This is a genomic window from Clostridium sp., assembly GCF_036781005.1.
Classification (GTDB): Bacteria; Bacillota; Clostridia; order Clostridiales; family Clostridiaceae; genus Clostridium_B.
This window is the reverse complement of the sequence record NZ_DAIQBT010000008.1, coordinates 1-113014: the sequence shown is the minus strand read 5'-3', so window position 1 is coordinate 113014 and position 113014 is coordinate 1. Positions and strand designations below refer to the sequence as shown.

Here is a 113014-nt window from a genome sequence, read left to right as displayed (position 1 = left end):
TTTCTCGAGAAATGGGGGAAGAAAATGGCAGATGTATTATCGCAGAATGAGATAGACGCCCTCCTGGCTGCCCTCTCTACAGGGGAGCTTACCCCGGATGAGGTACCCCAGGAGGAGGAACAGCAGAAGGTAAAACCTTATGATTTTAGGAGTCCCCAGAAATTTTCCAAGGATCATATAAGAACTCTGGAGCTTATTCATGACAATTATGCCAGGATAATTTCCAATTATTTAACTGCACAGGTTAGAAGCAATGTAAAAGTAAGAGTGGAATCCGTGCAGCAGATAACCTATGAAGAGTTTATCCATTCTGTGCCAAACCCTACTATTTTGACCATATTTAAAATGCCGCCTTTAAGTGGAACTGTACTATTTGAAATAAATCCTCAATTTGTGTTTGAGATTATAGATCTGCTTTTAGGGGGAAGTGGAACAGGAAAATATAAGGCCAGAGAATTTACAGACATAGATAAAAATATCATAAAAGTAGTAAATGAAGGACTCATATCAAATCTCAAATTGGCCTGGGAAGATGTAATGGAAGTGGAAACGGAAGTAGAGGGAATAGAGACAAATCCTGCACTGAATCAGACCCTTGCACCTAATGATCCCATTGCTCTTATAAGTTTTTCAGTGGAACTCGGTAAAAGTACTACTTTCATAAATATATGTATTCCTTATTTAAGCATAGAAAAAGTACTTGATAAGTTAGTGGTTCAATATTGGTTTCAAGAAGGGGATGGAGAAATATTAGCCCAATCCAAGGAAAAACTTAGGAAGAGATTAAACGTAGTAGGGATTCACCTTACAGCAGTTCTTGGAACTGTAGAATTAACAGTAGATGAATTTTTAAATTTGAATATAGGGGATGTGCTGAAATTAAAGGAAAAAACTACAGATCCTGTGAAGCTTATGCTTGAGGACAAGGTGTACTACTATGGAAAACCCGGTATAATAGGAAAGAATATGGGGGTTGAAATATTGGATATTATAGATAAGGATGTGGAAAATTATGAGTAATGGCTTCCTTTCACAAGAAGAAATAGATGCACTTTTAAATGGGGGACAAGAAGATGAAAACACTTCTCCACAAGAAGCAGCAGTAGAAGGTGAAAATGGGTCAGAATTGTCAGATGTAGAGAAAGACTTACTTGGGGAAATAGGTAATATATCCATGGGTTCTGCATCCACAGCACTTTCTACAATAATAAATCAACAGGTAAATATAACCACTCCGGTGGTAACTTTGACCACCTTGAAAAAATTAAAAGATGAATTTGAGATTCCAAATGTGGCCCTGGAAGTTAAATATACAGCAGGTATAATTGGAGAAAATCTTCTGGTTATGAAGGTTACAGACGCCTATGTAATAGCAAATCTTATGATGGGCGGAGATGGAAAGTTTGAAGGGGAAATGAAAGAACTAGGGGAGATAGAAACCAGTGCAGTATCTGAGGCTATGAATCAGATGATAGGCTCTGCAGCCACTTCTATGGCAACCATGTTCATGAGAGAAATAAATATTTCTCCCCCGGTCTCCAACATATGGGACGATGCCACGGAACCTTTGTCCCAGGAGATATCAGAGGATGAAACCATTATAAAAGTATCCTTTTCTCTTAAAATTGGAGAATTGGTGGACAGTCATATAATGCAGCTATTTCCTGTAAATACTGCTAAAAAAATAATTTCCATAATGATGGGTAAAGAAGAAGAAAAAGCGGAGAAAAAAGTGGAAGAAAAAGTAGAGGAGAAAGTGGAAGAGCCAAAGCCACCTGCACCTGCTAAAGTTGAAAGTGTACAGCCGCCTTCTCCAAAACCACGGCCACAGATGGAAAATTCAAGCCATATATATGAAAAACCTATAGAAAACAGTGTGAACAAACAGCCTGTAGAGGTGCAAAAGGCGGTATTTCAGCCTTTAGATACCTCACATTCAAGGAGCAGTAATGTGCCTAGAAATATAGACTTGATACTGGATGTGCCTCTTGAAATATCCGTAGTACTTGGGAGAACCAAAAAGAGCATCAAGGATATTTTAAATCTTGGTACGGGATCTCTCCTGGAATTGGATAAATTGACAGAAGAGCCTGTAGAAATACTTGTAAATGGAAAAAAAGTAGCCTATGGAGAAGTAATTGTAATAGATGAAAATTTCGGGGTAAGGATAAAGAGCATTATAAGCAGCGAAGATAGAATTAGTTCTCTTAAATAGGGGATGAAGTTTTTAAGCAGAGAGTATTCTCTCTGCTTTTAATCTTTTATATTATTAAATTTACAGCTTTATTAAAGTGGGAAGATAAAGGGATTTTAGCATAAAATTAACCTCTTTATCTTTTGTATAAAGTATAAATATTAAATTTATATACCCGATAATATTAATAATCATTACAGAAGAACCAGTAAAGCTGTTAAGTTTAAGGAGTGTATTTTTATATGAAGATTAATGGAATCAGTTTAAATAAAATATTGAACATATATGATAAAAGTAAAAAAGAATATGGAGCAACCAGAGCTGCCGGGCAAAAAGATTCCATTGAAATTTCATCTCTTGGAAAAAGTTTAAGCTCTTATGTCAAGGGGGATGAAACCATAAATTCTAAGGAAAAGGTAGAAAATATCAAAAAGGCTGTGGAAAACGGAACTTATAATGTGGATAAGAAGCTGGTGGCAGCCAAAATCATAGAAGCTATGAAGGAAAAACTGTAATATGTCCTGCTAGGGAGGTGAAAAAGGTGCTTTTGGAATTAAAGCATATAATGGAAGAGGAGTATGTAGTTTTAGAAAGGCTTTTAGAAGCTTTAAAAGAACAAAGCAGATATCTTGTAAGAAGAGAAGCTTTTAATTTAGATAAAATAGTGAAAGTGCTGGAGGAGAGAAGTAAAGCTGTAGCTCTCCTTGAAATGAAGAGAAGAAAACTCACTAAAGGAAGATTCATGAGGGAAATAATAGAAGAAGCAAAGGATGAAAATTTAAAAAGGATTTATGAGGATATAGTAAAAGTGCTTGAAAAAATGCAGTTTCAAAAGGATACCAATGAAGCACTGATAAAACAGGGTATGATTTTTACCCAGCAAATACTAAGGGCGCTGAATCCAAATGTGGAGGCAAAAACCTACAACTCCATTGGAAAGAGCAGATGATTTATACAATGCACAATTCACGATGCACGATTCACAGAGTACAATTCACAATTCATAATGAACAGTTCACAATAATTGTGAATTGTGAATTGACAATTGTGAACTGAAATAGTGAATTGTGAATTGACAATTGTGCATTGAAAAAAAGGAGATGATTAAATGCCGGGGTTGTTTTCAATATTCAATACCGCAAAAAGTGGGCTTTTTGCCCAGCAGAGTGCAATAAATGTTACTTCTCACAACATAGCAAATGCAGAAACAGAAGGATATTCAAGACAGAGAGCTACTCTTGTTACCACTACCCCTTATACCATGCCTTCCATGAATTCCGCAACTGTTGCAGGGCAGTTGGGAACGGGAGTAACGGTATCCTCCATAGATAGGATAAGGGATAGTTTCATAGATTATCAGATAAGAGTGGAAAATGGAGTTAATGGCCATTATACTGCCAAGGATAAATATTTAAGTCAGGTGGAAAATGTGTTAAATGAACCTACAGATAGTGGACTATCCTCTCTTATGAGTAAATTCTTTAATTCCTGGCAGAGTCTTTCGTCCTCTTCACAAAATACCAGTACAGTAGCTCAACAGGCCTATCAGCTTACCAATGATTTAAACAGTGTTTACTCCCAGCTTACAAGTATAAAGGATAATGCCAGAAGTGAAATAAAAACTGCAGTAGTTGACATAAACAGTATGCTAAAGCAGGTTTCGGAATTGAATCAGCAGATAAGGGATGTAAAGATGTCTGGCAGCAATCCAAACGATCTTATGGACAGCAGAGATTTGTTGCTTGACAAGCTCAGTGAAAAATTTGGTATAACCATAAATCCAAGAGACTATGAGGGTATAGACGTAACTACCTCCAACAGTTCCATATATGGTGATGCAGATGACAATGGCACAGCACCTTTGATTTCAGAGGGAGGTTCTCCACTTAATATAGTACAGTCAAATGATGCAGACAATATAAATGTAGCCACCTTTTCCTGTGTAACCAGCATAAACAAAAAGACAGATGCTGATGTAACTACTGGAAAAGCCACCTATGAGGTATCCTATTATAAAAAAGGGGATACACTTTCAGACAATAATAAAGTTACCATGTATGTAAGTATGACTGAAGAGGAAGCAGAACAATTAAATACCAGCAGGGTTCTCTGGGCTAATAATGATGGAACTGCCTACAAGGTAAAGGATGGAAAAGATGCAGCAGGAAAAGATGCCAAGGTAATTGACGGAAATTTAAGCAGCAGCAGTACCACCGTTGACAGCCCGATAAATTTTAATCAGCTGGCACTTTTTATCCCTCCTTCTGGAGAATTAAAAGGGTATGTATCTGTTCAAAACAATGTGGCGGAATATCAGGATGAACTTAATAAACTTGCAAAATCCCTAGCTGTTTCAGTAAATGCCATAATAAGTCAAAGCAGTACCTGGGTAGCAGACAACAGTGGTTCTCCAGAGGGAGGAATCAATAATTTCTTTGTAAATGGAGACACTGACGGAAATAACTCAGAAGAAGATGAAAATAACATAACAGCGGCCAATATAACTGTAAATATAGATATATTAAATGACCCTTCTAAAATAAAAATAGCCACCAAGTATGACTCTAGTGGAAATTCACTGGGCACCGACACGGATACCAACAGGGCACTGGCCATAGCACAGCTGGCAGACAGTCTCATGAATATTCAAAGTGTTACAGAAGATTCATCAAGGGAGGATCTTATAGGAGGCATTTTTGCCACAAAGGACACTTTAAATAATGTGTATGCCGTAGGAGGAGTAAATGGAGGTACTACTGTAAGCAACTATTTCAATAACCTAGTGAACAAGGTGGGTATGCATGAGCAGGAGGCAAAAAAACAGGTAGATTATGAGGCTACCCAGCTTGAGAATTTTACCCAGTCCCGGGAAGCTACATCAGGAGTTTCACTGGATGAGGAAATGACAAATCTCATACAGTTTCAGCACTGTTACCAGGCCAATGCAAAGATGATATCCACTGTAGATGAACTTTTAGATGTGGTAGTAAATGGACTTAAGAGATAGGTTACAATTCACAGAGCACAATGCACAGTTACAGAGCACAGTTTAGGAGGATTTTTCGTGGAAAAATCTATAATTATGTAATTTCTATAAATTGTGAATTGTGAATCTTGAATTGATTAAGTATATTTATTTTTACTTTAGTTAATATTTAAGATAAATATTAACTAAAGGGGTTTGAAAATGAGTACGAATTTAATAGAAGAAAAATCTTTTCGATTTGCAGTTGAGATAGTGAGCTTATACAAACAGTTGTATGAGAAAAATAAGGAATACAGTTTGTTTAGACAGCTTCTTCGCTCAGGAACAAGTATTGGAGCAAATGTTAAAGAGGGACTAAGGGGACAATCCAAAAGAGACTTTTTATCAAAAATGAATATAGCATTAAAAGAAGCCAATGAAACAGAATACTGGCTGGAATTATTAATCAAAACACACTATGTAAGTGAAAAAAATAAATTGTTAAAAGAATGTAAGGAAATATGTAAAATATTAAGTTCAATAGTCAAAACAACCAGAAAAAACTGTAAACTATAAATTGTGAATTGAAATAGTGAATTGTGAACTGTAAATTGTGAATTGAACAAGGGGGGTAAAATTTTGAGAATAACAAATAAATATCTTACAAATAGTTTCCTTTCAGATATGAAGAGAAATTTAAATAATTTAAATAAAATACAAGAGCAATTGTCCTCTACTAAAAATTTTTCCAAGCCCTCAGATGATCCGCTGAATGTACAGAAATCCATGCAGCTTCAAACTTCTATAGATGCCAATAGTCAGTATGGTACAAATATAAAAACTGCACTGACTTGGATGGAGAGTACGGATACCACTTTAGGGCAAATTGGAACTGTGCTTTCCAATATAAGAACTAATTTGGTAGAAGCAGGAAATGCAGCCTATGGACAGGATGACAGGGATAAAATAAATGATGAGGTGAACCAGCAAGTTTCTCAGCTGGCACAGCTTTTTAACACAAACTTAGGAGGGGAATATATATTTGGAGGTACTCAAGGACTATCTAAACCTGTGACTACGGAAAGCTACAGTATAACCAGAAAAGTAACAGATGATAATGGAAATACTTCCACTGATACCTATGAAGGATGTATTTCTTTGAAGTATGCAGATAAGGATGGGAAGATAATAGAGGCATTTCCCCAGGTGATATCAGATGATTTTAATGCAGGCAATTGGAGTGGCAAAAGCATAACCTTTAATGTGAAGGGCAGTGCGGATACAACAGGCACAGATTATTCGTTAACAGTAAATTCCTCAGATAAAACAGTAGATGATGTTATAAAGAACTTAAATACCCAGATACAAAATAACCCTAATCTTAAAGATAAAATAAATGTAGTAAAAATCAATGATGGGAACATAAAATTTCTAGCTGTTGATGAAAGTGATACCATAAAACTTACTACAGATATAGCAGATATGGCATCTACTTCAGGCAAACAAATTTCAAGTGTAACCATGGACAACATAGCTTCAGATAAAAATATAGAGGTGTCTCAAGGAGTAGTTTTAAGCTATAATGCCACAGCAGTGGATGTAATGCAATATGGAGATGGGCAAGATGATGATATAAGGGCACTTATGGATAGAATAGTACACCACTTGGCGGGACAGGTGGAATCCACTACAGATGCAGATGGCAATACTGTAGATGAAAATACAACAGGTGCCATACTGGGTTCTGATGGAAACTATTATATATGGAAAGATGATGCAACGGCGGCAAAGGAAAAGCTTACAAATGAAGATCTTGATGACATAGATGCAGCTTCTAAACAAATACTGAAGGTACGTTCTGAAATAGGAGCAAAGGAAAGCAGAATGGAGGATTTAAGTACTCAAAATAGTTCTACAAAGATAAGCTTGACTGAAACTCTCTCTAAAATAGAGGATATAGATGTAACAGAGAAAACAGTAGAGTATTCCACTATGATTACGGTATATATAGCCTGCCTTCAAACCAGTGCAAAGATAATGCAGTCTACTCTTATGGATTATCTAAATTAATAAAAACTTTAAAGAAGGAGAAGGACTATGAAGTTAAATACAAAATGTCACGGAGTATTGGAATACAGCGAAAAAGATATTATAGTTTTTAAAAAAGGCATTCCAGGTTTTGAACATTTGAAAAAATTCATATTGGCTCCTGTAGAGGAAAATAATTTATTTTATGTACTCCACTCTATTGAAGATAAGAATGTTGGAATTGTAGCAGCATCTCCCTTTAATGTATTAGAAGACTATGAATTTGAATTAAATGAAGACAAGGAATCTGAGTTGAAAATAAAAAGTGTAGAAGATATTTTTATAGTAAATACAGTTACTTTAGATTCTCTTCTGAAAAATATAACCATTAATTTGAAAGCTCCCATAGTAGTAAATATAAAAGAGAATATTGGGGAACAATTAATACTGGATAAGGTGGAATATCCTATAAAATACCCACTTTTTAAGGGGGAGGTCAATTGTTAGTTATAAGCAGAAAAAAAGGAGAATCTGTATTTATAGGGGAGGATATAGAGATAACAGTTACAAAAATAGAAGAAGGTACTGTTAAACTTTCCATATCTGCACCTAGAAGTGTTACCATACTTAGAAAGGAACTTTATAGGGAGATAGAGGAGGAAAATAAGAATTCAGCAGCTTCAGATATAAGTATATTGAAAAAATTAAAAGATAAAAAGTAAATTTTAAGAGGTGTTTAGCATGGAAGTTAGAGATATAGGTCAGGGAAGACAGGTATCTTTTGATACAGCTAACAACAGTGGAACTACAGTAGAAATTTCCACTGAAGTAATTTCGGCAAATAATAGTACAGCTAATGTTAAATTACAGCATCAGGGCATTGAAGATAAAAATGTAAATTCAAAAAATACAAAAAAAGCTGTAGATAAATTAAATAAACTATTAGAAGATAAACCTACTCATCTTGAGTATGAGATATATGGAAAACTGAATAGTGTTATGATAAAGGTAGTAGATGATAATACCAAAGAAGTTGTAAAGGAAATACCACCAAAGAAAATAGTGGATATGGTAGACAAACTATGTGAACTGGCAGGACTTTTTATGGACAAAAAAGTTTAACAGCTTTTTCAATTCACAATTTACAGTGCATAATTCACAATTTTAGGATGATTTTTCTATGAAAAATCTATAATGAATTATGTGTAAATTGTAAATTGTGAATAGTGAATTGAAATAGTGCATCGTGAATTGTTAATTGTGAATTGAAATAAAGCGGGGTGATTTTAATGGAATTTAGATTGAATAAAGTAGACCCGGAAGTTCGTCAAAGAGTTAAAGATGCTACCAGTGCGGGAAAAGTTCACAACAAAAGAGGAATTTTTATAAATAAAGATTACAGAGACAGGGGAAAGGACAGACAGGGGGATTTTAGTTCCCAGCTTAATAAATACAAACAGGGAAAAGACAAAAAAACTATTTTAGTAAAAGCTGTTAAGACAGAGGAAGTACAAGTAGAGGCTTTTAAAGAAAAAAAGGACAACATTTCAAGGGATAGGGAAAGAGGAACTATTTTAGATGTGAAGAAATAGTGAGCATTTATAATTCACAATGCACAGTTTACAAATCACAATTTTAGGATGATTTTTCTATGAAAAATCTATAATACATTGTATGTAAACTGTGAATTGAAACAGTAAATTGAAAATTGTGCACTGTGCATCGTGAATTGTGAATTGAATAAAGGAGGTTTACTAAATGTATACAGCTAATGCTTACAGTACCTATAAAACTAACAGTGTAAATTATGCGTCCAAAGACCAACTGCTTTTAATGCTAGTGGACGGAGCAGCTAAATTTGTAAAAATAGGAAGACAAGCTTTAATCGATAAAGACATAAAAAAAGCCCATGAAAACATAATTAAAACTCAGAACATATTTTATGAACTTATGGCTACATTGGATGTTTCAAAGGCAGGAGATTGGGGACAATCCCTTATGAGTGTGTATGACTTTATAGTAAGAAGACTTGTAGATGCTAATATGAAAAAAGATGTTGGCATAATAGATGAGGTGATTCCACTTATTGAAAATGTCAAGGACACCTGGGAAGAGGCTTATAAAGTTTCTAAGTCCAACATAAGCAAAAAATAATCGTAAACTAAAAATTATGCATTGTGAACTGTGCATTGTGAATTGAAAAAGGGGGAAATGCAAATGAGTGAAGTGAGTAGTACTACAGGTTCTACAGGTTCTGGTGGCGGGAGCAGTATTAGAATTACGGGACTAAACAGTGGTTTGGATGTGGATGCTTTAGTAAAGAAGATGCTTAATGCGGATCAGACAAAAATAGACATGATAAAACAGCAGCAGCAAATAATAACATGGAAACAGGAAGCTTATAAGGATATTATTTCTGACATAAAGGAACTTCAAGAAAAATATTTTAATGTAAGTAATACAAGTACTTATTTATTAAGTTCCAGTAATTATAATAATATAGCAGCAACAAGTTCAGATTCTACCATAGTTACTGCTAAAGCTTCTACTAGTGCAAAGACAGGAACTTATAAAATGGAAGTGAGTAAAATAGCTGAAAGTGCAGCTATTTCCTCTTCAAATTCTGTAAATAGTCAGTATAGAATAAGTGATGTGTCGAATTGGAAAAGCGGAACAATGAGCTTTTCAGTAGACGGAGGAAGTTCCGTAAGTTTAGATTTAACAGGATTTGATGATAGTGGTTCTAGTACAGATACAGAGAAAGCTCAAAGTCTTGCAAAATATATTAATAACCAAATTAATTCTTCAGGTCTGAATGGAGAAGTTTCTGTGTCAGCAGTAACAGATTCTTCAGGCACATATATAAAATTTACTCCGGCTGACGGATCTTCTGTTAAAATGACTACAAGTGGTATAACAGATATTGGTGATGGAACAAAAACTTTAGTATCTGCTTCTTCAACCACTGCATTGACTGATTTATCTAGTGATTTTGATTTAAATAAGAATCTTATATTAAATTTAAACTACAATGGTAAAGATGTATCTGTAACTTTGGATAATAGTTCTACAGGAAAGAATGGCTCAGCTACTGTAGATGATTTGATTACAGCCATTGAAACTGCTACAGGAGGAGCTGTAACAGGTAATTTTGATGATATGACAGGAAAATTCACGTTTCAGACTAAAGCCACAGGTAGTACTGCAAGTCTAGCCATTAAAGAAACTTATACAGATGATGAAGGAACTAGTTATACTACAGATGAAGATTTATTAAAAGCTTTAGGTATGGAAGATGGTAATTTATATGTATCTGCTCAAGGAAGTGATGCTGTTGTTACAATTACAGAACCGGGTTCAACTTCTGGTACAATCTTAACTGAGTCTTCAAATACTTTTACTGTAAACGGCGTTACTTATACTGTTACATCAACTACAGATGAGGATAAACCTGTAAATATATCTTTGACTAAAGATACATCACAAATGCATGATTTAATAACAGATTTTTTAGATGACTATAATAAAATAGTAGATAATATACAGACCAAGCTTTCTGAAAAAAAAGACTATGATTACTCACCACTTACAGATTCACAAAAGGAAGATATGAGTGATTCAGATATAGCTAACTGGGATAAAAAAGCTAAACAGGGAATACTTAGGAATGATGACAATTTACAAAATTTACTTACCAGCTTAAGATCAGCATTTACTTCCCCAGTTTTGGATAGTAATGGAAACAGTGTATCTTCTGTATATTTTGGAAGTATGGGTGACAATACACTAGGAATTGATACTTCTAATGATTATACACAAGGTTCAAAAATAACTATTGAAGATGATACTAAACTTATAGATGCACTTACTAATAATGCAGATGAAATTATGAAGCTATTTACAACTAAGTCTACAAGTACTGATTCTACTGAAAAATTTAATCAATCCGGTATATTTCAGAGAATGGATCAGATAATTAAAGATAATGTGGGAGTAATAGGAAGTTCTTACAATACTGCAACACTTACAAAATATGCAAATGTTCAGGATGATTACAGTGTAACTGGTGGTTCAGGCTCAGGTACTCTTCCAGATCAAATATATCAAAAACAACTTCTTATAGATAAACTTACAGATTTAATGGATGATCATGAAGAAAAATATTACAAACAATTCAGTGCATTGGAAACAGCACTGGAAAGTTTGAGTGCCCAACAGTCAATTATTTCTTCTTACTTTAGCAGTTAGGGTTTTATAGGAGCTTTTATATATAATTGAAATTAAAATCTAAGGAGATTTTAAATATGGAAGAAATTAAAAAAATGTTGTTAGATTATAAAGAACATACAATTGGTATCATAAAGTTACTTGAAAAAGATGAATTTGATGATATTCAACATGAGATAGAAAAAAGACAATGTATACTGGATAAACTTATATCTTTTTCAGGGCATAAAGAGGAGTGCAAAAAAATATATAAAGATCTTGAAATTGAAAAACTTCAAAGCAGGGCAGAGATAATCATGAAAAAAAAATCTTCTGAAGTTAAAGAAAAATTAGAAGGGATATCTAAAAACAAAAGAGCTACCAATGCTTATGGAAGACTAGTAAGTGGAGCAGCTATTTTTAGCAAAAAAATTTAAAATAATAATAAAAATATATAAAGGTTAAAAATAGTATTACGATAAACATATTAGTAAAGAATAAGATTAAAATTTAAAAATAAAAAGGACAAGGATGTCCAATGCGAAAATCAAGGAGGAAATATTATGATTATTAATCACAACATAATGGCAAATAATGCTCTTAGAAACTCAAATATTAATTCAAATGCTGCAGCTAAATCAATGCAGAAGCTTTCTTCAGGTCTTAGAATAAATACCGCAGCAGATGATGCAGCAGGACTGGCTATATCTGAAAAAATGAGAAGTCAGATAAGAGGTCTTGATCAGGCTTCAGCTAATGCTCAAGATGGTATATCCATGGTTCAAACTGCTGAAGGTGCATTAAATGAAACTACATCAATTCTTCAAAGAATGAGAGAATTGGCAAACCAGGCAGCAAATGGTACTAATACCACTGCTGACAGATCTTCAATACAGGATGAAATAAATCAGTTGACATCAGAAATTAACAGAATAGGAAATACTACTGAGTTTAATACACAGAAGTTATTGAATGGTGGCGTAAGTAGTAACTCTGGAGATAAAATTACTAAAGCTACTAGTGCTGAAATTGCGTTAACAAAAGCAATAACTACAGGAGCAACTATCTCTGCAGGCTCGACTATAACAGTTGATAACTATGTATTTGATATTACAATTACTGTAGGGGCTACTTCAGCAACAGATTTAGCTTCTAAATTAGGAAATGTTACATCAGGAGGAACTAAATTATCAGATTTAGTAGATATAACTGTTAGTACTTCTGGAGCATTAACTTTTACAGGTAAATCACTGGGTTCAACAAGTGAGATAGATTTTGGTGGAGCAATAGCGGACATTGGTCTTACAGCGGCTAAAACAGCAGTTGGTACAGATACTACAATTGAAAGGGTTGGAGTAGAGGGAAAAACATCAGTTTCATTGACAACAGCAGATACAACTATAACAAAAGGCAATTCCATAAAGATTACAATAGGAAGTGAAAGTGCAGTTGAAGTTGTTTTAAATTCAGATGAAAATAGAACTTATGACACAAATAATGCGGATGCCAATATAGCTAAAGCTGCTATGGATGATTTGGTTAAAGATTTAAATGCATCACTGCAAAAAGCTGGAATATCTGATAAGGTTGAAGTTGCTTTATCAAAAGATAATACTCTTCAGTTTGTATCTAAAACAAATCAGAAAATAACTGTTGAAGATGGAATAGGAAAAAATATGACAGCTGGTTTAACATTTACTGGCTCAGCTACTTTTGACGGGACAAATATTCAACAGATTGTTGGACCTGGGGTGCAGGGAAGCGGATTTAATACTACTTTCCAGATAGGAGCAAATACAGGACAATTAATGGCACTTAGTATTAATGATATGAGAGCTGCAGCACTTGGAATTACAGGAAATGCAGGACAGGCAGGATTTACTTCAACAAATGGTGTAACTGACGGAACTACAGATATAAAACAGGAAGCAGCATTAAATGTTATGACAAAAGATGATGCAACTAATTCACTGGATACTTTAGATAGTGCACTGGCTACTGTATCTGCTGAAAGAGGTAAACTGGGAGCAGTACAAAATAGGTTGGAACATACAATAAATAACTTGGGAACTTCATCAGAAAACTTGACCTCTGCTGAATCAAGAATAAGAGATGTAGATATGGCAAAAGAAATGTCAACATACTCAAAGAACAATATTCTTTCTCAGGCTGCACAGGCTATGCTTGCTCAGGCAAATCAACAGCCACAGCAGGTTCTTCAGTTATTAAGATAGTTAAAAGTAATTTAATGAGACTCTGGCTTACCAGGGTCTTGTTATATATAATGTGCAAGTGGGTGTTTTACTGTGTATAAAAGTTTTTTTGAAATAAATAGAGAAATACTTAGGAGATTTAATAAAGAAGATGTAATTATAGATAAATATTATGAAGTGGAAAATACTAAAGATGGATACCATACTTTTAGATATAGTAATAAGGGTAAAAAACTATATATAAATAGCAAATATAATGTGAACAATGAAATTAACATGCTTTTTAAAGATATGGATTTTGACAAGGATTCTTTATTTGTAGTCTATGGAATTGGGCTTGCATATCATATAAAAGAACTTATAAAGAGAAGTTCTCCTAAGAGCAAAATATTTGTTATTGAGTCTAATATGGAAATATTAAATACATATTTAAGAAGTGAGAATTTATTAGATATATGTGATGGTAAAGTTTTCTTGTTTTTTGGTGATGAACAGAAGATAATTGCGGAAATCAGTTCTCATCTTTTGAGTTTCTCTATAATGCCTCTAAGCATTAATTATGTGCCTGTAGTTATGCTATCATATTATTCAATATATGGAGAATGGATAGATACTGTAAATAAAAGAATAATTGATTTATTCAGACATGCATTATTTAATTTAGGAAATGATATTGAAGATACTATAATAGGACTTGAAAATAATTTCGAAAATATAAAGGAACTTATAAAAAGTCCCAGTATAGAAGTAGTAAAAGATAAGTATAAGAATATGCCTGCCATAATTGTAAGTGCAGGACCATCTTTAGATAAAAATATAGAGGAATTGAAAAATGCCAGAGGTAAAGCTTTAATATTGGCTACAGATGCTGTAATAAGTACATTGAAAAAACATAATATTGTTCCAGATGCAGTTTTTAGTATAGAAAGAGGAATGGCTACATACAATGCTTTTTATAAGAATAATACTTTAGAGGATAAAACAGTATTTGTTGGACCACCAGTTGTAGTAAAAGAGATATTAGAGAAATTTAAATTTAACAAAAAATTGTTGTGCTTAAAACAGGGAGAAAAAATCAACGAATGGATAAATAAGGATATTTTATGTGAAAATAGATTAATTTATATGGGGACTTCCTGTGCTCATGTAGCTTTTGCCTTTGCCAAATATGTAAATGCAGATCCTATCGTTTTCATAGGTCAGGATCTAGCCTATACCAAAGAAGGAGTTACCCATTCTGAAGATGTAGAAATAAAGAAAAAGGTAGAAGATAATAAAGACTTATTATATGTAAAAGGCATAAATGGAGATATACTTCCTACTAGCTATGCTTTTAAGAATTTTTTGGTTTTTTTAGAAACTGAAATTGCAAAGGATAATAGTGACAGACTTTATATTGATGCTACTGAAGGTGGGGCATTTAAGTGTGGAACTAAAATTATGAAATTGAAAGAAGTCATTTCAAAGTATTGTAATAAAAGTGTTCCAGAATTAAATATGTTAATTCCTCATTCAAATGAAGTTGATTCTACCAAATATAATGGAGGAATTAATGAACTTAAAAAATTGTCACAAAAGTCTAATAATTTAAAAATAGATTGTAAAAAACAACTAAGTGAGATAAAAAAGTTAGAAAAAAATATTTTAAATGATAAAATAAATTTAAAAGAAGTATTTAAAAAATTAAGAAAAAAAGAAACTATTGAACAAATAATATTTAAAGAAGATGTAATCAGAACATTTTTACAAGGCGTTTTAATGATGGCTAATATAAATGAAACAGCTCTAGGTAATAAAGAAAATTATGATACAGCAGTTGAAAAAATAAAAATAAATAAAAATCTTATGAATTCTTTAATTATAGGATGTGATGCTGTGTATAAATCTATAAATAAAATAGTACATAAAATGTATATGGAGAAATAGAAGTATGGGTAATTTTAATAATGAAAAATATAATGAAATAATTACTAACTTAATAGAACTTATAGAGGATTTCTCAATTGCAATATATAAAAGAGAAAAAGATGAATCTTATAAATTGTTAATAGATATAATAGATAAGTTAGATATAGTTATTAATATGAAATCAAAAAGTATATTAGAATCTAAAGTTAACTGCATAGATAAACTGTCAAATAAACTTCCTATTTTGTTAGAAGCTTTTGAAAATGGTGATGATGTACTTATAAGTGATATTCTTAATTATGAAATAAAACCTATTTTAAAAAAATTATTAAAATAAAGTATGCAATAATAGAATAATTTATTAAGGAATGACTTTATGAGAACAAATATAGATAAAATAATGGTTTATAATTGAATATTCCATAAAACAAGCACTATAAATATTAGATGCTCGACTCCACGATTGATAACACAAAAAGTTTGCTTAGGATGTGTTTTTATTCTAAGCTTTTTTATTATATATACGATACAGTATATATACGCATATTTTAAGTCCATTAACGAAATTTGAAAATATTTATTTTATAAAAAAGTAATTCTTTTAGAATAATGATATTGATAATTTATATGTAATGAAATTAGCAATAAAAGTAATTTTATATTGAATGATCTGGCTACCTTATTTAAGTAGTCAGACTTATAAGATTCAAAAGGCAAAATACTATTTAGAACATATAGTAAATATTCCATGTAGTTCAAATTTGACGAAACAGAATGTAATATATATTTCAGAGTGTTTGAAAAATCCTAAGAAAAATAGATAGTTGATTAGCATGGAGGATGATAGGTTGGATGTTAAAGATTTTTTAATTGATGAAGAATGTACGATTATAGAGGCAATGAACCAACTAGATATAGTTGCTAAGAAAGTTTTATTTGTTTTAAGAGATGCGAAATTTGTAGGAGCTATAACCGATGGTGATATAAGAAGATGGATATTAAAAAAAGGCAATCTTGATGCAAAAATTAAACAAATAGCAAATTATAATCCAAAATTCCTTTATTTAAAAGATAAGATTATAGCGAAGGAATATATGAAGAAATATTCAATAGAGGCTATTCCTATTGTTGATAAAAATAAGAATATAGTTTCAGTTGCATCATGGAACGATGAAGAATTTGAAACTAAAAAAAATTTAGACATACCGGTAGTCATTATGGCTGGAGGCCTTGGAACAAGGTTGTATCCTTATACCAAGATATTACCTAAACCATTAATACCAATCGGGGAAATACCTATTACAGAACACATAATAAATAGATTTTATAAATATGGCTGTGAGAATTTCTACTTAATTGTTAATCATAAAAAGAATATGATAAAGGCTTATTTTAATGAAATAGAAAAAGATTATTCAATAACATATATCGATGAAGATAAGCCACTTGGAACAGGTGGGGGACTTAGCCTTCTTAAAGGTAAAATTGACACAACTTTTATACTTTCTAACTGCGATATTCTCATAGAAGAGGATTATGAAAAAATATATCAGTACCATAAGAAAGAAAAAAATCTTATTACTATGATTTGTTCTTTAAAAAATATAAAAATACCTTATGGTGTTATTGAAATTGGAGAAAATGGTGAAATTGATAATATGAGAGAAAAGCCTGAAATATCATTTTTTACTAATACAGGTGTTTATATTGTAGAACCTGAAGTTATTTCTGGGTTAAAAGAAGAGGCTATAGGTTTTCCTGATATAATTGAAAAATATAAAATTACTGGAGAAAAGATAGGAATATATCCTATAAGTGAAAATGCATGGATGGATATGGGGCAACTTGATGGAATGGAAGAAATGAGGAAAAGGTTGGAAGAAAAAGGAGGCTCATTATGATTAAATGAAATGGATTACCAATTATAATATTTGGGAGTGGAGGTATATCTAAAGAAACATATCATATTGTTGAACAAATTAACAATTATAATAATGTAAAAGCATATGACTTTTTAGGGTTTGTTCAAGATAGTGAAACAAAAATAGGGAATGAAGTAATAAATGGATATAAGGTTGTTTCAAGTGACTCAAATCTTTATGAATATGCTAAAAACTTTTCAATATTGGGTGTTGTTATTCCAATTGGCAGTCCAAAAGTTAAAGCTATAATATATAACAAGATGCAATCGATTGATAATTTAGTTTATCCTAATATAATACATCCAAATGTTACTTTTGATTCTAGAACAGTATCTTTTGGATGTGGGAATATATTAGCATCAGGAGTTACTTTAACTTGTAATATTGATATTGGAAATTTTAATCTAATTAATTTAAATTCAACTATTGGTCATGATACGAAAATAGGAGATTTTAATGTTATAAATCCTTTAACGGCTATTTCTGGAAGTGTATGTGTAAAAGATTTATGTTTAATAGGTACAGGTGCTAAGATTTTACAAGAGATAACAATAAATAAAAATGTAACAGTTGGAGCAGGTGCTGTAGTTGTTAAAGATGTTGAGGAGTTTAGCACAGTTGTTGGAATTCCGTCAAAAAAAATAGAATTTTGATATAGATTGAGGTGACAGTAGTGGATAAAAAATCCTTTATTATTGCAGAGGCAGGAGTTAATCATAATGGTGATATAGAAATAGCTAAAAAGATGATAGATAAGGCACTTGAATCTGGAGTAGATGCTATAAAGTTTCAAACATTTATATCCGAAAAAGTAGTTTCAAAATATGCAGAAAAAGCTGAATATCAAAATCAGAATACTTCAAAAACAGAAAGTCAGTTAGAAATGGTTAAAAAACTTGAGTTATCATTTGATAACTTTAAAGAGTTAAAAAAATATTGTGACTTTAAGAGGATAGAATTTCTTTCTACTGCGTTTGATTTTGATAGCATAGATTTTTTAAATAGCTTAGGTATAAGAATATGGAAAATACCATCAGGTGAAATCACAAATCTCCCATATTTAATTAAAATAGCAAAAACAAATAAACCAGTTATTTTGTCTACCGGTATGAGCACTATAGTTGAAATAGAGGAGGCCATTAATATACTGAAGGCTAATGGGTGTAAAGATATAACCTTACTTCACTGTACTACAGAGTATCCTGCACCCTATGAGGATGTCAATTTAAAAGCAATGGATACATTAAAGAAAAAATTTAATGTACCAGTTGGGTATTCTGATCATACCGAGGGAATTGAAATTCCTATAGCTGCAGTAGCTATGGAAGCATCAATAATAGAGAAACATTTTACACTGGATAGAAATATGGAAGGCCCTGATCATAAAGCAAGTTTAGAGCCAGATGAATTGAAAGCTATGGTAAAATATATAAGAAATATTGAATCAGCTATAGGTGATGGTGAAAAGAAACCTACCGAATCAGAGATGAAAAATATTCCAATTGCAAGAAAAAGTATAATTGCAAAATGTAGGATAAAAAAAGGAGAAACTTTTACTAAAGAGAACATTACAGTAAAAAGACCAGGCAATGGTATAAGTCCTATGAGATGGTTTGATGTTATAGGGAAGACTTCAGTAAGAAATTTTGAAGAAGACGAGTTGATTGAAATATGAAAAAGATAAGTATATTAACGTCTACAAGAGCGGAATATGGACTTCTAAAACCAATTATAAATAAATTGAAAGAGATTTCAGATTTTGATGTGTATGTAGTTGTAACAGGAGCACATTTATCACCAGAATTTGGATTAACATATAAAGAAATTGCGCAAGATGGAATTCAAATTGATGAAAAAATAGAAATTATCTTAAGTGCAGATACGCCATCATCAATATCTAAATCTATGGGATTGGCTATGATAAATTTTGCAGATTATTTTAGTAAATTAATTCCAGATATGCTCATTGTTCTTGGAGATAGATATGAAACTTTGGCAGTTTGCTGCGTAGCTATGAATCAAAGAATACCTATTGCACATTTATATGGTGGAGAAACAACGGAAGGTGCAGTAGATGAGGCTATTAGACATGCTATTACTAAACTAAGCTATTTACATTTCACCAGTACCGAAGAATATCGTCGTCGAGTTATTCAACTTGGAGAACAGCCAAACAGAGTTTTTTGTGTAGGAGCAATTGGAATAGAAAATGTTTTAAATGAAAAGCTGATGAGTAAAGCTGAATTAGAAACATCCATTAATTTTAAGTTGGATAAACCATATGCTGTAATTACATTCCATCCAGTAACATTAGAAGATAATAACGCGGCAGAGCAGATCCAGGCTTTGTTGCAAGCTTGTAAAGTATTTAAGGATATGAAATTTATATTTACTAAGGCTAATGCAGATGCAAATGGACGTATTATTAATCAAATGATTGATGCTTTTGTAGAAGAAAATGATAATGCTGTAGCATTTGCTTCCTTGGGCATGATTAGATATCTGAGTGCATTGAAATATTGTACTATGGTTATAGGAAACTCATCAAGTGCCTTGGTTGAAGCACCAAGCTTTGGTGTGCCGACGATAAATGTTGGTGATCGTCAAAAAGGAAGAATACAAGCAGATAGTGTAATTAGTTGTGAACCTACTAAAGATAAAATTGATAAAGCCATAACTTTAGCTTTAACTGAAGAATTTAAGGAGAAAGCACACAACACTATTAATCCTTATGGTGATGGAAATACATCAGGAAAGATAGTTGCTGTCATAAAAGATTTTTTATTGAATGATAAAATAGACTTAAAAAAGAAGTTTTATGACTATGAGGTGAAGTAAGTGAGGATTGTAGTAATTGGATTAGGATCTATGGGGAAAAGAAGGATTCGTTTGATTCATAAATACAGAGATACATTTGAAATAGTTGGAGTAGATACAAACAAAGAACGAAGAAAAACCTGTGAAAATGAATATGGAATTAAGACTTTTGACAGCTTAACTGAGGAAGTAGATATAATACATATTGATTGTGCTTTTGTGTGTACATCACCCCTATCACATAGTGAAATTATTACACAATGCTTGAATTATGGATTACATGTATTTACAGAATTAAACCTAGTAGATGATGGGTATGATGAAAACATTCTTCTTGCCAAACAAAAGGGATTAATATTATTCATGTCATCAACATTTTTGTATAGAGAAGAAATTAAGAAAATTAGGACTTTATCTCAAGGGACAGATTCTACTCTTAATTATACATACCACATTGGACAATATTTACCGAATTGGCATCCTTGGGAAGATTACAAAGATTTTTTTGTTGGTAATAAGCATTCCAATGGTTGTAGGGAAATTTTTGCTATTGAACTACCATGGTTAATAGATGTATTTGGTCACATCATTAAAATTGATGTAATTAAGGGTAAAATGAGCAGCTTAAATATTGATTATAATGACAATTATTTGCTACTTATTCAACATAAGAATGGACATAAAGGCACTTTGGCTGTTGATGTGGTATCAAGAAAAGCAGTTAGAAACTTAGAGGTATATGGTGAGCAGCTTTATATTCATTGGGATGGTTCGCCAACAGGGTTGTATGTATATGATTTTGAAGCTAAGAAAGATGTTAATATTAATTTGTATGAGGACATAGATCAACTTAACAATTATAGTAGCTTTGTAGTTGAAAATGCCTATTTGAATGAAATAATTTCATTTTTTGAAGCAGTGACTGAAGGAAAAATATCAGTATATAACTTTGAAAAGGACAAAGATATTCTAAAAATCATAGATAGAATAGAGGCTTAATATGAAAAACACATATAAAATAGGAATAATTGGTCTTGGTTCAATCGGTACCAGACATTTAAAGAACATTATAACTGTTCTAAAAAATAGAAATTACTCATACATGATCGACTTGATAAGAAGTGGTAAAGGTAAAGAAATAGAAAAAGAGATGTCTCAACATATAAGTCATACATTTTATTCATATGATTCTGCCCCAAATGATTATGATATTATCTTTGTTACGAATCCTACAAATTTACATTTTCAAACTATAAAGCAATTTGTTACAAAGACTAGGCATATGTTTATTGAAAAGCCAGTATTTGATACAATAGATATTTCAATAGATTCATTGCAATTAAAAGATGATAGTATATATTATGTAGCCTGTCCGTTGAGATATACCAATGTAATTCAATATTTTAAACATCAAATTGATTTAAAGAATGTATATTGTGCTAGGATTATTTGTTCTAGTTATCTTCCAGAATGGAGATCTAATCAGGATTATCGTAATACATATAGTGCACACAAGGATCAAGGCGGAGGCGTTTCAATTGATTTGATTCATGAATGGGATTATATTTGCTATTTATTTGGAGAACCTGAGCAGATATTTAATATAATAGGCAAATTTTCTAACTTGGAAATTGATAGCGATGATTTATCTTTATACATAGCAAAGTATAAAGATAAGGCTGTAGAAGTTCATTTAGATTATTTTGGCCGTAAAACAATAAGAGAAATTCAAATATTTACAGAAGAAGATATAATTATTGGAGATCTTGCTAATAGTCAAATAAGATATTTAAAGAGTGGAAAAGTAATATCATTTAAAGAACAAAGAAATGATTTTCAATGTAAAGAAATAGAGAATTTTTTTGACATTATAGAAGAAAAAGTTACTAATGATAATGATATATCAATAGCTTTTAGAACTCTTCAAATAGCTAAGGAGGAAAAATAAGAGTGAATATACTTTTTACAATTTGCGGTAGAGCTGGCTCTAAAGGAATTAAAAACAAAAATTTAAAAGAATTTTTAGGTTATCCATTGCCATTTTATACTGTTTCGGCAATTGATTTATATAGAAAGAAAAATCTTGATGTTTACTGTGATGTTGTGTTAAATACTGATAGCAATGAACTTATAAAGATGTTTAAGGAACAACTAAATTTTCAAGTAGATATAATTGAAAGAAATTCATCACTTGGATCAGATAATACACCAAAAGTTGAGGTTATTTCCAATTGCTTAGATGTAATGAAAAAGAGAAAGTCAATTAACTATGACATGATTGTGGATTTAGACATAACATCACCATTGAGGACTGTAGAGGATGTTGGTGATCTCATAAGGAAAAAGACAGAATCTAATTTAGATATAGTTTTTTCAGTAACTGATTCAAGGAGAAATCCCTATTTCAACATGGTTAAGAAAACTGAAAATGGATATGAACGTGTTATAGCATCAAAATTTAATGCAAGGCAGGAAGCACCAGAGATATTTGATATGAATGCCTCATTGTATGCATATTCTCCGGAGTTCCTTGAAAGTGGGAAGGGAATATTTGAAACAAAGTGTGATGTGATTAAGATGGTGGATACAGCTGTATTGGACTTGGATCATGAGAATGATTTTGAGTTAATGCAGGTTGTAGCAAAACATCTATTTGAAAAATATTCTTTATTCAGAGAAATAAGAGATAATATCATGAATTGTTGTGTATTAAGTATGAGCCACACTTGATTTGTGGAATACTAAGTTAAGAAAAAAAGGAGGCTCAAAATGCTCTGGAATATTCAATGACGACTATAGCATTTTTATGAAAATTCGGAAAAAGCTCAGGAGAATACTTTTGTAATATTAAACCAGAACCATTGAAAATAAAGTGTTGAAGAGTTCTGCAAATGACCAATATTTTAGAAAGAAGGGGATCATATGCAAAAATCGGGTAAAGTAAGTATTGTTATGTATCATTATATAAGAGATTTGAAAAATAGTAGATATCCAGGGATAAAAGGACTGGATTATGATTTATTCAAAAATCAAATAGACTTTTTCAAGAGCAAGTTTAATATTATAAAAGTGGAAGAATTAATTGCAGCTTATGAAGAAAGTTATGACTTGCCGGAAAATGCAGCATTACTTACGTTTGATGATGGATATATAGATCATTTTACAAATGTATATCCGGTTTTGGTAGGTGCGGAAGTGCAAGGATCTTTTTACATACCGGGTAAAACATATGCTGAACATAAATTATTGGATGTTAATAGAATTCACTTTATTCTTGCGAGTGCAGACATTACATTCATAATGAAAGAAATCTATGTGCAACTAAATTATTATAGGGGCAGTGAATATGAGTATCCTACAAATGAAGAACTTTTTAAACAATATGGAATTGCCAATAGGTTTGATTCTGGAGAAGTAATTTTTGTAAAAAGAGTATTACAAACAGTTTTGCCAGAGAAACTTAGAAATTTTATTTCAAGGAACATGTTTGAAAAATGTGTTGGAGTTAATGAGGATATAATTGCTCGAGAACTATATATGAATCGAGATCAGATAAAGTGCATGAAAAACCATGGAATGTATATAGGATTACATGGATATGACCATTATTGGCTTGAAAACTTGAACAAAGAAGAATTAAAAGTAGATGTAGATAAAGCATTGGAAGTAATGGATGAATTTATAGATCTAGATGCCTGGGTTATGAATTACCCATATGGTTCTTATAATGATCAGGTTATTGAGACAATTAAGGAGAAGGGATGTAAACTTGGTTTTACAACTGAAGTGCGAGTTGCAGATGTTAATGCAGATAGAAAGTATGCAGTCATGCAGTCCCAAGGTTAGATACGAATGATTTTCCACCCAAAAGTGAAAATTACAAAAAAATTTAATTATATGGAGATTATAGATGAAAGATATATTACCAGAATTAAATGGAAAAAAGTATATTGAGGTTTTGAGTAAAGAGTATGATGTCAGATTTTGTAGAGTAGAAGAAGGAAATCAGTTAGTTGAATTTTTAAAGAATTATTGGAAGAAAGATCATATTTTTGTTCTTTCAAGAGAATTGTTTAACTGGCAGCATTTTGATGCAGTGAATAAGAGATACAATTATGTTGTAGCACGTCATAAGAAATCAGGAGAATTTCATTCGGTATTAGGTTTTGTACCGACATCTCAGTTTGATATTAATATTAAGGATATGGAAATTTGGCCATGTATATGGAAATCAAGAGATGATATTAATTTTAAGGGCTTAGGCGTTTCTTTGTATTATTATATGAAAAACAATCTTCCGGTTGAAACAATTTCTATTTTGGGAATCAGTGAGATGGCATTAAGTATATATAAGCATTGGAATTTTGAAACCGGTAAAATAAAACATTATTATATGCTTAATGAGAAAATGGATAACTATAAGCTTGTATCAAAATATGAAGATGCATTAAAAGTATCGGATAGTAATTTTGTAGATAATGGGGTGATTATATGTGAATGCCCATTAAACGAATATCTTAATTTGTCGGATGAAGTATTTGAGGGAATTAGTAAATATAAATCTAAGGATTATTATGTTAATAGATTTTACAAACATCCAATGTATACATATAAATTATTTACAATAAATAAGGCTGGGAATGCGAAGGGAGTTCTTGTGACTAGAGAATGCAGTGCTCATAATAGAAAATGTTTGCGGGTAGTTGATTATATTGGAAGATTGCAATCAATAGAAGGTTGTAAGGAAGAACTGATTAAATTGATAGATGACAATAATTATGAGTATATTGATTTTGTCGAAGCTGGATTAAATGGGGAATCATTGAAAAAAGCTGGGTTTGTAGATAAAAAGTCAAGTAACATAATTGTTCCAAATTATTATGAACCATTTTATATGCAAAATATTGAATTAGATTATGCAATCAAAACTGTTTCGGTGGATGTAAAAAAGGTTTTCTATAAAGCAGATGCTGATCAGGATCGCCCTAATATTTACCAATACAATTGTATGGAGTAAAAGGATAACAAAGAGCTAATTTTCAGTTGTTTCCTAGCAACTCAGGCTCCATGTCCATCAAGTTAATGTCTAAACATAAGTAGCGGTATGTATACCTAAAAGTTGTTTTATAAACAATAATGTATTTAAAGGAGATGGTTATATTGTCAACTACTGAAAAGGTTTCATTGAAAGCACCTGTTGATCCTGAATTTGATATAAAGGTTAGAGAAACTTTAGATTATTATATTACTTTTCCCACTGAATATGATAAATTAAAAAGTTGAAGTTTTTGGTGGACTAGTTGGTAGTGTAGATGGGGGCGTGGTAAGGTATGTAGATAATAAGCGTATGAGATATTTTTTATTACAAACACTTTATGGTCTTTAGATGAAACATCAAGGTATTTTTTCCCTATGCTAACAAGCAAATTAGGAGTCTTTTAATTGAAGACCATAGGACTCCTTCTTGAATAGTATATTGTTGTTATCATTCAAAAAAGGATATAATAGTACCTATAAATTTAAAAGAAAAAAAGGATAATTTTTAAAAAATATAATAGTACATACTATAAGAGAGTAAAAGAGGAAGATATTGATGGAAAATTGTTTAAAAATTAATCTCATGAGATGAATACATCCTTGGGTAAAATGTTTGATATTTCTATAGAAAAATACAAAGAACTTAATCATACAAAAAAAGATGATATAGATTTTGATAGAAATGTGGTATATGGTTTTCCGTGTTCAAATAAACTTTAGTGGGGTAGGTATAACAATATTAACTTAACAAAATCATTTTGTATTTAAGGAGTAAACTATATGGATTTAAAAGGTAAAAAGGTTTTGATAACAGGTTCTGAAGGATTTATAGGAAGTCACTTAGTAGAAAAACTTATTGACATTGGTGCAGAAGCTACTGCATTAATTCAATATAATTCATTCAATAATTGGGGATGGATAGACACATTTCATAAAAATATAAAGGATAGTATTCATGTAGTAACAGGTGATGTTCGAGAATATGATGGGATAAAGAAAATAGTGAAAGGACAAGATGTCGTGTTTCATTTAGCAGCGCTTATTGCTATTCCATATTCCTATCTTTCTCCTATGGCATATGTAAGGACAAATGTAGAGGGAACCACAAATATATTGGAAGCTTGTAGAGAATACGGAGTGCAAAAAATCATCCATACTTCCACTTCAGAAACTTATGGTACAGCATTATACGTTCCTATAGATGAAAAACATCCACTGCAGGGGCAATCACCTTATTCTGCTTCTAAAATAGGGGCTGATAAAATTGCTGAGAGTTTTTATAGAAGCTTCAATTTACCGGTAGCTACTATAAGACCTTTTAATACATATGGACCAAGGCAGTCTGCCAGAGCTGTTATTCCTACAATAATATCTCAGATTTTATCAGGGGAAAAAAGAATAAAACTTGGTAGTTTAACACCTACTAGAGATTTTAATTATGTGAAGGATACAGCAGAAGCCTTTGTGGAAGTTGCAGAAAGTGATAAGGTAATTGGGCAGACTTTAAATGTGGGATCAAATCATGAAATATCCATAGGTGATTTAGCAAAAAAAATAATTAATATTATAGGTAAAGATGTAGAAATTATATGTGATGAGGAAAGAATCAGGCCTGAAAAAAGTGAAGTAAATAGATTATGGTCTGACAATACTAAAATAAAACAACTTACGGGATGGGAACCTAAATATAATTTGGATAAAGGCTTAGAAGAGACTGTTGAATGGATAAAAAACAATATGGGATATTTTAAAACAAATATTTACAATGTTTAGGAGTAGATTATTACTTCTAAATTTTTTTATATATTATACGATAAGTAAGTATTAATAATTTTCTTATAGATTAAGTAGCTTGGGAGATGAAATATATGATACCGCTTTGTGTACCGGAAATTAAGGGCAATGAATGGAAGTATATAAAAGAATGTTTGGATACTAATTGGGTTTCATCTGCAGGGGCTTTTGTAGATAAATTTGAAAGTGAATTTGTCAAATACATGAATGTAAAAAAAGCAGTTGTCACTATGAATGGAACCTCCGCACTTGAATTAGCACTTAGAACTTTAAATATAGGTAAAGGGGATGAGGTCATTGTTTCATCTATGACTTTTATTTCACCTGTCAATACTATAAGATATGTTGGAGCTGAACCCGTTTTTGTAGACATATGTAGTGATACATGGGTTATGGATGCAGATAAGGTTGAAGAAATGATAACCCCTAAAACTAGGGCAATTATGCCTGTTCATATATATGGGCATCCAGTTGATATGGACAAAATTATGGGTATAGCAAGTAAACATAATCTTTATGTAATAGAAGATGCTACTGAAAGTTTAGGGGCTAAATATAAAGGGAAAAATGTTGGAAGTATAGGACATATAGCTTGTTTTAGTTTTAATGGAAATAAACTTATAACTACAGGAGCTGGTGGAATATTAGCAACTAATGATAAAAAGATTGGTGATAGGGCTAAGTACTTATCTACCCAAACTAAAACTGTACTTGATAATGGAGGTTTTTATCATGAAGAAATAGGGTATAATTTTAGAATGCCTAACCTTCTTGCAGCTATGGGATGTGCCCAACTTGAAAATATAGAGGAGTATATAAGTCTAAAAAGAAAACATGCATTATTATATAATAAATTTTTAGGTGACATTGAAGGTATAACACTTCCTGTAGAAAGAGAAGGTGTGAAAAATATTTATTGGCTCTACTCAGTTATAATTGAGAAAGACTATCCTATTTCCAGGGATAAATTGATTTTAAAATTAAAAGAAAATAGTATCCAATCCAGACCTTTCTTTATGCCAGTGCATGATATGCCGCCATATAAAAAATGTAGGACTGGAGATATGAGTGTTACTAATGATATTATAAAAAAGGGTATAAATTTACCTAGTTCTGTTGGATTAAGTGAAGATGAAATTAAATATATCTGTGATATTATAAGCAATTAAGTTTGGTATTGATTTTTAAATTCTCCTAATTATTCTATTGCTTAGTAAGATTAATTTTTAGTATTTAAATTATATGTGATGTGATAAAATATAAGTAATAAGTAAAAAATAACCACATAAAAATAATAAGTTCATAATGTGTAGGTTAAATCCAAAAGCAGGTTTTGTATTTAAAAAATTATTTAAAAGTCTTGAAAGTAAGGAAGTGACTATATGATAATTGCCCATAATATTAATGCAATGACTGCGTGTAGGTATATGACCCAAAATATGAATATGCTTAGTAAGGCTATGCAAAGGATTTCTTCAGGGTTAAGAATAAATAGTGCAGCTGATAATCCAGCAGGTTTGGGGATTTCACAGGGAATGAAAGCACAAATCAGAGGATTGGAGCAGTCATCAAGGAATGTTCAAGATGCTATTTCTGTTATACAGGTTGCAGATGGGGCATTAAATGAGAGTACTTCAATTCTTCAAAGAATGAAAGTTTTAGCAACTCAATCTGCCAATGGTACACTGACTTACGTAGATCGCAATAATATACAACAGGAGATTAATCAATTGACATCTGAAATCAATAATATAGCAAATAATACAGAATTTAACACCATAAAACTTCTAAATGGCAATGATAAAAATATCAATGAACTTAACATACAGATAGGAGCTAACGGTTGTCAAATGATGGGTATTCAATTTGAAGATATGAGAGCAAAGGCACTTGGAATAAGTGGAGATTATGGAGAGAGTGCTATTTCTAAAGATGCTAGTGTAATAGCTAAATTTACACAGAATGGTGGAGTTACAAATGGAAGTGGAAATAAATTAGTAGAGTATGCATTAGATGTGACAGCTCCTAAAAATGCTAGTAATTCTATTAAAATATATAGTGATGCTATAGAAAAGATATCTTCTTTTAGAGGAAGATTAGGAGCTGTCCATAATGTATTAGAATACAGGGTTAATTATTTAAATAATACAGCAGAAAATTTAATGGCAACAGAATCCAGAATTTTAGATGCTGATATAGCAAAGGAAATAATGGAATATTCTAAATACAATATTTTGTTTCAAAGTTCACAAGCATTATTTTCACAAGCTAATCAGCAGGCAAAAGTGATTATAGAATTATTAAAATCACTATAATTATTATAAAGAATTATTTTCTCATTTACCCATTAACTTAAAAATATTAATAATATACCATATAAATTCCCTATAATAATTACATTTTATCACATTTATAACCAACATTAAACATCAATTAAGAATTAGCTGTAATTTATAATTTCAACTTATATAGAAAATATGGATCATCATAAAATATTTTGATAAAATAATAAAAATTAGATTCGGAAACTAATTACCAATGCTAAAATATGTAAAAGTATTTAAAATCATAAGTAGTTTCAGTATTTGAGATTTTTACTAAAAGAGTTTCTGCTTGATGAACACTATTTAAAATCTCCCCTAATGTGATAAAATGTAATAAAGAAGTGAGAAAAAAATCATGGAAAAGAGGTGAATTTGTAATGTGCAGGTTAAATCCCAAAGTAGACTTTGCATTCAAGAAATTATTCGGAAGTTCCGAGAACAAGGATATATTAATTTCATTTATAAATTCAGTACTTCCGGAAAGTGAACAGGTTAGAGATATAGAATTGAAAAATCCCTATAATATAGCAAGTTATAGAAAAGGCAAGATGACCATACTGGATATAAAAGCTGTAGATGAAAAAGGAACCTGGTATGACATAGAAATGCAGCTAGCGGAACAGGGATACTACGATAAGAGGGCATTTTACTATTGGGCAAAGGTATACTCGGATCAAATAGAAAGCGGAGATGATTTTGATCTTTTAAGAAAAACCATAGCCATAAACATATTGGACTTTAATTATTTAAATGAAGAGAACTTTCATAATGTATATAAGGTATACAATGAAAGCAGCAGAAAAGAATTCTCCGATATATTTCAAATGCATTTTATAGAGTTGAATAAATTTAAAAAAGATTTTGGAGATTTAAATACAGCACTGGATAGATGGACAGCTTTTTTAAGCAGGGCCTATGAAATAGACAGGGATAAAATACCGGAAGAACTGGCAGGGGACAGTTCGGTTAAAAAGGCCATAGAAAAACTTGACATTATGTACCTGGATAAAGAAGAAAGAGAAATATATGAAAATGATCTGAAAAGGCTCCGTATCCAAAAGGCAGAAATTAAGGCTGCAAAGACAAAAGGAAAAAGGGAAGGTAGAGAAGAAGGCAGAATTCAGGTAGCTAAAAATTTACTGGACATATTAGATATTGAAACTATAGCATCTAAAACAGGATTGACCATAGACGTAGTAAAAAAATTAAAGGAACAATAAAAAAGATAGCTTTAATCCTATATTCCAGGGAACGTACCTAGGCTCGTGTAAAACAAATCAAGGTACATTCTCTGGATAATAGAAGGATTAAAATTTGTAGAGAAAACATATAAACAAAGTTAATTTACCTGTAGATATTTAGAATGCTTAAGACACGTTATCTTTCTACCATTGAGGTAACTAAAAAGGGTACTTTCCTATTAGAAACTGGGGAAAAGTATATGATGAATTATACATAATTATTTATTATGAATTATATATATTTGATAGGCGCTCCATGCAAGTTATTATTACCAAACAATCTTATTAAGTCCTTAATGATGAAATAACCTTATATTTGAAAAAGCCATTATCATATCATATTCATTACAGGCCTTTATTACTATATCGTCTCTCAATGAACCACCAGGCTGAACTATATATTTTACACCGCTTTGAAATGCTCTGTCAATATTATCTCTAAATGGAAAGAATGCATCTGAACCTAAACATACTCCAGATAAATTAGACAGCCAAGATGTTTTCTCCTCTTTTGTCAGTCTGTCCGGTATATTATTTAGCACTTTACTCCATTCTTTTATTTCTACTTTAGTAATATCATCTCTTAAGTATTGTTCTATCACATTGTCTTTGTTTGGAGTTGAAACACCTTCTTTGAAGGATAAACTGAGTACAGCAGGATGTTGTCTTAAATGCCATATATCTGCTTTTGATGCAGCAAGTCTTGTGCAGTGTACACGGGATTGCTGTCCTGCACCGACACCGATTGTTTGACCATTTAGAGCAAAACATACAGAATTGGATTGAGTGTATTTTAAAGTGATCATTGAAATAAGGAGATCTCTTTTTGCCTCTTCTGTAATATTTTTATTATGTGTAACTACATTATTAAGCATATCCTGTTTTAGTAAAATATCATTTCTTTTTTGCTCAAATGTTATGCCGTATATCTCTCTTCTCTCTATATCTTCAGGTTCATAATCATAATCCATTTTAATAATGCAGTAATTTCCTTTTTTCTTTTTCATTAAAAGTTTTAAGGCCTCATCTGTATATCCAGGAGCAATTATTCCATCTGATACAGATCTACTTAAAATTGCTGCAGTAGATATATCCACAATATCACTTATAGCTGCCCAATCACCATAAGAAGACATTCTATCTGCACCTCTTGCTCTGGCATAAGCAGAAGCCGCGGGAGATAGCTCAATATCTTCCACAAAATATGATTTTTTTAATACATCACTTAAAGGGAGTCCCACTGCAGCACCAGCTGGGCTTACATGTTTAAAAGATGCCGCTGCGGGTAAGCATAGTGTTTGTTTTAGTTCTTTTACTAATTGCCACGAATTAAAAGCATCCATAAAATTGATATAACCCGGCTTACCATTTAGGATTTCAAAAGGCAGTACCCTGTCTTTTACATAAATTTTTGATGGATTTTGATGTGGATTACATCCATATTTAAGTATAACTTTAGAACTTCTCATTATCACAACCTCCAAAATAATTTAGTCGCTAGTCTTTTGATATTAGTTTTTTATAAAATGAGTAATACGGTATTCTTTAATTAAAGCTGTACAATTTGTAAATTGCAAATTTTAACAGAAATTTTTTAAAAATCTATTTTTACTCTAGTTAAATTAAGTACAAACTATTTTTTATTTGATTAGTTTAGACAGTTCCCTAAACAGAGGTGTTCCTGCAACTTTTAACAAATCAAAGAATATTGTTTCTGTATTGCTTACCACAGCTCCCATTGACACCATTTGAGATAAAGCATTTAAGTAATTTTCCTTTGTACGAGAACATACAGCGTCAGATGTTACGAATACCTGGTAACCATGGGCAAGTAGATCTCTAACTGTCTGAAAAACACATACATGGGTTTCCATTCCTGTGATAATAATTTTTTTCTTTGATAATTGTCTTAAAATATTTATTAATTCATCAGTGCAGCCAGAAAAAGTATTTTTTTCACATATTGATACTTTACTTGCATTATAATGTATTTCAGAAATTGTTTTTCCAAGACCTTTTGGATATTGTTCTGTGATAATCGTGGGGATTTCTAACTTATTGGCAACAGATAATAAAGTATTGGTATTTTGAATAACTTTTTGTGAATTTGGCATTGCAGGAACCAGCCGCTCCTGAATATCGATAACTATTAATGCCGATTCTTTCTGGACTAAAGTGAATTTATCCATTAAGCAATTTCTCCTCTCTATTTTTAAGTATTTTTTCCATCCAAAAGGAAAAGAAGTAAATCATTATAAATATAAATGGAAAAGAATAACGCCCTTGACCTTCTGTAATAAAATATACACAAGAAAACATATAAAAGCAAATTAAATTGTATAGAGTGTAAGAATCAATATGTTCTTTTTTCAATAGGTTAACAATTGTTTTTTTACTGTACATAATTATATATATAAGTGCTGCCCCAAATACTATTATTTTTGTCAGGAAGGTATAAATAATTAACATTATTTGTATGTATTTATTTAAAGAAGTCCCATTAAAAGCAAAGAATATATCGTCTGCTATAAAATATGTATTAAATAATCTCTTTAATCCAAGTTCTATAAATTGCAGAGGATGGGCAATTATCCACTTTTTAGCTGATGAAGTTAAAATTCTATTCTTCTCTGTCATATTGGCTTCAATATATTCTTTTTTTAATACCACTGAATCTTTTACTTTTTCTGCAGCCATCCATCTGCCATATTTATTTTGTGAATTATTATTTATATAAAGTACAATACCTCCATTATTGGAAATAGAAGTGAATTCACCTATAAATTTTGTGTTTCTGTATATCCAGGGAGAAATGCAAAGAGCACTTACTACAAGTATTATAGAGGTGTGTTTTAACACTTGTGTAATATTATATTTTGTAATCAATTCTATTATAAATATCACTAAGAAAAAAATGATAAAAAAAGGTTTTATCATGGCATTAATAGCTGTAAGTATACCTATTAAAATATATTTTAATTTGGTATTGCTATAGTATGTCAATGTTATTGAAAGTAATATGGTAGTAAATAATATTTCATTTGCTGTGATACCGGTGTAAAAAATATTGTTTGGGAAGAATACAAACATTGTATAAATAATTTTTCTTTTGATTTTACTTAAAGGTATTCTATATAATATTTTATAAAGTAACATATAATTTATAAAGGTTAAAGCTATGTTTAGAATTTTAGCTGAGATTAAATTAATTCCAAAAATTGAGTATATAAATCCCAGAATAATTGAATATCCAACACTTGTGTAGGTATCACCCCAGGGGCCGCCTTTGGCAATCTGCTGTGCAAGTTTATTATAATAATCAAAGTCAGAAAAAGGTTGTGTATTAACTGTTATAAGCCAAATAATACAAATTAATAGTCCTAATATTGTTATGATAGTATAATAGTTTTTTTTGAAAATATTCATGAATATGACTCCTATGGTTATTTAGATTATATAGATTTTAACAAGGTATATTGTGGAATTAATATATATATATTATATCATTTGTTGTAAAAAATCAGAAGATATATACTAAAATCACTTCATTGAATGTTTAACTATATTATTATATAATTCTATTAGGTTCATATTTTAACAATATGAGCCTAATAAGCATAGAAAAAGAGGTAATATTATGGAAACTGGTAATCTTAGTTCACAAGATATAATATTTTCATTGGATATAGGAACAAGATCCGTAATAGGTACTGTAGGGATACTTAAAGATAAAAAGTTTCATGTGATAGCAGAAAAGTGTATAGAACATGAAGAGAGGGCAATGGTAGATGGTCAAATACATGATGTAGCTCTTGTGGCAAATGTAGTGAATACTATAAAAGGTGAACTTGAAAAAGATTTAAATATAAAAATAAAAAATGTGGCTATTGCAGCAGCTGGAAGATTTCTTAGAACTATGGAGGTAAAAGAAAAAATAGAAATAGATTATACAAGAGAAATAGACAGGGATATTATAAGAAGTCTGGAGCTCACTGCGGTAAAATCTGCTGAGAAAAAAATAAATGAAAGTGTGAAGGGAAGATTATACTGTGTAGGCTATAGCGTAAAAAATTATTATTTGAATGAATATGTTATAAGTAATCTTTTAAGTCATAAAGGAAATAATATATCCGCAGAGGTTATAGCAACTTTTCTTCCAAGGTCTGTAATAGATAGCTTATATTCAGTTATGGAAAAAGTGGGCCTTAATGTTATAAATTTAACTTTAGAGCCTATTGCTGCCATGGAAGCAGCTGTTCCGCGGAATTTAAGATTGTTGAATCTAGCTTTAATTGATGTGGGAGCCGGTACTTCGGATATAGCATTAAGTAATAGAGACACAATAAGTGCTTATGGAATGGTACCGGAAGCGGGAGATGAAGTGACAGAAGTTATAGCACAAAACTATCTTGTGGATTTTAATACTGCAGAAAGTATAAAAAAACAGTGTGATAAACATAGGAATATAACCTATACAGATGTTTTGGGTATAGAAAATGAAATATCTTCAGAAGATGTAATAAAACTTGTAACTCCAACTGTGAAAAAAATAACAGATAAAATTGGAAGTAGAATAATAGAATTAAATGGAGGCAAATCTCCTAATGCTGTTTTTTTGGTGGGAGGGGGAGCTCATACTCCTAAATTAAAAGAATTTTTAGCTCAAAAATTAAATATACCAATTAAAAGAATCGCCATAAAAGGAAGAGAGGCTGTGGTGGATTGTGTTTGTCCTGATAATTCCTTAGGAAGTATGGGAGTTACCGTTTTAGGAATAGCTTTAATCTGTATAAAAAGATCAGGACACAGTTTTATTGATATAATGTTAAATGGAAAGGCAGTAAGTCTTTTTGATTCCCATAGGCATAGGGTTATGGATGCAATGCTGCATGCAGGTATAAATCCAGATGTGTTAATAGCTAAGAATGGGGACAATATAAGGTTTACACTAAATGGGATAAAAAGAGTAGCCTTTGGAAATCTGGCATCTACTGCAGAGATAACTGTAAATGGAATGCCAAAAAGTGTGGATGAGGAGGTAAAGGAAGGGGATAATATAGAGATAAATTATGCTGTCAATGGGGAAGCCGCTTCACCTAAAGTTAAAGATTACATAAAGAGAATATATTCTATAAGCTTTTTTATAAATGACATAATGGAAAGTTTAGAGCCTATTGCCTATATAAATAAGAATAAAGTAAGCTTGGATAGTAATATAAATGAAGGAGATAATGTAGTAATAGTTTTTCCTGAAACTTTAAGAGATTATGAAAAATATTTTTCTTTGAATCAAGAGCAGGGTGAATTTTCATACTACTTAAATGGAAAGGAACTGGATAAGAATTATATAATAAAAGAAGGGGACAGAATTTATAGATTGTTAAAGAAGAGGGAAGAAAAAAAAGAAAATGAAGGTAACATAGAGAAAGGTTCAATAGAAGATAGAGTACATAAAATTACAGATGAAAATGAAGGGATCTTTAAGGAAATAGACAAAGTTGAAGGGAACAGTAAGAAGGAAATAGTTGTCACTGTAAACGGAAAGAATATAGTTCTTAAGGGTAAAAAAGAGTATATATTTGTAGATATATTTAATTATGTGGAATTTGATCTTAGCAGTTCAAAAGGGAAATTATATTTACACTTAAATGGAAATAATGTAGGTTATTATGATAAACTGTCTCAGGGAGATATAATAGAGATTGGATGGGAATAAAGTTTTAAATAATTGGAGGTAGGAGTATGGATAGAGATTTTTTCAGTATGGCACAATCTATAAAAGAGGAATTAATTGGTATAAGGAGAGATTTTCATAGACATCCTGAATTAGGTTATGAAGAAGAAAGAACTTCTCTTAAAATAAAAGAATTTTTAAAAAAAATAGGAGTGGAATATATAGAAACTGCGGGCACAGGGGTTTGTGGAATAATAAGGGGAAAAGGAAATAAAACCATAGGTATTAGAGCTGATATAGATGGACTTCCTCTGGAGGATAATAAAAACTGCAGCTATTCTTCAAGGGTAAAAGGAAAGATGCATGCCTGCGGTCATGATGCACACACTACCATACTTTTGGGAGTAGCTAAAATTTTAAACAGTGTGAAGCATGAATTGAAAGGAACGGTGAAGCTTTTTTTTGAGCCAGCAGAAGAAACTACTGGGGGAGCTAAACTTATGGTAAAGGAAGGAGTACTTGAAAATCCAAAAGTAGATAGGGTAATAGGGCTTCATGTAGATGAAAATATAGAGGTGGGAAATATAGGAGTAAAATTGGGAGTGGTAAATGCAGCGTCTAATCCGTTCACCATAAAAATCAAAGGAGTAGGAGCCCATGGTGCAAGACCACATATGGGAGTAGATCCTATAGTTATAAGCAGCCATTTGATATTATCACTTCAAGAAATTATAAGCAGGGAACTTCCTCCAACTGATCCGGCAGTTATTACGGTGGGTTCCATACATGGAGGAACTGCTCAAAATATAATACCAGAAGAGGTTGTAATAGCCGGTACCATGAGAACTATGAGAACTGAACATAGGGAATATGTTAAAAAAAGACTCAGAGAGATAACTTCTGGTATTGTAGGCTCTATGAGAGGAAAGTGTGAAATAGATATAGAAGAAAGCTACCCTTGTCTTTATAATGATGATGATGTAATTAAGGATATTTTAAAGGCAGCCTATAAAGAAATAGGAGAGGAACATGTAAAGATGCTGGAAAGTCCAAGTATGGGAGTGGAAAGTTTTGCTTATTTTTCTATGGAAAGGCCTGCTGCATTTTATTATTTAGGGTGTAGAAATGAAAGTAAAAATATAATATACCCGGCCCATGGGAGCCTGTTCGATATAGATGAAGATTGCCTTCCTATTGGAGTTTCCATACAATGCAGGGTCGCCTATGATTTTTTAACTTCAAGTGATTCTTAAAATTAAAATGTACCAATGAAGCTATTGGAAATATGGTACAAGGAGCACAAGAATCCAGTCAAAAAGCTGAAACAATAAAGGAAAGTATGAATGAAACAACAAAGGCAGTTGAACAAGTAGCGCTAACAGCACAAGAACAAGCAGAAACTGCTGAAAAACTTAATGAACTTGTATTAAAGTTTAGTGTTTAACAGAGGGAATAATTGAATAGAGGTATATATATGTTTAACTAGAAATTACTATAGAATGACTTTCTATAGTAATTTTTACTATCTATACAAAAAGCATTGCTATGCAGGTGTACACAGGGTTTCTTGACACAATCAGAAATAAATGCTATGGTATACATACCCAGAGTATTTATATCGCAAGTAAGGAGGATGTGTATGTCTAGGAATAAATATCCCGAACGTACAGTAGAACAAATTATTCAAATATCTATAAAATTGTTTAGCGAAAAAGGGTATGATAATACGAGTATTCAGGATATAGCTAAAAAATTGGGTATGACAAAGGGAGCAGTTTATCATCATTTTAAATCAAAGCGTGAAATTTTAGAAATTGTCTTAAAAAAGTATTTTGAATCAAGTAGCCGAAATTCTAGAACATTTTTATATGACAATAATTTTTCTACAGGAAAAGAGAAGATTTCACAGTTTTTACGTAGTACAACACAAAAAGACATAGACGAATCGTTTCTATATGTATTGAAATCCCAAATCAACAACCCACAACTAACTATTCAAATTATGAGGGAAATAGTAGCCTCGTCTGCCCCGATTATGACATCAGGCATAAAAGCTGGAAATTCCGATGGTTCTTTAAACGTCAAATTTCCAGATCAGACTGCTGAAGTTTTCCTGCTTTTGCTGAATATATGGCTTAATCCTGTGATGTTTTCACGGGATGAAGTAGAAACTAAAAAGTGTATTGAGTTTTTACAATATTTTACAAATACGATAGGGTTTCCAATAATCGATAATGGTATTTTAGTAGGACTATCCGAGTATTTTGAAAACTTTAAAAACCAAGTTTTAGACTTATAGGTAGCAAATAAAACCTGCTTTAACAGCAGATTTTATTTTGACCGCATACATACCGAAAGTATGTATACGGTAGAAAGGAGTGTATTATGGATTCTTTAAACAGAACTTCATCATCTAAAAATTTTTATTTGCTTCTTATAGGACAAGTTATTTCGCTATTTGGAAACTCGATTCAAAGGTATTCCATGTCATTATTTATTCTTGACATTACTGGCTCTGCATCGACTTTTTCAGTTATTATAGCTATTTCCATTATACCAACTATATTATTATCCCCAATAGGTGGGGCTATTGCTGATCGCTTTAACAGGAAACACTTAATGGTAGGGTTGGATTTGATTAGCACACTATTGACAGGAAGTTTTGCAATAGCACTACTCTTGGGGCATAGCTCGATCACTATAATCGGGGTGCTAATGGTGCTATTGTCCATTTTGGCTGCTATTGAGCAACCTGCAACACAGGCATGTATTCCAATCATAGTAGAAGATGGCAGTTTAGAAAAGGCAAATGGATTAGTATCTCAAGTTTCTTCAATTTCAAATTTATTTGGGCCTATTCTGGCGGGTACATTATACGGAGTGTGTGGACTAAATACTGTTATTTTTATAAATTGTGCAAGCTTTTTTTTTGCAGCCATAATTGAAATGTTTTTATATATTCCATATGTCTCTAAAAAAATTCAAAAGAATCTTGTGGTTACTTTATTTGGAGATATGAAAGATAGTCTTCAATATGTCATTCATAAAAAAGCATTTATAATGCAATTAATTTTGATGTTTGCTGCATTAAACCTATTTGTTGAGCCGGTTTACTCAATTGGAGTTCCATATATTATAAAAAAAGTTTTAAACGCAGGTAATCAGCTATATGGGGTCACAGAGAGTGTAATTTGTTTTGGCGGCTTGCTTGGTGCATTGCTGATTGGAATTACAGCTAAAAAGTTTTCAGTAACCAATCTATACAAAGTATTTTATCTATCAGGTGCCAGTTTTATATTAATGTCGGCTTCAATTTTTACACCATTCTTAAAAGGTGCTGCTCCATTATTAGCATATTGTCTTTTTACCTTATTAGCTTTTTTCAGTATGTATACAATCTCAACCATTAATATTATTTCTGTTACCTTTCTGCAAAAACAAATCAGCAACGAAATTATGGGAAAAGTTATGGCTTTAGTAACAGCAATTTGTATGTGCTGTATGCCTATAGGCCAAGTTTTTTATGGAGTATTGATTGAATTATTTGCTCATAACACATACATAATAACTACTTTGGCCGCAACCTTTACATTGATTGTCGCTCTTGTAATAAAACGAATTTTGAAAGATAAGTTCTAATATAAACAAGTTTCATTATGCTAAGAATGCAAATAATTTTTTAATGACTAAACTTCCATTATATGCTTGATGGGGCAGTGTGTGCTAAAAAAAATGCCTTACAATGGCAGTCATTGGAGGGCATTTATGTGTAGAAAAGTGCTATTAATAAAGAGCTGTCAGTAAACTATAACGGCTTGCCTTGCTTGATGTTTTAATTCAAATAAGTAATCAGTCCATGTAGACTGGAAGAAAGTTAAAATCTAGTGTTATTTAGGCACTGGAAGTATTATGCTTTTATAGGGTGGGGCATGACTAAATATTAAATTATATTTTAGAAACTTAAGACTTTCTTAGGAATTTCTTCACAATTTCTTAGTAATTAGATTTTAAAATTGTATTGAAATTAAAAAGTTGTGGAGGAGATTTTAGATGGATTATGTATTACAATGTAACAATTTAACTAAAACATATGGTAACAAAGTTGCTTTGAATAATTTTAATTTAAAAATAGGAAAAGGAAAAATAGTTGGACTTTTAGGACCAAATGGAGCAGGTAAAACTACACTCATAAAAACAGCTGCTTCACTTTTAAGTTATACTGGTGGGAATATATTAATCGATGGTAAGATTCCAGGTGTAAAAACAAAAAAAATAGTTGCTTATTTACCGGATAAAAACTTCTTATATGGATGGATGACTATAAAGGAATCCTTGGAATTTTTCAAAAACTTCTTTAAAGATTTCGATTATGAAAAAGCTCTTAAAATGGTAAATGATTTAGAACTTGATTTAAATTTAAAGATAAATTCTTTATCAAAAGGTATGCAAGAAAAACTAAATATATCTTTAATGTTTTCAAGAAAAGCAAGGCTTTTTTTATTTGACGAACCACTTGCAGCAGTTGATCCGTCTATGAGAGATAAAATAATTAAAATTATACTTGACAATTTTGACAAGGATAGTTCAATTTTCATAAGTACGCACATTATAAATGACGTAGAAGGACTTTTTAATGAAGTTATTTTTATTAATGAAGGTAAAGTTTTACTTCACGACAACGTGGAAATTCTTAAAAAAAAGTATAAGAAGTCTATTGAAGAACTTTTTAAGGAGGCAATTTAAATGATTTTAGATTTTTTTAAACTTGAAATCAGAAAACATTTTCCAATATTTTCAACTTTTATATTAATAGAAATAGTTTTAAGCATTCTTGTACTTGTAAACTATAACAAATACATAAACATACATCTACAATTAAGTGCAGTTGCATGGATTGTGCTCCCCATATATATTTTTATAGACTTATATAATAACTTTTATATAGGAAAAGATGTTATATTTCATATGATACCTATAAAAACTTCAACTAAACTTTTGGTAAAAGCAACTGTATTTTCTATAGGACTTATGTTAATGTGGGCAACTTGCCTTATATTTGAACTATTTAATTCTAACGGAATTTACCATACAAGAATATTACATTCTACGAGTCCAACACTTGGAATTGTATATTTCATACTTGCGAAGTTTATTGGATGCATAAGTGGTCCAATTATAATTGGAGTTTCCATAGCTTTAAGCAAGCTTGTAAAAAATAAAACTTTAAGTATATCTATAATTGTTGTGGTACTTTTAGGTATTACCATGGGACTTTACCTTATAATGAAATTAAAATTGGCTGGACAAGGCAAAATATATTATGCTATAGGAACTACATCGCAAGAGGTATTTAAACAGTCTGCAGGAATATTTTCAATTTTAGTACAATCTGATAATCATTTAAATGATATTGCTAAAAGTATATATTGGAATAATTTACTTTATAATCTTTTGATGTATATATTTGGATATGTTATTATATCATTTATTTTTAATTCTAAAAAATATGAGGTATTGGGTAAGTAAAATGTGAAAATTATTTATACTTCAATTATAATAGTTATATAATATAAAAAATTTTGAAAGGAATGAGTAAGTAAATGAAATTTCTAATAATAATTTTAATAATTTTTTCTATTATTTTGCTCATTCGTTTAATTTTCATAAAAATTGAAATTAGAAATATTACAAATCAACTTAATGATTATAATAATTTAAAATTGCATAAGAAAGTAGATGTTAAACTATTTGACATTGATATTGAAAATTTAGCTGCGAGTGTAAATAAGCATATTGACATTAACATTCAAGATAAGGTAACACAAAAACAAACAGAATATGAAATAAGAAAATCCATAGCAAATATTTCTCATGATTTACGTACGCCACTGACTTCTGTAATTGGCTATATGGAGATGATAAAATCAAAGAAGCTTTCTTGTAAAAAGCAGGACGAATACATAGATATAGCTTTAAAAAGAGCTTATTTTCTCAAGGAACTATTAAATGATTTTTTTGAGCTTTCGATTATAGAATCTCCAGAATATAATCTTAAAGTAGAATATATAAATTTAAATAACATATTATGTGAAGTTGTAACAACTCTTTACGATAACTTTGCAGCTAAAAATATAACGCCAAGAATAAATTTACCTGATAAAGATATAATTGTTGTAGCAAATAAAGCAGCTTCCAAACGTGTAATTCAAAATTTAATTACAAATATGATAAAATATGCATATGGAGAAGTTTCTATAACCTTAAAAAAAGATGGTGATTTTGCGGTTATAATAACTTCAAATTTAGCTAAAACCTTAAAAGCTCATGATTTGAATTTGCTTTTTAGCAGATTTTACAAAGCAGATCTTTCAAGAACAAACAGCAACAATACAGGTCTTGGATTATCAATTGCAAAAAACCTTATGAACAAGATGAATGGACTAATCTATGCTAAATTAGATAAAGATATTCTATACATTTTCTGTAAATGGAAATTAATAAAAAGTTGAGGAAAAAATAAATGAAAGATAATATCAAAATTTTAGTAGTTGAAGATGATGTTGATATAAACAAATTATTATGTGATATGCTGGAGATGAATGGATATACTTCAAAAGCTGTTTATTCTGGCACAGAAGCGTTGATATATTTAGAATATAAAATTTGGAATATGGTTTTACTTGATTTAATGATTCCTGGAATAAATGGTGAGGACTTATTGTTTAAAATAAGGGAAAACAGCCATATACCCATTATAATAATTTCTGCAGTAGAAAATATTGATATTAGGATAAAAACTTTAAGAATGGGTGCTGATGATTTTATAACCAAACCTTTTAATATAGAAGAAGTGTCTGCACGTATAGATTCAAACTTAAGAAGATATATAGAGTTTTCAAATAAAATACCAAAAAAAGAAATAATAAAATACAGAGAAATTTCTTTAAATAAGGACACTAGAGAAGTATATGTGAACAATTCAAGTGTGGATTTGACTACAAGAGAATTTGATATTTTAGAACTTTTGATGAGTTATCCTAAAAAGGTATTTTCAAAAGCGAATTTATTTGAAAGTGTATGGGGAAGCAATTATTTATGTGATGATAATACTCTTACTGTGCATATAAGTAATTTGAGAAATAAACTTTCAAATTCAGGTATGAATAAGGATTATATACAAACTATCTGGGGTATAGGTTATAAACTTGATGTTAAATAAAGGGAGAATCATAATGCCAACTATTTTAAAAACTATAAACTTAACTAAAAGTTATAATAACAACTTGGCAGTTCAAAATGTAAATATAAATATAAATCGAGGAGACATTTATGGACTTATAGGCGAAAATGGAGCAGGCAAAACCACAATATTTAAAATGATAACAGGTCTTGTATTAAAGACTTGTGGATCAATTGAATTATTTAGTGAGAGTACAGAAAATGGTCTTCTCACTGCAAGAAAAAGACTTGGAGCTCTAATTGAAAGGCCTTTTTTATATGTTAATATGACAGCTTATGAAAATTTAGAAGCTTGCAGGCTACAAAAAGGTATTCCAGGGAAGGATTGTATAACAAAAATGTTAAAACTTTTAAATCTAAATAGTATAAGAGACAAAAAAGTATGTGATTTATCTCTTGGAATAAGGCAAAGATTAGGAATTGCTTTAGCAGTGATTGGGGATCCTGAACTTTTGATACTAGATGAACCTATAAACAGTATTGATCCTATAGGAATTATGGAAATAAGAGATATTTTGCTAAAATTAAATAAAAACAAAAATACGACAATACTTATTTCAAGCCATATTTTAAAAGAACTTTATAATTTTGCAACTCGTTATGGGATCATGCATAATGGAAAACTATTGAATGAGTTTACTTTAAAAGAATTAAATGAAAAATTTAATAAAAATTTAAAAATTAAAGTTGATAATGTAAATAAAGCTGCTTGTATATTAGAAACAAGATTAAACACATGTAATTTTAAAGTCTTGCCAGATGGTACTATAAGTCTCTATGATTATGTTGATAATCCTGGAAGAGTTTCATCTGCAATTTTTAGAGAAGGCATTACAATATTGGAATTGACGCCTGAATTGGATAACCTTGAAAATTATTTTAAAAATATAGTTGGAGGAAAAGTAAGTGATGTATAATTTATTGAAATTTGAAACGTATAAATTAAGACATAATAAGACATTTTTAATTTCTATAATGATTACATATCTTTTAATTGTGTATTCCATATATTTATTTTTTTATAGTAAAATTACATTTAAGATATTAGACACTTCTTTTCAAGGCAGTGAGTTTGGATTTTTAGTAAACAATTTTAAAGATAGGCTTCACCCGAAAGCAATTGAGTTCTTTTATTCATCTTTTGGATTTTCTCCTTGTATAGCTATAATTTTAATATTTACAGTAGAGAGCATTGTATTAGATGAATTTTCAAGTGGTACAATAAATAATACTGTAGTATGTGGACATAAAAGGGAAAAAATTTATATATCAAAGTTTATTATAATATCATTATCTGCTTTTATTTTAATTACTTTTCTGCTATTTGGTACGATGATTACAGGAATTTTTATAAATTACTTTGAAAAATCACTTACTTCTTATGATTTAATTAAATCAATTAAGGTTACTCTTCTTGCAGCTTTAATATTCTCAAGTTTAATAAGTATTTATATGTGTTTAGCTATGTTTATAAAAAATAAATCAACACTTATAATACTTTGTATATTATCATTGCTGTTATCAACAAATTATCCTATTAATTTTAAAGGCTTTATAAGATATTCTCCTGTTTTTATGCTGATAGACATAAGTTCATTTAAAATTAACCCATATAGTATTATATTTTCATCTACTATTATTATAATAATTACAACAATTATTGGCATACTTAAATTTAACAAATTAGAATTAAGGTAACTTTCAATGGTATATTTATACGTCTTTTCTAAAAGTTATATTAATGTCTCGTGAGATTATTAATCTTTTAAGTAAATGAAAGATTAAAATTATATATAAATTTGTCTACTAAATTATTTGGATAGAAATTTTATATATTGCTTTATGTAATAATAGTATTATATAATTAAATATTGTTGGTATAAGATTTAAAAACTAAAAAATATTGAGAATACCAGGAGAGATAAAATGAAAGTAGAAATAGGAAATAATGAATCAGGTCAGAGATTAGATAAATTTTTAAGAAAATGGCTTAAGGATGTACCTATAAGTGGTATATATAAGGCTATAAGAAAAGGTGATATTAGGGTAAATGGAAAAAAAGCCAAAGAGCAATATTTTCTCATGGATAAAGATATAGTTGAGGCTAAATACATAGTTTCAGAGAGAAAAGTTTTCCAGTTTAATAAGGTGAATGGTGATTTTTTAAAGATAACTTATGAAGATGAAAATATGATTCTGGTGGAAAAATGGCCAGGAGTTTTAGTACATTCAGATAAGAGGGTAAAAGATGCAACTTTAACAGATTATGTATTATCATATCTATATGATAAGGGAGATTTTAAACCGGAAACAGAAGTTACCTTTACTCCTTCTCCTTGCAATAGGCTGGATAGAAACACTTCGGGAATAGTGATATATGGTAAAAACTATGGATCCTTGAAATTGTTGAATGAAATAATAAGAGAGAGAAGGATAAGAAAATATTATCAGGCATTGGTGAAAGGGAAAATAAATGAAGGTGTTTATGAAGGATATATACTAAAGGATAGAAAAAATAATATTTCCAATATATATAATTCACCTGAAAAGAACGGAAAAAAAATAGCTATGGATGTAAAAGTTCTTCATACCTGTGGTACTTATTCTTTATTGGAATTGGAACTGATTACAGGTAGAAGTCATCAATTAAGGACACATTTAGCACATTTAGGAAATCCCATAATAGGGGATGCCAAATATGGTATATCTAAAATAAATAGTTTTTTTTATAATAAATATGGATTAAATTATCAATATTTATATGCTTACAAGGTAATCTTTGGGGATTGTACTGGAAAGCTAAGCTATATGAATAACAAGACTATATCGGAGAAGCTTCCACCTATATTTAAAAAAATAAAAAATGATATATTTAATAAATTTTAAATATTTATTATTTTGCAAGTTTTTGACAGGGAGTTTTGGATTATGAAGGAACAATCAACAACTAAAGGTTTTGCCATACTTTCTATGGCAGGAATGTTAGTAAAGGTATTATCTGTATTATACATTCCTATATTGATGAAAATAATCGGGGAAGAGGGCTATGGATTATATGGTGCATCCTATCAGATATATGCTTTTATCTTTGTGCTTGCCAATTCGGGTATACCTGTAGCCATATCAAAACTTATATCGGAACTGGCTGCAGTTGGAAATTACAAAGATGCAATTAAAGCATTTAAAATAGCAAGATTTATTTTAGTGATTATAGGTATAGTAATGGCTCTGTTTCTTATGATTTTTGCGCTACCTTTAGCTAGGGCAACCCATTATAAAGGAGTGTATTTATCTCTTGTAAATCTTGCCCCTGCTATATTATTTACCTCTATTGCTTCTGCCTATAGAGGATATTTTCAGGGAAGGGGAAATATGACTCCTACAGCAGTATCCCAGGTGATAGAACAAATATTAAATACCATATTTACTCTTGTATTTGCTGCATATTTAATGAAGTATGGAGTGGAGGCAGGCTGTGCAGGAGGAACTATGGGAACATCACTGGGGGCTTTAGCTTCTGCTAGCTTTTTAATTATGTGTTATGGAAGGAATAATAAATTTAAAACTCCAGAAGGTGCACTGAAGGTAAATAATGTAAGACTTACCACCAGAGAACTTGTGAGAAAAATTATAATATATGGATTACCTATAACATTGTGTGTGGGTATGACCTATGCTGGAAATATAGTTGATTTATGGAACACAAAGACAAGGCTTATGGTTGGAGGAATAAGTGAGGCCAGAGCCACCATACTTTATGGTTATCTTACGAAATATCAACAGCTTTTAAATGTTCCAATTTCCATAATATCTTCATTGTCCATGGCAATACTTCCTGCTATATCTGCAGCAGTGGCCGTTAAAAATGGGAAGAAGATAAAAGATAATATAAACTATTCCTTAAGACTTTGTTTTTTAATAGCCATGCCCTGTGCAGTGGGACTTTCTGTTTTAAGTGAACCTGTATTCTCCATGCTTAAATTTGGAAAGGGTTCTTATATCATGACCTGGGGGGCTATTGTACTTGTACTTATGTCTATTATGCAAATACAGACTACTATTTTGCAGAGTATAGGAAAGCTTTTTACTGCCACATTTTATTCTATATTAGGCATAGTCATAAAAATATGTGTAAACTACTATTTAATTTCAATACCTGAAATAAACATATTGGGGGCAGTGGCAGGAAGTGTTTTAGGGTTTATTATCCCCATAACACTAAATCATAGAATTATTAAAAAATCATTAGGCGTAAAAGTTAATCTTATAAGTCATGCAGTTAGGCCAGCACTGGCTTCAGTAGTAATGGGAGTGGTTGTGTTTTTTACATACTATTCTATAAATTATATATTGCTTTTTGTAAGATTTGAATATATATCAAATGCTCTAGCCACTATAACATCTATATTGGTTGGAATGATAACATATACTTTTGTTTTAGTGTTGGTAGGAGGTATAGATGGTAGGGATATACAGTCAATGCTAGCTAAAGTAACCCGATTAATGCCTAAATTTATATTGAGAAAAGTTTTTCTAAAGAAAAAACTTCTATAAATGATTATGGAAGTTTTATTTTATAAAAAATTCTCTTTTATAATTTCATGTATATTTAAAATTAAAATAATAAAATAAGTTACAATTAAACTTATACCGCATCCGTATATATTTATCCATGGTATGCCCGTAAGTATGTATATTAGTATAAGCTCTATAATGGAAGAAATAAGGGAATTCCTAAGTATTATATTTTGCTTTCCAATACCATTTAAAATACCGAAAGTAGAGATGGAGACAAATACTACAGGAGCAGATAGTGCGGCAAATTTTATGTAGGAGTCAAGATCATATCTTTTGTAAAATAGTTCTCCCAAATATCCAGATAGGGTAATACATAGTATCATAGTTGCAATACCGAGAAAAAGAGATATTTTTATTATCTGAGATATCCTATGTTCTATGGCCCAATAATCTCTGTTACTCATTTTTTCAGATAGATCTGGAATAAGTACCATAGACATGGAATTTATAATAGTAATGGGCAGAAATATTATATTAAGAGCCATACCATCAAATTTACCTATCATGCTTAAAGCTAGATTATATTCTATACCTGAGGCTACCAGTCTCCTTGGTACTATTAAGGTGGAAATTGCAGAAAGTGCTGTGGTTAAAAATCCATTTAGACAGAGAGGAAAAGATATAACAAGTAAATTAAATAAAAGTTGTATTTTATCTTCAGGGTAATAAGAATCAAATTTTAATCCTTTCTTTTTAATTCTATACATTATATATAAAATAGCAAAGCTTATAAATTCTCCAATAGCTAAGGTTACATAAGCTGCAGTTACAGTACTCCTTATGTCCTTTAGGGAAAATAAAGATATTATAATTACTAAAAGTGCGATTCTCAAAAATTTTTCTGATACGTCTATAATAGCTGGTATTTTTACCTTGGATATTCCGTAAAAATAACCTTTAAGTATGGAAGAAAGAGCTATAAAGAATATACCAGGACACATGACTTGAATGGCATGTATGGCTCTTGGATCCTTTATTATTTTTATTCCTATGTAGGGGGCGTTAATAAATATTATACATACTATAAATATAGCTAATATGGAGTTAAAAGTAAGGGAAACATCTATAGAATTATTTAAATTGCTAAAATCGTCTTTACTAAAATATACTGCAGCTACTTTAGATATGGCGGTTACCATGCCTCCTGACAGCAGGCATACAAATAAATCATATACAGGCATTATAAGCCCGTAAAGTCCCATGCCTTCTGCACCTAATTTTCTGGATAATATTATAGAAAATATAAATGCAAATACAGAGGTAATTGAGTTTGCAAAAATTAAAATAAGTGAACTTTTTAAAAATCGGTCTCTTTTCATAAAAACTCCTGTTTTCGAATCCTAGTATTTTTAGATAGAATTATTTAATATTAATAATTATGATGATAATTTAAAGTATATTCTTCTTAAATTAATAATTAACACAGTTGGGATTTTACAAATAGTACATAAGATGTAAATAAAACTAATTCGTCAAAATCTCTGTAAATTCTACATTTTTTATGCTAGAATTTACCTTAGAATATTAAAAGTGAGGGAGAAGTATGGGCACAAGATGTAAGAAATGTATATTTAAAGATATACAGGGAAATAAATATCCCTGTAATCAGTGTAATGAAATTATGGATTTGAAAAGTATGAAATATATGAAAAATTATTTTCAGCAGATTAATGAAGATAAAAATAATAAATCTAAGGAACGGCTAAGGGAGAAGCTAGATAATATAGCAACTTCTTTTAATAGAGAAATACTTTATAAAGAATATAAAGTTATGGAAGATAAAAATATGAGATTAACAGCTTTTTTGAATTGTGGTAATGATATAATTATATGTCAGATAGTAGACGCAGGGATGGAATTAACTGAAAAGGTAGTTCCTATAGAGAAGGAACTGTTGTGTAGGATAATGAAAATGTGGTAAAAAGAATGAGCTAGTATTTGAAAATGCCAGCTCAAAATTCATTGGTAGTTCTCTTAGAACAAAGGAGAACTGTTAACACTATTAAACTGCTTAAAATTGCTAATTTAATTATACACTATTTTTAAACCTATGTAAATTGTGATGAAGAAAAAAGTATTCTTTCGTGTTTTGAATTCAAGTTTCAAAAATGTATTATGGAATTTTTCACAACAGATTAAATACTTACTCATATGTAGGGATTTTTTTAATATATATTTAGTGTGATATATTTTAAGGAGAGTACTATATATGAAAAGACTATTAAAAATTTTATTTATAATTGCATTTGTAATACTGTCAGGCAGTATGCTTAAAAGTTACTTCTATAGAACTCATTCAAAAATTGATGTTAAAATAAAAGATGTTACTTTAAGCTGTAACTTAAAATATAGGGGACTAAAAGGTGCAGTGGATTTTGTAGAGGATGAAAAAGGTAATTATTACATAGCCTATAAAGATAGGATACAGATCATAAAAAATCATGGAGAAAGTTATAATATATTAAAGGATTCCAAGCTAAATATCTCCAGTCTGGATTATTATAAGGGAAATTTATATTATTCATCTTTAGATAAAGTATATAGTTATTCTGTAGAAAAGAATAAAAACTCCATACTTGTAAGTGGTATGCCAAATTATGGTGATTATAAAGATAGTCTGATAAGAATAAGAAATGGATATATGTACATATCCATAGGAGCTGCAACCAATTCCGCAGTAGTGGGAGAAGATAATGGATGGGTAAGGGATAATCTTTATGGCCATGATGTTACTCCCGCAGATATAACTTTAAAAGGTATAAATTTTGGAAAGGAAAAGAGGGGAGCTTTTCAAAGCTATAATACCCAAAGTGTACAGGGGCAGATAATTCCAAAACATTTTCCGGGAAATGCTTCTATAATCATATATAATCTAATTAAGGGAACCAGTGAAACCTTTGCATGGGGAATAAGGAATGTAAATGGTATGGATTTTACAAGTGAAGGTAAATTTATATGTAGCTTAGGCGGCATGGAAAATAGAGGAAGCAGACCTGTCATAGGAGATATGGATTATATATATGAAATCAAAAAAGGAGTATGGTATGGATGGCCGGATTACAGCGGAGGAGATCCTGTTACCTCTCCTAAATTTAAGAGTGTGAAAAATTCTCCCCTTCAATTTATACTAGCTATTCATCCAAGCACTAATCCTCCAGCACCAATGTATCAGCATAAAACTGTAGGAACTATGGGTTCACTTGCTGTAGATAGAGAGGGAGACTTATCCCCAAAAAATTGTATATTTTTTTGGGATAAATCAGATAGTATAATATATAGTTTCAGGGGAGCAGGGTCTCCCATGGAAGAAATCAAGTTTAATGATAAAACTGAAATTTCAAGTATAAAAATATTTGATAAAGAATTATTGGCACTTGACGAAAATGAAGGTTATTTATATAGTATAAACAAAGGTAAAATTGATGAATATGTAAAATTAGACAGAAATATTTATCCATATCTAATTTTTTTATCTATACTATGTGTTATTTTAATTTTAAAAATTCAAATCCAGTAATATGGAGTTGTCATTCTATTTTAAAGAGGAGATTATTTTTTAGATGAAACATGAAATTGAAAGAACCTATGGAAATGCTGTAAAAAGAATATTTTTTGCAGTAAATCCTATTAAGAAAAAACTTATGAAAACCAATTGTACCGTTCATAAGTTTATAATGATACAATCCCTTGCAATATTAAAAAATGATGGATACCAGGAAGAATATAACTTTTTTCGTAAATATATAAAAGCTTTAAATGCAGGAGTAACTTGGGCAGATCAAGATTTTAAAAGTTCCAATCATTTCTATCATGTAAACAGGGAAAAGGGATTATATGGATTTTCAGATGCGCTTACAGAATGCAGAAAATATTATAGTCAATCCCTACAGCTTTTTAATCTTTATCAAATAGAAAAAGCACTATTTTATTTTGGAGCATCCTGTCATTTGGTTCAGGATGTCACAGTTCCACATCATGTGAATAATAAACTGCTAAATAGCCATAGAAAATTTGAACTTTGGATAATAAGCAGACTTATGACAGATTATTCTTTTGTAGCAGAAGATGGGGTTATAATATATAAAGAGTTAGAGGACTTTATAAAAAACAATGCTATAATGGCAAATAGTATCTATATAAAAAATAGCAATATAGAGAATATCAATGAAAAGTATGGTAAAATAGCTTCAGTTATTTTGAAAGAAGCCCAGAGAACTACCGCAGGTTTTATGATTAAATACTATGAAAAAGTAAAAAACTTTAAAATTCTCCCATAAAAGGGAGGATTTTTTTGTGTTTTTCAAGAACATATATACAGTAAGGAGGTGCTTTCCTATGTTGGTGAAGGATAGTGATATAAATGAGTAAAAGTATATTCATAAATATGGAGAATCAAATATTCAGAGGAAATCTTTTAGATGTGGGACTTCATAATGAAGGTATAATATATAATGTATACAAAGAGTTTAATGATAATATAAATGTAGAATATATAAATGGAAAGGAAGAAGAAGAGAATATAAAAGAAGATTATTATGATAACTGTATATTGCTATTTTCTTTTAATAAGCTGTGGCTTAACTTTAAAAAGAAAAACTTTATAAAAGATATATATAAGTATTTAAAAGAAGAGGGCCTGCTTTATATATGGGATGTAGATAAAGGTTATAATAAAATTTTTAATGGATATGTAAAAATATTAATTCCAGGAGGGAAAATAAAAAAGATAAAAATAAGGGATTTTAATATTTTAAAAAATAATTCTAAGGAGAATACAGTAAAAATATTGGATAAGTATTTTAAAGTTTTGGATTTAAAAAATTCAGATGGACTTTATTATATAAAAGCACAAAAGAAAAATTCAGTTTAACATAATTTTGTATTGAATTTATATGCTTTAGCTTGTCTAGAGAAAGGAAACAAACATATGAAAATACTATTGACAGCACTTAATTCAAAATTTATTCACAGTAATCTGGCAGTAAGATATTTAAAAGCATATACCAGAGGACTTCCTTATGACTGTGTTATAAGAGAATTTACTATAAATGACAGGAAGGAAAAGATATTGGAAGAAATTATAGTAGAAGAACCGGATATAGTGGCTTTTTCCTGTTATATATGGAATATAGAATATATTGAAGCTTTGTCTACACTGATTAAGCTTGTAAATCCTTCTATAAATATACTTTATGGGGGACCTGAAGTATCTTATAACAGCTGTCATACTTTGAAAAGTATGGCGGGAGAATATATAATAATAGGAGAAGGGGAGGATACTTACTATGAGTTTGTAAAGTTTCAGATAAAGTATTTTAAAAGAAAAGAAGAAGAGATTGATTCTCAATTTTTCTTGGACTTAAAAGAAATAAAAGGTCTTTGTTTTAAATGGCAAGGTAAGGTATTTTTAAATAAAGAACGAGAATTAATGGATATGAATAAGATAACATTTCCCTATGAAGAACAGGATAACCTAAAAAATAAGATCATATATTATGAAGCTAGTAGAGGGTGCCCTTTTTCATGTAAATACTGTCTTTCCTCCACTACTGGCAGAGTTAGATTTTTAGCTATAGAAAGAGTAAAGAGAGAAATTAAATTTTTAATAGATAAAAATATAGCTCTTATAAAATTTGTAGACAGAACCTTTAACTGTAATCCAAAGTTCACTACAGAACTTTGGAAATTTATAATAGAATGTAACACACAAACCACTTTTCATTTTGAAATCTCTGCAGATATTTTAACAGAAGAAGAGATAAGCTTATTAAAAAAAGCTCCAAAGGGTAGAATTCAATTTGAAATAGGAGTTCAAACTACTAATGAAGATGTATTAAACAATATAAATAGGTATGTAAAGTTTAAAGATATAGAATATAAAGTAAAAAAAATTAAAATGGGCAATAATATAAAGCAGCATTTGGATTTGATAGCCGGACTTCCAGGAGAGGATTTTAAATCTTTTAAAAAATCCTTTAATGAGGTATATTCCCTGCAGCCAGAAGAGATTCAAATGGGATTTTTAAAATTATTAAAAGGATCACCTATGAGAGAAGAAGCAAAAAAATGGAATATGGTATACTCTCCTTATGCTCCTTATGAAATTTTAAGAACCAGTGATATAAGCTATGATGAAATTATGGTTTTAAAAAAAATAGAACATATGGTAGACAAATATTATAATTCCGGGAAATTTATAAATATAATAGAGTATTTCATTTGTAAATTTGACCAGCCCTTTGATTTTTATCATCATCTTGCCATGTTTTTTCATAGTAAAGGATATTTTAACAGAAATATATCTTCCGTAGATTATTATAAAATATTTTTAGAGTTTCAGGAAACATATTTCAATAAAGTCAGTATGGAACTTAAGGAAATAGTAAAATATGATTATTTGAAATTTAATAAGAAAAAATGGCTACCTGATTTTTTACTAAGGGAAAGGAATAAAAAGGAAGAAAATTGTATAAAAGAAATGATTAAAAGTAGCCCTATAAAAGTATCTAAAAAGTATCATATGGAAAAATTTTTTATAAATATAGAAAAGTTATTAAATTCATCTGTATTGGAAAGAAAAGAGGGATATGTAGTATTTGACATTGAAAGAAATAAAGAAATATACTTGTTTGATAATATTTGAGACATTTTTGTTTACAGCCACAATAATTTAGAGTATACTAATGTATATACACTTATTGCGGAGGAGAAAAGATGAATAATAATGTGAAAAAACTTACTTATGCAGCACTTTTAACTGCTTTAGCAATTATAATTCCTACTACATTTGGATTCTTGAAAATACAAATACCACCTTTTACTGCTACGCTAGCTTCTCATGTACCTATGTTTCTATCTATGTTTTTAGGCCCTTTTGCAGCAGTAATGGTGGGTATAGGTTCTGTAATTGGGTTTTTAATAACTTCACCCGCTGTAATAGCTGCAAGAGCCTGCAGCCATATATTTGTTGGACTAGCAGGTGCCTATATGCTAAAGAGAGGAATTTCTTTTAGAAATATAGTGTTGCTTACTTCACCTATACATGCTGTACTTGAAGCTATAGCTGTAATACCTTTTGGGTTTACTGTATATAAGATACTTGTGGTTATAGGAGTAGGTACTTTTATTCATCATATGGTGGATGGGATTATTGCTGCGGTTATTGTGGGAATACTTGCTAAAAGCTTAAGTTTGAATTTAAGGGAAATATGATTATAGTATAAATTTAATTAAAGAACAGTATGTTTTTATGCTGTTCTTTTGTTTTTAAAGATAGTGTGTTTTAGTCTCGTTTTTTGAAATTGTTTTTTTGATACTGAAAAATTAAATCGTCTAATTTTTTACTGCATTTAACAACTATATCGTCAGTAAGATCTCTTGTTTTCATTAATATGTATAAGGTTTGTTTTAATTGGTTTATTTCTATGTCCAAGTTTTTTAAATAAGTTTTCATTCTTACATTACTCCTCCAGGAAAAAACTTTATTACTTCTATATATTTTAACAGATAATAGATAAATAAACACATCTTTTATTAGTCATTAATATACAATATAATACAAAAAACAACAATAAATGTTTACATAAAAAATGTAAAGCTTTTAATTATATTTTAAGTAGAAGAATATCTAAAAAAGGTTGACAATATAAAATAATTTATACAGAATAGAGTTAAATGGATAACTGAAAGTAATAAGAGGTGAAGGTATGTCAGTGACAATAGAAGATATAATAAAAGATCTAGAATTAGAGGTTATAAATAAGGGGAAAAATGTAAATGAAATAAATGTGAGTGATATAAATAGGCCGGGACTTCAATTTAGTGGATTTTATAATTATTATGCGAATGAAAGAGTTCAGATAGTAGGAAAAGCTGAGTGGAGCTTTTTAGATGCTATGCAGCCGGAATTGAGAAAGAAAAGACTGGAAAAGTATTTTGAATTTGATAATCCAGGTACAATAATTACCAGAGAGTTAACTCCCCATAAAGAATTTTTAGAAAGTGCTATTAAAAATGAAAGATGGATACTTAGAACCAGTAGTATATCTACCAGATTTATAAATAGACTTATGAATTATTTGGATGTTAAGCTGGCTCCTGAAACAAGGCTTCATGGCGTTTTAATGGATGTATATGGTATAGGTATACTTATAACAGGGGAAAGTGGTATAGGAAAAAGTGAAACTGCCTTGGAACTTATAAAGAGAGGGCATAGATTGGTAGCAGATGATGCAGTGGATGTAAAACAAATAGATGGGGTTTTAAGTGGGACTTCTCCATATATAACTTCAGGAATGATAGAGGTCAGAGGTATGGGGATAATTGACATTTCAGCTCTTTATGGACTGAGTTCTGTACTTAAAACAAAGAATATTGGCCTTGTTATATGCTTGGAGCAGTGGAAGAAAGATGAGAATTATGATAGGCTGGGAATAGATGAGGAATATGTGGATATATTAAATGTGCCTGTAAGAAAATTGAAAATCCCCATAAGACCAGGAAGAAATTTAGCGGTTATAATAGAGGCTGCAGCTGCAAATTACAGGTACAGCCTTATGTCAAATGTGACTCCGGTAGATGTAATAAGTGAGAGAATACAGGAGCTTAGAAAAGAAGATGATGAAGATAAATAAAGTTTATATAAGAAAAGTTATGAAGGAAAAAAGAGATAATTTATGTAATAATGAAAAAGAAAAATTAGATAGTATAATATTTCAAAAAGTCATAAAAAGTGAAGACTATAATAAAGCAAAAATTGTATTTATATTTGTAAGTTATAAAAGTGAGGTATACACCCATAATATAATAAAAAGGGCTTTAAAAGATGGAAAAACGGTTTGTGTTCCTAAAATAATGTATAAAGATGGCTATATGGAGGCTGTCAGAATACATGATTTTAATGAACTAAAAGAAGGGGCTTATGGTATATTAGAACCTCTAAATATAGATTTGAGAGTGGAAGAAACATCTATTGATATCTGTTATGTACCTGGTCTTGTTTTTGATAAAAGTGGTGGAAGAATAGGATATGGCGGCGGATATTATGATAGGTTTTTAAAAAAACTTAGAAATGATTCCAAAAAAATTGGACTTGCCTATACTTTTCAGATTGTAGATAAGGTTCCTATGGGGAAATATGATGTACACATGGATGGATTTATTTCTGATTAAAGAACTTATTATTAATTGGCAAATTATTTACTGGAGGTAACTCATGACAGGAAAAACACATGCGGCAGTAGGACTTTGTGGAGCAGCTTTTTTATTAGTTCCCAAAGTAAGTATAAAAACGTCTATTATAGGTTTAGGTTTTGCTATAATAGGCTCATATGCAGTAGATGCAGATTTAAAGATGTCTAAAGCGGGACACATTATAAGTGATATGATTCATATGATTGTTTGGATTTTAGGACTATATTTGGTAGGTTTGCATTTGTTCCATTACAATTTTATAAATTTAATAAATAGAAATATGCCTGGAACGTTGAAGATAATAGGGATTATATTTATAATAGGTTCAATCTTTTTAGGGAGAATAACGGGTCACAGAAAATATATGCATAGCTTACTAGGTTTTATAACTATGACTTTGGGAGTATGGTTTATTGCAGGGGAGTTTGCCCTTTGGTTTGCACTTGGATATGCTCTACATATAATATTGGATTTATTAAATGAAAAGCCAGAATATCTGTTATTTCCATTACCGGTAAGAGGCTTTTGCTTTTCACTGCTTAGTTCTAGGGGAATGGCAAATACTATAATATCTATTGTAAGTTATACTGCTTTTTTGTTTAAAATAGCCTATATATGTATAACCTAGCTCAAAATAAAATATCTAAGTTTACAATCAAAAAAGTCACGGACATGGAATGATAAATCATCCACGGCCGTGACTTTAGTTCTTTTAGTGTTGCGTTCTTTTAGTTTTAGACAAGTTGACTGTCTTATTATGTGTGGATGTTATCTGTATTGCATTGCATGGGCAGGCTATAATGCAATTTCCACACCGAATACACTCAGGACTGTTTGGCTGTTCAAAGGTTCGAATATCAATTTTACAGATTTTCTGACAGGCCCCGCACTTAATACATTTTTGCGGATCAATTTTCAACCGTAAAATGGAAATTGGATTAAAAAGACTGTATATAGCGCCTAAGGGGCAGAGATATTTGCAAAATGGCCGATATATTTTCATGGACAAAATCAAGACTATTAGTAGCACGAGAACCTTCCAGGTGAAAAGGAAGCTCACAGCTTTTTGTAGTGCAGGATTCATTGCAACCAGAGGTATTCCGCCGAAAAGTGTTCCACTGGGACAAATCCATTTGCAGAACCATGGCATCCCCATGCCAACTTGATTTGCAACTGTCATGGGAAGAATAATCACAAAAATGGCTAAAACGACATATTTTAAGTATTTCAGTATATTGTGACCCGGTATATTTTTTCTTTTTTTGCCGTAGGGTATTTTATACAACAAATCCTGTACCAATCCAAACGGACATAAAAAACCACAGATGAGTCGTCCCACTAAAATTCCCACTGCCATTAAAAAACCAAAAATATAACATGAAAAACTAAACTGTCTGCTGTTCAGTATGGCCTGTAGTGCGCCAATTGGGCAAGAGCCTAAGGACCCTGGACAGGAGTAGCAGTTGAGTCCTGGGACACAAAAAGATTTTGATGCACCTTGAAAGATTCTTCCTCGGACGAATCCTTTCACATAACCGTTGGTCAGTACGGTAAAAGCTGCTTGAATTATCAGTCGATATTTCACCATTTGCGTTACCCGATTCCGATACATTCCAGACAAATTTGGATTGCTTTATGAAGAACAACGGATGTTTCTCCCCGAATTATGCCAAATGCAATCATCAGGATAGCACTCAGCAGTACCATAGCTTGGAGAAATGCCAGACCGATATTTTTTAAAGGCATATTCATGCTGATGTCCTCTTCTGATTGAGTTCCCACAGAGATTCCAGTAAATCCCGTCCGGATTTGGAATCTAGTGCGCCGGTTGGCTCATCGGCAAGCAGCAGCAGCGCAGGTGAGGTGACCATAGCCCGTGCTGCTGCCACCCTTTGTTTTTGTCCTCCTGACAGAGTGGAGGGATATTGCTCCAGTGTTCCGGAAATTCCCAGAGCTGCAGAAATAGCCAGAACCTTTTGTAAGCGTATTGGAGATTTCTCCTTTGTCAGAACCAGGGGCAGCGAAATATTTTCTTCTGCCGTTAGGTTAGGTAGAAGATTATTGCATCGAAAATCTGCAAGTTCCGTCTCACTTATGGCCGGTACGTCCCTTCCGTCCATAATAACCTGACCGGCAGATGGTTTATCGGTGGTGGCAATTAAATTCAGGAGTGTGCTCTTTCCTGCACCTGAAGGTCCCATAATACCGGTAAATTCTCTTTTCTCAATTTCGAAATTAATATTGGATAACGCTTGAAATTGGGAGCCCTCACGGCCATAGAGCTGTTCTACATTAATTACTGATAATGCACTATTTTTTTCATTCATTATGCAAACTCCTTTCTTTTTACCCAACATGCCTGCTTTGGATATGTGGGTTATGTTGTCATGGATCGTTTGGTTCATCTTCATACTTTTGTTCTGGATCCATATTATATAAGATAATTTTCACGGTAAAGCGAGAATTTGAGCTGCCATATTTTATTGAGACTCCAAGTTCCTGTACATAGCGATTTATGTTTTTAAGGCCGATTCCATGCAGAAATTTATCCGGTTTTCGGGTATTTTTATTGTAGCATTAATACCATGAAATAAAATTTAGATGTTTTTGACGGACTTCCTTGCGGTAGGCTCGACTGATTGGCAGATTTTCTCCACTTACCATATCTTGCCTGTTCAAAAATCGATTTGTAAAGTCATCATTTGGCAGAAGATTCGTATAAGTTATGCCAAGTTCTTGAAGTAATTTTTTTGCTTGTGGGGCGGCATCATTCCCATCTGCAGCAAATCCAAGGAAGCCTATATCTTTATCACTGTAATCTTGACTTAGGTTTTCCAAATCTGGCATTTCATCCATGCATGGTGAACAGGTAGTTGCCCATACATTCACCAGCGTCAGTTTATTTTTTCTAAAGATTGCTTCTGTAACAGTGTTTCCCTGCATGTCCTTCAAAGAAAAAACCGGAATTTTTGTGGGGGTACTTTCTTTGGCGGAAGAATTTTCTTTAATATCATTATCTACGCTTAAGCCACAGTCTGTCAATAGGGCTGCAAACATCATTATCGCTATAAATGGAGTAAATACTTTTTTACTATTTGGTTTCATATAGACCTGACCTACGGACAGTAAATTTATATGAATCTTAATTACTTTTATTTACATTGACACAAAGCACTGTCATAAGTATAAATCTCTGTTTACATTTTAATCAATTTATTCAATAATAATGAACTTAAAACACAGTTAAATTGAGGAGGAAAACAGATTAGAGAGATTTTATTTGTAGAAAAGAATAATATAAAAATTACATTGCTATCAATTTAAAATAAATGATATAATATGAGAAATAATAGTTGTAATTGTTATCTTCTAATATTTATTTGCTACTATGGTTTTATTCAATTTGCAGGAGGTGTGTTGTGTTTCAGTATAAGGTAAAAATCAAAGATATGGAAAAAATCTTTAAAGAATATTCTATAGAAGATAAGGATATTATTAAGGGTATAGAAAATAAGTTTAAAGGTATAAACAAGATATCTTCACCAATAAAAACTATGATAAAAGGAATTATTGATGCAGCTATCGGTATTAGTGCATTTAACGTAAAGATGAAGCATCAATCAAATAAGTTAAGGGTTAGATCAGAAAATTTAAAAGAACATACAGAAAGTATTACAAGTGTAATACAGGAGGTAAATGAAAACATGACTGAAATATCAAATAATGCTCTAGAGTATGCTTCATCTGTAGAAGAGGTATCCATTCAAACTAATTCACTTTTGAATTTGAATGAAAAGAATAATAAATCTTTAGATAAAGTGACTAACTTAAAAGAAGAGGTACTTAAATATTCTTTATCTATGGAGGGAGACATGAATAACTTAGTACAGTTCATAGTAGATATGAAAAGTATTGTTGGAGGTATTAAACAAATATCAGATCAGACAAACCTTCTTGCCTTAAATGCAAGTATAGAAGCTGCAAGAGCGGGAGAGCATGGGAAAGGTTTTGCTGTGGTAGCAGAGGAAGTAAGGAAACTTGCTGACATTACGCAGAAAGAGCTTGTGTCCATAAATAATTTGATGGAGGATATTGAAAGGGCTTCTCATCAAAGTAAAAATAGTGTATGTGAAACTAAAGCTGCCATATTCAATATGAACGAGTCTATTAGTGATATTTCTAAGTCGATTAAAGAAAGCAAGGAAAGCATTAAATTGCTTTCAAATAATATTTTTGAGGTATCGGCTGCATCTCAAGAGATAAGTGCATCTATTGAATACATAAGTGATGAAACTCATCTTTTAAGTAAAAATGCCGATAATATTAAGGATATATCAGAAGAAGTTTACGAGGAAGCAATGGAAATTGGAGATATGGGAGATTCTATTTCCAAAATTGAAGACCATATTTCAAATTTGTCAAAACTAAGTAATGAAATTTTTTATGAGAGCAATTTTAAAATAGATAATAATACTTTTGTAGATGTTATGGAGGAGGCCATTTCAGCTCATATAGCCTGGGTTAATAAACTTGAGACCATGGCAAATAAGATGGAAATATATCCCTTGCAAACAGATGGACATAAATGTGGATTTGGGCATTTTTATGAATCCGTAGTACCAAAGGATAAAGACATTAGAATTGTATGGGATAAGATAGATTCAATACACTCTGAACTTCATAAAATTGGACATACAGTAATAGATAAAATTAAAAGTGGCAATAAAAATGAAGCTTTAAATAACGCAAGTAGGGCTAAAAATATATCTCTGGATATTATTGAAATGTTAAGGGATATAAAAGAACAGGCAAATATGCTTACTAAAAAAGGAAAAAGTGTATTTTAATTATGTATGGAATAGCTCTGGATTATGAAGTGACTCTTAGATTGAAGTCGAGTTTTTTAATTTGAAAGGAGCTAGAACTAATTGGATATAAGAAAATTAAAAAGAATAATTTTAGATAGTGAAGAAATTCTCATAGAAAAAATTTTAGAATATGCAAAAAAGCAAAATTATGTAAAATATACTTCAACTTTAAAAGAAGCATGGCGAATATCTATATCGGGGCTTTCAGAATCTCTTGTAAAAGTTATTGAAAAAAATAGTGCTATTCCTGAAATGGGACCTGATGATGATTTCACTAAGAATGAGGTTGCCCAGTTTGGAGTTTTAGAAGCACGAAAACATCGTTTAAGGGGGGTTACACTGGGCATATTTTTAGGGCTTATGAAATATTATGAACAGGTATATATGGATGTTATTGATGAAAGTAGTTTTTCATGTGAGGAGAAGAAATACTTTTCACGGTATATTAAAAGATGTTTTGATCATATAGAATTAGGATTTACTATAGAGTGGGCAGGATTATCTGAAAAACAGAATTTAGAAGAGCTTCAGAAATCAAATAGGGAAATAACCAATGAAAAAAATAAATATCTTACAATTTTTGAAAGCATTTATGATCCTATCATACTTGTGGATAAAGATAATAATATTGAAAATATAAATTATAGGGCAGCAGAGGTTTTTTTAAATGCATCTGTTCCAGGAACAAAGTATTATGGAAATGTGGATGAAGATGAAAAATTGACATGGATTAGTGAAGAAATTAATGAATTTGTTGCTTCAAGTGAAAATGAAGTTTTGAAAGAAAAGACAATTGAAACTAAAACTGGAGAAAAAACTTTTTTGGTAAAATTTAAAAAAATGCTTGATGTAAGTGAAAAATACAGAGGTGTTGTGATTATATTTAATGATATAACTGAAAGGGTAAAAGCAGAGAACAAACTAAAGATTCAGCATGAACAGCTTAAATATTATGCATTTACTGATCCTATGACAGGAGTTTCAAACCGCAGAACGGGGATTGTGATGCTGGAAAAGGAGCTCTCTTTAGTACCCAGAAGAGATAAACCCTTGTCTATATGCTTTATTGATGTGGATGGATTAAAAAAAATCAATGATAATTATGGTCATACAGAAGGGGATTGGGTAATTAATTTTATTGTGTCAAATATTAAGTTAAGAGTAAGAAAGACAGATACAGTGAGCCGTATGGGGGGAGATGAGTTTCTCATAATTTTTCCAGATTGCTGTGAAGATGATGCTGAAAAAATAATTGAGGAAATATATTGTGGATTAAAAAAGCATAAGAAACCTTTTAAATGTTCCTTTAGTTATGGAATAATAGAAATAGCAAAACACACAAATATTAGTGTAAATGATGTAATTAGAGCTTCTGATGAAAAGATGTATAAAAATAAATTGGCTAAAAACATATCAAGGGAATGATGAATTATTTAGGTTTAAAATTAACACACTAATATAAACTGAAATCATACAAATTTTATTTTTAGGGGACTAAATTATTAGGCTATAGTTTTTATTGGTGGTGTTTTTGTGAGAATATTAAATATAGATAATGATTTCCAGGAAATCACTGGAAATGATGAGCTTTTGGATAACCACTATTGGATAATTTTATCTATGGATGAAATTGATAAGCTAGATGATTTTATGTCTGTAGATGAAGAAACAATAAATGAGTGTAAAAGTCTTTCACAGGTGCCAAAAATAAGTTTTTTTGATGGATATATTTTTTTAATATTCAATGTACTTAACTATGTAGAAGAAATAGTTATATCCAAAGAATTAAATGTATTTTTAAGCAGAAATTATATTATAACTGTGTATAAGGACAGAATTGATATATTGGATATTTTAATAAAAGATATAAATGATTCTAAAGATTGTTTTGTACTGAAAGACAATCCCAAAGTATGTATACTTCTTTACTATATTTTAGACAGGATAGTAGTTAGAAATCATGATATAATATCTCAACTGGAAGTGGAAGCGGATAGGATTGAAATAAGTATTTTAAAAAACCCCAGGCATGAACAAATAGATAATCTAATAACTCTTAGAAGGCAGGTTTATAAAATAAGAAAATACTTAAGTCCTCTTACATACATAGGAGATAGTTTAGTTATAAATGATAATCTTGTAATTGATAAAGAAAGTATGAAATATTTTGTGAATTTAAATAAAAAAATAGAGAAACTTATGTCTTCTCTTGAAAGTTTGGTTCAAGACTTAGCTTTGGTAAGAGAAGCTTTTGAATCAGAAATAGCTAATAAAACCAATGAACTCATGAAAATTTTCACAGTAATAGCAACCATATTTTTGCCTTTAAATTTAATAAGCAGTATGTATGGTATGAATTTGAAAGGGATACCTTTTGTGGAACAGGATAATGGATGTCATTATGTGATATTAATTATGGTAGTAGTAGCCATAACTCTCGTATGTGTGTTTAAAAGGAAAAAATGGCTTTAAGTGAATTTTATAGTATTGTAATAAAATTATTGTGATAAAATATAAATGATAATGAAATGAAAATTGTTATTTGCTTTTTCATAGTAATGTTGCAAGCTGAATATAGGGAAGGAGAGGTAGAAATGTCAAAGGATTTAACTAAAAAATATAAATATGCCTGGGATAAATATTCAAAAAAAGATTTTAAGGCTCTGTTTCAATTGTCGGATGAGTATAAGGATTTTATGTCCAGGTGTAAGACAGAAAGAGAATGTATAAAAGAATTTATATCAAGAGCTGAAAAGAGTGGATATAGAAATTTAGAAAGTATTATAAATGAAAAGGGTACTTTAAAACCAGGTGATAAAATTTATGCTAATAACAAGGACAAAACCTTAGCACTTTTTGTAATTGGAAGTGAAGATATACAAAAGGGTATGAGAATACTTGGTGCTCATGTGGATTCACCAAGAATCGACTTAAAACAAAACCCTCTTTATGAAGATACAGATCTGGCACTTTTGGATACTCATTATTATGGGGGTATAAAAAAATATCAGTGGGTTACAATTCCTCTTGCCATTCATGGAGTAGTGGTAAAAAAAGATGGAAGTAAAATAGAAATAGTGGTGGGAGAAAAAGAGGATGAACCTGTAGTTGGAATATCTGATTTACTTGTACATTTATCTTCGACCCAAATGGAGAAAAAAGCAAACAAAATAATAGAGGGAGAAGATTTAAATATATTAGTTGGAAGTATTCCAATTCAGGATAAGGAAGCTAAAGATAGGGTAAAACAAAATATTTTAAGACTTTTAAATGATAAATATAAAATAGAAGAAGAAGATTTTGTATCTGCTGAACTGGAGGTAGTTCCTGCAGGACCTGCCAGAGATTTTGGACTGGATAGAAGCATGATTATGGCTTATGGACAGGATGACAGAATATGTGCATATACCTCCTTTGTGGCAATGATGAATGTAAATACTCCTGATAAAACCTGTGCCACTCTTTTAGTAGATAAGGAGGAAATAGGGAGTGTAGGGGCTACTGGAATGCATTCCAGATTTTTTGAAAATACAGTGGCAGAAATTACAGCACTTTGTGGAGATTATAATGATTTGAAATTAAGGAGAGTTCTGACAAATTCAAAAATGTTGTCTTCAGATGTCAGTGCAGCCTTTGATCCAAATTATCCTTCTGTCATGGAAAAGAATAATTCAGCTTATTTTGGAAAGGGAATAGTATTTAATAAATATACCGGTTCCAGGGGGAAATCTGGATGTAATGATGCAAACCCGGAATATATAGCTGAACTTAGGAGTGTAATGGAAAAAGATGATGTGTATTGGCAAACTTCAGAACTTGGAAAGGTAGATCAAGGAGGAGGAGGAACCATAGCCTATATATTGGCACGATATAATATGCAGGTTATAGATTGCGGCATAGCACTTCAAAATATGCATGCACCTTGGGAAGTAGCTAGTAAGGCAGATATATATGAAGCGGTAAAGGGATATACTGCTTTTTTAAATAGAATATAACAAAAAATGCTGTGTAATCTAAAATATTTAGTTATGCAGCATTTTTAACATATAAGTCCAGAAGGTGGAAACAATATATTTTTAAACACTGTTTAGTTTGTCTAAAAATATATTTATTCCATCCTCATCTAAAAAAACTTCACCTATAGTGTTTGAATGCTTTAAATCCTTGTATTTTTGCGAGGTTTTACCGTGGAAATCAGAACCTGCAGTTATTATTTTGTTGTATTTTTTAGCATATTTTATAAATTTATTTGTATCTTCTTTTGTGTTGTTAGCATAAATTGCTTCTATGCCGTGGAAGGGAAGTTCAATTAGTTCCTCTATATTGACTTCTTTTATAAGTACAGGATGAGCAAGTATAACCAAGGCATTTAATGATTGAAGCATTTTTATGCCGTCTAAGGTAGAAAGTTTTTTATTAGGTACGTAAGCTGCGCAGGATTCACCTATGAAGTTTTTAAATATATCCTGAAAACTATAATTGTATCCTTCATCTATAATAGCCTGGGCAATATGAGGTCTTGTAATAATTCCATGAGCATTCTTTACTACCTTTTCATAGGGAATATTTATATTGAAAAATTTATTTAGATTATCAACTATTTTTTTTGCCCTGTATGCCCTATATGAACGCATTTCTTTTAAAAAATTTTTAAATTTTAGTGATATAAAGGAAGTATTTTTGAAATAACCTAATATATGAACGCTTTTATTGTTATATAGAGTAGATAATTCAATACCTGGAATAACCTTTATATTCACTTTTTCTCCCTGACATAAGGCACTGTCTATACCAGATATGGTATCGTGATCTGTTATAGCTATTATATCCAAACCTGCTTTTTTTGAATTAGTTACTATTTCTTTGGGAGACAGTTTACCATCAGAAGCAGTTGTATGCAAATGAAAATCTCCTTTTTTATACAATGAAATCACCTACTTGTTAAAATTTGATATACATAAATTATACTTTAAAATAGAAGTATTTTATATACAAAATATTTCTATTTTAAATAAACATTGACTTATTTTCATATAACCTTATAGTGTAATAATTTTTATATGGAGTAAACTTATAATGTAATATAAAAATAAAGAATATAAAAAAGGATATAGGAAAAGAGGAGGAAATTAATCATGGCAAGTAACAGAACAAATAGAGTTTTAGTTCCCCAGGCTAAAGAAGCCTTGAACAGATTTAAAATGGAATCAGCAAGAGAAGTAGGAGTGAATTTAAAAGAGGGATATAATGGAGATCTTACTTCAAGGGAAGCAGGTTCTGTAGGTGGAAATATGGTTAAAAAAATGGTTCAGGCATATGAGCAGAACTTAAAATAGAATAAATATAAATTGAAGTCAGATGGAATGTATTTCATCTGACTTTTTTAATATAATTAATGTATTTCCCCAAATTTTTAGTAGAAATTATAAATTCGTAAATAAGTTATTTTATGCCGCTTATCTTTCCTCTAAGTGCTTTTATTCGTCCATTTACATAGTTTAAAAGTTCAGTTTTATTGTCCTTTATATTCATTGGGGCATTTGAAACTATGCTTATAACATTTAATCTGTTGGAGTTTATTTCATTAGCAATTTCATGAGCTAAATGCTTATCTTTTATTTTCCAGTAAGCAGTATTGAATTCATTTGCTTGTTTTTTATTGTAATATCCTCTTTCAATGCCGAATTGAAATAAATCGGCAGCAGATTCTAGCTCATCCAAATCTCTGGACTTTAAAGTTTCATCAATAAGAGTTTGAAATGTTTTCATTATTATACTCCTTTTCAATAAATTGTTGGAACTAATATATCTATACTTTTAAACTTGAAATTTGTTATATATAGACAATATTACTTATACCTTTTTTCTTTTATTTTGTCAATATTGATTTTAATTATACATAATGCGAGGGTTTTATATATAAAATATTGCAGATTATATATATTTTTGTCAATATGTTAAGTTTAAAAAGATTTTTATTTTTAAATATTTTTTGTGATTTAGGTAAAGACTATGTTTATATAAAATAAATATTTTATTGAAAAGGAGTGACTTTCGTGAGTGATACAAAAAGAGAGTCAGAAAAATCTTCTATAGGTGGTTATATAGTAAGGTTTATTTTAACAGTAATTGTACTGGGGATAACTTCATTTTTAACACCAGGTTTTAGAATAGTAGGACTATGGTCTTATTTAGTAGCAGCAGTTGTAATAAGTTTAATAGACTATTTTGTAGAAAAATTCATGGGTGTAGATGCATCTCCTTTTGGAAAAGGAATAAAAGGTTTTATAATTGCAGCTATAATATTATATTTAACTCAATTTTTAGTACCTAATATGAGTGTATCTATATGGGGAGCTATAATTGCATCAATTATTATAGGAATATTAGATGCTGTAATTCCCGGAAGAGTCATGTAAAGTATTGGTTTTTTAATTTAATTTTCATTAATAATATAAATTACAATACAGTAATAAAGTTTAATATTTTATATTAGAATGATTTTTACACGTCAGAATTGATAAATTACTTCAATTCTGACGTGTTTTTTGTATTATAATTATAATAGATGAAAATATATTAAAAGTTAGTTTGAATTTAATGGATAAATATTCATATATGGGAGACAAATTAATTTAAGATGGAGGGATAATAAAATGTTTGAATGGAAAGATGTTTATAATTGTGGTATTGAAAGGATAGATGAAGAGCATAAAAAACTTTTTGAAATAGGTGAAGCTGTGTATGAGCTTATAATAAATGAAAATCATGTAGATTATTTTGGAGATGTTTTGAATTTAATTGATGAACTTAAAGAATATACTGTATATCATTTTGAGGATGAAGAAAGAATAATGAAACTTTACGATTATCCTGGATATAAAGAACAGAAAAGAGCTCATGATATTTTTATAAATAAAATTGAAAATTTGGATTTGGAAGAATTAGATGAGGATATACAAAAATCTGTATTAAAACTATTGGATTTTATTTACAAATGGATATCAGAACACATATTGGGAATGGATTTGAAGATAAAAAATTATTTTGAAAGTTTAAAACCTACAAAATTTAAGTAAATCAAGTGAAAATATATTTTGATTTTTGTCATAATGGGTAGATAAATGTATTAAAATACCATTGACTAATATTTACTTATAGTACATAATGTACATGTACTATAAGTGAATATTTAAGATAGAGGTGCAAAATTTATAAGTAAAGTTTTGGAGGCAAGCACAGTGAAGAAATTTAAAAGGAAATTTTGCCGAAGTGTTCAACAGATGCTTTGATGTTGAATTAACTGGTTTTGTATAAAATATGTACAAGACTGTCACAAATGTGATTTGTGAAGAGCTATCATTCATTGTGGAATAATATATTTTTTATATTTGTAACCTTGGGTGTACACTCTCAAGGCTATTTTTATGTTTATAGGAAGTCAGAAATTAGCTGAATCTTACTTATTTCACTTATGGAGATTTTGGCATAGATAAGGGGGATGAAAAATGGAAAGTTCAGCAAAGCAAAATAGTGAAGAAAATAATGAACTAAAAAGAGGTCTTAAGAGCAGACATTTAAGTATGATTGCCATAGGAGGGGCTATTGGAACAGGAATATTTCTGGCACTTGGAGCCACTATTAATCAGGCAGGTCCTGGAGGAGCATTGGTAGCTTATGGTTGTATAGGAATTATGGTTTATTTTTTAATGACAGGTCTTGGAGAAATGGCCACTTATATGCCAGTGTCTGGCTCTTTTGGTGTTTATGCTACTAAATTTGTAGATCCGGCTTTAGGATTTGCATTGGGATGGAATTATTGGTATAATTGGGCGATAACTGTAGCTGCAGAAATGGTGGCAGGAGCACTTATAATGAAGTATTGGCTGCCTGGGGTACCGGCTATTGTATGGAGTGTATGTTTTCTAGCCGTAATAGTTATATTAAATCTATTATCTGCAAGGGCTTATGGGGAATCTGAATTTTGGTTTGCAAGTATTAAAGTAGTAACTGTTATCGTTTTTATATTAGTGGGATTAGCAACTATTATGGGAATATTTAATGGAGATGCTATAGGGTTTAAAAATTTTACAGTAGGAGAGGCGCCTTTTGTGGGAGGCTTTAAATCTATATTTTTGGTATTTTTGATTGCAGGATTTTCTTTTCAGGGTACTGAATTAGTGGGTATAGCTGCAGGAGAAAGTGAAAACCCAGAAAAAACCATACCCAAAGCTATTAATAGTATATTCTGGAGAATATTAATATTTTATTTAGGAACAATATTTGTAGTAGGCGCTATAATTCCATATATGAATGCAGGAGTTGAGACAAGTCCTTTTACTATGGTATTTAAAAAAGCAGGTATAGCAGGAGCTGCTTCTCTTATGAATGCAGTTATATTAACCTCCGTGTTGTCAGCGGGGAACTCTGGAATGTATGCTTCAACTAGAATGTTGTATTCTATGGCTAAAGATAAAATGGCACCTAGCTGGCTGGCAAAAGTTAATTCAAGAGGAGTACCTGTAAATTCATTAATACTTACAACAATAGTAGCATCTGCATGTTTTTTAACAGGGCTTTATGCTGAAAGTACGGTATATGTTTGGCTGGTTGCAGCATCAGGTCTTGCAGGATTTGTAGCATGGGTTGGTATAGCTATTTGTCATTATCGTTTTAGAAAAGCGTATGTTGCCCAAAATAGGGACTTTGGAAAATTAAAATACAGGGCTAAGTTATTTCCTTTGGGACCTATGATAGCATTGGCACTTTGTATTATAGTTATTCTAGGACAGGGTATTACCTATTTTGAAGCTAATAACATAGATTGGAGTGGAGTAATTTCATCTTATATAGGGCTTCCACTATTTTTAGGATTGTGGATATGGTATAAGAAAAAATATAGTACTAGGGTAATAAAATTGGAAGAAGTAGATTTTGATAGTATTCAAAAGGAAATAAAATTATAATATATGTTTAGTTTGTTGATTGCTGGAGAACAGTTGCGTTTTCCGGCTTTTTTTATTTTGTTGTATTTAATTAATGTATGTTTAGCACAAATGGCCTATAGTAGTTTTGTTCTTATTATATATACAAAGTAAATTTAGGGAACAATTTATTACAGATCCTATACAGGGAGGAGCAGGTACGTCCATAAATATGAATGTAAATGAAGTAATTTCAAATAGGGATATTGAATTTTTAGGAGAGGAAAAGGAAAATTATAATATTTTATAAATAAAAATGTTATTACTCAATTGTAAATAAACATGTGTATACTTTAATCCTTTATTAACACAAAATGAAAAATAATTGTAGTAGAATATATAGTAAATATCGTATTGGAGGTTTTAAAATGTCGATTTTAGTTTGTGGAGGAGCAGGGTATATAGGAAGTCATATGGCAGCAGAACTTTTAGAAAGAGGAAAAGAAATTATAATATTTGATAACTTTGAAAAAGGGCATGAGTCTGCTGTACTTGGAGGTAAAGTCTACAAGGGAGACTTAAGGGATGAAAATTCTGTAGATAGGGTATTTAAAGAAAACAACATTGAATCGGTAATAGATTTTGCAGCCTATTCTCTGGTAGGGGAAAGTGTAGGGGAGCCTCTTAAATATTTTGAAAATAATGTGGTGGGTACTTTGAATTTATTGAAGTCCATGAGAAAATACGGAGTGAAATATATTGTATTTTCTTCTACTGCAGCAACTTATGGAGAACCTGAAAATATACCTATTTTTGAATATGATTCAACATATCCTACTAATCCCTATGGAGAATCTAAGCTTACAGTTGAAAAAATTTTAAAATGGAGCGACAAAGCTTATGGCATAAAGTATGCTGCATTAAGATATTTTAATGCGGCAGGTGCGCATATTTCGGGTCTTATAGGGGAAGATCATAATCCTGAGACACATTTGATTCCTATAATACTTCAGGTGGCTTTAAAAAAGAGAGATAAAATATATATATTCGGAGATAACTATAACACGGAAGACGGTACCTGTGTTAGAGATTATATTCATGTTATGGACTTAGCCAATGCCCACCTTTTGGCATTGGATAAAATTATCCAGAAGGGAGAAAGTGGAATTTACAATTTAGGCAATGGCAAAGGCTTTTCTGTAAAGGAAGTAATTGAAGTGTCACGAAAAGTAACCGGTCAGAAAATAAAAGCGGAAATTGCTCCTAGAAGAGAAGGAGATCCTGGGACTCTTATAGCATCTTCTAAAAAAGCAGAAGAAGAGCTTAACTGGAAACCAAAATATAATTCACTTGAGACGATTATTGATACTGCATGGAAATGGCATAAAAATCATTTAAATGGATTTGAAAAGTAAAATATTAATTATATATTGACAAAAAAATGTTAATAGTAATATAATAAGATGTAGGTTCTGTGATTTTATCAATAATGCTTTTAAAAGTGTTATAAACTAGAAATATAATAGATAGGCTGTATACCTATTATTTAAATATCGTGATAGGGGGAGGCCGTCTCTTAGGATAAAAGAGGCGGTTTTTTATATTATTACAGTAATTGTGGCATAAGAGTATTTTCCTATAGTGAATTCTATTTGAGCCTCTTGAACACTTGATTTAAAAGAATAGAAATGGGAAAGGAGATGAAAAGTGTTAAATAAGAATATAATTATTTAACTATTAATATGGATTTTAAAAAGTTGGCTGCAGAAGAAATTAAGAAAAATATAGATTTGGAATTCAATTTTATAGAAGGTTTAATAGAAATACCTCCAAAGCCTGAAATGGGAGACTTTGCATTTCCATGTTTTCAATTGGCAAAGGTTTTAAAAAAAGCACCAAATATAATTTCTAAGGAATTAAAAGATAAACTACACAGCGAGTACTTTGAGAAAATCGAAAATTTAGGTCCTTATGTGAATTTTTTTGTAGATAAAAAAATATTTACTGAATGTACTTTAGGAGAGATATTATTAAAGGGAGATAGCTATGGAAGTTCAGATAGAGGAAAAGGGAAAAATATAGTTGTGGAATATTCATCACCTAATATTGCGAAACCTTTCCATGTAGGACATCTTTTTAGTACCTCTGTGGGAAATGCCCTATATAAGATGATTGATTTTCAAGGGTATAATTGTACCAGAATAAATCATCTGGGAGACTGGGGAACTCAATTTGGAAAACTTATAGCGGCCTATAATAGATGGTGTAATGAAGAGGATTTAAATAAAGATCCTATAAAGGAGCTTTTGAGAATATATGTAAAGTTTCATGAAGAGGCAGAAAAAGATCCTTCACTTAATGAAGAAGGTAGAATGTACTTTAAAAAACTAGAGAATGGCTCAGAGGAAGAAATTAAACTTTGGAAAAAATTCAAAGACTTAAGTCTTAGGGAATTTAAAAAAGTATATGATTTGTTGAAGGTAGATTTTGATTCTTATGCAGGAGAGAGTTTTTATACTGACAAAATGGATGCAGTTGTAGAAGAAATAGATAAAAAGGGACTTCTTGTTGAAAGTAACGGTGCAAAAGTGGTGCTTTTGGATGAATATAATATGCCTCCTTGCATTGTAAAAAAATCAGATGGAACAACTATATATGCAACTCGTGATCTAGCGGCAGCTATATATAGAAAAGAAACCTATGATTTTTATAAGAGTATATATGTAGTAGGGCTTGACCAATCTCTTCATTTTAAACAGGTATTTACCACACTTAAACTAATGGGTAAAGATTGGGCAGACTCATGTAAACATGTGGGATTTGGATTAGTCAGATTTGCAAATAAAAAACTTTCTACACGAAAGGGAGATGTAATATTTTTAGAAGAACTTTTAAATAAATCTGTAGAGAGAACTCTTGAAATAATAAATGAGAAGAATCCGAATCTTGAAGACAAAGAAGAAGTGGCTAAAAAGATCGGCATAGGAGCTGTGATATTTACATATCTTAAAAATAATAGAGAAAAAGATATAGTGTTTGATTGGAATGAAATGCTGAGTTTTGAAGGAGAGACTGGACCTTATGTTCAATACAGTTATGCCAGAGGAAAGAGTATTCTTAGAAAGGCACAAGAAGTATCCCAAGATGAAAAACAGATAGATTATGGCAAATTAACTAGCAAAGAGGAATTTGAACTTGTAAAGATTCTTGGAAACTTTAATAAATCTATAATAAATGCTATAAATAGGCTGGAGCCATTTGTAGTTACCAGGTATGTAATAGATGTGGCAAAAGCTTTCAATAAATTTTATAATGCCCACAGTATTATGAATGCAGCAGATGAGGATACTAGAAATGCCCGATTATCTTTAGTAAAATGTACCTGTCAGGTATTGAAAAATGGATTAGATTTAATAGGTATAGAAGTAGTGGAAAAGATGTAGAAGGAATTTTAAATATTTTGTTTTACAGTCAATTAGTATAGAAAGGAGAAGTTACTTTAAAGTAACATCATATATTATGGAAATTAAAGAATATGATCCTCTGGTAAATGTAGAAAGTAATGCATTTTTAAATTGTGACATGGAAAATATAGCTTATTTTGATATAGAAACAACTGGCTTTGATAGAGAATGTGATAATATAATACTTATATCTTTTGGAAGGTTTGTTGATAAAAACAAATTGAGAATAAAACAGTATTTTGCGGATACTTTAGAGGATGAAAATGAAGTATTATATAATTTTGGAATGGATATATTAAAGTATGATAAGTGCTGTTCTTATAATGGAATAGCTTTTGACGAACCTTTTGTAAAAGAGAGAATGCACCGGAACAACATATGCTTTGAATTTCCTAAATATCATGTGGATTTATACAGGCTTATAAGACCTTATTATAGACAGCTGGGTATGGAAAGGTGTAACTTAAAAACTGTAGAAAAGTATTTGGGTATAAATAGGAAAGATAAAATAGACGGGGGAATCAGTGTAGATTTATATAGAGAGTTTTTGAAATCTAATACTTATCATATAAAGCATACCATAATGCTTCATAATTATGAGGATGTTTTAAATCTACCTAAAATACAGGAGTTTGCCTTTAAAATAAAAAATGATAAGTTACTGGTAAGGGAAAACGGTATTACTGAAAAGCAAAAAAGATATTTGAAAATTCTTTTAAAGAAAAACAATGTGGATTTAAACATACAATTTGAAAAAATTTCCAAAAAGGTCGCCTCACAAATTATAGATTATCTGATAAAGGGAGAAAAGGATGTAGAAAAATTTGATAATATTATAAATAGCAGTTACTAGTGAAAATTTAATTTGAATCAATAATACATTTAACTTTAGGGGAATATTTAGACTTTTAAAAAAAAACATTGTATAATTAAAAGGAGGAGGGGTGTTGTTATGGTTCAAGAAATAATGAAATCGAATATTGTAAAGTTGAAAAAAGAAGATAGTCTGTGTAAAGCTTTAGATATGATGGATACTCATAATGTAAATGGAGCGCCTGTAGTTGATGAAGATGGACAACTGCTGGGCATGATAGTGAAGGCAGATATATATAGATTTTTAATGGAGGAAGGTCATTATGATACCTGTCCTGTAGATTGGGCAATGACAAAGGATGTAGTTGTAGCCAGGAGCGAAGAGGATATTATGACTGTGGCAAAAAGGATTAGAAAAAATAACATAGTAGCCATTCCTATAATAAACGATAAAAATATGGTAAAGGGTACTGTTTCCATTGAAAATATAATGGATTATGTAATTAAAAAGTCTTGATTTTAATATCAGGACTTTTTAAAAAATATGTTTGATATTTTTTATACGAATAGGCAAACTCCACCTGAATCTAAAAATTACTTGATTAGAGTTGCAAAACTAGAGTTGCAAAACTGAGATACATAACATATAAGATAGTAATATTTAATTTTAAGTATATAAGGAGAATGGATATGAGTATTGCAGCTTTTTTTGATATTGATGGTACTTTGTATAGAGAGGGACTTATAACAGAAGTTTTTAAAAAGTTAGTAAAATATGAAATAATACCTGGGGAAAGATGGTATAAGGAAGTGAAACCTGAATATGAGAGATGGGATAAGAGAAAGGGTAATTATGATAACTATCTTTTGAAAATGGCAAATATATATATAGAAGCCATAAAAGGCCTTCATAGATCCCAAATAGAATTTATAGCTAAAACTGTAGTAGCTCAGAAAGGGGATAGGGTGTATTCTTATACCAGAGATATGTTAAACTGGCATAAGACAAATAAACACATAGTAGTAACTGTATCTGGAAGTCCGGTAGAGTTGGTTAGAGAAATGGCAATTAAATATGGATTTGATGATTATGTAGGAGCTGTATATATAAGAGATAAGGATGATATATATACAGGAGAGGTAGTTCCTATGTGGGATAGTGCCAGTAAGGAAAAGGCCATAAAAATGTTTACTGAAAAGTATGGTATAGAACTTGAAAAGAGTTATGCTTATGGGGATACTTTGGGGGATTTTTCCATGATGAATATGGTAAAAAAGCCTGTTTGTGTAAATCCAACCAAGGAACTGGTAAAAAAAGTGTTGGAGGATCCGGCGGTAAGCAGTAGGGTAAAAATAATAGTTGAGAGGAAAGATATGATATATAAACTGGGAGCTTCTTGCATAAAGGAAATTTAGATTCTATAGTGATGTATTGAAACTGTGTGGATAAAAAGGAATTTGAAAAGAGTGGTAATGTGATAAAGAGACTTAATGATGTAGATGTTGAAAAACCCCTGATAGAAGATTCATTGAAGATAGAGGAGAGCAGGTGTATTTTTAGGGATGCCATATTTTTTGATTTAGAGCATTATATTTATAAGAAACCTATATGTATAGGGGTGTTTGGATGCTGCTTTTATGATTATGAAAATGAAGTGCTGAAAGTAACACAGTATATGATAGAAAATAAAAAAGATGCAAAAATAATATTGCAGCTGGCAAAAGAATATTTTGAGAATAGGATTAGGGAAAATAAAAAGTATATAGTAACTTTTTCGGGAAATAATGATTTTACAGTTATAAACTATCTTTTTCAAAAATACAATATGGAGTTTAATAATATAGAGGAATGCTTTATAAGTGTAGATCTTCAAAAGCAATATGAAAGGGAGATCCACAAGTCCATAGGACTTAAAGCCCTGGAAAAAGAATTTGGAATTGCAAGAGAGGATAAAATTATAAGTGGTTCAAATTTAGCTAAAACTTTTAGTAAAATAATCAAAGATAGTGAATATATAAATAGGATGCCCCAGATGAAAAAAGAAAAAATATTATTATACAATGAACAGGATATAGTTAGTTTGTTTAACATATATACAAAATGGAACAATGTATTTGTAGGCAATAAATAGTATATTTGTAATAAAGTACATTTTAAATATAAAAGTTTTTGTAAGTTTATAAAGACTTTTATTTTTTTATTATTGCATATTTATAATGAAATAATTTCAAAATCATAGGATAATTTTAGAAAAAATGCTTTTTAACATGAATTTTTCAAGTGCTTATGAAAAATATTGAATTAATTTTTATAAAAAAATATTGCATATTTATTTATAAAGTCATATAATAACTACATATTTAAAAAATATGTAGTTATTATATTTTTATAGCCAATTATGATTTAAAAGGAGGCAAATTGATTTGATACAGGTAGGAGTTGTTGGAGGAACAGGTTATGTAGGAGCGGAATTAATAAGGCTCTTGTCAAATCATAACAAAATTCAAATATCAGGTATATCATCTACAAGCTATAAGGGAAAACCTATAAATAGTTTATATCCAGGCTTTTATGACTTGAAAGAACTTGTATGTGAAAAAGATGATGAAATTATAAAAAAAAGTGATTTAATTTTTTTAGCTTTGCCAAGTGGAGTAAGTGAACCTATTGTGGAAAAGGCAGTGGCTAAAAATAAAATATGTATAGACATGGGTGCAGATTTTAGATTTAAAAATGAATCTTCATATAGAAAATGGTATGGTAAAAATTTTGTTACACCAGAATTGCATGAAAATTCTGTATATGGACTTCCGGAATTAAACAGGAAATATATAAAAGAATGTAAGATTGTAGGAAATCCAGGGTGTTATGCTACTTCTGTCCAAATTGGTATTTTACCGCTTATTTCTGAGGGCTTAATAGAAGAAAAAGGTATAATTGCAGATTGTAAATCAGGATTAACTGGTGCGGGAAAAGTTCTTAGTGAAAGCAGTCATTTTGTAAATTGCAACGAGAGTTTTAGTGCTTATAAAGTTGCAAATCATAGACATGCTCCAGAAATAGAGGAAAATTTGAGTAGTGTGTCAGAAGAAAAAGTAAAACTTACTTTTATTCCACATTTGATTCCAATAAACAGGGGAATTTTATCTACTATATATACAACTCCTAAGAGTTCAATAGATATAGAAAGTATATACCAGAAATATTGTGAATTCTATAAGGAAGAGCCTTTTGTAAGAATACTTCCTTTAGGAGAAGTATCTAAAGTAAATAATGTACGGCTTTCTAACTATTGTTGTATTTCTATGCATTATGATAGTGAAAATAATAAGCTTATAATTATATCATGTTTAGATAATATGATAAAAGGAGCAGCAGGACAGGCAATTCAAAATATGAATATCCTATTGGGCTTGGATGAAAGAGAAGGACTTACCTATGTACCAGCCGTTTTTTAATTAAATTTTAAGGAGGACATTTAAGATGAATTTAGAAATTGTAGAAGGTGGAATTACTTCTCCTAAAGGTTTTACAGCTTCTGGAATTAGCTGTGGCCTTAAGAAGAATAATTTGCAGGATTTAGCTCTTGTGATGTCAACTAAACCTTGTAATTCAGCAGGAGTATATACTAAAAACATAGTTAAGGGGGCACCTCTTTTAGTTACAAAAGAACATTTAGAAAATAAAAAGGCTCAAGCTATAATTATAAATAGTGGAAATGCCAATACCTGTACAGGGGAAGAGGGAATAAACCATGCAAAAGAGATGTGCAGAAGTGTGGGGGAAGAATTGCAGATTGAAGAGAACAATGTACTTGTAGCCTCCACAGGAATTATAGGTGTGAAATTAAATATTGGTGCTATAAAAAAAGCTATTCCATGTCTTACGAAGAGATTAAATAAAAATGGGGGAAAAGATGCAGCAAGAGCCATACTTACCACAGATACTTTTAAAAAGACATTGGCTGTAACCTTTGAACTTGGAGGAAAAAAGGTGGTAATTGGAGCCATGGCAAAGGGGTCTGGGATGATACACCCTAATATGGCAACTATGCTTTCTTTTATTACCACGGATGTAAATATAGATGCAAATCTTTTAAACAAGGCATTAAAAGAAAGTGTAAGGGTAAGTTATAATAGAATTTCAGTAGATGGAGATACCTCTACCAATGACATGGTAATTGTTATGGCCAATGGATTAGCTGAAAATCCTGTTATAGAAGAGGAAGATGAAGATTATAACATATTTTTACAGGCATTAAAGAAGTTAAATATAGAATTGGCTAAAATGATTGCAAAGGATGGAGAGGGCGCCACTAAATTAATAGAATGTAGAATTATGAATGTAGCTGGAGAGAAAGAGGGGGAAATGTTAGGTAAATCAGTAATATGTTCAAGTCTTGTAAAAACTGCTTTGTTTGGAAGAAGTGCCAATTGGGGCAGAATATTAGATGCAATAGGATATTCAGGGGTAGACTTTGATATAAATAAACTGGAAGTATCCATGGAAAGTTCAAAGGGAAGTATACTTGTATTTAAAAATGGCAATCCTGTGGATTTTTCAATTGAAAAGTCTGTAGACATACTTTCAGAGAACGTAGTAGGCATAGTTTTAAATTTTAATTCTGGGAATTATAGTGTATGCTGCTGGGGTTGTGATTTAACCTATGATTATGTAAAAATTAATGGAAGTTATATGTCTTAAGGAGGTATGGGAGGAATTGAATCATAATGAGGTGGCAAAAATATTAGCGGAATCATTGCCCTATATTCAAAAATACAGAGGAAAAACAATAGTTGTTAAGTATGGTGGCAGTGTTATGTTGGATGAACAGCTTAAAAAATATATTATAAATGATTTAGTACTTATGAAATGTGTGGGAATAAATTTGGTAGTTGTTCACGGAGGAGGGCCATTTATCTCTTCTTATTTAAAGAAATTAAATAAAGAGAGTATTTTTATAGATGGATTGAGATATACAGATGAAGAAACCATGGATGTAGTTCAAATGGTACTTAGTGGAAAGGTAAATAAAGATTTGGTGAAATTGATTCAAAGTTATGGAGGGAAAGCTCTTGGACTTTGTGGAATAGATGGAGCCATGATAAAGGCTAAAAAGATTTCAAAAGATGTGGATCTTGGAAAAGTAGGGGAGATAACAGATATAAATACTGAAATTATAATAAGTTCTATAGATAATGGGTATATTCCAGTAATAAGTAGTGTAGCTCTTGGAGAGGATAATGAAACCTATAATGTAAACGCAGATACATGTACTTTTAAAATTGCAGCGGCTCTGAAGGCACAAAATTTGATACTTCTTACGGATGTACCTGGGGTTATGACAGATATAGAAGATAATTCTACTTTAATTTCAGAATTAAGATTAAAAGATATTGAGGCATTATATGAAGATAATATTATAAAAGGTGGAATGTTACCTAAAATCAATTGTTGTGTTGAGGCTATCAAGTCAGGGGTTAAAAGTGCACATATTATTGATGGAAGGGTACCTCATTGTCTTCTTGTGGAATTATTTTCAAAAGAAGGCATAGGAACTATGATTTATTAGGAGGAGATTGATTTGGATTATTTAGATTATGGAAAAAAATATCTTATGAATACTTATAACCATCTTCCTGTGGTATTCACTCATGGAGAAGGGTGCAAGCTGTTTGATACAGATAACAAGGAATACCTGGATTTTACATCAGGCATTGGTGTAATGGCTTTAGGTTATGGGAATAAGAACTGGATTAAAGCTGTAGAAGCCCAACTGGAAAGGGTAGTCCATACTTCTAACATATTTTTGAATATTCCTGTATTGGAACTAGCTAAAAAATTTACTGAAACTTCAGATATGAGTAAGGTGTTTTTTTGTAATTCTGGTGCAGAAGCTAATGAAGGAGCTATAAAGCTGGCAAGAAAGTATAGTTTTGATAAACATGGAAAGGCTAGAAATACCATACTTACATTAAAAAAGAGTTTTCATGGTAGAACTATAACCACATTAAAAGCAGGAGGTCAGGAAAAACTTCATAAATATTTTTATCCTTTTACTGAAGGCTTTAAATATGCAGAGGCTAATGTTAAAGAATTAGAAAAATCTATAGACTCATCAATTTGTGCTATTATGATAGAACCTATCCAGGGAGAGGGAGGAATAAATCCATTAAGTGAAGAATTTGTTCATAAGGTTTTTGAAATAGCAAAAAAAGATGACATCTTAGTTATATGTGATGAAATTCAATGTGGCATAGGAAGAACAGGTAAACTATACGGGTTTAACAATTATGGTGTATGTCCGGATATTATGTCCACTGCAAAGGGTTTGGGAGGAGGATTACCTATAGGTGCTGTGCTTTGTAATGAAAAATTAAACAACACCTTTCAATATGGAGATCATGGCTCTACTTTTGGGGGAAATCCTGTTTGTGCAGCAGGTGCACTAGAAGTATTGAATGTAATAAGTGAAGATTCTTTTTTAAAGGAAGTGCGTGAAAAAGGAAACTTTGTTAGAAAGTATTTTAAAAATAAAAACAAAAAAAACATATTAGAAGTTCGTGGAATGGGACTTATGATAGGAATAGAAATTGAAGGAGAAGCATCTAAAATACAAAAAGAGGCTTTAAAAAAAGGTCTTCTTGTACTGACTGCAGGGCCAAATGTAGTGAGATTATTGCCTCCTCTTGTTATTTCAAAAGAAGATCTGGAAGAAGGATTAAATATATTATATAAAATTATAGAAGAAGATTAATATGAATTAATAAAAAGAAATCTGCTGAATAAGTAGATTTCTTTTTATTGCAATAAATAGATGTGATAATAAGCTTTTTGTAAAAGTATAAATAGATATATCTATTTTATTAATTGTAGAGGTTATATTATGAGGTGGTTTGTTAGTTTACATAAACTCAAAAAAAGAACTATTTTATTTATGTTGGCATTACTTTATGTAATTATATTAGTCTCTTTTGGACTTATTTACTGGGATATAGCAAATGACTCCCAGGGAGAATTTTTTATATTTCAAAATGATGTGAATATGAATACAAAGGTGGAGGCTTTTAGAAAGAATTTAAATATTATCATATATAATAGGGAACTTAAAGATATGGTGGAATATCTTATATCCTCTAAAGAATATAAAAGACCTATTGCAAAGCTGGAAACTGCAGAGTCCTCTTTTTATGTAAATATATTTGCTTTTGATAAAGTATTAGGGGAAAATTGGGCTAATTATTATTATCTTTTATTTCAAAGCCGGGATATCACTCATATAAGTATAGAAGATTTAGGAGAAGATAAAGTAAGCAGCAAATTTAATAGTAATAAGTTAAAAATATGTTTTTACAAAATAGATGAAAAGGAAAAATATAAGGATTTCAAAAGCTATAAAAAAAGTGCTAAGAATAAATTTGAAAAGATAGAAAGCAAATATATTTGGGTAAATGATTATAATTTACTCTGTAATGAAATTTTCAAGAAAGAATATTTTTATTATCCTTTAAATTTTTACTTTCCAAAACTTATAGAAAATTCTATATCCTTTTTAGATAATAGTCCTTTGGTACTTAAATCCATAATAAATGGAAATTTTCAATATCCTATATGGAATTTTATGTACTTTAGTGCTGTTACTATGACTACACTGGGCTATGGGGATATTTTACCAAACTCTATGCTTGTAAGGATATTGGTTATGCTGGAGACTATATTTGGAGTAATTATAATAGGAGTATTTGTATCCTTTCTATTTTGGAATAAAAAATAATATTTACATTATATATATTATGTAAATACAAAATAAAAGTAAACAAGCAACATAGAAAAATATAAGAATATATACTATAATTAATTATATAAAAAATGAAATGGAGATAGATATGAATAAGATAACTAGTTTTACAATTAATCACTTGGAACTATTGCCTGGAGTGTATGTTTCAAGGAAAGATAATATTAATGGAGCAATAATAACTACTTTTGATATCAGAATGACAAGACCAAATTTTGAACCAGTAATGAATACCGCTGAACTTCATGCTATTGAGCATCTGGGAGCAACTTTTCTCAGAAATCACAAAGAGTATGGCAGCAAGATAGTTTATTTTGGACCTATGGGATGTAGGACAGGGTTGTATTTGCTATTGGGGGATAATAAGGAATTTGAATCAAGAGAGATTATAGGCTTGGTTAAAGATATGTTTCAATTTATTGCAGAATATGATGGAGAAATTCCAGGTGCATCACCTAGAGATTGTGGAAATTACCTTGATATGAATTTGCCTATGGCTAAATATCTGGCAAGAAAATATTTGGAGAATGTACTGGAGAATATTAGTGAGAAAAATCTTAATTATCCTGAATAAACTTATCCAAAGGCTCCTATAAAGTGATGTTGTGGGCCTTTGGATAAATGCTCATAATGATAGTAGGTCTTTAATTACTTGGCCTGCTAATATCATTCCTGCCACAGGAGGAACAAAAGAATTGCTGGAGGGTATTTGACGTTTGTATACACACTTTTTTGAGCCGCCAGTACATACACATCCTTCTTCACAAGTTGTAACTTCTTCCGTTTTGGGTTTCTTAGGAATTTCCTCTGAATATAATACCTTTAAATCCTTTATCCCTCGTTTTTTCAGTTCGTGTCTCATTACTTTAGCTAGAGGACATATTTTCGTATTATAAATATCGGATATTTTAAATTTAGTGGGATCTAGTTTATTACCAGTACCCATACAACTAATTATATTTATATTATGATTTTTACACCATAATATAAGGGATATTTTTGAAGATACAGTATCAATGGCATCAATTACATAGTGGGTAGTGAGAGGTACAATAGTATCTATATTGCTTTCATCTGCAAATATTTTATAGGAATCTACCTTACAATTAGGATTTATGTCTAAAATCCTGTCTTTTAAGACATCTGCTTTATATTTACCTATTGTACTAAAGGTGGCATGTATCTGTCTGTTTATATTTGTTAGACAAATTGTATCATCATCTACTAATATAATATGGCCTATACCTCCTCTTACTAAAGCTTCAAGAGCAAAGCTTCCTACACCACCTAAACCAAATAGTGCCACAGTACAGTGTTTTAATTTTTCTAAAGCTTCTTTTCCAAACAATAACTCGGTTCTGGAAAGGGCATGTTGTTTCATTAGATGATCTCCTATTCATAATAGTTTATTATTTTTAACTTAAATGACAATATTAAAATTATATAATGCAGGGTATTTTTAATCAATAGTGTTAATTTATATTAGAATAAAATTTTATGTTATATGGGGGTGATAGTAAAATATAGGCAGGTAAATTGTATCTTAAATATTAAATTTTTATCTATCATTGAATAGTCCACAATAATAAACTATAATTAAGGGTATATAATAATTGTAAGGACTGGAATGTTATAAGCAAATACATGAGGTAATTAAAAGAAGGTGTTTTGTTATGAAAATAGGCTTGTGTCAAATGATGATTTCAAAGTCTTCAAAAAGTAACAATATAAAAAGAGCAAAGGAAGCTATATATGAGGTTGCAAGTAAAGGAGCTGATATAGTAGCACTGCCGGAAATGTTTAATTGTTACTACAATGTCAAGTATTTTAGAGAATATGCAGAAAGGGAGGATTGCAGGGGAGAAACTTTAAACATGTTATCCTCTACAGCTAAAGATATAGGAATATATATAGTTGGAGGTTCTATACCTGAAATTGATGATGAAGGAAAAATATATAATACTTCTTTTGTATTCGATGAAAAAGGAGAATTAATAGGAAAGCATAGAAAAATGCATTTATTTGATGTAGATATAAAAGGTAAAATAACATTTAAAGAATCAGAAGTTTTGACTCCTGGAGACAAAGTTACTGTAATAGATACAAAATGGGGAAAAATAGGTGTAGCTGTCTGTTATGACGTAAGATTTCCTGAACTTATGAGACTTATGGCACTTCAAGGAGCAAAAATTATATTTATTCCAGCTTCTTTTAATACAACTACGGGACCATCTCATTGGGAACTGTTATTTAGAAGTGCTGCAGTAGAAAATCAACTATATACTGTAGGAATATCACCAGCAAGAAATATGAATTATTCTTATGTGTCTTATGGAAATTCTCTTGTAGTAGATCCCTGGGGAAAGATATTAAATATATTAGATGAAAAAGAGGGAATACTATTATCGGAGATAGATTTGAAATATATATATGAAGTAAGAAAATCTATACCTGTATTTCAGCATAGAAGAGAAGATTTATATAAAGTTACTTTAGTATGAAAAGAAAAAATATATAGATTTTATTGGTTAGAATATTCCGACATATACTACATAAGTGAAAATCTGTGGTATCATGATATACGGTATTTTATCTGAAGACTGTCATTTTCATAACAGTCCCTGGATAAGTTCTTCTCCTAAAGGATAACGTATTTTAAGTGTTTAAAGATACTAAGATACTTTAAGAAGGCTCAGATGGATATAGATATTTTCTATAGGTAAAATCCACCTGATCCTAAGAATCACTTGATGTATATTTGTTTCAGTATAATAGGATAAATATATTATATAAGGAAGGATTTTTGTGATGAAAGAGTTTATTTTTAATTTTACAGCTATTTTTCAAATATCAGTTTTCACAATCACAATGTATTACCTGGTACTTTCTTTATTTGGACTCTATAAAAAAAGAGATAATGGTGCAGATAAATGTGTGCCTAAAAATACTTTTGCCCTTTTGGTAGCAGCTCATGATGAAGAGATGGTTATTGCAAAAATAATAGAAAGTTTAAAAGATCTTGATTATCCTAAAGATATGTATGATATTTTTGTTATTGCGGATAATTGTGAAGATAATACGGCATCCATAGCAAGAAAATATAATGTAAATGTGTTTGAAAGAAAAGTTCCAGATAAAAAAGGAAAAGGATATGCACTAGAATGGATGTTCAATAAAATATTTAAAATGGATAAACAATATGATTCTATAGCTGTTTTTGATGCAGATAATTTGGTTTCAAAGAATTTTCTCATGGAAATGAATTATAAACTATGTCAAGGATATAAAGTTGTTCAAGGTTACATAGACAGTAAAAATCCTAATGATTCATGGATAACTGGTTCCTATTCAATTTCTTTTTGGACTGCCAATAGGCTTTTTCAACTTTCTAGATCAAATCTTGGATTATCAAATCAAATCGGAGGCACTGGCTTTTGTATGGATACAGATATACTAAAGCAACTTGGATGGGGTGCTACTTGTTTAACTGAAGATTTAGAGTTTACTTGCAAATTGGTATTAAATGGATATAAAGTGGGATGGGCTCATAATGCTGTAGTATATGATGAAAAGCCTTTAACACTAAAACAATCCTGGCATCAGAGAAAAAGATGGATGCAAGGATTTACAGATGTTGCATCCAGATTCTTCTTTAAACTTGTAAAAAAAGCACTGATAGATAAAAATCTAACTGCACTTGACTGTGCCATATATACTATACAGCCTTTTGTAACTTTATTGATAGGGCTTTCAGCCTTTATAACTATTCTACAGAATACTCATGGATTGAATATATTTGTTATAAATATATATTTCATACCTATAGTATGGAAAACCTTTAGTATAGTTCAATTTCTGGTGACACCTTTTATAATGATGCTGGAAAATAAATTGTCAAAGAGGATGTTTTCTATATTCGTTCTATATTCCTTCAATATAGTGGTACTCGCTCTGTTGTTTAATTCACCTACTCTTTTAGAGACAGTATCTGGAACTATTATATATTTTTTGGTATTTATAATAGGAATATCCTTGTTAGGTGGCAAACGTTCCCTTAGAATATTTGTATGGTATCTGCTCTACGGTATATATACTTTGACATGGATACCAATAACAATACAAGGAATATTGGACAAGAATAACAAAGAATGGAATCACACTAAACATATAAGACAAATAAGTATACAGGAAGTAGAATAATAAAATTAATCCTCAATAATATCACTGAGGATTAATTTTATTATATCAAGTATACTATACTTAATGTTGTAGATAGGATGGATGATGGATAATATGATAGAAAGATTACATAAATATATGGCTTCCTGTGGAGTGGCATCAAGAAGAAAATGTGAAAGTATAATATTAGAAGGAAGAGTAAAAGTGAATGGCGTAACTATAGATAGGATAGGAACAACAATTGATGATAAAAAGGATGAAATTCTGATAGATAATAAAAGAATAAAAAAAGAAAATAGAAAAGTATATATATTATTAAATAAACCTAAAGGATATATATCTTCTGTTAAAGATGACAGGGAGCGCAAGACACTTCTTGATATAGTACAGGTAAGTGAAAGAGTTTACCCCATAGGAAGGCTTGATTATAATACTTCCGGGGCTATAATACTTACAAATGATGGCAGTATCTATAATAATATAGCTCATCCAGGAAGCAATAAACCTAAAGTATATGTTGCTGCAATAAAAGGAGTACCTTCTAATAAAGAGATAAAACGATTTGAAAATGGCATAGACATAGGAGGATATATAACGGCTAAATCAAAATTTAATTATATTGGTTCAAAAGATGGAAATTCAAAAGTAATAATAGAAATACATGAAGGAAAAAATAGGCAGGTTAGAAGGATGTGTGATGCCATAGGACATCCTGTAATGGATTTAAGGAGAATTGCTATAGGAGATATAAAGCTTGGTAATCTTAAGGAAGGAACATGGAGATATCTAACTAAAAAAGAAATACAATACATAAAAGGTGGAAAGTTATTATGAAAAATGAATTAGAATTAATTTCATCAAAAGAGTTTAAGGACTATGAAGATATGTATAAAATTGTGGATTTTTTGAATAAAAATTTAAGTGATTATGGTTTCACTTTTGGAATATGCAAGAGGAATAATAAAAGTGTAATAAATATTTATAAGAATGATTAAATAGTTAATTGAATAAACAATTGAATATTATATTGATAATTTACTCAATAGATGTTAAAATGAAACAAATATTGCAAAGTTGACATGGATGGAGAGAAAGGAATGAAGTAAATGGAAAGCACCAATAATCAGGACTTAATAAGAACAATTCAAATTAAATTTCCAAGATTGAGTAAAGGTCAAAAATTAATAGCCGAATATATTTTAAAACATTATGACAAGGCTGCTTTTATGACAGCTGCAAAATTAGGGATAAATGTAGGAGTAAGTGAATCCACTGTAGTTAGATTTGCAAATGAATTGGGGTTTTCAGGCTATCCAAAGTTGCAAAAATCTCTTCAAGAACTTATAAAAAATAAGCTTACTACAGTACAGAGAATTGAGTTATCAAATGATTTTGTAAGTCAGGAAAGTCCACTGAAAAGTGTTTTGAAATCTGACATGGAAAATATAAGAGCTACTCTTGAAAAAATAAACCACAAGACTTTTGATGATGTGGTAGACAATATATTCAAGGCAGATAAAATATATATAATAGGACTCAGGAGTTCTACTGCCATTGCAGATTTTCTGGGATTTTACTTAAATTTAATATTAGATAATGTAAAAGTTGTGGGATATGGAATAAGTGATATTTTTGAACAGATGATAAATTTGACAAGTAATGATCTGGTAATAGGAATAGGATCTCCAAGATATGCTGTGAGAACCATAGAGGCTCTGGCTTTTGCAAAAAGCAGGAATGCTAAAGTAGTAGCTATTACAGACAGCCTTTTGTCTCCTCTGGCGGCTAGGGCGGATTATACTTTAATTGCTCAAAGCAATATGACTTCTTTTGTAGATTCATTGGTGGCCCCATTAAGTGTAATTAATGCACTTGTTATTGCTGTTGGATTGCAGGAAAAAGAAAAAATTTCCTCTACTTTTTCAGATCTTGAAACTATATGGCAAGAATATGAGGTGTATTCACTAAAAGATCAAAATTAGTTTGGAAATAAGGTGTATGAATTAATGGCAAAGGTAATAGTAATTGGGGGAGGACCCTCTGGAATGATGGCGGCAATAACTGCTGCAAATAGGGGATTTAATACTACTTTAATTGAGAAAAATGAAAAACTCGGGAAAAAGATGTTTATAACGGGAAAGGGAAGATGTAATATAACCAATTCGAAAGATATAAGTGAGTTTTTTGACTATATACCTGTAAATTCTTATTTTTTATATAGTTCCCTTTATTCTTTTACAAATAAAGATACTTTTGAATTTTTCAATAAGTTAGGAGTGGATTTAAAAATTGAAAGAGGGGGAAGGGTTTTCCCGAAGTCCGATAAATCTTCTGATTTAATTAAAGCCATGGAAAAAGAATTGATAAGAAAAAATGTGGTGATAAAGCTTAATTCTAAAATTAAAAAATTTATTTGTAGGAATAATCTTATAAAAGTAGTTCAACTTGAAGATAGTTCAGTTATAGCAGGAGAAATATTCATACTTTGTACAGGAGGGATGTCCTATCCACAAACCGGCTCCACGGGAGAAGGATATAAAATAGCTGAAGATCTAGGGCATACTATAACAAAAATTACACCAGCTCTTGTTCCTATGGAAATTAAAGAGGATTGGGTAAAAATGTTGCAGGGGCTTTCGCTTAAAAATGTAGAATTAAGTGTAGTGGATTCTAATAATAATATTTTATATAGGGAATTTGGAGAAATGATGTTTACTCATTTTGGAATTTCAGGACCGGTTGTTCTAAGTGCCAGCAGAGTGGTAAAAAACAATAAAAAATTAAAAGCAGTTGTAAATTTGAAACCTGCTCTTAATTTTCAGGAATTAGATAAAAGGCTGCAGAGGGAATTTTTAAATCATTCAAATAAAAGTTTTAAAAACTCTTTAGGTGGATTACTTCCTAAGAAACTTATTGGGGTAATTTTAAATTTATGCGGTATAGAATCAGATAAAAAATGTAATTCCATAACTAAGGATGAAAGACAGCAGTTGGCTGTATTATTGCAAAATTTTACTATGCATATAAAAGGTGTTAGACCCATAGAAGAGGCTATAATTACATCAGGTGGAGTTAGTATTAAAGAAATAGATTCCTCTACCATGAATTCAAAAATAGTCTCAAATTTATATTTTGCAGGGGAGATAATAGATGTGGATGCCAATACTGGAGGCTTCAATATGCAAATTGCATTGTCTACTGGATTTTTAGCAGGAAGTAAAATTAAAAATGAATTATGAATTTAATTCAATCAATAATAATATAAATAAAGGATTTTATATTTTTTTATAGAATATATAAGTAGGATTTTAATATGGGACTTCTCATATTAATTTATGATATGTTTTTTGAAGATGGAAAGGCGGAATGACATTTTGAATATATCTGTAGCAATTGATGGACCTGCAGCTGCAGGTAAAAGTACTATAGCAAATATTATAGCCCATAAATTTAATCTTATGTATATAAATACAGGCTCTATGTATAGGGCAGCTGCACTTTTATGTATGAGGAATGGAATATGCTACAAGGATGTAGATAGGGTATGTGAAGTTGTGAAATCCCTTGAAATACATTTTGAAGGAGAAAAACTCATTGTAAATGGCGAAGATTTGACAGAGGATATAAAGCACCCCAATGTAAGTAATAATGTGTCTAATTATGCTGCCATCTCTAAGCTTAGAAGGTTGCTTGTGAAATTGCAGCAAGATATGGCGGGAAAATTTAATGTAATTATGGATGGTAGGGATATAGGTACTGTAGTTTTAAAAAATGCACCTTTGAAGTTTTTCCTTACAGCTAGTGCCAGTGAAAGAGCAAAGAGAAGATATTTGGAATTAAGAAAGAAAAATATAGATGTGGAGTATGATGATATATTAGAGGAGATAATTAAGAGAGATTATATGGATTCCCATAGGGCATCTTCACCTTTTATAAAAGCAGAAGATGCTGTGGAAATAAATTCATCTGGACTTTCTATTTATCAGGTGGTAGAAATTATTTCAGGTTACATAAAAAAATATATTAAAGAGTAGTTCTAAAGGTGGAGTATATGAACATTATATTGGCAGATAAATCTGGATTTTGCTTTGGAGTGGAGAGAGCTGTTACTGAGGCTGTAAATGCTAGAAAAAAATTCAAAAAGGATATATATACCCTAGGTCCTTTGATCCATAATAGTGATGTAGTGAATAATTTAAAGGAAAAAGGTATATATCCTATAGAGTTGGATAAGATATATAATCTTGAGGAAAATGATGTAGTTGTAATACGTTCTCATGGTGTGGCAAAATACATATTAGATTTTTTAGAAAATAGAAAGATCAATGTGGTAAATGCCACCTGTCCTTATGTTTCCAACATACAGAAAAAAGTAGAAAAGTATTATAAATTAGGGTATAGTATATTGATAGTAGGGGATATTAACCATCCTGAAGTATTAGGCATAAATGGGTGGTGTGAAAATACCGGCATTATATCAAAAAATGGCGTGGATTTAGATGAGTTACCTTTAAAAATATGTATAGTTTCACAAACTACAGAAAAACAGTCTAATTGGGAAAAGGTATTGAATATAGTAGCTAAAAAATGCAAGGAGTTTATTGCATTCAATACTATATGCAGTGCTACAGAGTTCCGCCAGAAAGCTGCAGAACGTATATCAAAGAAAGTAGATATGATGGTAGTAATAGGTGGTAAAAACAGTTCTAATACTACCAAGCTTTACGAAATATGTAAAAATAATTGTAATAATACAATTCATGTTGAAAATTCAGGAGAAATACCTGATAATATAATTAAGACAAATAAAATTAAAACTATAGGTGTTACAGCAGGAGCTTCAACACCCAATTGGATAATAAAGGAGGCAGTTTTAAAAATGAGTGATGACAAAAATTTAGAATTAAATGAACAATTATCTTATATGGATAAAAATGATACCCAGGTAATATTGGGGGAAAAAATTAAAGGGGTAGTAATATCTGTAAATTCGAAAGAGGTTTTTTTAAATATAGGATATAAATCAGATGGAATACTTCCAAAATCTGAAGTTACAAGGGAAGATGGCGCCAATTTAGAGGAATTGATTGGTGTTGGAGATGAATTGGATGTTAAAGTAATAAGAAGGCAAAATGAAGATGGCTATGTGGTATTATCCAAATTAGAATTAGACAGAGAAAATGCCTATAAAGAATTAGAAGATTCTAGTATAAATAAGACATCTTTAAAAGTTACAGTAAAAGAAGATGTAAATGGAGGATTAGTAGCTAATTATAAAGGAGCTAGAGTTTTTATACCGGCCTCCCATGTGGAACTATATCATGTAAATGATCTTTCTCAATATTTAGATAAGGAATTGGAAGTTAATATAATTGAATTTAAACAGGAGAGAAAAGGAACTAGAGTAGTAGCGTCAAGAAGGGAAATTTTGAGGCTGGAAAGAGAAAAGAGGGAAGAAGAAACTTGGAACAAGCTTGAGAAAGATACGGTAGTAGAAGGAGAAGTTAGAAGATTAACTGATTTTGGTGCATTTGTTGATGTACAGGGTGTTGATGGACTTCTTCATGTGTCTGAACTATCCTGGGGAAGAGTTAATAAACCGGGAGATGTTTTGAAAATAGGGGATAAAATTCAAGTTTATATATTGGATATAAATAAGGAAAAGAAAAAATTATCCTTGTCTTTAAAGAAACTTATGGAGGATCCTTGGAATAATGTAGATATAAAATATCCAGTAGGAAGTGTAGTCCTTGGAAAAGTAGTTAGATTTGCTAACTTTGGTGCATTTGTAGAATTGGAACCTGGGGTAGATGCGTTAGTACATATATCCCAAATAAGTCATAAAAGAATAGATAAACCAGGAGATGCACTGGAGATTGGACAAGAAATAAAAGCAAAAATTTTAGAAGTAAATAAGGAAAATGAAAAGATAGCTCTAAGTATAAAAGAAGTAGATGAAATTTAATATTTGTTCTATAGAATTTTTTCACATTTACCATTAAAATACCGCTAAAAATTTAATACCCGAAGATAAAATATAGTTTATTTTACAAATATATTTACTTGAATTTAAGTAAATACTATATTTTTATATGATATACATAGGAAATCAGAGAAATCTTTTAAAAAATAGAGATTTTAAAAGTAAATTTTTAATATTAGTATTATATATTGACTTTTCTATTATTTTTGATAAAATTTAATTGTTATATTTTTTTCAAAGGGGGTAGATGTGAAAAATGAATGAATTAGGGAGACATATTCTAGCAGAGATTTATGGATGTGACGGCGAAATATTAAATAATAAAGACTTTATAGAGAGAATAATGGTAGATTCAGCTTTGAAGGCAGGAGCAGAAGTCAGAGAAGTTGCATTTCATAAATTTAGCCCTCAGGGCATAAGTGGAGTAGTTATAATATCTGAATCCCATCTAACTATTCATACGTGGCCTGAGCTTGGTTATGCTGCTGTGGATGTGTTTACTTGTGGAGATAGAATAAATCCTTGGGATGCTTGTAACTACATGACTGAAAAATTTAATGCAAAAAATATGACGGCAACTGAAATAAAAAGAGGTATATTTGAACAAGTTGTAGAAGTAAAAGCCTCAAATATATAGGAGATCATCGCCGGGAGATGGTCTCTTATTTTAAAGTTCATTTATTATTCTAAACAATAGGTTTAGGGGAAATTTATATGTATGAATGTGTATCATTGGTAAAGAGAAATTTAAATTGTTTTAAAAAACTGAATTCCGAAAGAAGGTTGTTTAATAATCTAAACAAAGATTTTTTTGAAGTATATGATAAATCTAATTTCGCCAAACAGATATTCTTAAGAAGAACAGTAAAATTGCTTAGAAATAATTTTGATTATATAGGCTATATTTGGACTGATATAATATGTAAAAATGTGTATAATATAAATGCAATGAATGTAGCTGTAGCTATCACTGATGAAAAGGAAGACAGTAAACCCTATGTATATTTGATAAGCACTATAAAGAAACACTGTATTTTAAAATATTTATGTGAAGATAATACTTACAACTCCATACTGCTTGAAAATATAGGTTTTGAAAAAAAAGAAGGTACCTTGGTTCTTTTTAGGGAAATACATGGAAGTGTGGATTTAGGCATAGGGGAAAATCTGAATTTTGAAATGTTTAAAAAAGGAAAAGACGAACAAAAAAGATGTATTATACAAAATGAGATATTTCATGAACAAAATAGAATACCTTTGATTTTGGAAGACATATACATGGAACAATTACAGAGTTACTATTTTGAAGAAGGATCTGTTTTTTTAAAAAGAAATAAGGAATATATAGGATACGGTCAGATCATAATAGAAAATGATATTCCTGTTATAGTTAACTTTGGTATAATACAAAAGTATAGAGGCAGAGGGTATAGTAAATATCTTTTAAGTTATCTCTTAAATATAATATACCAAAATGATTTTCATAAAACAGTTATAAAAGTACGGAATTCTAATTATAAAGCATTAAATCTATATAAAAGTGTTGGATTTAAGGTTAGAAAAGAAAGATTTAACTGGGAACTAGAAAAATAATTCTTATTAAACCAAATAAGAGTTTACTTTAAGGTAAACTCTTATTTAGTTTATATTCAGAAGGTAAAAAATAATGGAATAAATTATTTTTTAGTTTTTGTGTATTCTTCCAGAGCTATTTTTAATAAACCCATAGCATCTTTTAAATCATCGCAATTTAAACAGTAAGATATTCTTATTTCATCTTTTCCAAGACCTTCAGTAGCATAAAAACCGTCAGCAGGGGCAACCATTACAGTTTTACCATTTTTATTGAAGTCAGTTAATAAAAATTTTGCAAAATCTTGTGAATCTGATATAGGTAATTTAGCAACTATGTAAAAAGCACCACTAGGTTTTCTGCATATAACATTTGGGATTTTCTGAAGACCTTCCATTAATATATTTCTTCTCTTTTCATATTCTTTTCTTGTTTCCACAAAATAGCTGTCAGGAGTGTCTTTTAAAGCTGCTGCTCCAATTTGCTCTACGGTAGGTACACATAATCTGGTTTGACACAGCTTCATTATATTGTGCATAAATTCTTTATTTTTTGATGCTACTAAGCCAATTCTAGCACCACAGGCACTATAACGTTTAGATATGCTGTCTACAATTATAACTCTATCAGCTATATCCTTTAAAGTAAGTGTGGAAGTGTATTTTAATCCATCGTATACGAACTCTCTATAAACTTCATCGGCTATTAAATATAGGTCATGTTCTTTAACTATATCTGCCAGCATTCTAAGTTCTTCTGCGGTGTATACAGTTCCAGTAGGATTACCAGGATTTGAAATCATAAGTGCTTTTGTTCTAGGGGTTATTTTGCTTTCTATTATTTTTTTATCTGGCAGGTGAAATCCATCTTCAGCTTTTGTTAAAAATGGAACCATTTTAGCTGAAGCTGACTCTGCAAAACCATTGTAATTGGTATAGAAGGGTTCCGGGGAAACTATTTCATCTCCCGGATCACATATTGTCATAAAGGTTAGCATTATAGCTTCGCTACCACCGTTAGTTACCACAAGTTCATCTTTAGAAAATTCTGTACCCCATTTTTTGTAATATTTTATGAAGCTTTCTTGAAGTGCATCCATGCCCTGTGAATCCGTATATTTCAATACATTTTCTTTGAAATTTTCAATTGCCTTGAAAAATATATCTGGAGTCAGTACATCTGGTTGACCAATATTTAAATGATAAACTTTAATACCTCTTTTTTTTGCTTCTGCAGCATAGGGTGCCAGTTTACGAATAGGTGAAAACTGCATATTTAAAATTCTATTTGACAATCTCATATAAATGTCCATCCTCTCCTAAGTTCTAATTATATTATATATACAATAATATAGTTTTCGAAGAAATTTTTCAACTATAAGTTCTTCTATGAATAACTATTAAGAAAACATTAAATTTTTTGTTTTTAGAAGGAGTTTCTTGTCATTTTGAAGAAGTATTTAATGCAAGCTAAAAATAAAATGATGGAGTTTAAATTAAATGAAATGGTTTAGGGAAAAATTAATTTATATTAAAAATAATTATTTGATTCAGACAATAATTCTATTGATTATAGGAGCCATATTGATAAATACTCTTTTTATATATCCTATTTTAGGAAAATGTGATAATGGAGATTTTGGAAGACTTCTTTTATATGGGGGGCTGTGGGATTTATCCACTACTTATGAGGGAATTTATGACAGATTTGTACATTTGAATTATATAATATCGAAATCACATATGTACATATTTTTTGATAAAAACTGGGTTTCTGGAAGTATATTATTAAAATTAGCAGTATTTATATCACTATTGGTACATCAATTCGATAATAAGCTATTTAACATAAGATATCTATCTTTTGTGTATTCTGTAATATTTTTATGGGCAATATTTCTTATAATTAATTTTAAAAGGTTATCTAATTTATTAAAGGTGTCAGCAGGAATACTTATTGTTTTGTTTTTTACAGATACATCCTATATAACTTATTTTAATTCTTTTTATGGAGAAGCAGGAACTATTGTATTCTTTTTTTTAAGTTTTGGCACTTACTTAAATCTAATAACTAGGGATAACCCTTCTATAAGACATTTTATATATTTTTTTGTAGCTTCTGCAGGGTTTCTGACTTCTAAAGCACAGGAATTACCGCTGCTTATTTTTATGTTTTTAGTTTATGCAGGATTATTTGTGTATTATAAATGTAAAAAACATAGAATATGTATTATAATAAGTTCTTTAATGGTAACTATACTTTGTGGTGCTGCCTATGGTTCATTAACGGATAGAATGAATCAAAACAATATATATCAATCAGTTTTTTTGGGGGTGTTAAGGGGATCTGAAAATCCTCAAAAAGATTTGGAGGAACTTGGTGTAGATAAAAAGTTTATGGTTTTTTATGGGAAATCATTTTATAACAGACATTCTGGACATGACCCTGTGGGAGAAGAAATGCAAAAGAAGTTTTATCCAAAACTTTCTCCAGTAAAAATATTAGCGTTTTATATAAAACATCCAGTAAGACTTTGGCAAAAAATTGTGGAGTCTGCAGAAAGTGCCTATGCTTTTGAAAAACCAGGACCCTGGAATTTTGCAAAGGGTCAATATAATCCCAATAAGAAAATAAATACTTTTAGAACCAATCTTGTAAATAGTTATCCTAGAGTACATAGAAATATTTTTATTTTTATTTTGTTTTCACTAGTATATTTTATTATAATATTGAGGTATTTCATAAAAAATAAAGGCAGAGAGATACGTCTTCTTATATTAATGTTATTTTTTATACTTTTATCTGGGGCATCACAACTTATTTTACCTGTTATAGGCTCAGGTCACGGTGATTTTGGAAAACATTTATTTCTGTTGAATTTTTGTTATGATATTATGGTAGTGATAGTTTTAGTGTGGTTTGTGCATATTATATCAGGGCTTATCGGGAAAAATAAACTTTTAAATTTAATTAGAAAATAGGTATTTAAATTAAAAAGTTATTTGCCAATTATGAATAGATGGGGTGTAACAATATGAAAGCTTTACTGGAAGCAAAATTTAATATTAAGGATGTAAAAAACTACAGCATTAAATTAAATGGTATATTAGAAAAGTACATAAATAAAAATGAAAGCAAAAAAGAAGAGGTAAATCATATAAAAACTTCTTATATAAATTTTTTAATGGGATTTTTTAGGTTTAAGCCAGATATACAAATGAAAGGAAATTTTTATGTAATAAATTTAAATGAAATAAATGTTTATGGAGAAGGAGATACATTAGAAGAAGCAAAAGAAAATTTAGTGGACAGTGTTTTTGAATATATTAATATCTATACAAATAAAATCCATATATTTCATGAATTTGAGAGTGTAGAAAGACAAGCGTATACGCTTAAGTTGATTCGATGTAATGGTGATAGAGACAAACTGAAGAAAGAAGTGGGCCTTTAATCAAGTATAAGGTTTAGGTGGAGTTTGTTCATATAAAATAAACTATTGATTTTTGATTATGAATTTCAATAATAGATTGAAAGGGTGGTGTAAACCAGCCTTTTTTTGCCAGTAGAAAGTTCACAATGAAAGTGGAATCCATTCATGGAAACTACAAATATCAAATGTTTCGTTATCGAATTTTAAATTTCCTACATCACCTTCTTTGGTATGTTTATTTTTTATTGATTATTGTGTTATAATACAGTGTGAATTTAATGCCAATGGAGGTAACATATATGGAAAATAAAGTTAGAAATAAGAGTTTTTTTATTTCTACATACGGCTGCCAGATGAATGAAGAAGATTCGGAAAAATTATCTGGAATATTAAAAAAAATGGGATATAAAAAAGCAGAGGATAAACTTTCTGCAGATTTAATCATATTTAATACCTGTTGTGTAAGAGAAAATGCAGAACTTAAGGTATATGGGAATTTAGGAGCTTTAAAAAATCTGAAGAAACAAAAGCCTGAACTTATAATAGCACTATGTGGATGTATGATGCAGCAAAAAGGCATGGCAGAAAAAGTAATAAAGAAATTCCCCTTTGTAGATATAATATTTGGCACTCATAATGCCTATAAGTTTCCAGAGTATTTAAATAGGGTAAACAGACAGAATGCATCTGTAATGGAGATACAAGATAAAGAAGATGGAATTGTAGAGGGAGTTCCAATAGATAGGGAGAGCAGTGTAAAAGCTTTTGTAACTATAATGTATGGTTGTAATAACTTCTGTTCGTACTGTATAGTACCTTATGTAAGGGGACGGGAGAGAAGCAGAAAACCGGAGGATATTGAAAATGAAATAAAAGAACTGGTTTCAAAGGGATATAAGGAAGTTACACTGCTTGGTCAAAATGTAAATTCTTATGGAAAAAATTTAAATCCAAAGGTAAATTTCAGTGAACTTTTAAAAAGGATTAATGATATAGAGGGCATTGAAAGAATAAGATTTATGACTTCTCATCCTAAAGATTTGACTGAAGATGTAATAGAGGTAATTTCTAAGTGTGATAAAATATGTGAACATATACATCTTCCGGTGCAATCAGGATCTACTCGTATACTTAAAAAAATGAACAGAAGTTATTCAAAGGAACAGTATCTGGCTCTTGTAAATAGAATAAGAGACAATATTCCAGGAGCATCTATAACTACAGATATAATTGTAGGTTTTCCAGGTGAAACAGAAGAGGATTTTCAAGAAACATTGAATTTAGCAAAAGAAGTAGAATTTGATTCTGCATTTACGTTTATATATTCAAAAAGAGAAGGTACTCCTGCTTATGATATAGAGGAGCAAATTTCAGAGGATACTAAGCATGAGAGATTTAATAGGCTGGTAGAGATAATAAATGAATCTTCTGCTAAAAAAAATAAAGCTTATAAAGGAAGAATAGAGGAAATATTGGTGGAGGGGCCTAGTAAAAATGATAATACAAAACTTATGGGGAGAACCAGAACTGGGAAATTGGTTAATTTTCAAGGAGATAATTCTTCTATAGGGAAATTAGTAAAAGTTGAAATAACTAAGGCAACTTCTTTTTCTCTTGTAGGTAAACAAATTTAAGTTTAAGTAAATAGATAAAATAGAAAGAAGGGAATAGAGTGGGATTGACTCCAATGATGAGGCAGTATATGGAGATAAAAGAAAATTATAAAGACTGTATATTGTTTTTTAGATTAGGCGATTTTTACGAAATGTTTTTCGATGATGCAAAAATAGCGGCTACAGAGCTTGAATTGGTGCTTACGGCAAGAGAATGTGGACTTGAAGAAAAAGCGCCTATGTGTGGAATTCCCTATCATGCTGCAAAATCATATATAGGTAGGATGGTGAACAAGGGATATAAGATAGCCATATGTGAACAACTAGAAGATCCTGCACAATCCAAAGGTATTGTAAAAAGAGGCATTATAAAGGTTATAACCCCTGGAACTTATATGGATACTTGCTTTTTAGATGAAGATGAAAATAATTATATAATGTGTTTATATATAAATAATACAGGCACCAGTTGTGCCCTGTGTTTTGCAGATATATCTACAGGAGAATTTAACTGTACAGACACTGCTTTTAATTTGTCTGTAATTTTAGATGAAATATGTAAGTTTAACCCAAGGGAAATGATAATTCAGGAAGATATGGATTCTGATGTACTCGGTAGCATAGTAGAGGTTTTTAATGAAACTTTTAGCAGAGTAGATGAATGTTATTTTCAAGGGGGAGAAAATGTATTAAAAGAACAATTTGAGGACTTGAATTTAAACGAATATACACCTGAAGTTATAAAGTGTGGTGGTGCTTTAGTCAAATATATAAAACATACCCAAAAAACTAATCTTTCTCATATAAATAAATTTCAATATTATAATATAGTGGATTATTTAACTATAGATATAAATTCCAGAAGAAATCTAGAAATTGTGGAAAGTCTCAGGGAAAATAAGAAAAAAGGTTCTCTCTTAGGGGTTATAGACAAGACCAATACCTCCATGGGAGGAAGACAGCTCAGAAAATGGATAGAACAGCCTCTTATAGACAAGAACAAAATAACAGAAAGACTGGATTCGGTGGAGGAAATTTTAAATAATGTGTGTTATCATGAAGATTTAAAAGAAGCTTTAAAAAGCATATATGACATTGAAAGATTAGCGGGAAAAATATCTTCTAAAAGTGTAAACGCAAAGGAACTGAATTCTTTGAAAAACTCTATAGAAAAGATACCAAATGTAAAGTCTATATTATCCAATTTTAAAACAGGTCTGTTAAAAAATATGTGTGAAAATTTAGATGAGTTAAAGGATGTCTATATGTTACTGGACAGGTCTATATTGGATAATCCTTCTGTTTCTCTGAAAGAGGGGAACCTGATAAAGGAAGGGTATAATAGTGAAATAGATAGGCTAAAGGAAGCTAAAGTTAAAGGTAAAGACTGGATAGCCTCTCTTGAGGCCAGTGAAAGAGAAAATACTAAAATAAAATCCTTAAAGGTGGGATATAATAAAGTATTTGGATACTATATTGAAGTAACTAAAAATAATTTAAATCTGGTACCGGAACACAGATATATAAGAAAACAAACTCTTTCAAATGCAGAAAGGTATATAACTCCAGAGTTAAAGGAAATGGAGAATAAAATTTTAGGCGCAGAGGAAAAATTGATATATTTAGAATATAATGCTTTTGTAGAAATAAGAGATAAAGTAGAAAAAGAAGTTATAAGAATACAGAATTCAGCTAGAATAATTGCAGAGGTAGACTGTTTAGCTTCTCTTGCAAGAGAAGCTCTTGAAAATAATTACTGCAAGCCTGAAATAACTCTTTCAGACAGAATATTTATAGAGGAAGGAAGACATCCTGTAGTGGAGAATATGCTTTCTACAGGAGAATTTGTATCTAATGATACGGATATTGATACAGAAGAAAATCAACTTCTTTTGATAACAGGTCCTAATATGGCGGGAAAATCCACTTATATGCGTCAGGTGGCTTTAATTACTATTATGGCTCAGATGGGCAGTTTTGTCCCTGCCAAAAGTGCCTCTATATCCATATGTGATAAGATATTTACAAGAATAGGAGCATCAGATGATCTGGCTTCTGGAAAGAGTACTTTTATGGTTGAGATGTGGGAGGTATCAAATATTCTTAAAAATGCCACCAATAAGAGTTTGATATTATTAGATGAAGTAGGCAGGGGAACCAGTACCTATGATGGATTGAGTATAGCATGGTCTGTAATAGAATACATATGCAGAGAAAGTAATCTTAGATGTAAGACCCTATTTGCAACACATTATCATGAACTTACTAAATTGGAAGGTAGAATAAAAGGGGTAAAGAATTATTGCGTGTCTGTTAAAGAAGTGGAAAATACCATAGTCTTTCTAAGAAAGATTGTAAGAGGGGGGGCAGATCAGTCCTATGGCATTGAGGTAGCAAAGCTGGCAGGTCTTCCAGAGGAAGTTTTAAAGAGGGCGAAGGAAATACTAGCTAGTTTGGAGAATGAAAAGACAAAAGAAAATGTGGTAGAGACCCATTTACAAGGGAAAAAGAAAGAAAAAAAGACCCCAAGTCAAGGAAAGCAGTTAAAGTTTCTAGACATAGAAAAAGAAAATTTAATCAATGAAATCAGGGATATAGATGTATTAAATATGACACCCATGGAAGGGTTTAACAAACTTTATGATATAATAAAGAAAGTTAAATCTATTTGATAAAAAGTATTTTTTAAAATAAGGGATTGATTTAATAATGAAGAGAATAAATCTTTTGGATAGGGATACTTCTAATAAAATTGCTGCAGGAGAGGTAGTTGAAGGGCCTTCTTCTGTGGTAAAGGAACTTCTTGAAAACAGCATAGATTCAGGAGCTAAAAATATTACTATAGAAATAGAAGATGGAGGACAAAAATCCATAAAGGTAATAGATGATGGCACAGGAATACATCCCCAGGATGTGGAAAAGGCTTTTATGCCTCATGCCACAAGTAAAATAACTACTTTAGATGATTTAAACAGTATATATACCATGGGATTTCGAGGAGAGGCTTTATCAAGTATAGCTGCTGTATCCCATGTGGTTCTTAAGAGTAGGGTAAAAGATGAGCTTGCTTGTGGAAGGGAAATTTCCATAAGTGGAGGGGTGTTGAATTATGTACAGGATACAGGATGTAATATAGGAACTACTGTCTTAGTAAAAGATCTGTTTTTCAATGTACCTGCGAGGAAAAAGTTTTTGAAGTCTCCAGGAAGGGAAGCAGCTCTTATCTCTGATATAATAAACAGGATTTCTTTAGCTAATCCCGATATAGTATTTAAATTTTTCAGAGACGGGAAAAGAGCCTTAATTACCTATGGGAGCGGGGAGGTAATAGATGTTATAAGGTGCATATATGGTAAAAGTATATATGAGAATATAATACCTATAGAGAAGCACAATGATATAGCATCAATCTATGGATATATAGGTAACTCGGAAGTAAGCAGAGGAAGCAGAAATAATCAAAGTATATTTGTAAATAAGAGATATGTTAAGGATAAATCCATAACTGCAGCAGCGGAAAAAGCGTTTAAATCATTTCTCACTATAAATAAATTTCCGTTTTTTGTATTATTCTTAGATCTATTTCCTGAATTCGTAGATGTAAATGTCCATCCCGCCAAGTGGGAAATAAAGTTTAGTGATTCCAGAATGATATTTAAATTTGTATTTGATGCAATTCATGAAGCTTTAAGGGAAAGCTTGAAAGATTCTTTCAAGATAGATATAATAGAAGATAAAATTCCAGATAAAGAGGAATATAAAAGAACAGATAAAATTCAAATTCCTATTGATTTAAAGCCTTCAATTTATGAAAATTATATGAAAGAAGAATATGACAATAATAAGAAACAATACGTTGAAGCTAGAGAAAAGGATAATATTTTTTTTGAATATGAAGATACTGAAGATACTTCGGAAAAAAATAATATTTTAAAAGAAAATATAGAGTCAAAGACTTTAAAAGAGAGTAAAATTTCAAAGCTTCCTTCTTTTAAAATAATTGGACAGTTTAATAATACATATATAATAGCAGAGGCAGGTTCTAATCTATATATTATAGATCAGCATGCAGCTCATGAAAAAATTCTCTTTGAAAAATATAAAAGCAATATACAAAAAGAAGAGGTAATAAGCCAGATATTGATTACTCCTGTAGTTATGGAACTTAATAATGAAGATTATGAATGTTACATGGAAAATAGAGACCTATTTAAAAAGAGTGGGTTTGATATAGAATTATTTGGGAATAATACTATAAATGTAAGAGAAGTACCTGTAATACTGGGAAAACCAGATATTAAAAATTTATTTATAGACATCATAGATAATTTAAAGAATATGGGCTCTGGAGATACTGTTGAGGTAAGGTATATTTCTATAGCTACTCTTGCTTGCAGGGCGGCCATAAAGGCAAATCATAATCTGTCACAAGTGGAAATGGAGCATCTGCTTTATGAGTTGGGATTTTTAGAAGACCCTTTTACATGCCCTCATGGAAGGCCTACTATAGTAAAATATACATTAAGTGAGTTAGAGAAAAAATTTAAGAGGATACAGTAGGGGGAAGCAAATACATGAAGAAACTTTTTATACTGGCAGGGCCTACTGCAGTTGGAAAAACAGACATTTCAATAGAAGTGGCAAAAAAGATAGATGGAGAAATAATATCTGCAGATTCAATGCAGATATATAGGCACATGAATATAGGTTCTGCTAAAATTACAAAAGGTGAAATGCAGGAAATTCCTCATCATTTAATAGATATTGTTGATCCAAAAGAGAATTTTAATGTATCAAGGTATAAGAATATGGCTGAAAAAATCATAAAGGATATATACAGCAGGAATAAATTTCCCATGTTAGTTGGAGGAACAGGTCTTTATATAAACTCTCTTATTTGCAATTACGGTTTTACCGGTGCAAAAGTAGATGTGAATTATAGAAATTATCTTGAAAGTTTGGCAAAGATGAAAGGCAAGGAACATGTACACTCTCTTTTAAAGGATATAGATGCTGCTTCTTATGAAAGGCTGTATCCAAATGATTTAAAAAGGGTTATAAGGGCACTTGAGGTATACAAACTTACGGGAAGGACCATAGGTGAGTTTAACCGTAAAGATGCTTTATATAATATACCTTATGACATATATTACTTTGTGCTTAATATGGATAGAGTTAAATTATATGAGAGAATAAATAAAAGAGTGGATTTGATGATAGAAAAAGGGCTTGTAGATGAGGTTAAAAAATTGAAATCCATGGGATATACTAAAGATATGCAATCTATGAAAGGTATAGGGTATAAAGAGTTGATCAGGTATTTGGAGGGAGATATATCCTTAGATGAGGCTGTATACCTTATTAAGAAGGGAAGTAGAAATTATGCAAAGAGACAGTTAACCTGGTTTAGAAAAGATGAAAGGGCTATATGGATAAACAAGGATGACTTTATCTCAGATAGAGAAATAGTGAATTATATAATTAATATATTAGTAACTTGTTAAAATGTTAAATATTGATATAATATATTATATCAAACATTTTTTTCTAAAATAAAAAGTAAGTACCAGTAATTCTGCTATAAAACTAAAATTTTTACAAATAAAGATTACGGAGGGAGAAAACTATGAGTAAACCAGCAAATAATTTACAAGACATCTTCTTAAATGGTGCCAGAAAAAACAGGATCCCGGTTATTGTATACTTAACTAATGGTTTTCAGATTAGAGGAATTGTAAAAGGTTTTGATAATTTTACAGTTATATTAGAGTGTGATGGAAAACAAATGATGGTATATAAACATGCACTTTCTACTATTACACCATCAAAAGCAATTCTGTTTAATACTCCAGTGGGAACAGATGACAGGTAGTCAAGTGATTTTTAAATTTAGGTTGGTTATCTCCCTTTGAAGGAGATGGAAGCATTTAGTATTTTAAGTAGTTAAAACAACTTATCTTTAAATTTGAACATAGAAAAGGGATAGGCAGTTTCCTATTCCTTTTCTATGTGCTAGTAAACCTAGGAGGTAATAAATTTGTTAAATGTAACTAAAGAAAAACTTAAAAATAAATACAAAATAAATGACAGGGTAATTTCTCTATATGAGAAATCCCTAGAAGATATCAAAGATGAGTTCACATATTATGATGAAGTGAGAGAATATAATCAGTTAAAAGTTTTAAATGCCCTTCAGGAAGAGGGCATAAGTGAAGCTCATTTTACCAATTCTTCTGGATATGGTTATGGAGATATAGGAAGAGATTCTTTAGATAAGGTATATGCTAGAATATTTAATTCGGAAAGTGCACTTGTAAGACCTCACTTTGTAAATGGAACTCATGCACTAAGCTGTGCTCTTTTTGGAAATCTTCGGCCGGGAGACACCATGTTATCTGTTTGTGGAACTCCCTATGATACACTGCATGGCTTCATAGGCATAGGCAGTGACAAAAAAATAGGATCACTAAAAGAATATGGCGTAAATTATCATCAGATAGAATTAACTACAGATAATAAGGTGGATTTTAAAAGTATAGAGAAGTATTTGGGGGAAAATAATAAGGTAAAAGTGGTACATATACAGAGATCAACAGGTTATGGGTGGAGAAAATCCTTATCCATAGGGGAAATAAAGGATATAATAGATTTTGTGAAAGGAATTTGTAAAGATATAATATGTTTTGTAGATAATTGTTACGGAGAATTTATAGATATAATGGAACCTACAGATGTAGGAGCAGATTTAGTGGCAGGATCCCTTATAAAGAATATAGGAGGGGGAATAGCACCAACTGGCGGATATATAGCGGGTAGGGAAGAGTATGTAACACAGGCCTCTTATAGACTTACAGTACCGGGCATAGGGGGGGAATGCGGTTCAACTTTTGGAATAATGAGATCTTTATATCAGGGATTATTTTTAGCGCCCCATATTTCTATGGAAGCGGTAAAAGGTGCTGTTTTTTGTGCCAGAATTATGGAACTTGCAGAATTTGAAGTTTTGCCTAAATACAATGATAAAAGAAGTGATATAATACAGTGTATTAAATTTAATAATAAAACAAAGTTGATAGATTTTTGTAGAGCCATTCAGAAGGCATCTCCTGTAGATTCTTCTGCACAATGTGAACCTTGGGATATGCCTGGGTATTCAGATCAGGTTATAATGGCCGCAGGAGCTTTTATACAGGGTTCTTCCATTGAGTTATCTGCAGATGCTCCCATAAGAGAACCCTATATAGCTTATTTGCAGGGAGGACTGACTTTTGATCACGCTAAAATAGGAATACTTATGGCTCTATCTAGTATAATCTGAATAGATAAGTTTATTTTAATCATATTGTCTATAGATTCCTATTAATCTTCCTATTATTTTACAATCATTTACTATAATAGGGGACATACTTTTGTTTTCTGGCTGTAATCTTATGTGATTTTTTTCTTTAAAAAACCTTTTTAATGTGGCTTCATTTTCAATAAGAGCTACTACTATGTCCCCATTTTCTGCAGAATCTACTTTTTCTATTAAAGATAAATCTCCATCTAATATACCTACATCTACCATACTTTCTCCCTTTACTTTTAACATAAATATATCTTTCTTGTTTTTTATATAATCCATGGGCAGTGGAAAATAATCCTCTATATTTTCCACTGCCATAATAGGCATACCAGCAGTTATGGTACCTATTATAGGTACTTCTATCATTTCTTTTTTATGAGATTTTTCAATAACTTCTATAGTTCTGGATTTTGTGGCATCTCTTTTTATAAAACCTCGTTTTTCTAGCTTTTCAAGATAACTGTGAACCGTAGAAGTAGATTTTAAGCCTACAGCAGCACATATCTCTCTAACAGAAGGCGGATAACCTTTTTCCTTAATTTGTGATTTTATAAAAGTATATATTTGACATTGTCTATTATTACTGTGTTCTGTCATAAAACACACCCCTCTAAATTTATTTATCCAAAGACTATCATTGCTTAACAGCCTTAGATTAAGAATCACTTGATGGAAATTATAACATAGAATTTGACAAATAGCAAACTTATGTTCTATACTAATTTTACTGGCTTTAGAGATACTGTTAAAATAATAAATATTATGTTAATTATATAAAAAGTAAACTAAAACAAATAAATAAAAAGGAGTCTAGTATATTTATGAATAAAAAATATTGTATATTTAATGAAAAAAAAGTCTGTGATAATTGTGATGAGTGCAATAAATGTGATTTGAATTCTAATAAGAAATGTAATAACTGCGGTCAATGCCTTGAATTAGAAGGATATGACATGAGAGCAATAAAGATTGATACAATTTTAGATGAAGAGGAATTAGAGGAGTATCAAATTCAGCAAAGTGAAATAACAGACTGTTGTCATACTGATTCACATATCGAAGATTGTGAATGTGAAGAGGAATTTATAGATGACATAGATGGATTGAGAGAAATTATAGATAATAAAGATAAATTCAAAAAAATAATTTATGAAGAATACCCTGGATTAATAAAAATTGTAAAAAACGCTAGGTGATTATTTTTATTTTAGAGAAAACTTTATGTTAAAATAACAAATATTATGTAAATTAAATAAAAAGTAAACCAAAAACCAATTATATATTATATAAAAGTAAAAACAAGGACAATTACCTTGTTTTTACTCCTGATCCTCAATTATATTTAAAGGATTGGATTTTATAGCCTCTCTAAGTTTTTCATCATCTACATGAGTGTATATTTGAGTAGTAGACACGCTTTCGTGACCAAGTATCTTTTGGAGGCTTCTTATATCCACATGGCCATACTTATACATGAGAGTGGCTGCCGTGTGCCTTAACTTATGGGGTGTATATTTTTCACTGTCTAAGTTGGCTTTTTTTAAATATTTTTTTAGCATAAGTTCAACAGATCTTTTATTTATTCTGTTATAGTTTTTACTTATAAAAAGAGCATCTTTATCATTTATCCTAGCTAAATATCCATTTCTTGAGGTGAGATAGCTTTTAAGTGCCTCTAGGCAGGAATTGTTTAGATAGATAGTTCTCTCTTTATTACCTTTACCTATTACAGTTAAGGTATCTTCTTTGATGTTGGATATATTTATGCTGCAAAGCTCTGAAAGCCTCATTCCACAGTTTAAGAAAAAAGTTATAATACAGTAATCTCTCTCTTTAAATTTTCCATCAATAGACTCAAGTAAAATTCTGCTTTCATTTAAACTTAAATAGATAGGGTTTCTTTTGCTTATTTGAGGGGATTCCAGTTCCAGGGCAGGATTTTCATTTATTAATTTAGCCTTGCTGCAGAGATATTTAAAGAAAGATTTTAAAGAGGCTACTTTTCTTGCTCTAGCATAACTTTTGTTGTGTCTATAGTTCTCTATAAAGGATATAAATGCAAATAAATCACTTAAGGTTACATGACGTATTATATCAATATCAATATCTTTTATTTTTATATTCTCAAATTGAGAACCCTCTTTTTCCAGCCCTTTATAGAGTTTTAAAAACTTTAAGAACATAGTCAAATCCACTTTATAACCCTCTAAAGTATTTTTGGATTTACCCTTAATTGTACCCAGATAATTTAAAAAATCATTTAAATATCCGGGGAGTTCTGGATTGTATATTTGTTTTAAATTATAGTTCATAATGTAAAAAGTCTCCCTTTTTTAATATATAAGATCGCTAAATAATCATTTAACGATCTTAGTATTCTATATAGGAAGGTAAAAATCCTGCTTTTGTAATATAATAGCTATGTTCTTGGTTTACTTTTTATTTAATTAACATAATATTTATTATATTTACTATATTTATTTTACTAAACTGAATAATTTTATCTATTTAAGGTAAAATATATAAATGATATATTAAGTAAAAAAAGACTGGAGGTATTCGCTGCTTAAATATATCCCAATAACATATATTAGTAAATACAAGCAGCTTGTAAATTTATGAAAATAGGAATTCCAAAAGGATTATTATATTGTAAATATCATGTTTTTGTAGAAACTTTTTTTCATGAACTAGGTGCAGAGATAATAACTTCTCCTGATACCAACAGATATATATTGGATTTAGGCGTAAAATACTGCGTAGATGAGGCTTGCCTTCCAATAAAAATCTTTCATGGTCATGTAGCTTCCATAAAAGATAAATGTGATATAATCTTTATCCCAAGAATAATGCAGCTAAAGAAAGATGAATTTATCTGCCCTAAATTTTGTGGTCTTCCAGAGATGGTGTTAAATAATATACCACATATGCCAGAAGCACTAACCTATCCCTTATATGCATTTTCCAAAAATAAAATTAGAAACTGGATTTTAAATGCAGGTTTAAAGTTTAGCAAGAATATTTTGGAGATAAAAAGAGCTTATACAAAAGCAGCAAAAGCACAGATCTCTTACACACTGACTTTGAACAATATAAATTTTTCCAAAAATATAGCCTTAGTGGGACACCCATATAATCTATATGACAGTTTCGCCAATATGAATATAGTTAAAAAACTAAATAAATTAAATATTGGTATAATTACTGAAGAAATTATAGATAAAACACAAATAACTGATGAATTAAAACACTTGTTTAAAAAACCTTTTTGGACCTTTGCCAGAAATTCCTATGGCTTTTCTGCTTATGCCGCAGAAACTAAAAAAGTAGATGGAATAATATATGTATCTTCTTTTGCCTGTGGTATAGATTCTGTAGTAATAGAACTTATCAAAGACAGACTAAAAAACTTTCCTATTTTAGTTCTTAAAATAGATGAACAAACCGGAGAAGCTGGCTTTGATACTAGAATTGAAGCTTTCTCCGATATGCTTGAAAGGAGATGTGAAAACCTATGAAAATAACTTTTCCCCACTTGGGAAATACATGCTTTGCAGTGAAAGCTTTATTTGATGGACTAGGAATTGATTACATAATACCGCCATTAAGTAATAAAAAAGCTTTAGAAATAGGTGCATTATACTCTCCAGAAGAAATGTGTCTTCCTTTTAAAATAATGATTGGCAATTACATTCAAAGTATAGAAAAAGGAGCAGATACAATTTTAATAGTGGGAAGCTGTGGTCCTTGTAGGTTTGGAGAATACTGCGAACTTCAAATAAACCTGCTAAAAAACCTGGGATACAATCTTAATTTTATAGTTATAGATTACCCTAAAGATATAGGTATAAAAGAGTTTATGAGGAGAATAAGTCTAATTGCCTCTAAAAGTAATAAAAGTACTGGAAAAAAATTAAAAATAGCTGCTTTAGCAGTAAAAATAATTAATTTACTAGATAATATAGAAAGCAAGGCAAAACTATTAGCTGGTTATGAAATAAAAAAGGGGCAATGTAAAAATATTTTAAAAGAATGCAAAGAAAAAGCTTTTAAAAGCACTTCTCCAGAAGAAATGTTTCATATATTAAAGTGTTATATGAAAAAGCTAAAAGCAATTTCCGTTTGCAAGAATAAAACTCCTTTAAAAATCTCCATAATAGGTGAAATATATACCACTATAGAACCATTTTCAAATTTATTTATTGAAGATAAACTCATGGATTATGGTGTATCTACTTCAAGATATATTACTCCAAGCTGGTGGATTAAGAATGCAGCTTTATCCATATTAAAATTAAACTCACTTAACATAAGAAGAGCTTCTAAAGAATATCTTAATCTTTATATAGGCGGTCATGCACGTGAATGTATAGGTGAAGCCCTTTTATCTTATAAAAATGGATTTGATGGGGCCATTCAAATTTTTCCTGTAGGATGTATGCCTGAAATTGTATCTAAATCCATACTTCCCACTATATCAAAAGATAAGAATTTCCCTATACTAACTTTAATAGTAGATGAAATGACTGGAGAAGCTGGTTTTGACACTCGAATTGAAGCTTTTTTAGATTTGTTAGAAAGGAGAAAAAACAATGTATTATATGGGAGTTGATGTAGGCTCTGTAAGTACAGATATTGTAATAGTAGATGAAAATATAACCATACTTGATTCACTATATCTTAGAACCAAAGGAAGACCTATAAATGCAATACAAGAAGGTTTTAAACTTTTAAAAAGCAAATATAGAGATAAAGATATAAAAGCCGTAGGCACCACCGGCAGCGGAAGGCATATTGCGTCTTCAATTATAGGTGCCGATATTGTAAAAAATGAAATAACTTCCCATGCCATAGCAGCTTTGAATTTAGATGATTCTGTAAAAACTATAATAGAAATAGGTGGCCAGGATTCTAAAATAATTATTTTAGAAAATGGTATTGTATCAGACTTTGCAATGAATACCGTATGTGCAGCTGGAACAGGTTCCTTCCTGGATAGGCAAGCAGAAAGATTAGATATTCCCATTGAAGAATTTGGAGACTATGCTTTGAAATCCAGCCATCCCGCCAGAATAGCTGGAAGATGCGCTGTATTTGCTGAATCTGACATGATACATAAACAACAAATGGGATACAGTAACCCTGATATAATAAAAGGACTATGTAATGCTTTAGTGAGAAATTATTTAAACAATGTGGCAAAAGGAAAAGATATAAAATCTAAAATATTTTTTCAAGGTGGAGTAGCTGCAAATATAGGAATGAAATCTTCCTTTGAGGAAATATTAGGAAAGAAAATAATAATTCCTAAAAATTTCAAGTTAATGGGTGCTGTAGGTGCTGCTATTTTAGCAAAGGAATCTTTAGAAAAAAAGAAATCCCCTACTAATTTTATGGGATTCAATCTAGCAAACGTAAATTTTGTATCTAAAAGTTTTGAATGTACAGGGTGTTCTAACAGATGTGAAGTAGTAAAAATATTAAATAAAGAAAGAACAGTAGGTTTTTTCGGAGGAAGATGTGAAAAGTGGAATAAAATTATTTCAGCATAGAAAATTTCTGTGCTGAAATAATTTTATTCCACTTTACATAATATATTTGACAAAATATAGACTTATAAAATATAATTAAATAATTAGGTAATTGCGAAACTAACTGATAAAAATGAATTGATGATGACAAGAAAGT

At 30.5% G+C, this 113014-nt stretch carries 110 protein-coding genes, 3 pseudogenes and 1 riboswitch; of the genes and pseudogenes, 97 read left to right on the top strand and 16 right to left on the bottom strand.

The window, feature by feature from the left end; genetic code table 11:
• Positions 1-24 precede the first annotated feature (24 nt).
• From fliM to V7Q02_RS05050, 32 genes are all read left to right on the top strand, one after another.
• Positions 25-1020, top strand: coding sequence for a flagellar motor switch protein FliM (fliM, locus tag V7Q02_RS05205; protein ID WP_333859943.1), 996 nt, complete (start codon positions 25-27; stop codon positions 1018-1020).
• Complete coding sequence (gene fliY / locus V7Q02_RS05200) at positions 1013-2215, top strand: flagellar motor switch phosphatase FliY (protein ID WP_333859936.1); 1203 nt, start codon at positions 1013-1015, stop codon at positions 2213-2215. Before fliM ends, fliY begins: the two co-directional genes overlap by 8 nt.
• Before the next feature lie 221 nt (positions 2216-2436).
• Positions 2437-2709 carry a flagellar biosynthesis anti-sigma factor FlgM gene (flgM, locus tag V7Q02_RS05195; RefSeq protein ID WP_333859935.1) on the top strand — a complete coding sequence of 91 codons (273 nt, stop codon included), beginning with the start codon at positions 2437-2439 and terminating at the stop codon, positions 2707-2709.
• Positions 2710-2735: 26 nt separating this feature from the next.
• Positions 2736-3143: a flagellar protein FlgN gene (locus V7Q02_RS05190; RefSeq protein WP_333859934.1), complete on the top strand. Its 408-nt coding sequence runs from the start codon at positions 2736-2738 to the stop codon at positions 3141-3143.
• Positions 3144-3302: 159 nt separating this feature from the next.
• A complete protein-coding gene (flgK, locus tag V7Q02_RS05185; RefSeq protein WP_333859933.1) occupies positions 3303-5201 on the top strand; it encodes a flagellar hook-associated protein FlgK in 1899 nt (632 codons plus the stop codon).
• 180 nt (positions 5202-5381) lie between these two features.
• Entirely contained in the window at positions 5382-5735 is a 354-nt protein-coding gene (locus V7Q02_RS05180; RefSeq protein ID WP_333859932.1) for a four helix bundle protein, read from the top strand.
• 63 nt (positions 5736-5798) lie between these two features.
• The gene (gene flgL / locus V7Q02_RS05175) at positions 5799-7229 is read left to right on the top strand and encodes a flagellar hook-associated protein FlgL (RefSeq protein ID WP_333859931.1); all 1431 of its coding nucleotides are present in this window, start codon (positions 5799-5801) and stop codon (positions 7227-7229) included.
• Between the two features lie 27 nt (positions 7230-7256).
• Positions 7257-7694, top strand: coding sequence for a flagellar assembly protein FliW (gene fliW / locus V7Q02_RS05170; RefSeq protein WP_333859930.1), 438 nt, complete (start codon positions 7257-7259; stop codon positions 7692-7694).
• Positions 7688-7909, top strand: a complete 222-nt coding sequence (gene csrA, locus V7Q02_RS05165; RefSeq protein WP_333859929.1) for a carbon storage regulator CsrA — start codon at positions 7688-7690, stop codon at positions 7907-7909. Before fliW ends, csrA begins: the two co-directional genes overlap by 7 nt.
• Positions 7910-7928: 19 nt before the next feature.
• Positions 7929-8309 (top strand): flagellar protein FlaG, encoded by a 381-nt coding sequence (locus V7Q02_RS05160; protein WP_333859928.1) that lies wholly within the window; start codon positions 7929-7931, stop codon positions 8307-8309.
• A 167-nt stretch (positions 8310-8476) separates the two neighbouring features.
• Entirely contained in the window at positions 8477-8779 is a 303-nt protein-coding gene (locus V7Q02_RS05155) for a hypothetical protein (protein WP_333859927.1), read from the top strand.
• A gap of 166 nt (positions 8780-8945) precedes the next feature.
• Positions 8946-9341, top strand: a complete 396-nt coding sequence (gene fliS, locus V7Q02_RS05150) for a flagellar export chaperone FliS (RefSeq protein WP_333859926.1) — start codon at positions 8946-8948, stop codon at positions 9339-9341.
• A 63-nt stretch (positions 9342-9404) separates the two neighbouring features.
• Positions 9405-11435, top strand: a complete 2031-nt coding sequence (gene fliD, locus V7Q02_RS05145; RefSeq protein WP_333859925.1) for a flagellar filament capping protein FliD — start codon at positions 9405-9407, stop codon at positions 11433-11435.
• 56 nt (positions 11436-11491) lie between these two features.
• Positions 11492-11830 carry a hypothetical protein gene (locus V7Q02_RS05140; protein WP_333859924.1) on the top strand — a complete coding sequence of 113 codons (339 nt, stop codon included), beginning with the start codon at positions 11492-11494 and terminating at the stop codon, positions 11828-11830.
• Positions 11831-11956: 126 nt separating this feature from the next.
• The gene (locus V7Q02_RS05135) at positions 11957-13627 is read left to right on the top strand and encodes a flagellin N-terminal helical domain-containing protein (protein WP_333859923.1); all 1671 of its coding nucleotides are present in this window, start codon (positions 11957-11959) and stop codon (positions 13625-13627) included.
• A 72-nt stretch (positions 13628-13699) separates the two neighbouring features.
• Complete coding sequence (locus V7Q02_RS05130) at positions 13700-15532, top strand: motility associated factor glycosyltransferase family protein (RefSeq protein ID WP_333859922.1); 1833 nt, start codon at positions 13700-13702, stop codon at positions 15530-15532.
• A gap of 4 nt (positions 15533-15536) precedes the next feature.
• Positions 15537-15851 (top strand): hypothetical protein, encoded by a 315-nt coding sequence (locus tag V7Q02_RS05125; protein ID WP_333859921.1) that lies wholly within the window; start codon positions 15537-15539, stop codon positions 15849-15851.
• A 511-nt stretch (positions 15852-16362) separates the two neighbouring features.
• The gene (locus V7Q02_RS05120; RefSeq protein ID WP_333859920.1) at positions 16363-17415 is read left to right on the top strand and encodes a sugar phosphate nucleotidyltransferase; all 1053 of its coding nucleotides are present in this window, start codon (positions 16363-16365) and stop codon (positions 17413-17415) included.
• Between the two features lie 20 nt (positions 17416-17435).
• A complete protein-coding gene (locus V7Q02_RS05115) occupies positions 17436-18089 on the top strand; it encodes a NeuD/PglB/VioB family sugar acetyltransferase (protein ID WP_333859942.1) in 654 nt (217 codons plus the stop codon).
• 20 nt (positions 18090-18109) lie between these two features.
• Positions 18110-19111, top strand: coding sequence for an N-acetylneuraminate synthase (neuB, locus tag V7Q02_RS05110; protein WP_333859919.1), 1002 nt, complete (start codon positions 18110-18112; stop codon positions 19109-19111).
• The gene (neuC, locus tag V7Q02_RS05105) at positions 19108-20274 is read left to right on the top strand and encodes a UDP-N-acetylglucosamine 2-epimerase (protein ID WP_333859918.1); all 1167 of its coding nucleotides are present in this window, start codon (positions 19108-19110) and stop codon (positions 20272-20274) included. The genes neuB and neuC overlap by 4 nt, the downstream gene beginning before the upstream one ends.
• Positions 20275-21252 (top strand): Gfo/Idh/MocA family protein, encoded by a 978-nt coding sequence (locus tag V7Q02_RS05100; RefSeq protein ID WP_333859917.1) that lies wholly within the window; start codon positions 20275-20277, stop codon positions 21250-21252.
• Between the two features lies 1 nt (position 21253).
• Positions 21254-22201 carry a Gfo/Idh/MocA family oxidoreductase gene (locus V7Q02_RS05095; RefSeq protein ID WP_333859916.1) on the top strand — a complete coding sequence of 316 codons (948 nt, stop codon included), beginning with the start codon at positions 21254-21256 and terminating at the stop codon, positions 22199-22201.
• Positions 22202-22203: 2 nt separating this feature from the next.
• A complete protein-coding gene (locus tag V7Q02_RS05090) occupies positions 22204-22983 on the top strand; it encodes an acylneuraminate cytidylyltransferase family protein (RefSeq protein ID WP_333859915.1) in 780 nt (259 codons plus the stop codon).
• 192 nt (positions 22984-23175) lie between these two features.
• The gene (locus V7Q02_RS05085) at positions 23176-24099 is read left to right on the top strand and encodes a polysaccharide deacetylase family protein (RefSeq protein ID WP_333859914.1); all 924 of its coding nucleotides are present in this window, start codon (positions 23176-23178) and stop codon (positions 24097-24099) included.
• A gap of 64 nt (positions 24100-24163) precedes the next feature.
• A complete protein-coding gene (locus V7Q02_RS05080; RefSeq protein ID WP_333859913.1) occupies positions 24164-25270 on the top strand; it encodes a hypothetical protein in 1107 nt (368 codons plus the stop codon).
• A gap of 143 nt (positions 25271-25413) precedes the next feature.
• Complete coding sequence (locus V7Q02_RS05075) at positions 25414-25536, top strand: hypothetical protein (protein WP_333859912.1); 123 nt, start codon at positions 25414-25416, stop codon at positions 25534-25536.
• Between the two features lie 342 nt (positions 25537-25878).
• On the top strand, positions 25879-26010 hold the full coding sequence (locus V7Q02_RS05070) for a hypothetical protein (RefSeq protein WP_333859911.1): 132 nt from the start codon (positions 25879-25881) through the stop codon (positions 26008-26010).
• Positions 26011-26070: 60 nt separating this feature from the next.
• A complete protein-coding gene (locus V7Q02_RS05065; RefSeq protein WP_333859910.1) occupies positions 26071-27063 on the top strand; it encodes an NAD-dependent 4,6-dehydratase LegB in 993 nt (330 codons plus the stop codon).
• A gap of 95 nt (positions 27064-27158) precedes the next feature.
• Entirely contained in the window at positions 27159-28253 is a 1095-nt protein-coding gene (locus V7Q02_RS05060) for a LegC family aminotransferase (protein ID WP_333859909.1), read from the top strand.
• Between the two features lie 213 nt (positions 28254-28466).
• A complete protein-coding gene (locus tag V7Q02_RS05055) occupies positions 28467-29399 on the top strand; it encodes a flagellin N-terminal helical domain-containing protein (RefSeq protein ID WP_333859908.1) in 933 nt (310 codons plus the stop codon).
• Positions 29400-29785: 386 nt separating this feature from the next.
• Positions 29786-30628 carry an Rpn family recombination-promoting nuclease/putative transposase gene (locus V7Q02_RS05050; RefSeq protein WP_333859907.1) on the top strand — a complete coding sequence of 281 codons (843 nt, stop codon included), beginning with the start codon at positions 29786-29788 and terminating at the stop codon, positions 30626-30628.
• Positions 30629-30942: 314 nt separating this feature from the next.
• Here the strand turns inward: V7Q02_RS05050 and V7Q02_RS05045 are convergent, their stop codons facing one another.
• The 3 genes from V7Q02_RS05045 to V7Q02_RS05035 form a co-directional block, all read right to left on the bottom strand.
• A complete protein-coding gene (locus V7Q02_RS05045; protein WP_333859906.1) occupies positions 30943-32118 on the bottom strand; it encodes a phosphoribosylaminoimidazolecarboxamide formyltransferase in 1176 nt (391 codons plus the stop codon).
• Between the two features lie 171 nt (positions 32119-32289).
• Positions 32290-32838, bottom strand: coding sequence for a hydrolase (locus tag V7Q02_RS05040; protein WP_333859905.1), 549 nt, complete (start codon positions 32836-32838; stop codon positions 32290-32292).
• Positions 32831-34075, bottom strand: a complete 1245-nt coding sequence (locus tag V7Q02_RS05035; RefSeq protein WP_333859904.1) for a hypothetical protein — start codon at positions 34073-34075, stop codon at positions 32831-32833. The genes V7Q02_RS05040 and V7Q02_RS05035 overlap by 8 nt, the downstream gene beginning before the upstream one ends.
• A 211-nt stretch (positions 34076-34286) precedes the next feature.
• Here V7Q02_RS05035 and V7Q02_RS05030 point away from each other — a divergent pair, with 211 nt between their 5' ends.
• The 13 genes and pseudogenes from V7Q02_RS05030 to V7Q02_RS04970 all read left to right on the top strand — a co-directional run bounded on the left by V7Q02_RS05030 (position 34287) and on the right by V7Q02_RS04970 (position 48116).
• Entirely contained in the window at positions 34287-36365 is a 2079-nt protein-coding gene (locus tag V7Q02_RS05030; protein WP_333859903.1) for a cell division protein FtsA, read from the top strand.
• 26 nt (positions 36366-36391) lie between these two features.
• Positions 36392-37576 carry a M20 metallopeptidase family protein gene (locus V7Q02_RS05025; RefSeq protein WP_333859902.1) on the top strand — a complete coding sequence of 395 codons (1185 nt, stop codon included), beginning with the start codon at positions 36392-36394 and terminating at the stop codon, positions 37574-37576.
• 14 nt (positions 37577-37590) lie between these two features.
• Positions 37591-37767, top strand: a pseudogene (locus tag V7Q02_RS05020) (methyl-accepting chemotaxis protein); the annotation flags it as partial.
• 123 nt (positions 37768-37890) lie between these two features.
• Positions 37891-38622 carry a TetR/AcrR family transcriptional regulator gene (locus tag V7Q02_RS05015; RefSeq protein ID WP_333859901.1) on the top strand — a complete coding sequence of 244 codons (732 nt, stop codon included), beginning with the start codon at positions 37891-37893 and terminating at the stop codon, positions 38620-38622.
• An 86-nt stretch (positions 38623-38708) separates the two neighbouring features.
• Positions 38709-39962 carry an MFS transporter gene (locus V7Q02_RS05010; protein ID WP_333859900.1) on the top strand — a complete coding sequence of 418 codons (1254 nt, stop codon included), beginning with the start codon at positions 38709-38711 and terminating at the stop codon, positions 39960-39962.
• Positions 39963-40373: 411 nt separating this feature from the next.
• The gene (locus tag V7Q02_RS05005) at positions 40374-41066 is read left to right on the top strand and encodes an ABC transporter ATP-binding protein (RefSeq protein WP_333859899.1); all 693 of its coding nucleotides are present in this window, start codon (positions 40374-40376) and stop codon (positions 41064-41066) included.
• On the top strand, positions 41067-41849 hold the full coding sequence (locus V7Q02_RS05000; protein WP_333859898.1) for a hypothetical protein: 783 nt from the start codon (positions 41067-41069) through the stop codon (positions 41847-41849).
• A gap of 194 nt (positions 41850-42043) precedes the next feature.
• Positions 42044-42832, top strand: coding sequence for a sensor histidine kinase (locus V7Q02_RS04995; RefSeq protein WP_333859896.1), 789 nt, complete (start codon positions 42044-42046; stop codon positions 42830-42832).
• Positions 42833-42843: 11 nt separating this feature from the next.
• On the top strand, positions 42844-43542 hold the full coding sequence (locus tag V7Q02_RS04990; RefSeq protein WP_333859895.1) for a response regulator transcription factor: 699 nt from the start codon (positions 42844-42846) through the stop codon (positions 43540-43542).
• A 10-nt stretch (positions 43543-43552) separates the two neighbouring features.
• Positions 43553-44479 carry an ABC transporter ATP-binding protein gene (locus tag V7Q02_RS04985; protein ID WP_333859941.1) on the top strand — a complete coding sequence of 309 codons (927 nt, stop codon included), beginning with the start codon at positions 43553-43555 and terminating at the stop codon, positions 44477-44479.
• Positions 44472-45260: an ABC transporter permease subunit gene (locus tag V7Q02_RS04980; protein WP_333859940.1), complete on the top strand. Its 789-nt coding sequence runs from the start codon at positions 44472-44474 to the stop codon at positions 45258-45260. Before V7Q02_RS04985 ends, V7Q02_RS04980 begins: the two co-directional genes overlap by 8 nt.
• Before the next feature lie 228 nt (positions 45261-45488).
• Positions 45489-46448: an RluA family pseudouridine synthase gene (locus V7Q02_RS04975; protein WP_333859894.1), complete on the top strand. Its 960-nt coding sequence runs from the start codon at positions 45489-45491 to the stop codon at positions 46446-46448.
• Between the two features lie 42 nt (positions 46449-46490).
• Entirely contained in the window at positions 46491-48116 is a 1626-nt protein-coding gene (locus V7Q02_RS04970; RefSeq protein WP_333859893.1) for a putative polysaccharide biosynthesis protein, read from the top strand.
• 20 nt (positions 48117-48136) lie between these two features.
• On the opposite strand, the gene spoVB is transcribed toward V7Q02_RS04970, so the two are convergent.
• Positions 48137-49459 (bottom strand): stage V sporulation protein B, encoded by a 1323-nt coding sequence (spoVB, locus tag V7Q02_RS04965; RefSeq protein ID WP_333859892.1) that lies wholly within the window; start codon positions 49457-49459, stop codon positions 48137-48139.
• Between the two features lie 224 nt (positions 49460-49683).
• Here spoVB and V7Q02_RS04960 point away from each other — a divergent pair, with 224 nt between their 5' ends.
• The 6 genes from V7Q02_RS04960 (at position 49684) to V7Q02_RS04935 (ending at position 55352) form a co-directional block, all read left to right on the top strand.
• Positions 49684-50061 carry a hypothetical protein gene (locus V7Q02_RS04960; protein ID WP_333859891.1) on the top strand — a complete coding sequence of 126 codons (378 nt, stop codon included), beginning with the start codon at positions 49684-49686 and terminating at the stop codon, positions 50059-50061.
• 288 nt (positions 50062-50349) lie between these two features.
• Positions 50350-51657 carry a hypothetical protein gene (locus V7Q02_RS04955; RefSeq protein WP_333859890.1) on the top strand — a complete coding sequence of 436 codons (1308 nt, stop codon included), beginning with the start codon at positions 50350-50352 and terminating at the stop codon, positions 51655-51657.
• Between the two features lie 43 nt (positions 51658-51700).
• Complete coding sequence (locus tag V7Q02_RS04950) at positions 51701-52417, top strand: zinc dependent phospholipase C family protein (RefSeq protein WP_333859889.1); 717 nt, start codon at positions 51701-51703, stop codon at positions 52415-52417.
• An 83-nt stretch (positions 52418-52500) separates the two neighbouring features.
• Positions 52501-53010 (top strand): class I SAM-dependent methyltransferase, encoded by a 510-nt coding sequence (locus V7Q02_RS04945; protein ID WP_333859888.1) that lies wholly within the window; start codon positions 52501-52503, stop codon positions 53008-53010.
• 57 nt (positions 53011-53067) lie between these two features.
• On the top strand, positions 53068-54783 hold the full coding sequence (locus V7Q02_RS04940; RefSeq protein WP_333859887.1) for a B12-binding domain-containing radical SAM protein: 1716 nt from the start codon (positions 53068-53070) through the stop codon (positions 54781-54783).
• Positions 54784-54854: 71 nt separating this feature from the next.
• Positions 54855-55352 (top strand): ECF transporter S component, encoded by a 498-nt coding sequence (locus V7Q02_RS04935; protein ID WP_333859885.1) that lies wholly within the window; start codon positions 54855-54857, stop codon positions 55350-55352.
• 70 nt (positions 55353-55422) lie between these two features.
• Here V7Q02_RS04935 and V7Q02_RS15920 read toward each other — a convergent pair whose 3' ends face one another.
• The gene (locus tag V7Q02_RS15920) at positions 55423-55593 is read right to left on the bottom strand and encodes a Spo0E family sporulation regulatory protein-aspartic acid phosphatase (protein WP_442882155.1); all 171 of its coding nucleotides are present in this window, start codon (positions 55591-55593) and stop codon (positions 55423-55425) included.
• Positions 55594-55846: 253 nt separating this feature from the next.
• On the opposite strand from V7Q02_RS15920, the gene hprK reads away from it, so the two are divergent.
• Genes hprK through V7Q02_RS04920 form a run of 3 tightly spaced genes read left to right on the top strand, consistent with a single transcriptional unit; the run spans position 55847 to position 57960 of the window.
• Entirely contained in the window at positions 55847-56773 is a 927-nt protein-coding gene (gene hprK, locus V7Q02_RS04930) for an HPr(Ser) kinase/phosphatase (protein WP_333859884.1), read from the top strand.
• Positions 56757-57311 (top strand): 5-formyltetrahydrofolate cyclo-ligase, encoded by a 555-nt coding sequence (locus tag V7Q02_RS04925; RefSeq protein WP_333859882.1) that lies wholly within the window; start codon positions 56757-56759, stop codon positions 57309-57311. The genes hprK and V7Q02_RS04925 overlap by 17 nt, the downstream gene beginning before the upstream one ends.
• A 43-nt stretch (positions 57312-57354) precedes the next feature.
• A complete protein-coding gene (locus V7Q02_RS04920; RefSeq protein WP_333859881.1) occupies positions 57355-57960 on the top strand; it encodes a metal-dependent hydrolase in 606 nt (201 codons plus the stop codon).
• A gap of 84 nt (positions 57961-58044) precedes the next feature.
• On the opposite strand, the gene V7Q02_RS04915 is transcribed toward V7Q02_RS04920, so the two are convergent.
• The 5 genes and pseudogenes from V7Q02_RS04915 to V7Q02_RS04900 all read right to left on the bottom strand — a co-directional run bounded on the left by V7Q02_RS04915 (position 58045) and on the right by V7Q02_RS04900 (position 60437).
• Positions 58045-58920 carry a 4Fe-4S binding protein gene (locus V7Q02_RS04915; protein ID WP_333859880.1) on the bottom strand — a complete coding sequence of 292 codons (876 nt, stop codon included), beginning with the start codon at positions 58918-58920 and terminating at the stop codon, positions 58045-58047.
• 5 nt (positions 58921-58925) lie between these two features.
• Positions 58926-59039 (bottom strand): CD1871A family CXXC motif-containing protein, encoded by a 114-nt coding sequence (locus V7Q02_RS04910; protein WP_333859939.1) that lies wholly within the window; start codon positions 59037-59039, stop codon positions 58926-58928.
• 41 nt (positions 59040-59080) lie between these two features.
• The gene (locus V7Q02_RS04905) at positions 59081-59659 is read right to left on the bottom strand and encodes an ABC transporter ATP-binding protein (protein WP_333859878.1); all 579 of its coding nucleotides are present in this window, start codon (positions 59657-59659) and stop codon (positions 59081-59083) included.
• Between the two features lie 58 nt (positions 59660-59717).
• Positions 59718-59885: pseudogene (locus tag V7Q02_RS15915) on the bottom strand (GHKL domain-containing protein); the annotation flags it as partial.
• A gap of 24 nt (positions 59886-59909) precedes the next feature.
• Entirely contained in the window at positions 59910-60437 is a 528-nt protein-coding gene (locus tag V7Q02_RS04900) for a TlpA disulfide reductase family protein (RefSeq protein ID WP_333859876.1), read from the bottom strand.
• A 314-nt stretch (positions 60438-60751) separates the two neighbouring features.
• Between V7Q02_RS04900 and V7Q02_RS04895 the strand changes: the two genes are divergently transcribed.
• The 4 genes from V7Q02_RS04895 (at position 60752) to V7Q02_RS04880 (ending at position 66195) form a co-directional block, all read left to right on the top strand.
• Positions 60752-62179, top strand: a complete 1428-nt coding sequence (locus tag V7Q02_RS04895) for a methyl-accepting chemotaxis protein (RefSeq protein WP_333859875.1) — start codon at positions 60752-60754, stop codon at positions 62177-62179.
• Between the two features lie 81 nt (positions 62180-62260).
• Positions 62261-63625 (top strand): sensor domain-containing diguanylate cyclase, encoded by a 1365-nt coding sequence (locus V7Q02_RS04890; RefSeq protein ID WP_333859874.1) that lies wholly within the window; start codon positions 62261-62263, stop codon positions 63623-63625.
• 108 nt (positions 63626-63733) lie between these two features.
• Positions 63734-64672 carry a magnesium transporter CorA family protein gene (locus V7Q02_RS04885; RefSeq protein ID WP_333859873.1) on the top strand — a complete coding sequence of 313 codons (939 nt, stop codon included), beginning with the start codon at positions 63734-63736 and terminating at the stop codon, positions 64670-64672.
• Positions 64673-64794: 122 nt separating this feature from the next.
• A complete protein-coding gene (locus tag V7Q02_RS04880) occupies positions 64795-66195 on the top strand; it encodes an aminopeptidase (protein WP_333859872.1) in 1401 nt (466 codons plus the stop codon).
• Between the two features lie 81 nt (positions 66196-66276).
• On the opposite strand, the gene V7Q02_RS04875 is transcribed toward V7Q02_RS04880, so the two are convergent.
• Entirely contained in the window at positions 66277-67125 is an 849-nt protein-coding gene (locus V7Q02_RS04875) for a PHP domain-containing protein (protein ID WP_333859871.1), read from the bottom strand.
• A 210-nt stretch (positions 67126-67335) separates the two neighbouring features.
• Between V7Q02_RS04875 and V7Q02_RS04870 the strand changes: the two genes are divergently transcribed.
• Positions 67336-67536, top strand: a complete 201-nt coding sequence (locus V7Q02_RS04870; RefSeq protein ID WP_012620447.1) for an alpha/beta-type small acid-soluble spore protein — start codon at positions 67336-67338, stop codon at positions 67534-67536.
• Positions 67537-67642: 106 nt separating this feature from the next.
• Here V7Q02_RS04870 and V7Q02_RS04865 read toward each other — a convergent pair whose 3' ends face one another.
• On the bottom strand, positions 67643-67969 hold the full coding sequence (locus V7Q02_RS04865; RefSeq protein ID WP_333859870.1) for a hypothetical protein: 327 nt from the start codon (positions 67967-67969) through the stop codon (positions 67643-67645).
• A gap of 287 nt (positions 67970-68256) precedes the next feature.
• Here V7Q02_RS04865 and V7Q02_RS04860 point away from each other — a divergent pair, with 287 nt between their 5' ends.
• The 16 genes and pseudogenes from V7Q02_RS04860 to V7Q02_RS04785 all read left to right on the top strand — a co-directional run bounded on the left by V7Q02_RS04860 (position 68257) and on the right by V7Q02_RS04785 (position 83774).
• On the top strand, positions 68257-68619 hold the full coding sequence (locus V7Q02_RS04860; RefSeq protein WP_333859869.1) for a phage holin family protein: 363 nt from the start codon (positions 68257-68259) through the stop codon (positions 68617-68619).
• 237 nt (positions 68620-68856) lie between these two features.
• A complete protein-coding gene (locus V7Q02_RS04855) occupies positions 68857-69279 on the top strand; it encodes a bacteriohemerythrin (RefSeq protein ID WP_333859868.1) in 423 nt (140 codons plus the stop codon).
• Positions 69280-69390: 111 nt separating this feature from the next.
• Positions 69391-69567: riboswitch (Lysine riboswitch) on the top strand.
• Positions 69568-69708: 141 nt separating this feature from the next.
• Positions 69709-71166: an amino acid permease gene (locus tag V7Q02_RS04850; RefSeq protein WP_333859866.1), complete on the top strand. Its 1458-nt coding sequence runs from the start codon at positions 69709-69711 to the stop codon at positions 71164-71166.
• 121 nt (positions 71167-71287) lie between these two features.
• A pseudogene (aspA, locus tag V7Q02_RS04845) lies at positions 71288-71431 on the top strand (aspartate ammonia-lyase); the annotation flags it as partial.
• Positions 71432-71552: 121 nt separating this feature from the next.
• Complete coding sequence (gene galE / locus V7Q02_RS04840) at positions 71553-72539, top strand: UDP-glucose 4-epimerase GalE (RefSeq protein WP_333859865.1); 987 nt, start codon at positions 71553-71555, stop codon at positions 72537-72539.
• Between the two features lie 327 nt (positions 72540-72866).
• Complete coding sequence (argS, locus tag V7Q02_RS04835; protein WP_333859864.1) at positions 72867-74567, top strand: arginine--tRNA ligase; 1701 nt, start codon at positions 72867-72869, stop codon at positions 74565-74567.
• A 76-nt stretch (positions 74568-74643) separates the two neighbouring features.
• Complete coding sequence (locus tag V7Q02_RS04830; RefSeq protein ID WP_333859863.1) at positions 74644-75441, top strand: ribonuclease H-like domain-containing protein; 798 nt, start codon at positions 74644-74646, stop codon at positions 75439-75441.
• A 99-nt stretch (positions 75442-75540) separates the two neighbouring features.
• Positions 75541-75918, top strand: a complete 378-nt coding sequence (locus V7Q02_RS04825) for a CBS domain-containing protein (RefSeq protein ID WP_333859862.1) — start codon at positions 75541-75543, stop codon at positions 75916-75918.
• Between the two features lie 173 nt (positions 75919-76091).
• Positions 76092-76817 (top strand): HAD-IB family hydrolase, encoded by a 726-nt coding sequence (locus V7Q02_RS04820; RefSeq protein ID WP_333859861.1) that lies wholly within the window; start codon positions 76092-76094, stop codon positions 76815-76817.
• Positions 76818-76915: 98 nt separating this feature from the next.
• Positions 76916-77533: a ribonuclease H-like domain-containing protein gene (locus V7Q02_RS04815; protein WP_333859938.1), complete on the top strand. Its 618-nt coding sequence runs from the start codon at positions 76916-76918 to the stop codon at positions 77531-77533.
• Between the two features lie 292 nt (positions 77534-77825).
• Positions 77826-78860: an N-acetyl-gamma-glutamyl-phosphate reductase gene (gene argC / locus V7Q02_RS04810; protein ID WP_333859860.1), complete on the top strand. Its 1035-nt coding sequence runs from the start codon at positions 77826-77828 to the stop codon at positions 78858-78860.
• 25 nt (positions 78861-78885) lie between these two features.
• Positions 78886-80106: a bifunctional glutamate N-acetyltransferase/amino-acid acetyltransferase ArgJ gene (argJ, locus tag V7Q02_RS04805; RefSeq protein ID WP_333859859.1), complete on the top strand. Its 1221-nt coding sequence runs from the start codon at positions 78886-78888 to the stop codon at positions 80104-80106.
• A gap of 16 nt (positions 80107-80122) precedes the next feature.
• Positions 80123-80974, top strand: coding sequence for an acetylglutamate kinase (gene argB, locus V7Q02_RS04800; RefSeq protein WP_333859937.1), 852 nt, complete (start codon positions 80123-80125; stop codon positions 80972-80974).
• A 12-nt stretch (positions 80975-80986) separates the two neighbouring features.
• On the top strand, positions 80987-82159 hold the full coding sequence (locus tag V7Q02_RS04795) for an aspartate aminotransferase family protein (RefSeq protein ID WP_333859858.1): 1173 nt from the start codon (positions 80987-80989) through the stop codon (positions 82157-82159).
• Between the two features lie 129 nt (positions 82160-82288).
• Positions 82289-83176 (top strand): potassium channel family protein, encoded by an 888-nt coding sequence (locus V7Q02_RS04790; protein ID WP_333859855.1) that lies wholly within the window; start codon positions 82289-82291, stop codon positions 83174-83176.
• 112 nt (positions 83177-83288) lie between these two features.
• Positions 83289-83774 carry an S-ribosylhomocysteine lyase gene (locus tag V7Q02_RS04785; protein WP_333859854.1) on the top strand — a complete coding sequence of 162 codons (486 nt, stop codon included), beginning with the start codon at positions 83289-83291 and terminating at the stop codon, positions 83772-83774.
• A 51-nt stretch (positions 83775-83825) separates the two neighbouring features.
• Here the strand turns inward: V7Q02_RS04785 and V7Q02_RS04780 are convergent, their stop codons facing one another.
• Positions 83826-84581 (bottom strand): tRNA threonylcarbamoyladenosine dehydratase, encoded by a 756-nt coding sequence (locus V7Q02_RS04780; RefSeq protein WP_333859853.1) that lies wholly within the window; start codon positions 84579-84581, stop codon positions 83826-83828.
• Between the two features lie 292 nt (positions 84582-84873).
• Between V7Q02_RS04780 and V7Q02_RS04775 the strand changes: the two genes are divergently transcribed.
• The 10 genes from V7Q02_RS04775 to V7Q02_RS04730 all read left to right on the top strand — a co-directional run bounded on the left by V7Q02_RS04775 (position 84874) and on the right by V7Q02_RS04730 (position 94955).
• On the top strand, positions 84874-85701 hold the full coding sequence (locus V7Q02_RS04775; RefSeq protein ID WP_333859852.1) for a carbon-nitrogen hydrolase family protein: 828 nt from the start codon (positions 84874-84876) through the stop codon (positions 85699-85701).
• Positions 85702-86008: 307 nt separating this feature from the next.
• Entirely contained in the window at positions 86009-87400 is a 1392-nt protein-coding gene (locus V7Q02_RS04770) for a glycosyltransferase family 2 protein (RefSeq protein ID WP_333859851.1), read from the top strand.
• A 93-nt stretch (positions 87401-87493) separates the two neighbouring features.
• On the top strand, positions 87494-88213 hold the full coding sequence (locus V7Q02_RS04765) for a pseudouridine synthase (RefSeq protein ID WP_333859850.1): 720 nt from the start codon (positions 87494-87496) through the stop codon (positions 88211-88213).
• Positions 88210-88374: a YpmA family protein gene (locus V7Q02_RS04760; protein ID WP_333859849.1), complete on the top strand. Its 165-nt coding sequence runs from the start codon at positions 88210-88212 to the stop codon at positions 88372-88374. The genes V7Q02_RS04765 and V7Q02_RS04760 overlap by 4 nt, the downstream gene beginning before the upstream one ends.
• A gap of 111 nt (positions 88375-88485) precedes the next feature.
• Positions 88486-89361, top strand: coding sequence for a MurR/RpiR family transcriptional regulator (locus V7Q02_RS04755; protein WP_333859848.1), 876 nt, complete (start codon positions 88486-88488; stop codon positions 89359-89361).
• A gap of 24 nt (positions 89362-89385) precedes the next feature.
• Complete coding sequence (locus V7Q02_RS04750) at positions 89386-90618, top strand: NAD(P)/FAD-dependent oxidoreductase (protein WP_333859847.1); 1233 nt, start codon at positions 89386-89388, stop codon at positions 90616-90618.
• 135 nt (positions 90619-90753) lie between these two features.
• Positions 90754-91413, top strand: a complete 660-nt coding sequence (gene cmk, locus V7Q02_RS04745; protein ID WP_333859846.1) for a (d)CMP kinase — start codon at positions 90754-90756, stop codon at positions 91411-91413.
• Positions 91414-91430: 17 nt separating this feature from the next.
• Positions 91431-93344, top strand: coding sequence for a bifunctional 4-hydroxy-3-methylbut-2-enyl diphosphate reductase/30S ribosomal protein S1 (locus V7Q02_RS04740; RefSeq protein WP_333859844.1), 1914 nt, complete (start codon positions 91431-91433; stop codon positions 93342-93344).
• 274 nt (positions 93345-93618) lie between these two features.
• Positions 93619-93999 carry an adenosylmethionine decarboxylase gene (gene speD, locus V7Q02_RS04735; RefSeq protein ID WP_333859843.1) on the top strand — a complete coding sequence of 127 codons (381 nt, stop codon included), beginning with the start codon at positions 93619-93621 and terminating at the stop codon, positions 93997-93999.
• Positions 94000-94076: 77 nt separating this feature from the next.
• The gene (locus tag V7Q02_RS04730; protein WP_333859842.1) at positions 94077-94955 is read left to right on the top strand and encodes a GNAT family N-acetyltransferase; all 879 of its coding nucleotides are present in this window, start codon (positions 94077-94079) and stop codon (positions 94953-94955) included.
• An 83-nt stretch (positions 94956-95038) separates the two neighbouring features.
• Here V7Q02_RS04730 and V7Q02_RS04725 read toward each other — a convergent pair whose 3' ends face one another.
• Complete coding sequence (locus tag V7Q02_RS04725; RefSeq protein WP_333859841.1) at positions 95039-96235, bottom strand: pyridoxal phosphate-dependent aminotransferase; 1197 nt, start codon at positions 96233-96235, stop codon at positions 95039-95041.
• A 199-nt stretch (positions 96236-96434) separates the two neighbouring features.
• Here V7Q02_RS04725 and wsfD point away from each other — a divergent pair, with 199 nt between their 5' ends.
• The 8 genes from wsfD to V7Q02_RS04685 all read left to right on the top strand — a co-directional run bounded on the left by wsfD (position 96435) and on the right by V7Q02_RS04685 (position 107299).
• Positions 96435-97916 (top strand): glycan biosynthesis hexose transferase WsfD, encoded by a 1482-nt coding sequence (gene wsfD, locus V7Q02_RS04720; RefSeq protein WP_333859840.1) that lies wholly within the window; start codon positions 96435-96437, stop codon positions 97914-97916.
• Positions 97917-97969: 53 nt separating this feature from the next.
• Positions 97970-98389 (top strand): hypothetical protein, encoded by a 420-nt coding sequence (locus V7Q02_RS04715; protein ID WP_333859839.1) that lies wholly within the window; start codon positions 97970-97972, stop codon positions 98387-98389.
• Between the two features lie 278 nt (positions 98390-98667).
• Positions 98668-100002 (top strand): tRNA (N6-isopentenyl adenosine(37)-C2)-methylthiotransferase MiaB, encoded by a 1335-nt coding sequence (gene miaB / locus V7Q02_RS04710; protein WP_333859838.1) that lies wholly within the window; start codon positions 98668-98670, stop codon positions 100000-100002.
• Positions 100003-100040: 38 nt separating this feature from the next.
• Positions 100041-102653 (top strand): DNA mismatch repair protein MutS, encoded by a 2613-nt coding sequence (gene mutS / locus V7Q02_RS04705; protein WP_333859837.1) that lies wholly within the window; start codon positions 100041-100043, stop codon positions 102651-102653.
• 37 nt (positions 102654-102690) lie between these two features.
• Positions 102691-104541 (top strand): DNA mismatch repair endonuclease MutL, encoded by a 1851-nt coding sequence (mutL, locus tag V7Q02_RS04700; protein ID WP_333859835.1) that lies wholly within the window; start codon positions 102691-102693, stop codon positions 104539-104541.
• Positions 104542-104555: 14 nt separating this feature from the next.
• Positions 104556-105485: a tRNA (adenosine(37)-N6)-dimethylallyltransferase MiaA gene (gene miaA / locus V7Q02_RS04695; protein ID WP_333859834.1), complete on the top strand. Its 930-nt coding sequence runs from the start codon at positions 104556-104558 to the stop codon at positions 105483-105485.
• A gap of 122 nt (positions 105486-105607) precedes the next feature.
• Positions 105608-105853 (top strand): RNA chaperone Hfq, encoded by a 246-nt coding sequence (hfq, locus tag V7Q02_RS04690; RefSeq protein ID WP_333859833.1) that lies wholly within the window; start codon positions 105608-105610, stop codon positions 105851-105853.
• Positions 105854-106018: 165 nt separating this feature from the next.
• On the top strand, positions 106019-107299 hold the full coding sequence (locus tag V7Q02_RS04685; protein WP_333859832.1) for a methionine gamma-lyase family protein: 1281 nt from the start codon (positions 106019-106021) through the stop codon (positions 107297-107299).
• 15 nt (positions 107300-107314) lie between these two features.
• On the opposite strand, the gene lexA is transcribed toward V7Q02_RS04685, so the two are convergent.
• On the bottom strand, positions 107315-107923 hold the full coding sequence (gene lexA / locus V7Q02_RS04680) for a transcriptional repressor LexA (protein WP_333859831.1): 609 nt from the start codon (positions 107921-107923) through the stop codon (positions 107315-107317).
• A 224-nt stretch (positions 107924-108147) separates the two neighbouring features.
• Here lexA and V7Q02_RS04675 point away from each other — a divergent pair, with 224 nt between their 5' ends.
• The gene (locus V7Q02_RS04675; protein WP_333859830.1) at positions 108148-108522 is read left to right on the top strand and encodes a hypothetical protein; all 375 of its coding nucleotides are present in this window, start codon (positions 108148-108150) and stop codon (positions 108520-108522) included.
• A gap of 123 nt (positions 108523-108645) precedes the next feature.
• Here V7Q02_RS04675 and V7Q02_RS04670 read toward each other — a convergent pair whose 3' ends face one another.
• Positions 108646-109638 carry a tyrosine recombinase XerC gene (locus V7Q02_RS04670; RefSeq protein ID WP_333859829.1) on the bottom strand — a complete coding sequence of 331 codons (993 nt, stop codon included), beginning with the start codon at positions 109636-109638 and terminating at the stop codon, positions 108646-108648.
• Positions 109639-109944: 306 nt separating this feature from the next.
• Between V7Q02_RS04670 and V7Q02_RS04665 the strand changes: the two genes are divergently transcribed.
• Genes V7Q02_RS04665 through V7Q02_RS04655 form a run of 3 tightly spaced genes read left to right on the top strand, consistent with a single transcriptional unit; the run spans position 109945 to position 112878 of the window.
• On the top strand, positions 109945-110844 hold the full coding sequence (locus V7Q02_RS04665; RefSeq protein WP_333859828.1) for an acyl-CoA dehydratase activase-related protein: 900 nt from the start codon (positions 109945-109947) through the stop codon (positions 110842-110844).
• Positions 110841-111938 carry a 2-hydroxyglutaryl-CoA dehydratase gene (locus tag V7Q02_RS04660; protein ID WP_333859827.1) on the top strand — a complete coding sequence of 366 codons (1098 nt, stop codon included), beginning with the start codon at positions 110841-110843 and terminating at the stop codon, positions 111936-111938. The genes V7Q02_RS04665 and V7Q02_RS04660 overlap by 4 nt, the downstream gene beginning before the upstream one ends.
• Entirely contained in the window at positions 111919-112878 is a 960-nt protein-coding gene (locus V7Q02_RS04655) for an acyl-CoA dehydratase activase (RefSeq protein ID WP_333859826.1), read from the top strand. Before V7Q02_RS04660 ends, V7Q02_RS04655 begins: the two co-directional genes overlap by 20 nt.
• The last annotated feature ends 136 nt before the right edge of the window (positions 112879-113014 follow it).

Bases quoted from the DNA above. Each gene is read 5' to 3' on its own strand.
- fliM (WP_333859943.1), top strand. From the start codon at position 25: ATGGCAGATGTATTATCGCAGAATGAGATAGACGCCCTCCTGGCTGCC.
- fliY (WP_333859936.1), top strand. From the start codon at position 1,013: ATGAGTAATGGCTTCCTTTCACAAGAAGAAATAGATGCACTTTTAAAT.
- flgM (WP_333859935.1), top strand. From the start codon at position 2,437: ATGAAGATTAATGGAATCAGTTTAAATAAAATATTGAACATATATGAT.
- flgK (WP_333859933.1), top strand. From the start codon at position 3,303: ATGCCGGGGTTGTTTTCAATATTCAATACCGCAAAAAGTGGGCTTTTT.
- V7Q02_RS05180 (WP_333859932.1), top strand. From the start codon at position 5,382: ATGAGTACGAATTTAATAGAAGAAAAATCTTTTCGATTTGCAGTTGAG.
- fliW (WP_333859930.1), top strand. From the start codon at position 7,257: ATGAAGTTAAATACAAAATGTCACGGAGTATTGGAATACAGCGAAAAA.
- V7Q02_RS05160 (WP_333859928.1), top strand. From the start codon at position 7,929: ATGGAAGTTAGAGATATAGGTCAGGGAAGACAGGTATCTTTTGATACA.
- V7Q02_RS05155 (WP_333859927.1), top strand. From the start codon at position 8,477: ATGGAATTTAGATTGAATAAAGTAGACCCGGAAGTTCGTCAAAGAGTT.
- fliS (WP_333859926.1), top strand. From the start codon at position 8,946: ATGTATACAGCTAATGCTTACAGTACCTATAAAACTAACAGTGTAAAT.
- fliD (WP_333859925.1), top strand. From the start codon at position 9,405: ATGAGTGAAGTGAGTAGTACTACAGGTTCTACAGGTTCTGGTGGCGGG.
- V7Q02_RS05140 (WP_333859924.1), top strand. From the start codon at position 11,492: ATGGAAGAAATTAAAAAAATGTTGTTAGATTATAAAGAACATACAATT.
- V7Q02_RS05135 (WP_333859923.1), top strand. From the start codon at position 11,957: ATGATTATTAATCACAACATAATGGCAAATAATGCTCTTAGAAACTCA.
- V7Q02_RS05125 (WP_333859921.1), top strand. From the start codon at position 15,537: ATGGGTAATTTTAATAATGAAAAATATAATGAAATAATTACTAACTTA.
- neuC (WP_333859918.1), top strand. From the start codon at position 19,108: ATGAAAAAGATAAGTATATTAACGTCTACAAGAGCGGAATATGGACTT.
- V7Q02_RS05095 (WP_333859916.1), top strand. From the start codon at position 21,254: ATGAAAAACACATATAAAATAGGAATAATTGGTCTTGGTTCAATCGGT.
- V7Q02_RS05085 (WP_333859914.1), top strand. From the start codon at position 23,176: ATGCAAAAATCGGGTAAAGTAAGTATTGTTATGTATCATTATATAAGA.
- V7Q02_RS05080 (WP_333859913.1), top strand. From the start codon at position 24,164: ATGAAAGATATATTACCAGAATTAAATGGAAAAAAGTATATTGAGGTT.
- V7Q02_RS05070 (WP_333859911.1), top strand. From the start codon at position 25,879: ATGAATACATCCTTGGGTAAAATGTTTGATATTTCTATAGAAAAATAC.
- V7Q02_RS05065 (WP_333859910.1), top strand. From the start codon at position 26,071: ATGGATTTAAAAGGTAAAAAGGTTTTGATAACAGGTTCTGAAGGATTT.
- V7Q02_RS05060 (WP_333859909.1), top strand. From the start codon at position 27,159: ATGATACCGCTTTGTGTACCGGAAATTAAGGGCAATGAATGGAAGTAT.
- V7Q02_RS05055 (WP_333859908.1), top strand. From the start codon at position 28,467: ATGATAATTGCCCATAATATTAATGCAATGACTGCGTGTAGGTATATG.
- V7Q02_RS05050 (WP_333859907.1), top strand. From the start codon at position 29,786: ATGTGCAGGTTAAATCCCAAAGTAGACTTTGCATTCAAGAAATTATTC.
- V7Q02_RS05045 (WP_333859906.1), bottom strand. From the start codon at position 32,118: ATGAGAAGTTCTAAAGTTATACTTAAATATGGATGTAATCCACATCAA.
- V7Q02_RS05040 (WP_333859905.1), bottom strand. From the start codon at position 32,838: ATGGATAAATTCACTTTAGTCCAGAAAGAATCGGCATTAATAGTTATC.
- V7Q02_RS05035 (WP_333859904.1), bottom strand. From the start codon at position 34,075: ATGAATATTTTCAAAAAAAACTATTATACTATCATAACAATATTAGGA.
- V7Q02_RS05030 (WP_333859903.1), top strand. From the start codon at position 34,287: ATGGAAACTGGTAATCTTAGTTCACAAGATATAATATTTTCATTGGAT.
- V7Q02_RS05025 (WP_333859902.1), top strand. From the start codon at position 36,392: ATGGATAGAGATTTTTTCAGTATGGCACAATCTATAAAAGAGGAATTA.
- V7Q02_RS05010 (WP_333859900.1), top strand. From the start codon at position 38,709: ATGGATTCTTTAAACAGAACTTCATCATCTAAAAATTTTTATTTGCTT.
- V7Q02_RS05005 (WP_333859899.1), top strand. From the start codon at position 40,374: ATGGATTATGTATTACAATGTAACAATTTAACTAAAACATATGGTAAC.
- V7Q02_RS05000 (WP_333859898.1), top strand. From the start codon at position 41,067: ATGATTTTAGATTTTTTTAAACTTGAAATCAGAAAACATTTTCCAATA.
- V7Q02_RS04990 (WP_333859895.1), top strand. From the start codon at position 42,844: ATGAAAGATAATATCAAAATTTTAGTAGTTGAAGATGATGTTGATATA.
- V7Q02_RS04980 (WP_333859940.1), top strand. From the start codon at position 44,472: ATGTATAATTTATTGAAATTTGAAACGTATAAATTAAGACATAATAAG.
- V7Q02_RS04975 (WP_333859894.1), top strand. From the start codon at position 45,489: ATGAAAGTAGAAATAGGAAATAATGAATCAGGTCAGAGATTAGATAAA.
- V7Q02_RS04970 (WP_333859893.1), top strand. From the start codon at position 46,491: ATGAAGGAACAATCAACAACTAAAGGTTTTGCCATACTTTCTATGGCA.
- spoVB (WP_333859892.1), bottom strand. From the start codon at position 49,459: ATGAAAAGAGACCGATTTTTAAAAAGTTCACTTATTTTAATTTTTGCA.
- V7Q02_RS04960 (WP_333859891.1), top strand. From the start codon at position 49,684: ATGGGCACAAGATGTAAGAAATGTATATTTAAAGATATACAGGGAAAT.
- V7Q02_RS04955 (WP_333859890.1), top strand. From the start codon at position 50,350: ATGAAAAGACTATTAAAAATTTTATTTATAATTGCATTTGTAATACTG.
- V7Q02_RS04950 (WP_333859889.1), top strand. From the start codon at position 51,701: ATGAAACATGAAATTGAAAGAACCTATGGAAATGCTGTAAAAAGAATA.
- V7Q02_RS04945 (WP_333859888.1), top strand. From the start codon at position 52,501: ATGAGTAAAAGTATATTCATAAATATGGAGAATCAAATATTCAGAGGA.
- V7Q02_RS04940 (WP_333859887.1), top strand. From the start codon at position 53,068: ATGAAAATACTATTGACAGCACTTAATTCAAAATTTATTCACAGTAAT.
- V7Q02_RS04935 (WP_333859885.1), top strand. From the start codon at position 54,855: ATGAATAATAATGTGAAAAAACTTACTTATGCAGCACTTTTAACTGCT.
- V7Q02_RS15920 (WP_442882155.1), bottom strand. From the start codon at position 55,593: ATGAAAACTTATTTAAAAAACTTGGACATAGAAATAAACCAATTAAAA.
- hprK (WP_333859884.1), top strand. From the start codon at position 55,847: ATGTCAGTGACAATAGAAGATATAATAAAAGATCTAGAATTAGAGGTT.
- V7Q02_RS04925 (WP_333859882.1), top strand. From the start codon at position 56,757: ATGATGAAGATAAATAAAGTTTATATAAGAAAAGTTATGAAGGAAAAA.
- V7Q02_RS04920 (WP_333859881.1), top strand. From the start codon at position 57,355: ATGACAGGAAAAACACATGCGGCAGTAGGACTTTGTGGAGCAGCTTTT.
- V7Q02_RS04915 (WP_333859880.1), bottom strand. From the start codon at position 58,920: ATGGTGAAATATCGACTGATAATTCAAGCAGCTTTTACCGTACTGACC.
- V7Q02_RS04910 (WP_333859939.1), bottom strand. From the start codon at position 59,039: ATGGTACTGCTGAGTGCTATCCTGATGATTGCATTTGGCATAATTCGG.
- V7Q02_RS04905 (WP_333859878.1), bottom strand. From the start codon at position 59,659: ATGAATGAAAAAAATAGTGCATTATCAGTAATTAATGTAGAACAGCTC.
- V7Q02_RS04900 (WP_333859876.1), bottom strand. From the start codon at position 60,437: ATGAAACCAAATAGTAAAAAAGTATTTACTCCATTTATAGCGATAATG.
- V7Q02_RS04880 (WP_333859872.1), top strand. From the start codon at position 64,795: ATGTCAAAGGATTTAACTAAAAAATATAAATATGCCTGGGATAAATAT.
- V7Q02_RS04870 (WP_012620447.1), top strand. From the start codon at position 67,336: ATGGCAAGTAACAGAACAAATAGAGTTTTAGTTCCCCAGGCTAAAGAA.
- V7Q02_RS04865 (WP_333859870.1), bottom strand. From the start codon at position 67,969: ATGAAAACATTTCAAACTCTTATTGATGAAACTTTAAAGTCCAGAGAT.
- V7Q02_RS04855 (WP_333859868.1), top strand. From the start codon at position 68,857: ATGTTTGAATGGAAAGATGTTTATAATTGTGGTATTGAAAGGATAGAT.
- V7Q02_RS04850 (WP_333859866.1), top strand. From the start codon at position 69,709: ATGGAAAGTTCAGCAAAGCAAAATAGTGAAGAAAATAATGAACTAAAA.
- galE (WP_333859865.1), top strand. From the start codon at position 71,553: ATGTCGATTTTAGTTTGTGGAGGAGCAGGGTATATAGGAAGTCATATG.
- argS (WP_333859864.1), top strand. From the start codon at position 72,867: ATGGATTTTAAAAAGTTGGCTGCAGAAGAAATTAAGAAAAATATAGAT.
- V7Q02_RS04830 (WP_333859863.1), top strand. From the start codon at position 74,644: ATGGAAATTAAAGAATATGATCCTCTGGTAAATGTAGAAAGTAATGCA.
- V7Q02_RS04825 (WP_333859862.1), top strand. From the start codon at position 75,541: ATGGTTCAAGAAATAATGAAATCGAATATTGTAAAGTTGAAAAAAGAA.
- V7Q02_RS04820 (WP_333859861.1), top strand. From the start codon at position 76,092: ATGAGTATTGCAGCTTTTTTTGATATTGATGGTACTTTGTATAGAGAG.
- argJ (WP_333859859.1), top strand. From the start codon at position 78,886: ATGAATTTAGAAATTGTAGAAGGTGGAATTACTTCTCCTAAAGGTTTT.
- V7Q02_RS04790 (WP_333859855.1), top strand. From the start codon at position 82,289: ATGAGGTGGTTTGTTAGTTTACATAAACTCAAAAAAAGAACTATTTTA.
- V7Q02_RS04785 (WP_333859854.1), top strand. From the start codon at position 83,289: ATGAATAAGATAACTAGTTTTACAATTAATCACTTGGAACTATTGCCT.
- V7Q02_RS04780 (WP_333859853.1), bottom strand. From the start codon at position 84,581: ATGAAACAACATGCCCTTTCCAGAACCGAGTTATTGTTTGGAAAAGAA.
- V7Q02_RS04775 (WP_333859852.1), top strand. From the start codon at position 84,874: ATGAAAATAGGCTTGTGTCAAATGATGATTTCAAAGTCTTCAAAAAGT.
- V7Q02_RS04770 (WP_333859851.1), top strand. From the start codon at position 86,009: ATGAAAGAGTTTATTTTTAATTTTACAGCTATTTTTCAAATATCAGTT.
- V7Q02_RS04765 (WP_333859850.1), top strand. From the start codon at position 87,494: ATGATAGAAAGATTACATAAATATATGGCTTCCTGTGGAGTGGCATCA.
- V7Q02_RS04760 (WP_333859849.1), top strand. From the start codon at position 88,210: ATGAAAAATGAATTAGAATTAATTTCATCAAAAGAGTTTAAGGACTAT.
- V7Q02_RS04755 (WP_333859848.1), top strand. From the start codon at position 88,486: ATGGAAAGCACCAATAATCAGGACTTAATAAGAACAATTCAAATTAAA.
- V7Q02_RS04750 (WP_333859847.1), top strand. From the start codon at position 89,386: ATGGCAAAGGTAATAGTAATTGGGGGAGGACCCTCTGGAATGATGGCG.
- V7Q02_RS04740 (WP_333859844.1), top strand. From the start codon at position 91,431: ATGAACATTATATTGGCAGATAAATCTGGATTTTGCTTTGGAGTGGAG.
- speD (WP_333859843.1), top strand. From the start codon at position 93,619: ATGAATGAATTAGGGAGACATATTCTAGCAGAGATTTATGGATGTGAC.
- V7Q02_RS04730 (WP_333859842.1), top strand. From the start codon at position 94,077: ATGTATGAATGTGTATCATTGGTAAAGAGAAATTTAAATTGTTTTAAA.
- V7Q02_RS04725 (WP_333859841.1), bottom strand. From the start codon at position 96,235: ATGAGATTGTCAAATAGAATTTTAAATATGCAGTTTTCACCTATTCGT.
- wsfD (WP_333859840.1), top strand. From the start codon at position 96,435: ATGAAATGGTTTAGGGAAAAATTAATTTATATTAAAAATAATTATTTG.
- V7Q02_RS04715 (WP_333859839.1), top strand. From the start codon at position 97,970: ATGAAAGCTTTACTGGAAGCAAAATTTAATATTAAGGATGTAAAAAAC.
- miaB (WP_333859838.1), top strand. From the start codon at position 98,668: ATGGAAAATAAAGTTAGAAATAAGAGTTTTTTTATTTCTACATACGGC.
- mutL (WP_333859835.1), top strand. From the start codon at position 102,691: ATGAAGAGAATAAATCTTTTGGATAGGGATACTTCTAATAAAATTGCT.
- miaA (WP_333859834.1), top strand. From the start codon at position 104,556: ATGAAGAAACTTTTTATACTGGCAGGGCCTACTGCAGTTGGAAAAACA.
- hfq (WP_333859833.1), top strand. From the start codon at position 105,608: ATGAGTAAACCAGCAAATAATTTACAAGACATCTTCTTAAATGGTGCC.
- lexA (WP_333859831.1), bottom strand. From the start codon at position 107,923: ATGACAGAACACAGTAATAATAGACAATGTCAAATATATACTTTTATA.
- V7Q02_RS04675 (WP_333859830.1), top strand. From the start codon at position 108,148: ATGAATAAAAAATATTGTATATTTAATGAAAAAAAAGTCTGTGATAAT.
- V7Q02_RS04670 (WP_333859829.1), bottom strand. From the start codon at position 109,638: ATGAACTATAATTTAAAACAAATATACAATCCAGAACTCCCCGGATAT.
- V7Q02_RS04665 (WP_333859828.1), top strand. From the start codon at position 109,945: ATGAAAATAGGAATTCCAAAAGGATTATTATATTGTAAATATCATGTT.
- V7Q02_RS04660 (WP_333859827.1), top strand. From the start codon at position 110,841: ATGAAAATAACTTTTCCCCACTTGGGAAATACATGCTTTGCAGTGAAA.
- V7Q02_RS04655 (WP_333859826.1), top strand. From the start codon at position 111,919: ATGTATTATATGGGAGTTGATGTAGGCTCTGTAAGTACAGATATTGTA.